Here is a 110,562-nt window from a genome sequence, read left to right as displayed (position 1 = left end):
CGCGCGGGTGGTCGAGTCGCGCGGCGATGAGTAAGCCCTCCTCGGGCGCGGAGTTCCGTCCCGACATCCAGGGTCTGCGGGCCCTGGCCGTCGGCATCGTGATGCTCGCGCACGCCGGCTTCGACCGGTTCGCCGGCGGATTCATCGGCGTCGACGTCTTCTTCGTCATCTCCGGCTTCCTGATCATCGGCCTGCTGGTGGCCGAGGCCGAGCGCACCAGCAGGGTCTCGATCCTCGGCTTCTACGCCCGCCGCGCCCGCCGGGTGCTGCCCGCCGCGACCGTGGTGCTGGTCGCCTGCGCCGCGGTCGCCGCCTGGGTGCTGCCGTACGTGCGCGGCATCGAGGTCGTCAAGGACACCGTCTGGTCGGCCTTCTTCCTCGCCAACGTCCGGTTCGCCAGCGTGGAGACGGACTACTTCGCGGCCGGCGAGCCGCCGTCGATCGTGCAGCACTACTGGTCACTGGCGGTGGAGGAGCAGTTCTACCTGGTCATCCCGCTGGTGATCATGGCGGTGGCGGCGCTGCACCGCCGGCGCAACCGTGCCGGCGCCCCCACGGACCCCGCTGGTGCTCCCGCCGCGGGCGGGCCGGCTACCGGAGCCGGCGGTCTGCGCCGGCAGCTGGCCGTCGTCCTGGTCGCCGTGGTGGCGCTCTCCCTGGCCTGGTCGGTGTACGCGACGGCGGACAACCCCTCGGCCGCCTACTTCTCCACCCTCGCCCGGGCCTGGGAGCTCGCGGCCGGCGGTCTGCTCGCCGTGCTGGTCTGGGGCCGCCGGGTCCCGGCCGGCCGCTGGGTCGCCGACGGGCTGGCCCTCGCCGGCCTGGCGCTGATCGTGTGGGGCACGCTCACCTTCTCCGGAGCGACCGCCTTCCCCGGCATCGCGGCCGCGGTCCCGGTGCTCGGGTCGCTGCTGCTGCTGGCCGCCGGAGCCACCACCGGCGGCTCCGACAGCCTGATCGGTCGCCTGCTCGCCTGCCCCCCGGCGCGGGTCGTGGGGGACTGGTCCTACTCGCTCTACCTGTGGCACTTCCCGGTCTTCCGGGCGGCCGTCGCCGAGTGGGGGCCCCTGGACCGGGTCCAGGTGCTGGCGGCCGTCGTGGTCACCTTCGCGCTGGCGGGCGCGACGTACCACCTGATCGAGCAGCCGTTCCGCAAGCGCGGCACCTGGCGCCGGGTCGGTCGCGCGATCGCGCTCTACCCGGCCAGCGTGGCGCTGGTCGTGGTCGCCGCGGTCGGCGCGAACGCCGCGATCCAGCACCAGATCGACGCCTCGGCCGACAACCCCTCCATCGAGCTGGGCGACTACCGCAAGGGGGAGCTCAGCAAGGACCCGGCGGTCGCGCTGGTCGAGGCCTCGGTGATCGCCGCCGAGGAGGACCGCGCCGTGCCGGGTCAGCTCGACCCGCCGCTCGGCGAGGTGCGCGACTCGATCGCCCCGCTGGGGGACTGCGACTACCGGACCGGCACCCAGGACCTCTGTGCGTTCGGGACCGCCGACGCCGACCGGTCCATCGTGGTGCTCGGCGACTCCCACGGCCGGGCCTGGGGGCCCACCTTCACCACCATCGGTGAGCGCTACGGCTACGCCGTCTACCAGCTCGTCCTCAGCGGCTGCCCGGCCAACCAGGGCACCCGCTCGGACCCGGAGAACGGCGGCGAGTGGGAGTTCTGCGCCGACTTCAACGACTGGACCGTCGAGCAGGTCGCGCAGCTGCAGCCCGACGTGGTGGTGATCGCCAACAACGCCTACAGCCAGGGCTCCTTCAAGGAGATCCAGATGCAGGGGCTGGCCGACCAGGTGACCGCGCTGCGGGAGGTGACCGACCGGGTGGTGCTGGTCGGCGACACCCCGCGACTGCCGGCGATGCCCGGCGTCTGCCTCTCCACCCGCGACGTCGACCTGGGCGACTGCCTGTTCGCCCCGGCCCCGGGCCAGATCAAGAAGCAGAAGGAGTTCGGCGCGATCACCCGCGACAACGGTGGGGAGTACCTCGACGCGCTGGACTGGTTCTGCTCCCGGCGCAAGTGCCCGTCGGTGATCGGCGACATCGTGCCGCTGCGGGACAAGGACCACATCTCCACGCCGTACGCCGAGAAGCTGGCCGGCCCCGTGGCGAAACGGTTGGGGCTGGACGAGTAGGCGGTGCCGGGATCCTCTAGGGTCGCGCGGGTGAGCAAGACGAACGCGGGCAACTTCTTCGAGGACTTCACCATCGGCCAGGTGATCGAGCACGCCACGCCGCGCACCGTCACCGAGGGCGACCGGGCTCTCTACGGAGCGCTCTACCCGACCCGGTTCGCGCTGCCCTCCTCGGCCGCGTTCGCGGCGTCCGTGGGCCTGGACCGGCACCCGGTCGAGGAGCTGGTCGGCTTCCACATCGCCTTCGGCAAGACCGTTCCGGACATCTCGCTGAACGCGGTCGCCAACCTCGGCTACGCCGAGCTCCGCTTCCGCCGGCCGGTGCTGCCCGGTGACACGCTGAGCACCCGCTCGGAGGTGATCGGGCTCAAGCAGAACTCCAACGGCCGCAGCGGTGTGGTCTACGTCCGCTCCACGGCCACCGACCAGCACGGCGAGGTCGTCATCGACTGGTGCCGCTGGGTGATGGTGCACAAGCGCGACCACGCCGCTCCGGCCCCGCAGACCGTGCTGCCCGCGCTGGCCGACGCGGTCGCCGCCGAGGACCTGGTGCTGCCCGAGGGCCTGGACTTCTCCGGCTACGACTTCACCGCCGCCGGTGAGCCGCACCGGTTCGCCGACTATCAGGTGGGCGAGCGGATCGACCATGTCGACGGCGTGACGCTCAGCGACGCCGAGCACATGATGGCGACCCGGCTGTGGCAGAACACTGCGAAGGTCCACTTCAACACCGAGGCACGGCCCGACGGCAACCGCCTGGTGTACGGCGGCCACGTCATCTCGTTGGCCCGCGCCCTCTCGTTCAACGGACTGGCCAACGCCCAGCTGATCGCGGCCATCAACGGTGGGTCGCACGTGGCCCCGGCGTTCGCCGGCGACACCGTCTACGCCTGGTCCGAGGTGCTGGACACGGCGCAGACCTCGGCGCCCGGCGTCGGCGCGCTGCGGCTCCGGCTGGTGGCGACGAAGGGTCGCGACGAGTCGATGACGCTGCGCGGCGAGGACGGCAAGTACGCGCCGGGCGTCCTGCTGGACCTCGACTACTGGGTCTTCGTGCCCCGCTGAGCCGCCTGCTCGGCCTGGGCGGCGCGCCGGTTGTAGTCGGCCCTGCGCCACGGCTGGACGGCGTCCTCCCGGAGCAGCGCGCCGAGCGCGGCCAGCGCCATCTCCAGGCGTGCGTCGGTGTCGACGTCGTCGGGGGAGGTGCCCGCACTGTCCACCGGCTCGAGCTCGGCGGGATCGCCGACCACCCGCACCCCGGTGCGCAGCAGGTTGTCCACGATCGTCCGGCTGCGCCGGCGCAGCCAGTCGGGCACCGTGAAGCCGATCGTCGGCTCGTCGACGTCGAGGGTGGGGAGCACCAGGTTGCCCAGCGGCTTGACGATCCGGTGGTGCTCGGGCCGCGGCAGGTCGGTGACCTGCGCGTTCAGCTCCCGCATCAGCGCGACCGAGGTGGCGCCGATCGAGGTGTTCTGGCGCACCGGCTCGTCCCACGCGGTGCCGCGCAGTCCGGCGGCGTCGCGGAAGCGGTCCCAGAGCAGGTCCGACGGGGCGCCCGGGGCGGGTTGACCACGACGGTGATGTTCTCGAAGCCGATGTAGTCGGCCCAGCGCCGCACGATCTTGTTGGCGTTGTGGCGGGTCCAGAAGGTCCGGTGGATCTTGCGCAGCGTCTCGTCCGCCGCGGAGTCGTCGGTCCGGTTGACCTCCTGAAGGCCGTCGACGTACTGCTGCAGGGTCCAGGTGGAACCGTTCTTGACGACCTCCTGCCACATCGACGGGACCTGGCGACCCAGGTCGCGGACGGTGACGACGGCCCGGATCTCGGTGTCGGGGAAGACCGTGGGCAGGCGCTCGATGTGGGCGCGCTCGATCGCGGCGAAATGCTCCACCGACATCAGCACGGTCTCGGGGTAGGCGTCGATCTCCTCGCGGATCCGCTCCCAGGCACCGGGTGCGCCGTGGTCGAAGTCGATGTAGTCCCGCAGCGCCTTCCACTGGTCCGACCACATCCGACCGGGGAAGAGCACGTCCTGCTCGAGCAGGCGGTCGCGGTTGGCGACCAGCTTTCCCTGCAGGTACGTCGTGCCCGACTTCATCAGGCCGATGTGGAGGATCAGACGGCGAGCCATGGGGTTCCTTCTCGTGCGGTGGCCACCCCCGCACCCTAGTGTCTGCTCAGTCGGCCAGGGTGACCCGGCCGATCCGGTAGGTGACCTCGTCGTCGACGGCGCGGGCGATCTGGTCCAGCTCGATGCTGGTCGGCCAGTCGCTGTCCGCGGGCCACTCGACCTCGGCCGAGGCGACGGACGGGTCGGCCGCCCGGTCCAGCAGATCGGCCACGGTCAGGTGCAGGTAGTCCGGGGCGTCCTCGCCCTTCTGCGGTCCGCGGACCAGGGTCGCCGAGGCGACCTCGCCGTCCTCGACCGTCACCTCGACCGGCCCGGTCACCGGGCAGAAGCAGATCGCCTCCAGCCGGTAGGTGTAGTCCTCCGCGGTGAACACCCTCTCCCCGGCCGCGTCGGTGGTCCACGGGTCGGCCGGAGCGGTCGACGGAGCCGTCGAGGCAGCGGGTGAGGGGTCCGTCGCGGTGCTCGCCCCGCCGGACTCCTCCCCGCCGCAGGCGGTGAGACCGAGGAGGGCAGCGACGAGACAGGCCAGGAGCAGGGGAGCGGGTCGTCGCACGTACCTCATGCCCCTTCCGACGCGCCACGGTGCCGGGAGGTTCCCGGCGCGGCGGGCAGGTCGGGTGGCGCCGGCGCGGGGCCCGGGACGGCGGCGAAGTAGCGCGCCAGCGGCCACAGCGAGAGGACCAGCACCATCGGCACGCAGAAGCCGAACCGGAGGTCGTCGGAGCCGACCAGACCGGTCAGCACCGCGCCGAGCAGGCCGCCCACGTAGTTGAACTGGTTGAACCGGGCGATCACCACGTCCACCCGGCGGCGGTCACCACCCTGGGAGGTGCCGGCGATCGCGGCCGCCGCGGAGAAGCTCAGCGGGGCGACCACCGAGATGCCGAAGCCGACCACGGCGAAGCCGAGCACGGCGACCGGCCACGAGGGAGCGAGCGTGACCACGACCAGTCCGGCGCAGGCGATCACGGCGCCGCAGCGCAGCACCGGCACGGCGCCGTACCGGGCGACCAGGCCGTCGCCGGCGAGCCGGGTGACCAGCGAGGCGACCAGGTAGGGGAGCGTGGCGAGAGCGACCCACCGCGACGGGGCGTCGAAGACCTCGTCCAGGTAGACCGCGCCCCAGGTCTGGCTGGCGGTGTCGACCATGTAGAAGATCACCATGCCCAGGCCGACCATCACGATCGGCCGCCACGGGACCGGGACGGCCAGGTCGGCGGCCGCCGGCTGCACCAGCAGGTCGTCGGGCTCCTCGTCGGGCGGCAGGAACGGCAGCAGCGCCACCACCAGCGGCACAGCGGCGATCGCCGCCGCGGCGCTGAGCGGCAGGTCGGCCGAGGCCAGGGTGAGACCGGCTCCGACCAGGCCACCGGCGGTCCAGGCGCCGTGGAAGGAGGGCAGGATCGGACGCCGGTAGCGGTGCTCGAGAGCCACCGCCTGCATGTTGGTGGTCGCGTCCACGATGCCCAGGCCGACGCCGTACGACGCCACCCCGGCGTAGTAGAGCGGGAGGTCGGTCGCCGCCACCATCAGCGGCATCCCGACGCCGATCACCACCAGGCCGACCCGCAGCAGGAGGGCGCTGTCCACCCGCGCCGCCAGCCGCTCGGTCAGCACCGACCCGGCGCCGGCGAGCAGCACGATGGCGAGCAGCACCAGGGAGACGTCGATCTCGGAGAACGCCCAGCGGTCCTTGATGTCGGGCAGTCGGGTGGTGAGGCTGATGAAGACGAGGCCCTGCGTGGCGAAGGCCAACGCGACGGCCGACCGGTGCCGGGTCAGGTTCACCCGGTGATCCTGCCACGTCGCGACGGTCACCGAGGGCGCTCGCCCGGGTTCCGCGGGATCAGTCGATCGCGTCGACGCGCCAGCCCCCGCCCGAGCGCACCACCCGCACCCGGTACTTCTGCGCCGAGCCGGCCGCGCGCCAGGCGGTGTCGCCCGCGCTGCGGTGCTGCACGTTGGCCACCAGCGTCACCGTGCGGGTCGCGGCGTCCACCTTCGAGGACTTCGCCGACCGGATCACGGTGCGCGTGGCGGTCTTGTCCGCGACCAGCTGCTGCCACCGACTGAGCTCGGCCGGGGTGGCGCCCCAGTACGTCTCCTTCAGGTAGGAGGCGTAGACCGGGGTGGCCAGCCGGATCAGGCGGTTGACCCAGGCGTAGAGGCTCGGGTCCTTCCAGGAGTAGGTGGTGAACGCGGTGAGGCCGGCCCGCGCGGCCGCGGACGGCCCGTCGCGCCGCGGAGCGGCGGCGGGTGCCGCCCGGCCCTCGGCGCCGTCGTGCGGGACGGCCGTCGTGCCGTCCTCGGCGGTCCGCTCGACCTGCGACGGCGCGGTGCCGCAGCCCAGCAGGAGTACGGCGCTCAGCAGCGCCACGATGACGGTGGAGGTCCGGCGACGCACCTGGTCACGCTCCCTTCGTGTAGCCGTAGACACGCCAGTTCCCGCCGCCCGCGGGCAGTTCGACCAGCAGCAGGTCCAGGCTCCAGGAGTCGGCTCCGTCGTCGACCGCGGCCCGGACCGCGACCGCGTTGTCACCGGCACTGACCAGCTCGACCGCGCCGGCCCGTCCGGCCGGCACCCGCCCGGAGTCGACCGAGCGGAGTCGGGTGAGGAGAGCCGGGGTGGTCAGCGGCTTGAGCTGCTTGAGCCATGGGCCCTGCTCGGTGCCGGCGAGGAAGCCGGCGGTGAACCTCTCGGCGACGGGCTCCCACTCCTCGGCGGCCTCGGCCGCGGCGCCGCTGGTGTCGCTGCCGACCCAGTACGGGTCCCACGCGCCGTCCTTCGGCGCGCCCTCGTCGACCGTCGACACCGGCGGACCGCTCATCTGCTCCGCGCCGGGCCCGGTGTCCTCGGAGCCGAGGGGCAGCATCCGGATCGCGATCGCCGCACCGACGAGCAGCACGAGGACCGCTGCGGCGACCCCCCAGGTGCGGCCGCTGACCCGGCCGAGCGCCGCCCGGATCCGTCCCGGGAAGGAGACGGCGGACGAGCCCCGCCGGGGCCGAGCCCGTCGCGACGGACGGCTCGACCGTCGCACCGGCGGCGCGGTCTCGTTGCGCTTGAGCTTGCGGGAGCCGCTCATCAGCAGGCCTCCTCGCCGAGCGCGACGTGGAGGTGGTCGGTGAAGGTCGGGTCGCCGGCCTCGTCGCCCTCGGGCCCGGCGGGGTAGGGCCGCCAGCCCTGGCCGTCCGGGGCCCAGTACTGCTCGTTCCACAGCAGGTAGCGCACGCCGAGCTGGGTGGCGTTGGTGCCGAGGTAGTCGGCCACCGCGTCGCCGAGTGCCGTACGGCGCGCCGGGCCGCTCGCCTCGGTCAGGCCGACGTCCAGCGCGTCGAGGCACTGGGTCTCGGTGTCGCCGTGCGCCCGGAACGACACCACGTCCTCGAACTCCTCGCTGATGCAGCGCATCGCGTCGGTCATCGCGGCGGGCAGCTGCTGCTCGACCTCCGCCCACGGCGTGGCCGGGCAGGTGCCGACGGCCGGCTCGCCGCAGGCGTCGTACCCCTCGAAGTAGGTGCCGCTGAGCTGCTGCACGATGAACCGCGCGCTGGGCTCCTGGGCCTGGTAGCTCTCCGGGAACGGGCCGCCCTGCACGCCGGCGGCCGCGTCGCCGACGCTCATCGCGGCCCAGTCGAGGTCGGTGAGGCCCGGGCGGTCGACGTCGGCCACGCCGAGGAAGGCGTCGGTGGCGTGCTTGGTGTCGGTCACCTGGGCCGCGGTGCCCCACCCGTCGTCGGCGCGCTGCGCGAAGAGTCCGGTGTCCGACCGGGGGTCGAGGCCGCTCTCGGTCAGTGCGGCCGCGACCGCCACCACCGCGGCCTCGCGCGGCAGTCCGGCCGCGGCGGTGCGGGCGATGATCGTGCGGGCCCGACCGATCTGGTCCTGGTCCAGCGCAGAGCCCTGGGGCAGCGCCAGTCTCTTGGGCACCGGGATCACGACCTCGGGGACCGGTTCCTCCTCCTCGGCCGCCTCGCCGGGACCGAGTCCGTTCATCCCGATGCTGGCAACGACCGCGGGGTGGTCCGAGGCGACGCTCATCACCCGGCTGCTGAGCAGTGAGCTGCCCGGCGGGTGGAAGAGGTACATCACGGCGCTGTCCTTGGCGAAGCCGTAGCCGACTCCGCGCATCCGGGCCTCCGCGGTCCACGACCCCTGGTTGCCGTGGGAGTTCATGTCGCCGCCGACGATCACCGGCCCGAAGGCCGAGAGCGTGTCGGCCAGGCCGATCACGATGTCCATCGCCTGGCCGAACTGGCCCACCCGCGACTGCGACGGGTTGCCGTGCTGGCGCGGGTACTTCGCCGCGTTCGTCATCATGTGGGTGGAGATCAGCGAGACGACGGCGCCGTCCTCGCGCTGCACCATGCCCCAGGTGGCGTAGCGGTCCCAGGTGACCGCCTGGCCCTGGTGGAAGGTCCGGTCGTCGTTGACGACCTTGACCCGGCCGCCGTCCAGGAAGCGCCAGGTGTCGCTGCGCCAGAGCACCACGTTGTTCATCGACTGGCTGACGCCGCCGACGGAACGGTCGACCACCGGGTCGCGGTAGGCGCCGTAACCCGGGGTGGAGCCGCGAATCGAGTCGATGCTGCGGGCGCCGACCTCGTTGAGCAGGATGAAGTCCGAGCCGGTCCCGGCGAGGCTGCGCATCGAGGAGGAGAACCCACTGGCGCTCGAGCGGTTGGGGATGTTCGCGACCGCGGCGCTGACCGACCCTTCGATCGGCGCGCCGAGCGGACCGTCGATGGTGCCGACCGAGCCGAGCGCCAGCCCGGTGCCCGAGCGACCCGTCCCCTCCGGGGCGATCTCGACCTCCGGCTCGGGCTGCTTGCCGACGATCCTGGTGGGCTTGGTGACGCCGAGCTCCACCTTCCGGGTGGCCAGGAACTTCTGCGGGTCGACGGGATCGGAGTCGACGGTGACCCCGATCCGCACCGTCCCGGTGCGCGGGGCCCGGCCGAGGACATCGGTGACATCGACGATGTCACCGTCGTCGTAGTGGGCCGAGGCGAGGCGGCGATAGCTGCTGACCACACCCGCGCCGTGGTCCACGCTGACCACCAGTCCGCCCTGCGACGCCTCGCTCACGGTCACCACGCCGGCGCCCATCGCGCGCACCGGGGCCCGTCCCTGGACCGCGACGTCGACGCCGGGCTGGAGCTTCTCATAGCCCAGCACCGGGTGGGTGCGGGTGCCGAAGGGGGAGACGATCCGACCCTGCAGCGGGTTGGACCAGGCGGTGGGGCGCAGCCCGGTCCGGGCGGGGCAGGCCGACGTCGTCGGTGCGGCCTCCGGCAGGCCGGCCGCGGCGGTGGTCGATGCGGGCGCCAGACCGGTGCTCCAGCCGGCGGCGATCAGGGACAACGAGAGCGCGAGGATGCCGGCAACCCTGGAACGCCCATGACTCACCGCGTCATCCTCTCAGACGCCCGAGGACCTCGGAGCCGCAGGGAGCGCTTGACGCGGGGACGGTCCGGCAGCACCGTTGACGGTCATGAGTGAGTCGCACCGGGTGGGCTGCCCGCGCTGCGTCGTGCCCATCGCGCGGACCGGGGCGGGTGGTTGGGCCTGCCCCGAGCACGGTGAGGTCGCCCCGCTCTGGAAGCCGACCGAGGTGACCTATGCGGCCTTCACCGAGCACCTGGCCCGTGCCGGCACCTTCCCCACCTACCTGCCGTGGCCGCTCGGGCCGGGGTGGAGCGTCACCGACTTCGCGGTCGTGGAGGACGGCGTGCCGCGGGCGACGATGACCTGCGTCTCCGGCGCGACCGCGCTGGACGGTCCGGTGGACGTGATGGTGGTGAGCGAGGAGACCGGCACCGGCCTGGGCGCAAGGGTCGCCGGACTCCCCGCAGGACCGGACGGCCTTCCCGGCCGCCCGCTGCACGGCGGAGTGGCGGACGGACCACCGGAGGTGAAGGTGAAGCTGGATGCGCACACGGTGGGACTCTGGCCGGTCTCCACCAGCCGCAGCGAGGTGGAGTGGGACCGCTCGGTGCTCGCCGGAGAGGCTCACGGCAGGTGGCTGTGGCTGGTGCTGCGTCCCGCCTCGGCGATCCTGCTGTTGCGCGACCTCTGGATCCTGCGGGACGTCTCGGTCACCGGCCCACAGCTGGTCACGCTGCCGTTCGGAGGTCCTGCGCCGTCCTGGTGAACCGGGTACGACGGCCGCCGGCGCCGGGCGCCTACGATCGGCGCGTGCAGATCGACCTCCACACGCACTCCGCCGTGAGCGACGGCACGGACACCCCGACGGACCTGGTGCGGGCCGCGGCCGCCGCCGGGCTCGACGTGGTCGGGCTGACCGACCACGACACCACCGCGGGGTGGGCGGAGGCGGCGACCGCGGCTGCGTCGTACGGGATCGTGGTGGCGCCGGGCATCGAGATCTCCACCCGGCACCAGGGGGCCGGCGTGCACCTGCTCGCCTACCTGCCGGACCCGACCGACGCCGCACTCCTCGCCGCACTGGACCGGATCGTGGCCGGCCGCGACGAGCGGACGCCCGCGATGCTGGCGCGGTTGCGCGAGCTCGGCATCCCGGCCACCGAGGAGGCGCTCGCCGAGGTGGCCGGCCGGACGGTGGTCACCGGGCGGCCGCACGTCGCCGACCTGCTGGTCCGGCTCGGTGTCGTCCCGGACCGGGATGCGGCCTTCGCGGGCTACCTCGCCGAGGGCGGGCCCGCGTTCGTCGACCGCTACGCCGCCGACCTGACCGCCACCGTCGGCCTGGTCGTCGCGGCGGGCGGGGTGCCGGTGATCGCCCACCCGTGGGGACGTGGGTCCCGGCGGGTCCTCGACCCGACCGGCCTGGCAGGACTGCGGGACGCCGGGCTGGCCGGCCTGGAGGTGGACCACCTCGACCACGGCCCGGCAGAGCGGGCGGAGCTGCGCGGGATCGCCGAGGACCTCGGCCTGCTGGTCACCGGCTCCAGCGACCACCACGGTGCCGGGAAGGTCGGGCACGACCTCGGCTGCGAGACCACCGCTCCGGAGGTCTGGGAGGCGATTCAGGACCGGGCACGTCGCAACGGCTCGCCCGTCACCGCCTTCGGCGGCTGAGCAGCGGGCCGCCGGGCGTCGGCGGGCGCCAGGGCGGCGGGCTACTTGCGGCCCAGGGCCTGCAGTCGCTGCAGCGCCGATCCGGGCACCAGCCGGCTCGCCGCGACGATCGCCTTGTAGCGCTTGGACGGCACCGACAGCGCGCGCCCGCGGTCGAAGTCGGCCAGCGCCTCGCGGACCAGGCGGTCCGCGTCCAACCAGAGCATCCGCGGCGCCGAGGAGTCCCGGTCGACCCCGAGCCGTTCGTGGAACTCGGTGCGCACGAAGCCCGGGCACAGCGCCATCACCACCACCCCGCGGTCGGCGTACTCGTTGTGCGCCCAGGCGCTGAAGCTGTTCACCCATGCCTTGTCGGCGCTGTAGGTGCCACGGGGGAGGAAGGCCGCGACGCTGGAGACGTTGATCACCCCACCGCGGCCGCGGTCCACCATCGGGCCGAGCGCCGCGTGGCTGAGCTGGAGCACGGCGCGGACCAGGATGTCGTGCTGGCCCTGCTCGACGGCGATCGGGTTGTCCAGGAAACGGCGCTTCAGGCCGAACCCGGCGTTGTTCACCAGCAGGTCGACGGGGCGCTCGGCGTCGGAGAGGCGTGCCGCGACCAGACTCAGCTGGTCGGGGTCGGTGAGGTCGGCCGGCAGCACCTCCACGGAGACGCCGTACCGGGCGGAGAGGTCGTCGGCCACCGCGGCCAGCCGCTCCCGGTCCCGGGCGACCAGCACCAGATCCTCGCCGCGCGCGGCGAGCTGGGTGGCGAACTCGTGACCGATGCCGGCGGTGGCGCCGGTGACCAGGGACGTCGACATGCCGGACAGTCAAGCAGGCGCAACCGCCGAACAGCGGTGCGGTCCGGCATGATGGCAGTGATGAACGCGAAGACGGGCGCTGCCTCCACGACCATCCTCGCCGTCGCCAACCAGAAGGGCGGCGTCGCGAAGACCACCAGCGTGGCGTCCCTCGGAGCCGCGTTGGCCGAGCTGGGGCAGAGCGTGCTGCTCGTCGACCTCGACCCGCAGGCCTGCCTGACCTTCTCCCTGGGCATCGACCCCGAGGACCTGGAGCTGTCGATCCACCAGGTGATCACCAAGGGGAGCGACCCCGTCGAGGTGCTCATCGCGACCGACGACGGGGTGGACCTGATGCCGGCGACGATCGAGCTCGCCCGGGCCGAGGCCGACCTGCTCACCCGCACCGGGCGCGAGCACGTGCTGCGCGGCGTCCTGGAGGACCTGGCGGCGGCCGGTCGCCACTACGACTGGGTGCTGCTCGACTGCCCGCCCTCGCTGGGCGTGCTGACCGTCGCCGCGCTCACCGCCGCCGACGGGGTGGTGGTGCCGCTGCAGTGCGAGACGCTGTCGCACCGCGGCGTCGGCCAGCTGCTGGACACGGTCCACGACGTACGTCGCTTCACCAACCGCGACCTCGAGGTGTGGGGCGTGCTCCCCACCCTGTACGACGGCCGCACCAACCACGCCCGCGCCGTGCTCGAGACGATCTCGGAGACCTACGACCTGGACGTCATCGAGCCGCCCATCCCGAAGACGATCAAGTTCGCCGAGGCGCCGGCGGCGGGCCGCTCGATCCTCGCCACCAGCCGCAGCAACAAGGGAGCCAAGGCCTACCGCGAGGTGGCCGCCAACCTGCTCGCCCGCCAGGGCAGCTGATCGGAGGGTCCGCACCAGCATGAAGCACGCCGCACCCCCAGCCGCACGTCGTCGGTCCGCCTCCGCGCGGCACCGGGCACCGGTGCGTCCGCGCTACGGACGGATCACGGTGTTCGGCTCCGCGGTCGCGGTGACCACGCTGGCCGCACTGGGCTCGATCGGAGTGATCCCCACCCACGCGGAGGAGCCGCCGAGCAGCGTCTCCGCCGTGGTGGGGGACGAGAGCGGATCGGCGTCCCAGAACGAGGCGGCGGGCGAGGCAGCAGGCGAGACGGCCGGCGAGGACGACGGATCGGTCGAGCTCGAGGGCACCTTCGCGGCAGCCGAGGTCGAGCCCACCGCGCCGGCACTCCCGGCGGACTCGGGGACCGGGCAGCGGGTCGTGTTCAGCGAGGGCCAGCAGCGCGTCTGGCTGGTCGACCCGCGTGCGAAGGGGGCCGACGAGGAGGGCGTGGTCCGCAGCTACCTCGCCTCCGGTAGCGTCGAGGACAACCTCGACCCGGGCACCTACCAGGTCTTCTCCCGGTCGCGCCACGCCATCGGCATCGACGACTCCGGCACCATGGAGTACTTCGTGCGGTTCACGCACGGCAACGAGGGCGCCGCGATCGGCTTCCACTCGATCCCGGTCGACGACGGCGAGCCGGTGCAGACCCGCGCCCAGCTGGGCACGCCGCTCTCCCACGGCTGCATCCGACAGGCCAGGGCCGACGCGATCGCGCTGTGGCGGTTCGCGCCGACCGGCAGCACGGTGGTGGTCACCGCCTGACCGTGCCGTCCGGACGGGGCCGCGAGGGCGGCCGCCGTCGGACGGTGGCCGTCAGCCCTCGGTGCTGGCGGGAGCGCTCTCGCCACCGCCGTTGCCGCCGCCACTGCGCCGACGACGCCGACGACGCCGGTTCGCCGATCCGGCCGAGGAACCGTCACCCTGCTCGCCGCTGCCGGACTCGGTCGCGGGGGAGCCGGTCTGCGACGCGTCCGCCGTGGCCTCGCCGGCCGGCTGACCACCGCGGGTCCGCTTCCGGCTCCGGTTCCGGTTGCGGCTGGGCGCCGGACGGTCGCTGTCACGCTTCTCCCGCGGCGCACGCTCCACCGGGGCGGGGTCGACGATCCGACCCTTCGTGCCGGGCGCGATGCCCTGGTCGTGGAAGAGGTGCTCGGAGGTCGAGTAGGTCTCCAGCGGCTCGTCGAACGGCAGGTCGAGCGCCTTGTTGATCATCTTCCAGCGGTGCACGTCGGTCCAGTCGACCAGCGTGATCGCGGTGCCGGTGGCGCCGGCGCGGCCGGTGCGGCCGATCCGGTGGACGTAGGTCTTGTCGTCCTCGGGGCAGGTGTAGTTGATGACGTGCGAGACGCCGGAGACGTCGATCCCGCGCGCCGCCACGTCCGTGGCCACCAGGACCTTCAGCTTGTCCTCGCGGAACTTGGTCAGCGCCCGCTCGCGCGCCGCCTGCTGCATGTCGCCGTGCAGCGGGCTCGACTTGAAGCCGCGCTCGCTGAGGTCGTCGGCGACCCGCTGCGCCTGACGCTTGGTGCGGGTGAAGACGATGATCTTGTCCGCCGACTCCGACTGCAGTACCCGGCCGATGATCTCGGGCTTGTCCAGGTCGTGGGCCAGGTAGATGAACTGGGCGGTGGCCGGCACCGTCGCGTTCTCGTACGACGACTCGGCGCGGATGTTCATCGGGTGGCGCATGTGCATGCGGGCCAGGGAGACGATCGCCGAGGGCATCGTCGCGGAGAACAGCATCGTCTGCCGGGTCTCCGGGGTCTGGCGGATCAGGCGCTCCACGTCCGGGAGGAAGCCCAGGTCGAGCATCTCGTCGGCCTCGTCGAGGACCAGGGCGTGCACGTGGGAGAGGTCGAGGGCGCGGCGGTTGGCCAGGTCGATCAGGCGGCCCGGCGTACCGACGACGATGTCGACGCCGGCGTCGAGCGCCTCGAGCTGCGGCTCGTAGCCCACGCCGCCGTAGACGGTGAGGACCCGGAGGCCGCGGTCCCGGCTGGCGAGGTCGAGGTCGCTGGAGACCTGGAGCGCGAGCTCGCGGGTCGGGGCGACGATCAGCGCCTGCGGCTTGCCCTCCGGCAGCTCGGCGTAGTCGGCATCGGTGCGGGCGACCGAGCGCTGGATCACCGGGATGCCGAAGGCGAGGGTCTTGCCGGTGCCGGTGCGGGCCTGACCGATCAGGTCGGTGCCCATCAGCGCGATGGAGAGGGTCATCTCCTGGATCGCGAACGGGTGGGTGATCCCGGAGCGCTCCAGCGAGTCGCAGATCGCCGGCATCACGCCGAGTTCGCGGAAGCTGGGGGTGGCCGGGGTGGTCGGGGTGTCGGTCTGCTCCGGCGCGTCGGCGCCGGCCTGGATGTCGTTGCTCAGTGTCCTGTCGCTTTCATGAGTTTCAGCCGTCCGGCGCAGGATCCGTTTCGATCGCAGCCGGTCCACCGATGGAGTCCGATGCGGCTGCGAGACGACCCTCGGGGGCCGGCCCTTCACACTCAGCCGCGCACATACACGGGCGGCGCCGCCGCTCGTGCACAGCGCTCTGCCCGCACTCATCGTATCGGTACGCTGCGCGCATGGCCGAAACCGCCGACGTCCCCACCGCCTCGGAGGTGCCCGAGGATCCCGCCTACCGACAGGCGGTGATCGATCTGCTCGCCGTGATCGCCTACGGGGAGATCTGCGCGTTCGAGCGTCTGGTCGAGGACGCCAAGCTGGCGCCCACCCTCGCGGACAAGGTCGAGCTGGCCACGATGGGATGCGTCGAGTTCCAGCGGGTGCACGGACTGCAGGCGCGGATCGGTGAGCTAGGCGGGGACCCGTTCGAGGCGATGGTGCCGTTCCGCGAGTCGATCGACGCCTTCCACGCGCACACGGCCCCGGCCGACTGGTACGAGGGCCTGATCAAGGCCTACGTCGGCGACGGGCTGGCCAGCGACTTCAACCGGGAGATCGCCGCCTACCTCGACCCGACCACCCGCGACCTGGTGGTCGCCACGATGGAGGGCACCAGCCACTCGGCGTTCGTGGTCGACCGGGTGCGGGCCGGGATCGCCGAGGACCACCGGCTCGGCGGCCGACTCGCGCTGTGGGGCGGCGGCTGATGGGGGAGGCCCTGATCCAGGCCCAGCGGATCGCCGCCGACCGGGACGCGCTCAGCGCCCTGCTCGCCGGTGGCGTGGACCGCCCCGGCCTCGACCTGGCGGCCCTGGGCCGGATGTTCACCCGGCTGACCGAGCGCCACGCCGCCCGGATGGCGGACCTGGGCCTGGAGGCCTGAGCCTGGACCCGGCCGGGGTCGCCCCGGCGGGGGTCTCAGGCGGGCCCGACGCCGTTGAGGTCGATGGTGGTCACCAGTCCCGGGTGGTCGGAGGCGACCCGTACCTCGCGGCTGGCCACGCGCCTCATCGCCGACGGGTAGAACTGGTACATCACCGCGCGGTCCTTGGCGTAGGAGAAGCCGGCGGCGCCCAGCTTGGACGCGGCGGTCCACGCCCCTGGTCCGGGTGGGAGTTCATGTCCCCACCGAGCAGCACCGGGCCGTGGGCGGCGAGGGTGCGCACCGCCGCGGTCAGACGATCCATCCCGGCGGCGTAGCGCTGCAGCCGGCTCTGCCCGGGGGAGCCGGGCTGTCGCGGGGCGCGGACCGGGTTGGTCATCATGTGCGTCGAGATCACCGAGACGATCGCGCCGTCCTGGTGCTGGAGCACACCCCAGGTGGCGTAGCGGTCCCACACGAAGGCCCGGCCGCGCAGGTAGCCGACGTCGTTGTCGACGATCTTGATCCGGCCGCCGTCGACCAGGTGCCAGCTGTCCTCGCGCCAGGCGATCACGTTGTTCATCGACTGCACCCCGCCGGGCGAGCGGTCCGGGACCGGGTCGCGGTAGACGCCGTACCCGGGGGCCAGGGCGGCGATCTGCCGGGTGGAGCGGCGGGAGACCTCGTTGAGCAGCAGGAAGTCCGGTGAAGCGCTGGTCAGGGTGGCCATCGAGGCGGCGAAGCCGCTGCTGCTGGTCCGGTTCGGGATGTTCGCGACCGCGGTGGTCACCTGCCCCTGCACCGGCAGGCCGATCGGGGCGTCGACGTCGGTCGGCGGGCCGAGGGCGAGTCCGCTGCCGCTGCGTCCCCGGCTGGACGGCGCCCGCGGCACCGGGTCGAGGTCACGCAGGTTCGGCGGGACCTTCACCCGGGACTGCCCGCCGTAGCGGTCACCGCGATCGGCCGGGCCGCCGGCGGACGCGCTCGGCCCGGCCGTCCCGGTCGGCGACGCGGCGGTCGCGGAGCTGGTCGGGCCCGACGCGCCGGGCGCCGAGCCGGCGCGGTCCTCGTCGCCGCCGGCGAGCCGGACCGCTCCGAGGACCAGCCCCGCGATGACCGCGAATCCGGCGAGCAGCAGCCACGGGCTCTGCTCCGGGGAGGTGCGGTCGCTGTCCACCGGACGGAGTGTAGGTGCCACCCCGCGTCACAGCTGCGAGAGCCCGCGGGTGCGCGGGCGATCCAGGGCGGGTTCCGGGGCGGGCTCCGGGCGGTTCGGGGTGCGCGCAGATTCACGTCCCGGCCGGTGGGTGCTCCACGGAACCGCCCGCGCCGACGTCTACGCTGAACCGCGGAACGTCCGACGACCCTCCCCAGGAGCAGCACGTGGCAGCGATCGAAGCCGTTGGCGCCCGCGAGATCCTCGACTCGCGCGGCAACCCCACCGTCGAGGTCGAGGTACTCCTCGACGACGGTGCGTTCGCCCGGGCCGCCGTGCCCAGCGGGGCGTCGACCGGGGCCTTCGAGGCGGTGGAGCTGCGCGACGGCGGCGACCGCTACCTCGGCAAGGGCGTGCGGCAGGCCGTCGACGCGGTGGTCCAGACCATCGGCCCGGCGCTGGAGGGCATCGACGCCGCCGACCAGCGGCTCGTCGACCAGACCATGCTGACCTCCGACGGCACCCCCAACAAGGCGCAGTACGGCGCCAACGCGATCCTCGGCGTGTCGCTGGCCGTCGCCCGTGCCGCCGCCGACTCCGCCGAGCTCCCGCTCTACCGCTACGTGGGCGGCCCGAACGCCCACGTGCTGCCGGTGCCGATGATGAACATCCTCAACGGCGGCGCGCACGCCGACACCAACGTCGACATCCAGGAGTTCATGATCGCGCCGATCGGTGCCGCGTCGTTCCGCGACGCGCTGCGCTCCGGCGCCGAGGTCTACCACGCGCTGAAGTCGGTGCTGAAGAGCCGCGGACTGGCCACCGGGGTGGGCGACGAGGGCGGCTTCGCCCCCGACCTCGAGTCCAACCGGGCCGCCCTGGACCTGATCGCCGAGGCCGTCGGCAAGGCCGGCTACGAGCTCGGCACCGACATCGTGCTCGCGCTCGACGTCGCCGCGACCGAGTTCTGCCAGGACGGCCGCTACACCTTCGAGGGTGCGCAGAAGACGGCCGAGGAGATGACGGCCTACTACGCCGAGCTGGTCTCGGCGTACCCGATCGTGTCGATCGAGGACCCGCTGGACGAGGAGGACTGGGACGGCTGGAAGGCGATCACCGACCAGCTCGGCACCGCCACCCAGCTCGTCGGCGACGACCTGTTCGTGACCAACGTCGAGCGGCTCCAGCGCGGCATCACCGGCGGCCAGGCCAACGCGCTGCTGGTGAAGGTGAACCAGATCGGATCGCTGACCGAGACCCTCGACTCGGTCGAGCTCGCGCACCGCAACGGCTACCGCTGCATGATGAGCCACCGCTCCGGCGAGACCGAGGACACCACCATCGCCGACCTGGCGGTGGCCACCAACTGCGGTCAGATCAAGACCGGCGCCCCGGCCCGCTCCGAGCGCGTCGCCAAGTACAACCAGCTGCTCCGGATCGAGGACGAGCTCGGCGACGCCGCCCGCTACGCGGGTGCCGGCGCCTTCCCCCGGTTCCGGGGCTGAGCACGAGCCACCCATGGCCGAGGACCGCAGGACCAGCCGGAAGCCGGGGCGCCCCGCACGGGGGCGCTCCGGTCCCGGCGGCTCGCGGTCCTCGGGCCAGGGCGTGCAGCGCCGGCAGGCCCAGCGGGAGCGGGCGGCCGTCGCCGAGGCGACCACCGCGGCGGAGAAGCGGCGCACCCGGCTGACCGGTCGCGCCGCGATCCTGGTCCTGGTGCTGGCGGTCCTGGCCGTCTCCTACGCCTCCTCGCTGCGCGCCTACCTCCAACAGCGCTCCCAGATCAACGACCTGCAGGCCCAGATCGCCGAGCGCAAGGACGCGATCGACGACCTCGAGCGCGAGAAGGAGCGCTGGCAGGACCCGGCGTTCGTGGCCCAGCAGGCGCGCGAGCGGTTCGGCTACGTGCCGCGCGGCGAGACCCCGTTCGTGGTGGTCGACGAGGACGGCGAGCTGCTCGACGGCTCCTCCGAGCTCTCCGACCCCGACGAGGTGGTGCAGACCGAGGAACGGGCCTGGTACGACGACGTGTGGGACTCGATGAAGATCGCCGGCGACCCGCCGACCCGGATCCCGGACCCCCCGAAGAAGAAGATCGACCCCTCCCAGGAGGACCTGGAATGAGAGCGGCCGAGGCCGAGACGTTCACCGACGAGGACGCCGCTGTCGTCCACGAGCAGCTCGGTCGCCCGGCGCGCGGGGTCCACGGGGTCGGATACCGCTGCTCCTGCGGTCGCCCCTTGGTGGTGGTCACCGAGCCGCGCCTGCCGAACGGCACTCCGTTCCCGACCACCTACTACCTGACCGCTCCGCGGATCAACTCCCGGATCGGGACGCTGGAGGCCTCCGGCGTGATGCGCGCGATGCAGGACCGGCTCGCCGAGGACGAGGCGCTGGCGGCCGCCTACCGGGCGGCACACGACTCCTACCTGGAGGACCGGGCCTTCGTGGGCCGGGCCCACGAGCTGGAGGTGCCCGAGATCGACGGGATCTCCGCCGGCGGGATGCCCGACCGGGTCAAGTGCCTGCACGTGCTGGCCGCCCACGCACTGGCCGCCGGGCCCGGGGCCAACCCGCTCGGGGACGAGACCCTCGACCGCCTCGGGTGGACCGAGGAACGCTGCCTCTGCACCGGCGCGTGGCCGGGCACCCCCGACACCAGCATCGGTGCCGATGCGTGAACCGGTCGCCGCGATCGACTGCGGCACCAACACGATCAAGCTGCTGATCGGCACCCTCCCCGAGGTGGCGGTCCGCGAGACGCGGATGGTCCGCCTCGGCCAGGGCGTCGACGCGACCGGGCTGCTCGCCCCCGAGGCGCTGCAGCGGGCCTTCGCCGCGATCGACGAGTACGCGGCGCTGATCGGTGACGCCGGCGCCCACCGGATCCGGTTCTGCGCGACCTCGGCGACCCGGGACGCCGGCAACGCCGCGGAGTTCGCCGCAGGCGTCCGCGCCCGGCTCGGTGTGGACCCGGAGGTGCTGTCGGGGGAGGAGGAGGCACGCCTCGCCTTCGCCGGCGCCACCCGGGACGCGGGGACGATCCCGGCGCCGGTGCTGGTGATCGACATCGGCGGCGGCTCCACGGAGCTGATCCTGGGCGACACCTCGCGCGGCCCGCGGACGGCGTACTCGATGGACATCGGGTCGGTACGGCTGCACGAGCGGCACCTCGGTGGCGACCCGCCGACCGCCCAGCAGATCGACGCCTGTGTCGCGGACATCGACGCCGCACTGGACGAGGCGGCCGCGCACGGGGCGGACCCCGCCGTCGCCGGCTCGGTGATCGGTGTCGCCGGGACGATCACCACCGTGGCCGCCGGCACCCTGGGCCTCGACGCCTACGACCGCGACGCGATCCACCGCTCGGTGCTGGCCGTCGACGACCTGGAGCGGCAGATCCAGGGGCTGGTCGCGATGACGGTGGCCGAGCGCCGCGCCCTCGGCTGGATCCATCCCGGTCGGGCCGACGTGATCGATGCCGGCGCGCTGATCCTCTCCCGCATCCTGGCCCGCGTGGAGGTCGCCGAGATCGGTGTCGCCGAGACCGACATCCTCGATGGGATCGCCTGGTCCCTCACCGAATGACCGCCCGCACCACCGTGCCTGCGAGAATGCCGCGGTGAGCACCGCACTGCACGCCGTCACCGTCCTCGGCCACGACCGCCCCGGCATCATCGCCGAGACCACCGCCGGCCTGGCGGGGTTGGGCCTCAACATCGAGGACTCGACGATGACCCTGCTGCGCGGGCACTTCGCGATGATGCTGCTGTGCCGCGGATCGGCCGACGAGGGCCAGATCGAGGCCGCGCTCGCGCCGCTCGCGGCCGGGGGCGACCTCGACATCGCGGTGCGGCCGGTGCTCGACGAGCCCGGCCACGCCGCGGGCGGCTCCGGGTGGGTGCTGACGGTGCACGGCGGCGACCGTCCCGGCATCGTCTCCGAGGTGGTCGGTCAGGTCGCCGAGCTCGGCGGCAACATCACCGACCTGACCACCCGGCTGGCCGGCGACCTCTACCTCCTCGTCGCCGAGCTGGACGTCCCCGCCGGGGTCGCCCCGGCAGCGCTGGAGGCCGGGATCCGGGCGGCGGCGGAGCGGGTCGGCGTCACCGCCACCATCCGTCCCGTGGAGGCCGACGAGCTGTGAGCGAGGACCTTGCGGCCGGCAGCGCACGGCTGGCCGGCTGGACCGAGGACGAGCTCGGGGTCGAGGGCACCGTGCTCCCCGTCGTCCGGGCCCCGGACCTGGTGCTGTCCACCCGCGGCGCCGACGTCGACCCGACCGACCCCGACATCGTCCAGCTGGCCGCGGACCTGGTCGCCACCATGCGGGTCAGCCCCGGTTGCGTCGGACTGGCCGCCAACCAGGTCGGTGTCGGCGTACGACTCTTCTGCGTGGACGTCACCGAGCATCCCAAGACCCGCACCCGGCACGGGACCTTCGTGCTGTGCAACGCCGAGGTGGTCAGCGCCAGCCGCAACGAGAAGGCACGCGAGGGCTGCATGTCGGTGCCCGACTTCACCGGCGACGTCAAACGCGGCTCCCGGGTGACGGTGACCGGCGCGATCCCCGGCACCGGTGAGCAGGTCACGATCGCCACCGACGCCTTCGAGGCGCGGGCGCTGCAGCACGAGATCGACCACACCGACGGCCTGCTCTTCCTGGACCGGGTGGCCGGCGCCCACGCGATCTATCCTCGCCAGACGTACCTGTAGGTCGCGGCCGCGACCCACGGCCCCCATGTCCCAACCGGCAGAGGAAGGCGTCTTAAAAACGCTTCAGTCTGGGTTCGAATCCCAGTGGGGGCACCGGCCCGGCGCCGGGCGCTCTCTCGATTCTGCTCACAGCAGAGTCGGGTACGACGCGCGGTGCGGCGCCCCGCGGCGACCTACGATGAGGCATGGCCGAGCACACCGCACCCGTTCCGCCGCTCCGACTCGCTCCCGCCGCGCCCGCCACGGGAGCAGCGCCGGCCGAGCCGCTCTGGCGCGACCTCCTCGGCGGCCGCCTGCGCCGGTTGCGGCGGGAGCGCGAGGAGACGCTGACCGAGACCGCCGGCCGGGCCGGGATCTCCCCGCAGTACCTCTCCGAGATCGAGCGGGGCCTCAAGGAGCCCTCCAGCGAGATGATCGCCGCCGTGGCCGGCGCGCTCGGCACCAGCCTGCTCGACCTCACCTCGGCCGTGGCCGGCGAGCTGGCGGCCGCGCCGCAGCGCCGCAGCGCCGCCGCGCGCCCGGTCGCCTCGGCCTACGCCCTGGCCGCCTGAGCCACCGGGAGCGTCCCGTCGGGACGGGGGCGCTCGGCGATCACGTGGTCGAGCAGGCCGTAGCCGCGGGCGCCCTCGGCGGTGAACACCCGATCGTGGTCGGTGTCGGCCCGCAGCGTCGCGACGTCCTGGCCGGTGTGGCGTGCCAGGATCCGCTCGATGTCGCCGCGCACCCGCACCACCTCGTCCGCAGCCAGGATCAGGTCGGGGATGGTGCCGCGCCCCTGCGCGGACGGCTGGTGCAGCACGACCCGGGCGTGAGGCAACGCCGCCCGCTTCCCGGGGGCGCCGGCCGCCAGCAGCACCGCCCCCACCGCGACCGCCTGGCCGACGCAGGTCGTTGCCACCGCCGGCCGGATGTACTGCAACGTGTCGTGGATGGCGAGCATCGCGCTGGGATCTCCACCCTCGCAGTTGATGTACAGCTGGATGTCGCGGTCCGGTTCGTCGGCCTCGAGGTAGAGGAGCTGCGCGACCAGCGCGTTGGCCACGCCCGCGTCGATCGACGTCCCCAGATAGACCACCCGTTCGGTGAGCAGGTGGGAGTAGACGTCCATCACCCGCTCGCCACGCGGGTGCTGGGCGATCACGTTCGGGATCGTGTAGCTGCTCATCGGTGCGCTCCCTGCATCGGGCCGGCCGCGAAGGTGCCCAGGCCGGCGCGGCGCCGCGGTGGTGCCAGGTGGTCGAAGGTCTCCACGATCTCGTCGATGAAGCCGTAGTCGAGGGCCTGCGCCGCGGTGTACCAGCGGTCGTGGAGCGAGTCCTCGAAGACCCGCTCCAGCGGTTGGCCGGTGTCCGCCGCGATCAGCGCCAGCACCGTGTCCCGGGTGTGCCGCAGATCCTCGGCCTGCAGCTCGACGTCGACCGCGGTGCCGCCGATCCCGGCCGATCCCTGGTGCATCAGGATCCGGGAGTGGGGGAGCGCGCGCCGCTTTCCGGGCGTGCCGGCCGAGAGCAGGAACTGCCCGGCGCTGCACGCGACCCCCAGCGCCAGGGTCGCCACGTCGCAGGGAAGCAGCCGCATCACGTCCCGGATCGCCAGCATCGCCGGCACCGAGCCGCCGGGGGAGTGCAGCCACAGGGCGATGTCCGCCCGGGGTCCTCGGCTGCCAGCGCCACCAGCTGGCTGGTCAGGAGCACGCCGTTGTCGTCATCCAGGGCGCCGTCGAGCACCACCACACGCTGCTGCAGCAGCTCGCGCCGCTGCCGGTCGTCGAAGAGTCTGATCTGTTCGCTCATGCGCCCACGGTGCGTGCTCCGGGAGCGCCCGCCCACCGCGCGCTGCCCCGGCAGCGTCCTGCTGCCGAGAGCGGAGGGACCGGTGATCGGCGCGGCCTTGACTTCAGGCCGACCTGAGCCGGGAGAGTGGCGCGCATGACCGATCAGCACGCCGACCAGCATCCGCACGGCGACAGTGACGAGCCCACCCTCGCCGATCTCCGCGAAGCGCTCAGCGCCGCGGCCTGGGACGAGCGCTACTCCGGTGACCGGGTGTGGAGCGGCCGCCCCAACCAGCGCCTCGTCGAGCAGGCCTCCGAGCTCGACCCCGGCACCGCCCTCGACGTCGCCTGCGGGGAGGGCGGCGACGCGCTCTGGCTCGCCGGCCGCGGGTGGCAGGTGACCGCCGTCGACATCTCGCAGGTGGCGTTGGACAAGGTCGCCGCGCACGCCATCGAGCGGGGAGTGGAGGATCAGGTCAAGGTCGGTCTCTACGACGCCCTCGCCGACCCCCGCCCGTGCCGGGCGAGCGGTTCGACCTGGTCACGGTGAGCTTCCTGCACGTCCCGCAGCCCGACTTCGCCGCCATCTACGCCGGTATCGCCGACGCGGTCGCCCCCGGCGGCCGGCTGCTGGTGACCGCGCACCACCCGAGGACGTCGCCTCCGGCGCACGGCACAGCCACGGCCCGGGCCTGCTCTTCGAGCCGGACCGGGTGCTCGACGCGCTCGGCACCGCTGCGGCCGACTCGCCGTGGGAGGTAGAGCTGGCCACCACCCAGGACCGCGTCCAGCAGATGCCGGACGGACCGCTGGAGGTGCGCGACACCGTCGTACGGCTGCGGCGTCGGTCGGAGCGTCCGGACTGACCCCTCAACCGCGCCCCGGCTGCGGGAACGGAACGCCGACGCCCTACGTTGCAGTGATATCAGACCCCTAGACTGAGGGGCCCGACACAAGTTTCCTGCGGAGGAGACCATGCGCAGCAACAACCCGGTGTTCAACCGGAACGAGGAGTTCAACCGGAGTGGCGCCGGCTACGGCCAGGCCACCTACGGCGACGCCGCCGGCTACCCGGGCTACGCCCAGGGCCAGCCCGGCTACGGAGACGGTCAGCCCGCTGGCTTCGGCGCACCGCCGATCCAGCGCACCGACCGGATGACCATCGACACCGTCGTCCAGTCCACCGCCATCACCCTCGGCATCACCATCCTGGCCGCGGCCGCCACCTGGTTCCTCACGCCCAGCCTGGAGAACAGCGCCGAGGCGCAGGACGCCGTGGGTCAGCTCACCATGCTGATGCTGGTCGGCTCCGGCGCCGCGTTCCTGCTGTCCCTGGTCAACTCGTTCAAGCGCGTGATCAGCCCCGGCCTGGTGATCGCGTTCGCGGTCGCCGAAGGTGTCGCGCTCGGCGCGATCAGCAAGTTCTACGACGCCATCTACGGCGTCGACGCCGAAATGGGCGGCATCGTGATGCAGGCCGTGATCGGCACCTTCGCGGCGTTCGCCGGCACCCTCGCGGCGTACAAGTTCTTCGAGATCAAGGTCGGCCAGAAGTTCCGCACCTTCGTCATCGCGGCGATGTTCGGCATGGTCGCGCTCAGCCTGATGGAGCTCGTCCTCAGCATGTTCGGCGGTGGGCTCGGCCTCTACGACAACAACGCCCTCGGCCTGGTCTTCGCGATCGCCGGCCTGGTGCTCGGTGTCTTCATGCTGATCCTCGACTTCGACTTCATCGAGCAGGGCATCGCCAACGGGCTGCCGGCGCGTGAGTCGTGGCGCGCCTCGTTCGGGCTGCTGGTCAGCCTGGTCTGGATCTACACCAACCTGCTCCGGATCCTGGCGATCTTCCAGCAGGACTGAGTTGGATGGCGCGAGCGATGTCGCTCGCTTCGCTCGCGCCACGCTGCCGCGCTCGCGGTTGACGTTTGCAGGCCGCCAGGTTTCCTGGCGGCCTGCGGCGTCTGCGCGGCGAGAAGGTCGCCTTCTCGCTCCGGTCGCTCCTTCGTCGCTTCCTGCGCTCGGCGGCTCTCGTTCTCGCCGGTGGCAGACGGGTGGGGGTTAGGGGCGCGAGCGATGTCGCTCGCTTCGCTCGCGCCACGCTGCCGCGCTCGCGGTTGACGTTTGCAGGCCGCCAGGTTTTCTGGCGGCCTGCGGCGTCTGCGCGCGAGGAAGCTTCTCGGCTCGCTCCGGTCGCTCCTTCGTCGCTTCCTGCGTTCGCCTCGGCGCGTTCCTCGCGGTGGCAGACGGTCGGGGGTTGGGGGCGCGAGCGATGTCGCTCGCTTCGCTCGCGCCACGCTGCCGCGCTCGCGGTTGACGTTTGCAGGCCGTCGGGTTTCCTGGCGGCCTGCGGCCTCTGCGCGGCGAGAAGGTCGCCTTCTTGCTCCGGTCGCTCCTTCGTCGCTTCCTGCGCTCGGCGGCTCTCGTTCTCGCCGTCGGCAGACGGGTGGGGGTTAGGGGCGCGAGCGATGTCGCTCGCTTCGCTCGCTGCCCTCAGCCGGCGGCCGCGTCGGTGTCGGGGGAGGGGTCGACGGGGTCGGCGGACTCGTGGTCCTGCGGGGCCTCGCCGCGCACCTGGGCGCGACGGCGGCGGTGGCGCAGCTCGACCCACAGTCCGCGGACGCCGGCCCGGCGGCCGCCGATCTCGGTGCCGTCGAGCTCGGTGCCGGGGAGCTGCACGGCCCGCACGGCCGCGCGGCTGACGGGGAGGACCGCCTCGCCCCGGTAGGACTCGAGGACGGACTCGTCGTCGGGGACCTCGCCGAGGGCGGCCAGGACCGAGGGGATCAGGACGTGCGCGAGGGCGCGGTAGCCCTCGGCGGAGGGGTGGAACTGGTCGGGGCCGAACAGCACGGCCGGGGCCGCGGCGAACTCCGGTCCGAGGACCGAGCCGAGCGAGACCGTCCGGCCGCCCTCCTCGAGCACCGCGATCGTCTGGGCGGCGGCCAGCCGGCGCGACCAGGCGCGGGCGATCTGCTTCAGCGGAGGAGCGATCGGCTGGATGGTGCCGAGGTCGGGGCAGGTGCCGACGACGACCTGGCAACCGGCGGCCTCCAGCCGTCGTACCCCCTCGGAGAGGTGCTGCACCGACTGCTTCGGGAGCACGGTGTTGGTGACGTCGTTGCCGCCGATCAGGATCACCGCGACATCGGGCTCGATGAGCAGCGCCCGGTCGACCTGGCTGGCCAGGTCGCTGGACTTCGCGCCGACCACGCAGAAGGCGCGGAAGTAGACCCGTCGGTCGGCGTGCTCGGCGACGCCGCTGGCGACCAGCGCGCCGGGCGTCTCCTCGACCCGGTCCACGCCGTAGCCGGCGGCACTGGAGTCGCCCAGCAGCGCGATCCGGATCGCCGGTCCTCCGCGCCCGCGGCCGTACCAGCCGGTGGCGTCCGGCGGCGGATCCTCGAGCACCGGGCCGATGATCTTGCGGGCCAGCTTCGCCTCGGTCACCAGCACCCCGTAGAGGCCCGCACCGACGGCAGAGACACCGCCGCCGCCGTACAGCGCGGCGGCGGCGAGCTTGCGGGCGGCAGCGGCTTTGCTCACGGACCCAACCTTACGGAGGACGTGTTACCGGATGGTCACGAACGCGGGCAGCGGGAGTGGCGGTCGTCGTGACCTTCGTCGCGGAGGGCCGGAGGTAATACGTTGAGCCCATGGAGTACGTCGACTCACTGCTCGACCTGATCGGCAACACCCCGCTGGTGCGGCTCACGCGCAGCCTCGACCTGGAGCCGGCGACCGCCGGCGAGGGTCCGCTGCTGCTGGCCAAGGTGGAGTACCTCAACCCCGGCGGGTCGGTGAAGGACCGCATCGCGACCCGGATGATCGAGGCCGCGGAGGCCTCCGGCGAGCTGCAGCCCGGCGGCACCATCGTCGAGCCGACCTCGGGCAACACCGGTGTCGGGCTGGCGATGGTGGCCCAGCAGAAGGGCTACCACTGCATCTTCGTCTGCCCCGACAAGGTCAGCGAGGACAAGCGCAACGTGCTGCGCGCCTACGGCGCCGAGGTCGTGGTCTGCCCGACCGCCGTCGCCCCCGAGCACCCGGACTCCTACTACAACGTCTCCGACCGCCTCGCCTCACAGCCCGGCGCCTGGAAGCCCGACCAGTACTCCAACCCGAACAACCCCCGGTCCCACTACGAGACCACCGGACCGGAGATCTGGCGGCAGACCGACGGTCGGATCACCCACTTCGTCACCGGGATGGGCACCGGCGGCACGATCTCCGGCGTCGGTCGCTACCTCAAGGAGCAGAACCCCGAGATCCAGGTGGTCGGCGCCGACCCCTCCGGCTCGGTCTACTCCGGCGGCACCGGCCGGCCCTACCTGGTCGAGGGGGTCGGTGAGGACTTCTGGCCCGAGACCTACGACCGAGGTGTGGCCGACCGGGTGATCGAGGTCTCCGACGCCGACTCCTTCGCCTTCACCCGGCGGCTGGCCCGTGAGGAGCAGATGCTGGTCGGCGGCTCGGCCGGGATGGCCGCCTTCGCCGCCAAGCAGCTGGCCGCGGAGCTGACCGCCGAGGGACGTGACGACGCGGTGATCGTGGTGCTGCTGCCGGACTCCGGCCGCGGCTACCTGAGCAAGGTGTTCAACGACGACTGGCTCGCCCAGTACGGCTTCGCGACCGGTGCCGAGCCCACCGCCCGGACGGTCGGCGAGGTGTTGCGCGGCAAGAGCGGCGTGCTGCCGGCCCTGGTGCACACCCACCCGAACGAGACCATCGCCGAGGCGGTCCAGATCCTCCAGGAGTACGGCGTCTCCCAGATGCCCGTGGTGCGCGCCGAGCCGCCGATCGTCGCCGCCGAGGTGGCCGGCTCCGTCTCCGACCGCGCCCTGCTCGACGCCCTCTTCGCCGGCGACGCCAAGCTCACCGACTCGGTCGAGCAGCACATGTCAGCACCGCTGCCCACGATCGGGTCCACCGAGGAGGCGACCGCGGCCGTCGGACTGCTCGAGACCGCCGACGCGGTGCTGGTGCACGAGGACGGCAAGCCGGTCGGGGTGCTCACCCGGCAGGACCTGATCGCCTTCCTGGCCCGTGGCTGAGCCGTCCGCCGCCGCCGCCGGCGTCACCCTGCCGGCGCGCCTGCGGAACGCCACCGCCGAGGACGTGCCCGAGCTGCTGCGGCTGGTCCACGGGCTGGCGGCGTACCAGGGGCAGGCCGACGCCGTCCGTGCCACCGAGGCGGACCTGGCCACCTGGCTGTTCGGGCCCGATGCGGTGGCCGCGGCACTGGTCGCCGAGGTCGACGCACGGGTGGTCGGCATCGCGATCTGGTACCGCACCTACTCCACCTGGACCGGGGTGCCGGGGATCTACCTGGAGGACCTGTTCCTGGAGGAGGGACACCGGGGCAGCGGCCTCGGGCGCGACTTCTTCACGGCGCTCGCCGCCATCGCCACGGCCAACAGCTACCAGCGCATGGACTGGGAGGTGGCGGACTGGAACGAGTCGTCGATCGCCTTCTATGAGTCGCTCGGCGCGACCCGGATCGAGGCCTCCTACGACTACCGGCTCACCGCCGACCGGTTGCGCGAGATCGCCGGCTGATCCCCGCGAACGGCTCCCGGCGACACGCCAACGAGCACGAGGGGTGCTTCACCTGGGGCCGCTGTTGTGGTGAGGTTGAAAAGGGTCGCAGTTCCACGGCCGCACGGCCAGGGGCGTCACCGGACGTCCGGCGCGGTCCCGCGGGAGGTGCTGACGACTCGTGTGGGACTTCATCTCGACCCGCCGCGAGGACATCGCGTTCTACACCTACCAGCACTTCAGCCTGGTGGTGCAGAGCGTGCTCCTCGCCACCGTGATCGCGGTGGTGCTGGCGGTCCTGATCACCCGGACGCCCCGGTTGGAGCCGGTCGCCAACGCACTCTCCGCGATCGGGCTCACCCTGCCGTCGTTCGCGCTGATCGGCATCCTGCTGCCACTGACCGGCCTCGGGGTCACCACGGCCGTCGTCTGCGTCACCTTCTACGCCACGCTCCCGATCCTGCGCAACGCGGTGGTGGGGCTGCAGGGCGTGGACGCCACCCTGATGGAGTCCGCGCGCGGCATGGGGATGACCGAGCTCAAGGTGCTGACCCGGGTCCGGCTACCGCTCGCCTGGCCGGTGATCCTCGCCGGCATGCGCGTCTCGCTGCAGATGTCGATGGGCGTCGCCGCGATCGCCGGCTACGTCAAGGGACCCGGGTTGGGTGAGTACATCTTCACCGGCCTGGCCCGGCAGGGCGGTGCCACCGCGCTCGACTACGTCGTCGTCGCCACCGTGGCGATCGTCATCATCGCCCTGATCGCCGACGCGCTCCTCCTGCTCCTCGGCCGCTTCACCATCTCGAAGGGAATCCGCGCATGAGCACCCCGCCCACCCCACCGGCACCGAGGCGTCCGACGGGAGCTCCGCCGGGATCAGCGGAGCCGAGCTCCGGCTGGAGAACATCGTCAAGCGCTACCCCGGGCAGAAGGCCGCCGCGGTGGACGACCTCTCGCTGACCATCCCGGCCGGCGAGATCGTGATGTTCATCGGGCCCTCCGGTTGCGGCAAGACCACCTCGCTGAAGATGATCAACCGGTTGATCGAGCCGACCTCCGGCACGATCACGATCGACGGCAAGGACGTGCGCCAGGAGAACGCGACGTCGCTGCGGCGCAAGATCGGCTACGTCATCCAGGGGGGCAGCCTCTTCCCGCACCACACCGTCGCCGCGAACATCGCCGCCGTCCCGAAGCTGCTCGGCTGGGACAAGCAGCGCATCGCGAACCGGGTGGACGAGCTGCTGGACCTGGTGGGCCTCGACCCCGCCAAGTACCGCGACCGCTACCCCCGCGAGCTCTCCGGCGGCCAGCAGCAGCGTGTCGGCGTCGCCCGTGGACTGGCCGCCGACCCGCCGGTGATCCTGATGGACGAGCCGTTCGGCGCGGTCGACCCGATCACCCGGCAGCGGTTGCAGGACGAGCTGCTCAGCATCCAGCGGGAGCTGCGCAAGACCATCGTCTGCGTCACCCATGACATCGACGAGGCGATCAAGCTCGGAGACCGCATCCTGCTGCTGCAGGAGGGCGCCCGGATCGCCCAGTACGACACCCCGGAGAACCTCCTCGCGGCCCCCGCGAACGACTTCGTGGCCGACTTCGTCGGAGCGGGCTCCACCCTCAAGCAGCTCTCGCTGGCCCGGGTCACCGACGTCGAGCTGCGTCGCCCGACCACGGCGACGATCGGCGACCCCACCGCCGACGTACGACGCCGGGCGGAGTCCAACGGGGAGCGCTCGGTGATCGTGCTGGACGAGCGCAACCGGCCGGTCGGCTGGCCCTGGCTGCGCCAGCTCAAGGGGGACGTGATCCACGCCGGCAACGAGGACCTCATCAACATCGACGAGCGGGCCACCCTCAACGACGCGCTGGACACGATGCTCACCAGCAGCCACGGCGCGGCAGTGGTGACCGGTGCACGCGACCAGTTCCTCGGGGTGGTCGACTTCGACGCCGTCACCGAGTACATGCGGATGGTCGAGGACCAGGCCGAGGCCGGCAACGACGGCAGTCCAGCGGCGCCGGCCCAGGTGGCGACGTCGGCCGAGGAGCTCCGGGGGAGCGAAGGCTGATGGCCGACACGACGACCACGGTCGGGTCGCCGGAGCCGGGGGTGGGCGAGACCGTCGAGGACGACAGCGGGACCGTCGGGTCCCGGTCGCGACGCATCTCCCGGGAGATGCTGCTGATGCTGGTGGTGCCGCCGGTGCTGATCGCACTGGTCTTCCTCGGCTTCGTGCTGTGGCGCCACTTCGCCGACCTGGACAGCGTGGAGACCAACCAGCTCCGCTGGAGCGAGATCACCTCGCTGATCGTCGAGCACCTGCGCCTCACCTTCGTCTCCGCGGTGTTCGTGGTGCTCACCGCCATCCCGGCCGGCATCCTGCTCACCCGGGGCAAGGCGAAGGCGGCCGCGCCGATCGTGGTCGGTGTGGCGAACGCCGGTCAGGCGGCGCCGGCGGTCGGCCTGATCGTGCTGCTGTTCCTCTGGCTGACCAGCTGGAACAGCTTCTGGGTGGCGGTGCTCGCGCTGACCCTCTACGGCTTCCTCCCGGTGCTGCGCAACACCATCACCGGGCTGCAGGGCGTCGACCCGACGCTGATCGAGGCGGGACGCGGCATCGGGATGACCCCGACCGGCACCCTGCTGCACATCGAGCTGCCGCTGGCGGTGCCGGTGATGATGGCGGGCCTGCGCACCGCGCTGGTGCTGATCGCGGGCACCGCGGCGCTGGCGTTCTTCATCGGCGCCGGTGGCCTCGGCGAGATGATCAACACCGGGATCACGCTGTTCCGGTTCTCGCTGATGGTGTCCGGTGCCGTCCTCGTCGCCCTGATCGCTCTCCTGGTGGAGTGGCTCGGTCGGGTGCTCGAGGTGCTGACCCGACCGAAGGGGATCTGAGATGCTCGTCCGCACCCGAAGCACGTCCCGCCCCCGTTGCGGTGTCCGCGGAGTCCGGGTGGCCGTGGGGCTGCTCGCCGCGACCCTGGTCAGCGCCGGCTGCGGACTGCAGACCGCGGGCGGTGTGGTCCCGAGGCCACCCTTGCCGCGTCGTCGTCGGAGGCAGGCTCCCTCGACGGGGCCGAGATCGCGGTCGGCTCCAAGAACTTCAGCGAGAACATCATCCTCGGCAAGATCGCGCTGATCATGCTCAAGGCGGCCGGCGCCGAGGTCACCGACCTCACCAACATCCCCGGCTCCACCGCGGCCCGGCAGGCCGAGGTGGAGGGGCAGATCGATGCGATGTGGGAATACACCGGCACCGGCTGGATCAACTACCTGGGCCACGACAAGCCCATCCCGGACGAGCAGGAGCAGTACCAGGAGGTCCGCGACGAGGACCTCGAGAAGAACGACCTGGTCTGGCTGCCGCCCGCGCCGATGAACAACACCTACGGCTTCGCGATCACCCGGGAGTCGGTCGACAAGTACGGCATCAAGACGCTCTCCGACATCAAGAAGCTGCCCAAGGCGGAGCAGACCTACTGCGTCGAGACCGAGTTCACCAACCGACCCGACGGACTGCCCGGGATGCTGAAGACCTACGGGCTGAGCGCCTCGGACGACCAGCTCAAGATCTTCCAGACCGGGGCGATCTACGACGCCACCGACCGCGGGGAGTGCGTGCTCGGCGAGGTGTTCACCACCGACGGACGGATCCTGGCACTCGACCTCACCGTGCTGGAGGACGACAAGGAGTACTTCCCGAAGTACAACGTGTCGCTGGTGCTGCGCGAGGAGCTCTACGAGGAGTACCCGCAGATCGAGGACCTGATGGCCCCGGTGACCGAGAAGCTCACCGACGAGGAGCTCATCGCGATGAACGCCCAGGTCGACGTCGACGGCAAGGAGCCGACCGACGTCGCCTACGACTGGCTGGAGGAGCAGGGCTTCATCGACTGAGCGTGGAGTCGGGGCCGGGCCCGGTCACGCCGGGGGCGTCAGGTAGCGCATGAGGTGGTGGCCGGCGAACCCCAGTCGGTCGTAGAGCGCCAACGCGGGGACGTTGTCCACCTCGACGTGGAGCCAGGCCGTGGTGGCGCCGCGCTCGGCCCCCCACTCCAGCAGCGCGTCCATCACCACCAGCGCCAGCCCGCGGCGACGGTGCGCCGGATCGACCCGCAGGCCGTGCACCCCCAGCCAGTCGCCATCCAGCGCGGCCGCTCCCTCCGCGATCGGGTCGCAGCCGTCGCCGACGGTGACCGTGACCCGGTGCTCATCGACGCTCACCTCGACCGTGCGGTCGGGGACGTCCAGGGTGCGTCGTACCCGTGCGATGGAGGCGAGCAGGAACTCGGCGTCGCCGGTCGGGTCCGGCTGCCAGCCCAGCGCGCGCAGCGCCCGCTCGTGGTCGCCGTCCAGCTCGACGTGCAGATAGGTCGGACGGCTCCGGGCGGCGTAGTGACGGGCCACCGCGTCTGCGGCATCGGCGACCGGCATCCCGGGGTCGCCGACCGCGAGGCAGGAGTTGAGCCGGCGGCGCAGTCGGCCGGTGGGGGAGCGCTCGCCGCGCACCGTCCAGTCCCCGATCGCGCTGGTCTCCAGGTCCGCGGAGAGGGCGACCGTGTGCGCCTCGGCGTCGGCGACCGAGACCCGGTGGCGCACCGACGGCCGGGGCGGGACCGGCTTGCCCGAGACGATGTCCTCGATCGCGATCTCGACCAGCTCGCCGCCCTCGGTGCGCAGCGTCGCGACGCCGCGGCCCCAGCCGATGCAGTCACCCAGCAGGTCCGTCATCGCCGGCCCGCCGGTGGGGCCGGTCTCGCCCCGGAGCAGGCGACGGATCACCACCCGCTGACCCACCACGTGCGGGCCGAGGAGATGACGTCCCGGATCGTGGGGTGTCGGTTCGTTCGCCACGCCGGGATACTAGAGTGGTCGCGTCCACGAAAGACATTCGTGTGCCCGTCATCCGCCGCGGTGCGAAGCCGCGGCCGCAAAGCCCCAGTGTTCCCGTCCAGGAGGATTCGATGACCTACGTCATCTCGCAGCCGTGCGTCGACGTCAAGGACCGTGCGTGCGTCGACGAGTGCCCGGTGGACTGCATCTACGAGGGCAAGCGGATGCTCTACATCCACCCCGACGAGTGCGTCGACTGCGGCGCCTGCGAGCCGGTCTGCCCGGTCGAGGCGATCTTCTACGAGGACGACGTGCCGGAGGAGTGGAAGGACTACTACGACGCCAACGTCAAGTTCTTCGACGAGATCGGGTCGCCCGGCGGCGCCGCCAAGATGGGCGAGATCGACCACGACCACGAGTTCATCGCGAACCTCGAGCCGCAGAACCAGGACCACTGAGCCAGCGAACGGCCCTGGGGATCTCCGGCCGGCTGCCGGACTTCCCCTGGGACAAGCTGGGTCCGTACGCCGAGAAGGCGCGGGCACATCCCGACGGTGTCGTCGACCTCTCCATCGGCACCCCGGTCGACCCGACTCCCGAGGTCGTGCAGGACGCGCTGCGCGCGGGCGCCGACTCGCCGGGCTACCCGGTCACCATCGGCCGGGTGGAGACCCGGCAGGCGGTCGTCGACTGGTTCGCCCGCTGCCACGGCGTGCCCGGACTCGGTCTGGACCAGGTGCTGCCCCTGGTCGGCTCCAAGGAGATGATCGCCTCGCTGGCGGTCCACCTCGGGATCGGCCCCGGCGACCTGGTCGTCTACCCCGAGCTGGCCTACCCCACCTACGAGGTGGGGGCCGCGCTGGCCGGCGCCGACGCGATCGCCACCGACGCGCTCACCGCCCTGGGGCCGCGCACCCCGCGGTTGCTGTGGCTCAACAGCCCGTCCAACCCGACCGGTCGGGTGCTGCCGCCGGCGCACCTGAAGAAGGTCGTCGACTGGTGTCGTGAGCGCGGCGTGCTGCTGGTCAGCGACGAGTGCTACCTGGACTGCGTCTGGGAGGGCGAGGCCTACTCGGTGCTCCACCCGGAGATCTGTGGCGCCAGCACCGACGGCCTCCTCGCCGTCCACTCGCTCTCCAAGCGGTCGAACCTGGCCGGCTACCGGTGCGCCTTCGTGGCCGGCGACGCCGCGGTGATCGGCGAGCTGCTCGCGGTCCGCAAGAACCTGGGCCTGATGATGCCGGGGCCGCAGCAGGCGGCGATGGTGGCGGCTCTCTCCGACGACGAGCACGTCGCCGCGCAGCACCAGCGCTACGCCGTACGACGTGAGCTGCTGCGCGCGGCCCTGCTCGCCGCGGGCTTCACCATCGATCACTCCGAGGCGTCGCTCTACCTGTGGGCCACCAAGGGGCCCGACGGCCCGGACTGCTGGGCCCTGGTGGACGACCTGGCCGAGCGCGGCATCCTGGTCGCCCCCGGCGCCTTCTACGGCCGTGCCGGCGAACGGCACGTGCGGGTGGCGTTCACCGCCACCGACGAGCGGATCGCCGCCGCGGTGTCGCGCCTGTCCTGACGCGTCCGCGACGGCGATGCCCGGCCGTCCGGGGGCCGCTCCTCCAGGCTCAGTCGCGGAGCCGGCGTCCCTGGGCGTCGGTGGTGAAGCCGTTGGAGCCCACCAGGATCAGGATCCCCTCGATGAAGCCCCACAGGGAGCCGATGCCGCAGGTGATCAGGGTGACGATGATCTGGATGACACCGCGCTGCGTGTTGCCCAGGTAGAACTGGTGGACCCCCAGGCCGCCGAGGAGGATGCCGAGGACGCCGGCGACCACCTTGGACTTGTCGGAGTACCCGGAGTAGTCCGGGGACGGCGGGACGGGCGGCATGCTCGACATGGTGCTCCTGCGTGTGAGGGGGTGTGACAGGACGACCGTCCCCCCGCACGCCGGCGCCAAACCCGGTCAGGCGAAGACGTCGACGTGCACGTGGTCGCGGTGCTCGAGGATCGCCATGTCGCCGGAGCGCGACGGCGGGTCGTAGTCGCTCCACCCGTCCTGGCCGGCCCGCCAGATCCGGTCGTCGAAGATCACCGTGCGGATGTCGAGGCGGGCGGCGTTCCCCACCAGGTAGTGCGCCAGGGCCCAGCCGCGCACCTGGTTCTCGGCGTTGACCGGGCGGAAGAAGATGTCGATCGCGCGCCCCTCGTAGTGTGCGGAGCCCTCCATGTGGCCGTCGGAGACGCCGCCCGGCTCGAACCCGCCCAGGCTGAGATCGCCGAACCGGTCGACCAGGTCGAGCCGCACCTGTTCGGCGCGCTCGGTCAGGCCCGAGGCGACCAGCTCGGTGTCGGCGCCGGGTGCGCCGCCGTCCAGGTCGCAGGTGAAGGCGGCCTCGGAGTAGCCGGTCAGTGCCGAGGCGAGTGCCCGGGCGTCGGCTTCGTGGTCGGCGTAGGCGTTGGGGAAGGCGGAGCGCTGCACCTCCTGCGCCGCGACGGTGATCTCCATGTCCTCGTAGCCGTCGACCTTCTCGAGCGCGTCGTAGAAGGCGTTCGTGGAGTAGACCGGGTCGAGGATCTGCTCCTCGGTGCCCCAGCCCTGGGACGGGCGCTGCTGGAACAGCCCGAGCGAGTCGCGGTCGCCGTGCTCGATGTTCTCCAGCTTCGACTCCTGGTACGCCGTGGCGAGCGCGATCGAGACGGCCCGGGCGGGCAGTCCGCGGTCGGCGCCGATCGCAGCGATCAGCGTGGCGTTCTCCGCCTGCTCCCCACTGATCTCGACCGTGTGGCCGTCCACCGTGGCCGTGCAGTCGCCGTCGGGTCCGAACCCGAGCTTGTCGGTGGCCGTGAGCACGCCGATGCCGATCCCGGCGACGGCGATGAGCACGATCGCCGCGAAGGCGATCGCGCCCACACCCTTCTTCATCGCTCCAGTGTGGAGGGTCGTTGGTTGCGCCGAGCGACGCGGCCGGACACCTGCGACAAGATCAGTTCGCGTGCAGTGCCGCGTTGAGGGCGATGCCCTCGCCCTGCCACGGGACGGCCTCGACGGCACCGGTCACCGAGTTGCGCCGGATCAGGACGTTGCTCGCGCCGGAGAGCTCGAGGGCCTTCACCACCCGCGGGTCGTGGCCCGGCTCCAGCACGGTCACCTTCGTGCCGGCGGTGACGTAGCAGCCGGCCTCGACGACGCAGTCGTCCCCCAGGGAGATCCCCAGGCCGGCGTTGGCGCCGAGCAGGCACCGCTCGCCGATCGAGATGACCTGCTTGCCGCCGCCGGACAGGGTCCCCATGATCGAGGCGCCGCCGCCCACGTCGCTGCCGTCACCCACCAGGACGCCGGCGGAGATCCGGCCCTCGACCATCGAAGCGCCCAGGGTGCCGGCGTTGAAGTTGACGAAGCCCTCGTGCATCACCGTGGTGCCCGCGGCGAGGTGGGCGCCGAGCCGCACCCTGTCGGCGTCGGCGATCCGGACACCCGACGGGATCACGTAGTCGACCATCCGGGGGAACTTGTCGACGCCGTGGACGGTGACGTGGGCGCCGCTGGCCTGCAGCCGGGCGCGGGTGAGCTCGAAGTCGTCGATCGCGCACGGACCGGCGCTGGTCCACACCACGTTGGTGAGCAGTCCGAAGACGCCGTCCATCGCGATCGTGTGCGGCCGGGCCAGGCGGGAGGAGAGCAGGTGCAGCCGCAGCCAGACGTCCTCGGTGTCGGTCGGGGCGAGGGCGAGGTCCTCGATCACCACGGTGCGGACCTCGCGTCGCACGCCGCGCGCCTCGTCCACACCGGCGAGGGCGGCGAGCTCGCCCGGGACGTCGGTGCCGTTGGGGGCGCCGAGCGTGGGGCGGGGAACCAGACGTCCAGGACGTTGCCCTGGGCGTCGAGGGTGGCGAGGCCGTGGCCCCAGGCAGCAGTCAGCGCGTCAGTCACGCTGGCCGATTCTACGGAACCGGACCGCGGCTCCGACCATGACGTTCGGCACGCGGAGAGCGGGCGGTGCGAGGGACTCCCACTGGGCGCGACTGGCGCCGACGCTGGCGAGCGGACCCGCCTAGCCTCACCACCGTGAGCAAGCCCCGGACCTTCCCGCACCTGACCGCACCGGGCCGGATCGGCCCGATGGAGCTGAGCAACCGGATCGTCCTGCCGGCGATGGACATGAACGTCTCCGAGGACGGCGTGATCGAGCAGCGGGAGATCGACCACTACGTCGCCCGTGCCGCCGGTGGAGCCGGCCTGGTGATCACCGGGGCCTGCGCCATCGACTTCCCGGTCGGTGCCACCTCGATGAAGGAGCCGGGGCTGTCCGGGGAGCAGTTCGTCCCCGGTCTGCGGGCCCTCGCCGACGCGGTGCACGCGGTCGGTGGGAAGGTCTGCATCCAGTCGACCCACCACGGCAAGATCGCCCGGATCGACACGATCAACGACCGGCCGCTGTTGACGCCGAGCATCCCCGACTACGAGTTCGACTACCGGGCGATGGTCGACTGCACCACCGAGGAGTTGGGGCGCCTGGCCGCGGTCACCGGGGGCAAGAAGGCGACGTACCACGAGATGACGCTCGAGGACATCGACGCGCTGATCCTCACCTGGGCCGAGGCGGCCGCCCGGGTCGCCGCCGCCGGCTGCGACGCGATCGAGATCCACGTGGCCCACGGCTACATCCTCGGCGCGTTCCTGAACCGCCGGGACAATTTGCGCACCGACGAGTACGGCGGCGCGCTGGAGAACCGGGCCCGCCTGGCCTGCCGCGTGATCCGGGCCGTCAAGGAGCGGGTCGGGGACGACCTGGCCGTGCTGGTCCGGGTCGCCGGAGAGGAGTTCGGCCAGGAGGGTGGTCTCACCCTGGCGGAGTCCACCGCGGCCGCGGCCCTCTTCGAGGAGGTCGGCGCCGACGCCATCCACGTCACCGGCTGGGGGCGCAACCCGTTCGCGGACTTCACCGAAGGCCCGCTGCCGGACAAGGTGGGCGCCTACCTGGACGCGGCCGCCGCGATCAAGCGGCGCGTCTCGATCCCGGTGATCGCCGTGGGCCGGATGCTTCCGGAGATCGCCGAGGACGCGATCGCGGCGGGCGACATCGACTTCGCGGCGATGGGACGTCAGCTGCTGGCCGACCCCGAGCTGCCGAACAAGCTGCGCGAGGGCCGCGCCGCGCAGGTGCGTCCCTGCATCAACTGCTATCTCTGCGTCAACGAGAACTTCTTCGACGACACCCCCTTCTGTGCGGTCAACCCGGCCCTGGGCACCGAGACGATCCTCCCCCTGCTGCCGACCCGTACCCGCGAGCACGTGGTGGTCGTGGGCGCCGGCCCGGGCGGGCTGGAGAGCGCACGGGTGCTGGCCGAGCGCGGCCACCGGGTGACGGTGCTGGACAAGTCGGACCGGATCGGCGGCACCCTGTGGTTCTCCACCCTCACCACCCCCGACAACGAGCGGCTGCTGACCTGGCTCGGCGACGAGGTCGCCCGGCTCGGCATCGACGTCCGGCTGCGCACCGAGGCGACCGTGGAGACCGTCCGGGCGCTGGCGCCCGACCATGTCGTGGTGGCCACCGGCGCGGTCCGCCCGCGGCCGGACGTGCCGGGTGGCGACCTGCCGATCGTGCAGACCGGCGACACCCTCCGCGCGCTGATGCTGGGCAGCGCGGAGAAGGCCGACGCGGGCGTGGTGCTGCGCGCGCTGGGGCGGATGGGCAAGCTCTCCGGCGTCACCCGGAGCCCGTCGGCGGTGCGTGAGCTCACCAAGCGGTTCCTGCCGGTGGGCAAGGACGTCGTGGTGGTCGGCGGCTCCCTGGTCGGGCTGGAGCTCGCCGAGTTCCTGGCGCATCGTGGCCGTCGGGTCACCCTGCTGCACGAGTCGCAGCAGCTGGGTCTGCCGATGGCGATGCCGCGGCGCTGGACCGCGGTGCGCAACGCCGGCGAGCACGGCGTGGCGATCCACCGCAACGTCACCGTCGACCGGATCACCGAGCACGGCGTCGAGTGGAGCGACCGGGCCGGCGAGCAGCACTCGGCCACCGCCGACATGGTGCTCTACGCCGAGGGGACCGCCGCCGCGGCGCCGCTCGCCGACGACCTGCGTGCGGCCGGGCTCAAGGTCGAGGTCGTCGGGGACGCCGGAGAGGTCGGCTACATCCACGGTGCGGTGCACTCGGCGTGGAAGGTCGCGGCCACCCTCTGACCGGCGGTCGCCGCCCGGGTCAACCCGGTCAACCGGGTCGGCCGGCTCAGCCGCCGCTGAGGATCGCCAGCTGCCGTCCCTGGGCGATCAGCCGGCCGTGCTCGTCCCACAGCTCGACGTCCTCGTCGTGGTAGCCGGCGATCACGTGCCGGCTGGTGACGTGGCCGAGCGCCCACCGCGTGTTCTCGGCGCGACGCCGGTAGTGCACGGTGAGCTGGATCGTCGCCGAGGCGACGTGCCCGATCTCAGCAGTCACCGGCCAGAAGGCGTCCACCATCGCGCCGGCGAGCAGGGCGTCCACCGGCCGGCCGTCCGCGGAGCGGATCCAGGCCAGTGACTCGGTCACCCCCGACGGGTTGCCCGACAGCCAGCCCGGCGCCTCGGGCATCGCGTAGCGGTACCGGTCCAGGATCGCCATCATCCCGGGCGGGATCAGCCCACTGGAGTCCGGGCACTCCTCCGGACCGGGGATCTCCGGCGCCGCGTGCGGGGTGTGCTCGATGGAGCCCGTGGCGTCCCAGTCGTGGGTGCTCAGCACGGCGTGCGCGATCTCCTTGTCGTGCTGCACCAGGATCGCGTCGTACGTCGAGACCCGTCGCCCGACCCGCACCTCGCGGACCCGGACCTCGGCCTCGCCGGCCACGGCCGGGCGGAAGTAGGTGATCGCGATGCTCAGCGGGTCCGGGTGCGCGGCCTCACGCATCGCCGCGTGCTGCAGGACGGCCAGGATGTAGCCGCCGTTCGGGGTGCCGTTGGCGGTGTGCCAGTCGGCCGTGAGCTGGACGCGGTGCACACCGTCGCCCAGCGGCTCGGTCGCGACGGCATCGTCGAGGAGGTAGGACACGGCTCGATGATCCCGGATCGCCCCGGCCCGGTGGCAACCGGGCCGGTACGGCGCCGGCCGGGGTGGATCGGGGTGCCGCCAGGTCCCCGGGGAACCCGGCCTGGCCGGAATCCGATTCGCGCGGGTGGCGAGCGGCGCCGTACTCTGGACGGACAGGCGCTCGAGCCGTCATCAGCGGCGAGCCCCGGGAAGAACAGGCTCACGCAGCACCGGGCCCCAGTAGAACCCGGCGGGTAGGCCCGTCACAGCCGGCAACGAGCGGTCGTCCACGCAGCACCGGGCGGCAAGCGAGGTGGTACCGCGGCTGACGTCGTCCTCGTGGGAGAGCACGAGTTCGACCATCGCCACGCAGGCCACGCACCGCAGGAGACCGCCAGCCATGACCTATCCGAAGGTCACCACCGATCCCTCCGCCGGACCGACCCCCGGTCACGGCTCCGTCCCTTCCTCCCCGAGGTTCCCCGAGATCGAGGAGCGGGTGCTGGCCTACTGGGCCGAGGACGACACCTTCCGGGCGTCGGTCGAGCAGCGCGAGCCGGGTGAGCGGGGCGAGAACGAGTTCGTCTTCTACGACGGTCCGCCCTTCGCCAACGGCCTGCCCCACTACGGCCACCTGCTCACCGGCTACGTCAAGGACATCGTCCCGCGCTACCAGACGATGCGCGGCAAGCGGGTCGAGCGGCGCTTCGGGTGGGACACCCACGGCCTGCCCGCAGAGCTCGAGGCGATGCGGCTGGCCGGCATCAAGACCACTGACGAGATCGTCGAGATGGGCATCGACAAGTTCAACGACGCCTGCCGCGCCTCGGTGCTCAAGTACACCGGCGAGTGGCGCGACTACGTCACCCGCCAGGCCCGATGGGTGGACTTCGACAACGACTACCGGACCATGAACCCGGAGTTCATGGAGTCGGTGATCTGGGCGTTCAAGAGTCTCTTCGACAAGGGGCTGATCTACGAGGGCTTCCGCGTCCTGCCGTACTGCTGGAACGACGAGACCCCGCTGTCCAACCACGAGCTGCGGATGGACGACGACGTCTACCAGATGCGCCAGGACCCGGCGGTGACCGTCGGCTTCACGCTGGCCGGGACCGGCGCCGACCCGGTCCTCGACGGCGCGCACGTGCTGGTCTGGACCACCACCCCGTGGACGCTGCCCTCCAACCTCGCGGTGATGGTCGGCTCCGACATCGACTACGTCGTCGTCGAGGCCGGCGTGCCCGGCACCGACGGGACCGCGCGCTACCTGCTGGCCGAGGCCCGGCTGGGCGCCTACGTCCGCGAGCTCGGCGAGGACCCCGAGGTGCTCGGCCGCTACCGCGGGGCGGACCTGGTCGGCCGTCGCTACACGCCGCCGTTCTCCTACTACGCCGACCACGAGAACGCGTTCCGCGTGGTCGCCGCCGACGAGGCCGTCACCACCACGGACGGAACCGGCCTGGTGCACAGTGCGGGCGCCTTCGGCGAGGTCGACAAGGAGGTCACCGACCGCGAGGGCATCGCGCCGGTGATGCCGGTCGGCAAGGACGGCCGGTTCACCGAGCCCGTCGCCGAGTACGCCGGGATGCTGGTCTTCGACGCGAACCTGCAGATCATCGACCACCTCAAGGCGGCGACCCGCGGGGAGGCGGCCGGGTCGGTCACCGCGGGCACGGTGCTGCTGCGCCGGGAGACCTACGACCACTCCTACCCGCACTGCTGGCGCTGCCGCGAGCCGCTGATCTACAAGGGCGTCAGCTCCTGGTTCGTCGAGGTCACCGCGTTCAAGGACCGGATGGGGGAGCTCAACCAGCAGATCCGCTGGGTGCCCGAGCACATCAAGGACGGGCAGTTCGGCAAGTGGCTCGCCGGTGCCCGCGACTGGTCGATCACCCGGAACCGGTTCTGGGGCTCGCCCGTGCCGGTCTGGAAGTCCGACGACCCGGCCTACCCGCGCATCGACGTCTACGGCTCCTTCGAGGAGATCGAGCGCGACTTCGGCCGGCTGCCCCGCAACGCCGCCGGCGAGCCGGACCTGCACCGGCCCTGGGTCGACGACCTGACCCGCCCCAACCCGGACGACCCGACCGGCAGGTCGACGATGCGCCGGGTGGCCGACGTCCTCGACGTCTGGTTCGACTCCGGCTCGATGAGCTTCGCGCAGGTCCACTACCCGTTCGAGAACAAGGACTGGTTCGCCGGGACCGACGACGGCTCGGCGGTCGGCCACTTCCCGGCCGACTTCATCGTCGAGTACATCGGCCAGACCCGTGGCTGGTTCTACACGCTGCACATCCTGGCCAGCGCGCTCTTCGACAAGCCCGCCTTCTCCTCGTGCATCAGCCACGGCATCGTGCTCGGCTCGGACGGCAACAAGATGTCGAAGTCGCTGCGCAACTACCCGGACGTCTCCGAGGTCTTCGACCGCGACGGTGCCGACGCGATGCGCTGGTTCCTGATGGCCTCGCCGATCCTGCGCGGCGGCAATCTGGTGGTCACCGAACAGGGCATCCGGGACGCGGTGCGCCAGGTGATGATCCCGCTCTGGAACACGTGGTACTTCTTCGCCCTCTACGCCAACGCGGAGTCCTACGACGCCGCGGGCCGCACCGACTCCACCGACCCGTTGGACCGCTACCTGCTCGCCAAGACCCGGCAGTTCGTCGAGGAGCTGACCGAGCAGCTCGACGCCTACGCGATCGCGGACGCGTGCGAGACCACGCGGGCCTTCCTCGACGTGCTGACCAACTGGTACGTGCGCCGCTCCCGGGAGCGGTTCTGGGAGGGCGGGGTCGAGGCGTTCGAGACGCTCGCCGCGGTGCTCGACGTGGTGTGCCGCGCGGTCGCGCCGCTGCTTCCGCTGACCACCGAGGAGATCTGGCGTGGCCTGACCGGCGAGCGTTCGGTCCACCTCGCCGACTGGCCGCGGGTCGAGGCGCTGCCGGCCGACGACGCACTGGTGACGGCGATGGACGAGGTGCGGGCGATCTGCTCCTCGACCTCGGCGCTGCGCAAGGCGGCCCGGCTGCGCAACCGGCTCCCGCTGGCCACGCTGACCGTGGTGGTCGATGACCCTGCCGCGCTGCAGCCGTTCACCGCGATCATCGCCGACGAGCTGAACGTGAAGTCCGTGCGCCTGGTCGCCGCCGACTCCGACGAGGCCGCCGGCTACGGCGTGGAGCAGAAGCTCAGCGTCAACGCCCGGGCCGCCGGACCGCGCCTGGGCAAGGACGTGCAGACGGCCATCAAGGGCTCCAAGTCCGGTGACTGGTCGGTCGGTGCCGACGGCGCGGTGACCGCGGGTGGGCTGGCCCTGCAGGAGGGTGAGTACACCCTGGAGACGGTGGTCGGCTCCGCGGCCGAGGGGGCGGCGACCGGCATGCTCCCCGACGGCGGCTTCGTCGTGCTCGACACCGTGGTGACCGCCGAGCTCGCCGCGGAGGGTCTGGCCCGCGACCTGGTCCGGGCGGTGCAGCAGCTGCGCCGTGACAGCGGGCTGGAGGTCACCGACCGGATCGCCCTGAGCGTCACCGGGCCGGACGCGGTGCTCGCGGCGGCGACCACGCACGAGTCGCTGATCGCGGGGGAGACCCTCGCGACGTCGTACGACGTCGGCGGCGCGGCGTCCGGGACGGCCACCGAGGTGACGGTCGGCGACGACGAGAAGGCGCGGATCGCGATCCGTCGCGTCTGAGCCGGGAGTCACCGGCTCGGGCCGGGCGGATCGCGGAGGGCACGGCACCTGATTGACTGGTGCCGTGCCCTCCGACGTTTCCGCACCGACCGTGATCGACCCCGCCGCCGACGTGGTGACCCTGACCCGGCAGCTCGTGGACATCGAGTCCGTGAGCTTCGACGAGAAGCCGATCGCGGACGCCGTCGAGGCGGCGCTGGCCGGGTGCGACCACCTGCGGCTGGAGCGCCACGGCAACACCATCGTGGCGCGCACCGAGCTGGGCCACCCGGAGCGGGTGATCCTGGCCGGGCACCTGGACACGGTCCCGGTCAACGACAACCTTCCCTCCCGCGACGACGGGGAGTACCTGCACGGCCTCGGCACCAGCGACATGAAGGGCGGTGACGCGGTCATCATCAAGCTGGCCACCGAGCTGACCCGGCCGAACCGCGACCTCACCTACGTCCTCTACGACGCCGAGGAGGTGGCCGCGGTGCACAACGGGCTCGGCAAGCTGGCCGCCGCGCGCCCCGACCTGCTGACCGCCGACTTCGCGATCCTGATGGAGTCCTCGCGGGCGGAGATCGAGGCCGGTTGCCAGGGTACGATCCGCGTCGAGATCCGCACCGCCGGCGAGCGTGCGCACACCGCGCGGGCATGGACCGGCAGCAACGCGATCCACGCGGCCGCCCCGATCCTGGCGACGCTGGAGGCCTACCGACCGCGCCGGCCGGTCATCGACGGGCTGGAGTACCGCGAGGGCCTGAACGCGGTCGCGATCTCCGGCGGGGTGGCCGGCAACGTGCTGCCCGACGCCTGCGTGGTGACCGTGAACTACCGGTTCGCCCCGGATCGCAGCGAGGAGCAGGCGCTGGAGCACCTGCGCGAGGTGTTCACCGGTCACGAGCTCACGGTGACCGACTCCTCGCCCGGCGCGCTGCCCGGGCTGGACCGTCCCGCCGCCAAGGAGTTCATCGCCGCGGTCGGGATGCCGGTCAGCCCGAAGTTCGGCTGGACCGACGTGGCCCGGTTCTCCGCCCTGGGGGTCCCGGCGGTCAACTACGGGCCCGGGGACGCCGAATACGCCCACAAGAAGGACGAGAAGGTGCTCAAGTCCCGCATCGTCGCCTGCGAGCAGGCACTGCGGGCCTGGCTCACCGACGGCTCCGGTCAGCCCGGCGCCGATGAGGAGGAGACCCGATGACCCGACGTACCGGACCAGGACCGCGGCCGAGCAAGGGGCGGCCCGAGGGGTCGACCACCGACCAGCGGCTGCTGGACTCCCGCGGCGACAGCGACTGGGTGCACACCGACCCGTGGCGGGTGCTGAAGATGCAGGCCGAGTTCGTCGAGGGGTTCAACGACCTCGCCGAGCTCGGGCCGGCGATCTCGGTCTTCGGCTCCGCCCGGATCCCCCGGAGCACGCCGGCTACCAGATCGGCGTCAAGGTGGGCGCAGCCCTGGTCGAGGCCGGCTTCACCGTGATCACCGGCGGCGGCCCGGGAGCGATGGAGGCCGCGAACAAGGGCGCCGCCGAGGCGGGCGGGGAGAGCATCGGGCTCGGCATCGAGCTGCCCTGGGAGGCCCGGCTCAACGAGTACGTCACCTTCGGCATGAACTTCCGCTACTTCTTCGTCCGCAAGATGATGTTCGTCAAGTACTCCCGCGGCTACGTCGTGCTGCCGGGCGGGCTCGGCACCCTGGACGAGCTCTTCGAGGCGATGACCCTGGCCCAGACCCTCAAGATCACCCAGTTCCCGATCGTGCTGATGGGGGTCGAGCACTGGCAGGGACTGCTGGACTGGATGCAGGGTTCGATGCTCGGCGACGGGCGCATCAAGCAGACCGACCTCGACATGCTCACCCTCACCGACGACGTCGACGAAGCGGTCGCGTTGATGGTCGAGGCACGCGAGCGGCACGGCTGAGGCAACGCCATGATGATGTGGGTCTTCGCGGTCCTGATCGTGCTCGCGATGGGCGGGATCGCCATGTTGGCCGCCGGTCACGGCGAGCCGATGCGCCCGACGTACGACGACCGCCCGGACACCCTGGTGCCCGCCGACCGGCCGCTGGCCGCCGCCGACCTGCACGCGGTCCGCTTCCCGCTGGCGTTCCGGGGCTACCGGATGGCGGAGGTGGACGCGCTGCTCGCCCGGCTGACCGCGGAGATGGAGGCGGCTGCCCCGGATCGGTCGTCGGCGGAGGGTCGTGCCGAGCCGGGAGCAGAGCCGGGAAGGGACGCCCGGGAGCCGGTCGCCGGCGCTCCGGATGCGGCCGCGGAGGGCGACGTCGGTGGCGCAGCCCACACCTGAGACCCATGGGTGGCTGCGCGGCCTCGGGTCGGTAGGGGATAATGGTCGTCGCTGACCTTCTGCAGCATGAGTGCCAGTTCTGATCGAAAAGGGGTGCCGCATGGCGGCGATGAAGCCGCGGACCGGTGACGGTCCGCTCGAGGTCACCAAGGAAGGCCGGGGGATCGTGATGCGGGTTCCGCTCGAAGGCGGCGGCCGCTTGGTGGTCGAGCTCAACGCCGAGGAGGCCGGAGCCCTCGGCGACGCCCTCCAGAACGTGCTCGGGTGACGCGAGCCGTTCTCCCGGCCCAGGTCGCCCCGCCGGAGTTCGCACTCAGTGCGCTCGTCCCGGGGGCGATCGTCGGAGTCGAGGTGATCGCGCTCCCGGTGCAGCCGGGAGCGGACACCGGTGACCTGGTGCTGGGTCCGGGCGCCGTCGAGCTGGAGGAGCAGGCCGGCCTGGACCTGCTCGCCGTGGCCGAGACGCACCGGATGACGGGTGCGGTCGGGGAGACCTCGCCGGTCGTCACGCCCGAGGGCACGGCCGACAACCCGGACCTGCGTCTGGTGCTGCTGGTCGGGGTCGGCGAGGGCCGACCCGTCGACGTACGACGGGCCGGAGCCGCGTTGGCGAAGGCCGTCAAGGGCCGCGCCGCCGTGGCCACGTCGGTGCCTGCGGTGGCCGACGACCCGGCGCACGCGATCGAGGCGTTCGTGGTCGGCATGACCCTCGGCTCGTTCGGCTTCCACTGGCGCTCGACCGGGCCGGCCGAGCTGCCCGTGGGCAAGGTGGTCCTGGCCCTCGGCGCGGACGTGCCCGAGGACGCCGGCACCCTCGCGCGGTCGGTCGCCCTGGGCGGGGCGGGTTGGCGCTCGCGGATGCTGGCCACCGTGCCGTCGAACCTGAAGAACCCCGCGTGGCTGGCCGACCAGGCCGAGGAGATCGCGACCGCCGCGGGTCTGGACTGCCGGATCTGGGACGAGACCGACCTGGCCCGCGACGGCTTCGGCGGCATCCTCGGTGTCGGTCAGGCGTCGGCGACCCCGCCGCGGCTGATCCGGCTCGACTACACCCCGGCGGGGGTCTCGGCGCGAGCCGCCAAGAAGCTCCCGACCGTCGTCCTGGTCGGCAAGGGCATCACCTTCGACTCCGGCGGGCTGAGCCTCAAGCCCGCCCAGAGCATGACCTCCATGAAGCGGGACATGACCGGGGGCGCTGTGGTGCTGGCGACGATGGCGGCGCTGGCCGACGTCGACTGCCCGGTGCGCGTCATCGGCCTCGTGCCCGCCGCCGAGAACGCGGTCTCCGGCAGCGCGCTGCGTCCCGGTGACGTGATCACCCACTGGGGTGGGCGGACCACCGAGGTCAACAACACCGACGCGGAGGGACGGCTGGTGCTCGCCGACGCGCTGGCCTATGCCGTCGCCGAGCTCGCCCCGACCGTGGTGGTGGACGTCGCCACGCTGACCGGCGGCGTGAAGGTCGCGCTCGGCCAGCAGGTCGGCGGCCTGTTCGCCACCGACGACACCCTGGCCGCCCGGCTGCGCGACGCCGGCGAGTACGCCGGTGAGCCGCTGTGGCGACTGCCGCTGCACGCCGGCTACGTGGAGAAGCTCGCCTCGAAGGTCGCCGACGCCGACAACGCCCCGGGTGGGCCGCCGGCGATCGTCGCCGCGCTCTTCCTGAAGGCCTTCACCGGCGAGGTGCCCTGGGCCCACCTGGACATCGCGTCGGTCGGCGACGTGGAGAAGGAGTGGCACGAGTGGACCCCGGGCCCCTCCGGGTTCGGGCCGCGGCTGCTGCTGACCTGGCTGGGGTCCGCGGACCCGGTCTCCGGCATCTCGGGTTGATCCCGGAGCCTCGTGGGCTCGGAGCCAGGTCGGGCCTGGCTCCGGGCTGAGGGGACCCGCGGGCCCGCATCAGCCCTCGGGGAACCAGACCTTCTTGGCCACCAGGAGGCCGTCGCCGACCGGCAGCAGCGCCGGCACCAGGCCCTCGGTCTCCGCGATCCGCACCACCAGCTCCCGGATCGCCGTCGTCTGCTCGTCGCGCTGCGCCGGGTCGGCCACGCGGTCGTGCCACAGCGCGTTGTCGAAGGCCACCACGCCGCCGGGCCGGAGCAGCCGCAGCGCCTCGTCCAGGTAGGCGCTGTACTCGATCTTGTCGCCGTCGGCGAAGACCAGGTCGTAGTGGCCGTCGGTGAGCCGAGGGAGGACGTCGAGCGCGGCGCCGGCGATGGTGCGCACCCGCTGCGGTGCGATCCCGTCGTCCTTGAACGACTCGCGCGCCAGACGCTGGTGCTCGGTCTCCACGTCCACGGTGGTGAGCACCCCGTCGGGCCGCATCCCGCGCAGCAGCCACAGACCGGAGACGCCGGTGCCGGTGCCGATCTCGACCACTGCCCGCGCCTCGAGCACGGCGGCGAGGAATCGCAGTGCGGCGCCGCCACCGCTGCCGATCGCGGCGACCCCGACCTCCTCGGCACGAGCTCGCGCGGCGGCGAGGACGGGGTCCTCGGCGACGTACTCCTCGGCATAGGTCCAGCTGGTGGGGTTGATCGGTGTCAGGGCCACGCGCCAACCCTAGGCCGTCGGGCGCTGCGACGGCATGCGCGACCGGTGTGTCGGCCGGGAACAACGGGTCCGTGCCGACCGTTGTGCTCTTTCACAGGGAAACCTCAGGAGACGCATCTAGCGTGAAGGAGTCGTCAGGGTTGGTACGGACCAAGCGGAAGAGGGATGCCGAGATGACGTCGCAGACGGAGCCGGGGCAGGAGTGGGTCGCCCCGGAGTGGCAGGAGATCGTCGAGGAGCACACCGACCGGGTGTATCGCCTCGCCCTGCGCCTGACCGGGAACCGTCACGACGCCGAGGACCTCACCCAGGAGGTCTTCGTCCGGGTGTTCCGCTCGCTGCACACCTACACGCCCGGAACCTTCGCGGGGTGGCTGCACCGGATCACCACCAACCTCTTCCTGGACCAGGCCCGTCGCAAGCAGCGGATCCGGTTCGACGCACTGACCGACGAGCGGGCCGCCAAGCTGGCCAGCGCCGCCGCGCCGCCCGAGGCGGCCTATGCGGACCGGATGTTCGACGACGACGTGGAGAGCGCTCTCGCCGCGCTGCCCCCCGACTTCCGCGCCGCCGTGGTGCTGTGCGACATCGAGGGCCTCAGCTATGAGGAGATCGCCGAGATCCTCGGTGCCAAGCTGGGCACCGTGCGCTCCCGGATCCACCGTGGCCGGGCGATGCTGCGCAGTGCCCTGGCCCACCGCGCGCCCGTGGACGGGCGCACCCGGTACGCCGGCCCGACCCGGCCCGGCCTGGTGCCCGGGGCGACCGCATGATCGGGCACCTCGGCACCAGGGTCAGCGCGCTGCTCGACGGACAGATGGCGCCGGCGGAGGCCGAGGAGGCGTGGGCGCACGTCTACGCCTGCCACCGGTGCCGTGACCTCGTGGAGCACGAAGGCTGGGTGAAGACCCGGCTCGCCGGCCTCGACGCCCGGTGCACGCCGGCGGACCTCAAGGGCTCGCTGATGAACCTCACCCCGGCGAGCGGCTGATGGCCGCTCCGGCGACCCCGCGTCGCTCCCTGCCGGGCGGGATGGCGGTCATCGGCGGAGGCGCTCTGGGCGCCGCGCTGCTCGGAGTGGTGGCACTCGGCGTGGCACCCGGCACCGGCACCGCCGAGCGTCGTCCGCCGGTCACCCAGATCAACCAGGCGACGCCGAGCCAGCCCCCCAGCCATACCCCGGGCCAGGGCGCGGGCAGCACCTCCCAGCGCACCCCCGCCGGCGGCTCCGCGGTCCGCAACGTCGCCAGCCGTCTTCCCGCACCGGTCGACCGGTTCTTCGGGTGAGAGCCACGCCCGCCCGTTGAGGGTGGGCGGCTCGCGTGTGGTCCCATCGGCCATGATGTGACGCGTGAACGACGATCAGAGCGACGTCCCGGGTCCTGACGCCGACGACGCCGCGGGCACCGGCCGTCCCGGCGAGGACGGACTCGAGGAGACCGCGCCGATCCAGGCGGTGCGCCCCGGACGGCCCGACGCCGAGCAGCCGGAGACGCCGGCGACTGCGGCTGAGGCCACACCTGAGGCCACACCCGAGGCGATGCCCGAGGCGATGCCCGGCGCCGTCCCCGGAGAGCCCGCTCCGACGTCGGACCCGGTCGGGTCGGGCCAGTGGGCGCCGCCGAGCGCCGACGACCGGCCCCTGACGCCGCCGGGCGCCGTACCGCCGCCCCCGCCGCCGTCCGCGCTCCCCGCGACCAGCACGGAGTCCGTGGCCCCCTCGACCGGCGCCGAGGGCCCGGCCGCCGCGACCACCGAGGGCACCGCCGCCGGGCCGCCGCCCAGCGCTCCGCCGATCACCACGCCGTTGCCGGTCGACCAGCTGACCGTGCACCGCCACCGTGCCAACAGCGGCGGCCCCCGGGTGCTGCGCGGGCTCGGCGTCGCCGCGCTGGTCCTGCTGCTCGGGCTCGGCGGCGGCGTGGCCGGAGCCGCGATCTACGACGAGTGGATCGAGGGCGGCGACGGACGGTACGCCGGTGGTCTGGACGACGTCGACCTCGAGCCGCTCCCGCCGCTCGAGGACGGAGGCTCGGTGGCCGCCGTCGCCGACGCCGTGCTGCCCAGCACGGTGCAGATCATCGCCGAGTTCGGCGGCGAGGCGAACGGCGCCACCGGCTCCGGCTTCGTCCTCGACAGGCAGGGACACGTGGTCACCAACAACCACGTGGTCGCCGACGCCGCGCAGGACGACGGGGCGATCGAGGTCGTCGACGCTGACGGCACGCGGCACGACGCCACCGTGGTCGGCCGCAGCCCGGTCTACGACCTCGCGGTGCTGCAGATCGAGGAGGACGCCGCCCTCAAGGCCGCCACGCTCGGCAGCTCGGAGGCACTGCGGGTCGGCGACCCGGTGGTGGCGATCGGCTCACCGCTGGGGCTCAGCGCCACGGTGACCTCCGGCATCGTCAGCGCCAAGAACCGCCCGGTCACCACCGGGGACTCCGCGGACGACTCGTCCTACATCAACGCCGTGCAGACCGACGCGGCCATCAACCCGGGCAACTCCGGTGGCCCGCTCGTCGACCTGCGTGGCCAGGTGGTCGGGGTCAACTCGGCGATCGCGACCAACGGCGGCGCCTCCGGCGATGCCGGCAACATCGGCGTCGGCTTCGCGATCCCGGTGGAGCAGGTCCGGATCACCGCCGACCAGATCCTGCGCACCGGTGAGGCCGAGTATCCGGTGATCGGCGCCCAGGTGCAGACCGGGGGAGTCACGGAGGGCGACGGTGCCGTCCTGGACGAGATCGTCGAGGGCAGCCCGGCCGAGGACGCCGGGCTGGAGAAGGGCGACCGGATCACGCAGGTCGACGGTCAGATGGTCACCGACGGGATCGCGCTGATCGTGGCCATCCGCACCCACCAGCCCGGGGAGACGATCGAGTTCACCGTGGTCCGGGGCGAGGAGGAGCAGAACGTCGAGGTCACCCTCGACGGCGAGGTGGGCTGACCCGGCCGCTGGGGCGGTCGGCTCACTCGGTGCTGTCGGACTCCACGAACGGGTGGTCCACCACGAACTGGCGGGCCTCGGAGTACATCTGCTCGATGTACTCCTCGAGCTTGCTGCTCTCCACCCGCCACTGACCCCGGCCACCGATCTTGATCGCCGGGAGGTCGCCCCGCCGCACCAGCGCGTACACCTGGGCGCTGGACGTGTTCAGCACCTCGGCCACGTCGGCCAGGGTCAGAAAGCGCGGGGAGGGGGCCATGCTGGTCATCGTCCCACCTCCATCGGCCCCGGCGAAGGTCGCCCCGCCCACCCTGTGGAGGACCAGGTGACGCCCGGACGAGTTGCCGCCAAGATGGGTGACCGTGTCCAGGAATCTCGGGAATTCTCCTGGTCCGGTCCCTCCGCTCGCCAGCCGCACGCGGCGCGCGGGCTGGAGGGATCCGCGACTGTGGATCGGTGTCCTCCTCCTCTGCGCGTCGGTGCTCGCCGGCGCCCGTCTGCTCGCCGCTGCTGACGAGACCGTCCCGGTGTGGGTGGTCTCCGTGGACCTCGGTGGCGGCACGGAGATCGGACCCGACGACGTGGCGGTCCGGCGCGTCCGGTTCGCCGACGGCGAGGACGAGTCGCTCTACTACAGCGCGGCGACCGACCTGCCGGGCGGGCTGGTGCTCAACCGCTCCGTCGGCGGTGGCGAGCTGCTGGCGCGCTCGGCGGTGGTACCGGCGACCGAGCGCTCGCTGCTCCAGGTCCCGCTGGAGGTGGAGCCCAACCGGGTCCCGCCCTCGGTGACGGTCGGCTCGGAGGTCGACGTCTACGTCGACGACCGCGGGGTACGTCGCAGCGACGGCGAGGGCCGGGCCCTGGAGCGGGTCGGCGTCGTCGAGGCGCCCGCCTACCAGGAGGCCTTCGCGGTCTCGGGCTTCCGGCAGATCGTGGTCGCGGTCCCGGAGGACCGGGTCGAGGGCTTCGAGGCGTTGCTGGCCGCGATGGACGATCCGGTGATCCGGATCGTGCAGCGCGGATGAGCCGGCCCTCGCCCGCTCCCGAGCGCCGGGGGAGTCTGCGGTGATCATCGCGCTGCTGGTCTCGACCGGTGCCGCCTGGGAGTCCTCGGCGTTCGGTGTCCTCAATGCCCATCCGGGGGTGGTGGTGCTCAAGCGCTGCGTCGACGTCGACGACCTGCTGGCCGCTGCCAGCACCGGTCAGGCGGACGTCGCGGTGGTGGGCGTCGAGGTGGGTGGTCTCGACACCACTGTCGTGGACCGCCTCGCCGAGCACGGGGTGCGGGTGGTGGCGGTGGCCGAGGACCCGATGACGGCGCGACCGGCCGCCCAGCGCATCGGCATCCGCCAGGTCGTCGGGCAGGACCCGTTGGACGACCTGGTCGCCGCCGTGCGCACCGCGCCCGGTGAGCCCGCTGCCGCCACGGTGCCGCGGGTGAGGACCACCCCGCCGCCCGAGGCGGCACCGGCCGGCCTGGCGCCGGGCCGTGTGGTCGCCGTCTGGGGTCCTGGCGGAGCACCCGGCCGGACGACGGTCGCGACCGCCCTGGCGGCCGAGCTCGCCCGCCGTGAGCTGACCACCGTGCTCGTCGACGCCGACCCCTACGGCGGCAGCGTCGCGCAGCAGCTCGGTGTGCTCGACGAGGTCTCGGGACTGCTCGCCGCGGCCCGGCTGGCGGCGTCCGGCACCCTCGCCGAGCGGGTCGCCACCGTCCAGCGGCGGCTCTCCGACCGGCTCTGGCTGGTCACCGGGCTGCCACGTGCCGACCGCTGGGTGGAGGTCCGTCCGGGCACGCTCGAGCAGCTGGTCGAGCGGGCCCGGCGGCAGACGCAGGTGGTGCTCGACACCGGCTTCTGCCTGGAGCAGGACCCGGCCGGCGAGATGGGCTCGCGACCCGAGCGCAACGGGCTCACCCTGGAGGCGCTCGCCCTCGCGGACGAGATCGTCGTCGTCGGCAGCGCCGACCCGGTGGGGCTGACCCGTCTGGCCCGGGGGCTGCACGACCTGGCCGAGGCGGTCCCCGGCGCGGAGCCGCAGGTGGTGGTCAACCGGATGCGACCGAGCCTCGGGTGGCGGGAGCGCGACGTGGCCGCGATGCTGGCCGGCTTCGGCGCCCGTCGGCTGACCTTCCTGCCCGAGGACCAGGCGGCGGTGGACCGTGCCCTGGTGGCCGGCCGCAGTCTGGTCGAGTCCGGGGACTCCGCCCTGGTCCGGGCCGTCGCGGGCCTGCTCGACTCGATCGCCGCGGCCGCGGGGCGGGTGCCGGCGGGCCGGTGACCCGGGCCCGGGTCAGGCGTTGAACAGGAGGAAGAGGCCGCCCGCGGTGAAGACCACCATCACCGCCAGCAGCGGCAGCTGCCCGGTGATCTGGTGACGCCGCGGCAGCACCTCCAGCGCGCGGTCGTGCGCCGCGACCGCGGCCACCACGTGTCCGACCACCACCGCGAGCACCTTCACCGTGGCCAGCACCGTCGGGTGGTAGGAGAACCAGTACGACGGCTCCAGCCCGGCCGTGCCCAGGATGTCCCAGCCCTCGCCGAAGGGGTCGCTCGCCCGGGCCAGCGTCTGCGTGCCGATGTCGACCAGCAGGGTCAGGTAGTGGGCGAAGATGTAGCCGGCGATGATCGGCACCATCGAGTGCGCGAACAGGTCCGGCAGGTCCCGGCGCCGGACCCGCCCCTCCAGCGGGGTGCCGATGCCGACCGCCGCGCAGGCGAGGGAGAAGAGTCCGGCGGCGGTCAGGCAGAAGACCAGCAGCGCGACGTTGTCGAGCACGGTCCCGGAGATGTCGGACCGGTAGGTGGTGGTGATCCACCAGGCCGACTCCTTGAACGAGTCGAACGCGGTGCTGCCGAACAGCACCCCGACCACCGCCACCAGACCCGGCCGCACGGTCACCGTGGCCAGGTTCGCCAGCGGGCTCCGGACGACCAGGCGGCCCTCGTGGCGCGCCCACACCGAGAGCTTGCCGACCAGTGTCGAGTACACCTCGAACGGATCCGCACGCTCGTAGAAGCGGTTGCCGAAGACCGCGCCGCCGATCAGCATCACGGCGACGTACAGCGCGCACCACAACCGCACCGAGCCCAGCTCGGTGGAGAACCGGTAGACCAGCTCGAGCCAGACGAAGGAGTAGAGGCCGATGGCGGCGGGCCAGTAGCCGAGCCAGGACGGATACTCGCGCACCCCGACCTCGGGGTCGCTGCCGGCCAGCCGCGCCAACCCGGCGTTGATGGTGCGCACCGGGCTGATCGCCCGCCACACCGGTCCGAACAGCAGCGACGCCGCGATCAGGCCGACCCACCACCACACGTAGACGATCCCGAAGAACGGGTTGGTGAGCGCGTTCTCGCCGAACACCGCGGTGGCCGCGGTGAACACGAAGAGCACCATGCCCAGCACCCGCAGGGCGACCCGGTACCACCGGGCGTCCACCAGGCGCTGGACCAGCGGGACCGCGCGACCGCCCGGGGTGGAGTACCGCGGGGTCCGCCAGGCCACCACCAGCACGGTGAAGGAGAGGACCAAGGCGGCGACCGCGCCCGAGATCGCCAGTTCCAGGGGATCGGCAGGTCGGCCTGACCGCCGATCCCGTGTGCCTCGATCACTGGGCGATCAGCGTCACGATGACCTGGTCGAGGTCGTGCGACTCGATGTCGACCCGGCCGGGGCGGGGGATCTCGATCTCGAAGGTCTCGGTGCCCGCGTCGAAGGCCAGCTCCTGCTCGGGGTCGGAGTGGACGTGCAGCTCGCCGGCCTCGTCCGCGGTGACCTCGAGGTCCACCGGCTCGCCGACCTGCACCTCGACCCGGTCACCCACCGGGGTGACCCCGCCGTCGGCGAAGGTGATCTCGACGACCACCGGCTCGTCGGAGCCGGCTGCCTCCTCGTCGCCACCGCAGCCGGCCATCGTGCCGATCAGCAGCAGCGCTCCGGCGGCACCTACCAGGCGACGTCCCATGCTCACCCGTCCTCTTTCCGTTCGTTCGGCGTCGGCCCTCGGGCGTCGTCGTGCCAGGGTCGTCCCCGGGGACTGCCGGGGCCACCCGGGACGCGGACCCCCGAGGTCCCGACCGGCGGTCTCTGCCAGAATCTCACGCACCCGGTGACGAGCCGGGTCGGGGCCGGACGCGAGCCAGCAAGGAGGCACCACGACGTGGTCGACCGAGTGACACTGCGGGACCTCTCCTACCTCGCGGAGGAGAGCGCCGAGGCGCCCGCCCACAACGCCACGATCGAGATCTTCGAGCCGGGTGAGGGCGCGCAGGCGCTGGACTACCAGCGGCTGATGGAGCTCATCCAGGACCGGCTCGCCTTCGTGCCCCGCTACCGGCAGCGACTGCAGAGCGTGCCGGGGCACCTGGCCAACCCGCTCTGGGTCGACGACGAGGCGTTCGACCTCGGCTTCCACGTGCGTCGCTCCGCGCTGCCGCGTCCCGGGACGTCGGCCCAGCTGCTCGAGCTCGTCGCCCGGATCGTGTCCCGGCCGCTGGACCGGTCCCGCCCGCTCTGGGAGACCTACTTCGTGGAGGGGCTCGAGGGCGGCCGGGTCGCGGTGCTCTCCAAGACCCACCAGGCGCTGGTCGACGGCGTGCACACCGTCGACCTCGGCCAGCTGCTGCTCGACACCGCGCCCTCGGCGAGCGAGCCCGACCCCGACACCTGGAGCCCGCGCCGCGCGCCCACACCCGCCCGCCTCCTGGCCGGCGCGGTCCAGGACACCCTGACCGAGCCGACGACGCTGGTCGACACGCTCCGCACCGGATCGCGCCACCTGGCGCGCGAGGTCGACGAGCGCAGCCGCCGGGTCCGTGACTTCGCCGGTGCGGTGACCGGGCGCCGGCCGAAGCGACGCGGCATGATCAACGGCCCCCTCTCCCAGCAGCGCCGGGTGGTCACCGTGGACACCCGGCTCGGCGACTACCGCCGGATCCGCGATGCCCACGGCGGCACCGTCAACGACGTCATCCTGGCCACGGTCGCCGGTGGGATGCGCTCGTGGATGATGACCCGGGCGGAGTCGATGGGCGGGGTCCGCCAGCTCCGGGCACTGGTGCCGGTCTCGGTGATCGACGAAGAGCTGGAGGCCACCTCGCTGGGCAGCCAGATCACCGGCCACTTCGTCGACCTGCCGATCGGCGAGCCCAGTCCGGTGGTGCGGCTGCACCAGGTCTCGTACTCGTTCCAGGCCCACAAGGAGACCGGGCGCAGCGTCGCCGCGAACCGGCTCGCCGGCGTCGCCGGGTTCGCACCGACCACCTTCCACGCGATCGGTGCCCGGGTCGCCGCCGAGGAGCTGCGCCGCGGCTACCAGGTCTCGGTCACCAACGTGCCCGGTCCGCAGTCGCCGCTCTACGCCGCCGGTGCCCGGATGGTGGCGAGCTATCCGGTGCCGCCGCTGGTCGCCGGCCATCCGCTGGTGATCGGCGTGACGTCGTACGACGGCGGGGTGTTCTACGGGATCACCGCCGACCGCGACCGGCTGCCGGACGTGGACCTGTTCGCCAGCTGCCTGCGCGAGTCGCTCGACGAGCTGCTCGACGTCTCCTCGCCGACCCGGCCGCGCGCCCCGCGCGGTCGCCGCGGCTCCCGGAGGTCCTGACGGTGGCGGTCCCCGAGGTCGCGGTGGGGCACCTGGGCGCGTTGCACCCGGTCGAGCAGGCGGTCACGGCAGCGCTCGCGTTCGGACCGTTCCTCCTGCTGGGTGCGGTGATCCTGGTGCGCCGCCGGGCGGAGTCCCGCGCCACCCCCGCGGCGCCGAGGCCGGGCGAACGTCGGAGCGGTGCGGATCCGCGGGGCGGTGCGGATCAGCGGGCCAGGTAGGCCTTCCCGGTCCGCTCCTCGGCGCGCATCGCGCTCCCCATCAGCTGTGCGAGGAGATCCTCGATCTTCCCGCCCACCAGCGGGATCCTGACCGTCACGTCGAGGGTCACCGTCTCGGTGGTGACCCCGCCGGACTCCTCGAGCACCACGGTCCCGGCCATCGCGCCCGGCTTGCCGGGGATCTCGATGTGCAGCTCGCCGCGGTCGAGGGCGGGCCAGGTCTCGGTCAGCACGATGGTGGTGCTCGAGCCGACCACCTTCTTCGCGAACGACGGCACCTTGTCGGTCGGCTGCGTCATCTCCACGCGCAGGCGCATCGGGTCGCCGTGGCTGCCCTCGACACGCACGTCGTACGACGTGGCGCGCTGGTTGCGGCACACTTCCTCCCGGAACGACGGGTCGGCGAGCATCGCCGCCACCGCGTCGACGGGGGCGTCGTAGGTCATCGTGTGCACCAGTCGCTTGGTCATGTGCTGATCCTCTCTCGACCCGCGCCGGTCCGGGCGCGGCGGGTGCACCGTGTCGCGGTTGTTCGGCCACCGACACCGGCCTAGTGTCACGGGTGTGTCAATGACGACGCGTGACTCCGTCCAGAGCTCCGAGCGGGAGCAGATGTTCGAGCGGGCCGCGGAGGCCGCGCGGCACCGCAAGGGCGCCGGCGGGCCTCCCCGAGACGAGCTCGCCGAACTGCTGCCGGCCTACTACCACCACGTCGCGCTGGACGACCTGGCCGGCCGCGCCGACCTGGACATCTACGGTGCCTTCGCCTCCCACCACCACCTCGCCGCCGAGCGTGCCCCGGGTCGGCCCCGGATCCGGGTGTTCACCCCGACCGTCGGTGAGCACGGCTGGTCTGCCGGCGGCCACTCGGTCGTGGAGGTGGTCGTCGACGACATGCCGTTCCTGGTGGACTCGCTGACGATGGAGCTCTCCGCGCAGCTGCGGGACATGCACCTGGTGGTCCATCCGACCTTCGACGTGGAGCGCGACGACGCCGGACGCCTGCAGCGCGTGGTGGCGGCGTCGGCCTCGGCGCCGGCCGAGGGCGTCGTGCGGGAGTCGTGGATGCACGTGGAGATCGCCCGGCTGGCCGGCGGGGACGACGACCTGGCGTTCCTGGTGGAGCGGATCGAGCGCGTCCTCGGCGACGTCCGGGTGGCCGTCGAGGACTGGCCGGCGATGCACGAGCAGGTCCGCGCCGTGGTGGCCGACCTCAACGAGACGCCGCCGCCGCTGCCGGAGGCGGAGATCGCGGAGGGCGCCCGCCTGCTGCGGTGGCTGGCCGACGAGCACTTCACGTTCCTGGGCTACCGCGAGTACCGCCTGGACCGAGCGCTGGTCGACGGCGTCGAGGACGACGTGCTGCGACCCGTGGAGGGCAGCGGTCTCGGCATCCTCCGGGAGGGCCGCCGCGAGGGGGCGACCCCGGAGGAGTCGGGGGCGTTCAGTCGCCTCCCGGACGCGGTCAAGGCGCGCGCCCGCGAGCGGACCCTGCTGGTGCTGGCCAAGGCGAACTCGCGGGCCACGGTGCACCGTCGCGCGTTCCTGGACTACGTCGGCGTCAAGACCTTCGGTGCGGACGGGGCGGTGACCGGGGAGCGGCGCTTCCTCGGCCTGCTCTCCAGCGCGGCGTACACCGAGTCCGTGCTGCGCGTCCCGCTGCTGCGGGAGAAGGTCGCCGAGGTCCTCCGCCGCAGCGGGCTGGACCCCCGGGGCCACGACGGCAGTGCCCTGCTGGACACGCTGGAGACCTATCCGCGCGACGACCTGTTCCACACCCCGGTCGACGAGCTCACCCCGATCGCCGAGGCCGCGATGCAGGCCCGCGAGCGGCGCGCGGTCCGGATGTTCCTGCGGCGCGACACCTACGGGCGCTACCTCTCGGTGCTGCTGTACCTGCCGCGGGACCGTTACAACACCGGGGTCCGCCACCGGTTCTCCAAGATCCTCACCGAGCAGCTCGGTGCGGACTCGGTCGAGTTCAACGTGAGCATCAACGAGTCGACCACCGCCCGGGTGCACTTCGTGGTCCGGCTGCCCGCGGGCCGGCTGATCCCGCACGACATCGACACCGCGGACCTGGAGCGTCGCCTGGTCGAGGCCTCCCGCTCCTGGCAGGAGGACTTCGCCCAGGCCGTGACCGCCGAGTACGGCGAGGAGGTGGGCGCCGTCCTGGCCCGCCGATACTCCGAGGCGTTCCCGGAGGCCTACAAGGAGGACTTCACCGCGCGCACCGCGGCCGTCGACCTCGGACGTCTGGAGGGCATCAGCGGCTCCGACGGTATCGACCAGTCGCTCTACGTCGACCTGGACGCGGCCGAGGGCGAGGTGCGGCTCAAGGTGTTCCGGATCGGCTCCCCGATCTCGCTGTCGGTGATCCTGCCGATGATCTCCTCGCTGGGCGTCGAGGTGGTCGACGAACGGCCCTACGAGCTGGACGGCGTGGAGCGCCGCTCGGCGATCTACGACTTCGGGCTGCGCTACGGCGGTGAGCCGGAGGAGAAGCGTGAGCTCTTCGCCGACGCGCTGGCCGCGATGTGGGACGGCCGCTGCGAGATCGACGGGTTCAACGAGCTGGTGCTCAGCGCCGGCCTGACCTGGCGTCAGGTCACCGTGCTGCGCGCCTACGCGAAGTACATGCGGCAGGGCAACAGCCCGTTCGCGGTCGACTCGATCGAGGGCGCGCTCGTCGACAACGTCGACCTGGCGCGGTTGCTGGTGGAGCTCTTCGAGGAGCGCTTCGACCCGGACAGCGAAGACGCGGCGCGGGTGCGGCGTACCGAGGAGCTGGACGCGGCGATCCGGTCGGCACTGGACGAGGTGGTCAGCCTCGACCACGACCGGATCCTGCGCGGCTACCTGACCCACGTCCAGGCCACCTTGCGGACCAACTACTTCCAGACCGTGGACGGCGAGCGGGACGGCGAGCTGAAGCCCTACCTCGCGCTCAAGCTCGAGCCGTCCGCGATCCCCGACCTGCCCGAGCCGCGGCCCCGGTTCGAGATCTTCGTCTACTCGGCGCGGGTGGAGGGGGTGCACCTGCGCTTCGGTGCGGTGGCCCGCGGTGGCCTGCGCTGGTCGGACCGGCGCGACGACTTCCGGACCGAGATCCTCGGCCTGGTGAAGGCGCAGATGGTGAAGAACACCGTGATCGTGCCGGTCGGCGCGAAGGGCGGGTTCTACGCCAAGCAGCTGCCTGCCCTGGACCCGACACAGCCCGGCGACCGCGAGGCCTGGATGGCCGAAGGGGTGGCCTGCTACAAGACCTTCATCTCCGGTCTGCTGGACGTCACCGACAACCTGGTGGCCGGCGAGACCGTGCCGCCTCCCCGGGTGGTGCGCCACGACGCCGACGACACCTACCTGGTGGTCGCGGCCGACAAGGGCACCGCGACCTTCTCCGACATCGCCAACGGCGTGGCCGGCGACTACGGGTTCTGGCTCGGCGACGCCTTCGCCAGCGGCGGTTCCGTGGGCTACGACCACAAGGCGATGGGGATCACCGCCCGTGGCGCCTGGGTCTCGGTGCGCCGGCACTTCCGCGAGATGGGCGTGGACTGCCAGAACGAGGACTTCACCTGTGTCGGCATCGGCGACATGTCCGGCGACGTGTTCGGCAACGGGATGCTCTGCTCCGAGCACACCCGACTGGTCGCGGCGTTCGACCACCGCGACATCTTCATCGACCCGGACCCCGACGCCGCGGCCTCGTTCGCCGAGCGGCAGCGACTCTTCGAGATGCCCCGGTCCAGCTGGAAGGACTACGACACCTCGCTGATCTCCGCCGGTGGCGGAGTCTTCCCGCGCAGCGCGAAGTCGGTCCCGTTGAACAAGCAGATCCGGGCGGCGCTCGGCATCGCCGGTCAGGTGGAGCGGATGACTCCCGCCGAGCTGATGCGCGCGATCCTGCTGGCTCCGGTCGACCTGCTCTGGAACGGCGGCATCGGCACCTACGTGAAGTCCGCGGCGGAGACCGACGCGGAAGCGGGGGACAAGGCGAACGACGCGATCCGGGTGGACGGTGGCGAGCTGCGGGTGCGGTGCGTCGGCGAGGGTGGGAACCTCGGTCTCACCCAGCGCGGACGGATCGAGTACGCCGCCACCGGCGGGCGGATCAACACCGACTTCATCGACAACTCGGCCGGTGTGGACACCTCCGACCACGAGGTGAACCTGAAGGTGCTGCTGGACCGGGTGGTCGCCGACGGGGACCTGACCGGCAAGCAGCGCAACGCGTTGCTGGCGTCGATGACCGACGAGGTCGCCACCCTCGTGCTGGCCGACAACTACGAGCAGAACCTGGCCCTGGCGAACGCCGCGAAGAACGCTCCGTCGTTGCTGCACGTGCACGAGCAGTGGATGCGGGACCTGACCGCGAAGGGCCTGCTGGACCGCCGGCTGGAGGCGCTCCCGCCGAGCAAGGAGGTCGCGCGGCGGATCGAGGCCGAGGGCGCGCTGAGTCAGCCCGAGCTGGCCGTGCTGATGGCCTACACCAAGATCGCGCTGGCCGACGAGCTGCTCGCCACCGACCTGCCCGAGGACCCCTACCTGGTGCAGGACCTGGTCGGCTACTTCCCGGAGCCCATCCGGGACGGCTTCACCGGCAAGATCGACCAGCACCCGCTGCGCCGCGAGATCATCGTGACCCAGGTGGTCAACGACCTGGTCAACGGCGCCGGGATGACCTACTGGCCGCGGCTGCAGGGGAGACCGGGGCCGACGCGGCCGAGCTCACCCGTGCCAACTTCGTGGCCCGGGAGATCTTCGGCTCGCTCGCCCTCCGCAAGGAGCTGGCCACCTTCGACAACGTCCTCGACGCCGGCGTGCAGACCCGGATGCGGGTCGAGATGCGCACGCTCGTGGAGCGTGCCTCCCGCTGGTTGGTCACCAACCGGCGGCCACCGCTGGACAGCCAGGCGACCGTCGACCTCTTCTCCGGACCGGTGCAGCGCACCCTGCTGGAGCTCCCCGACCTGCTCATCGGCCGCGAGCTGCAGGCGCACGCCGCGCGGCGCAGCTCGTGGGAGGAGCAGGGGGTGCCGGAGGACCTGGCGGCGCGGGTGGCCTCCTTCGACGTGGGCTACGCGCTGCTCAACGTGGTGGAGATCGCCACCCGCGACGGGCTCGAGCCGTTCGAGGTGGCCCGGGTGCACTTCGCGCTGGGGGAGCGGCTGGCGCTCGCGGTCCTCCAGCAGCGGATCGTCGCGCTGCCGCGCCTGGACCAGTGGCAGACGATGGCGCGCGCCGCGCTGCGCGACGACCTGCACGCGGTGCACGCCCAGCTGACCGGCCAGGTGCTCGCCGCGACCGACCCCGACCGCAGCGCCACCGAGCGGGTCGAGCAGTGGATCGAGGAGGCGGGTGGCATCGTCGACCAGGCGGAGTCGACCCTGCGCGCGGTCTGCGCCGAGGACCGGGTCGACCTGGCCCGCACCTCCGTCGGGCTGCGGGTGGTGCGCTCGCTGCTGGCGTGAGCCCGCGGATCAGCCGGCCGACCGTGGATCGGGCCGGGACCTCCGGCGAGCGGGGCGTTGCGTCGGGCGCTCCCGGGAATCCTCGATAGAGTTCGCTCGGCGTCGCGCCGACGCCGGGAGAGACGCCACAGGACGACGCGGAGTGGGGTAGGTCGTGGAGTTGCACGCAGCAGTCCGGGAGCTGGTCGAGGGCCACGGCGAGGACCTGCTCACGGACGCCTCCGGGTTCCGGGGTCTGCTCGACGACGTGCTCGACGAGGACACCGCGAGCGCGGGGACATCAACCTGCTGGTCGACGCGGTCCGCTTCGAGGCCCTCACCCCGCTGCGCAACATGATCGAGGGCGGTGCGGACCCGGGGCGTGCGGTGGACGAGTCCGGCGCCCGCCTGGCGCGCGATCGCGGCGGTGAGGACTACCGCTCGGCCAGCTGGGCGGTGGCCGTGCTCGGCTACGCGGTCGGCGCGGTCCCCGAGACCGAGGTGCTCCGCTTCCGCCCCGGCAGCGGTACGACGACCGCCGGTGATCACCCCACCAACCCGGCCCGTCGTCCGGACCGGGGCCCGGCCCCGCCCGTGCAGCAGCCCCCTGCGGCATCGCCCCCGTTCAGCCCGCCCGTCGCGAGCCCGCCGCCCAGCCGGTGGCCCGGCTCCCAGCCGGCGCCGGCCTACCTGCCACCGCCGACGCCGTCCGCGTCAGGTCAACGCCCGCCGTCCGGGCCGGCCTCCGGGCCGGCATCGTGGCCGGCGGCGACCGCCCCGCCCGCCGGTGCCTCCGGTTATCCGGCGCCGACCGCGTCCGTCCCCCGCGCAAGCGTGGCCCGGGCCTGTGGATCGCGCTGGCGGCCGTCCTGGTGCTGCTCGTGGGCGGCGGGGTGATCGCGGCCGTCGCGGTGACCGGCGGCGACGACGGTGACGGTGGCGACGAGGGCGGAGCCGAGGTCGACCTCAGCGCGGACGCGCTCGACCAGCGTTACGGCGCGCTGTCGACCATGATCGCCTACGACATCGAGGAGTGCACCAGCGACGACGCGGGCGAGGGGCGCAGCGAGGTCGTCGAGTGCACGGTGCCGGCGGGCACGCTGCGGCTGACCACCTACGACTCCGGCCAGGCGCTGCGTGCGGCGCGGCGGGAGCGGGTCGACCTGCGGGCGGGGACCCTGAGCGGCTCGGCCGGGGCGGCGAGCTACTACCACTTCGACCCGGCCAACTCGGGAGACCAGGACCCCGCCGTCATCTACTGGGACAGCGCCGCCGGCCCCCAGTCCGCCGAGCTCACCGGGGCCCAGGGCGCCACCCTGGACACGCTGACCTCCCACTTCGACGGCACCGATCCCCGGGTCGCCCCGCCGACCTCCCCCAACAACAACCAGCTGCGCGAGTTCGCGGACAAGTTCATGGACATCTCCGACTGCAGCCGGCAGTCGTCGTTCACCGCGGGGGAGACCGAGGAGAACCTGTGCCAGCCGAAGGCCGGGATCACCGCGATCGTCGGCCGGTTCCAGCGACGCCGCGACATGCTCGGTGTGCGGCGTACCCAGCTGCGCGCCTGGCGGGAGGCGAGCGACCGGACCGACGAGGACTACTGGTTCGCCACCGACCGCGAGGAGAAGGAGGGCTCCTTCTACTCCTACGTCGACGCGGACGGCACCCCGACGATCTACTGGGACTGGAACGAGCCGGGCTGCAACTGCTACGCGGTCGGCTACGCCTTCGACGGCACGCTGGAGGAGCTCAGGACCTGGTGGCAGGGCTGACGCCGCTGCACATCAGGGCCAGGGTGGTGTCGTCGCCGCCGACCTCGGCGGGCTCCGCCAGCCAGGTGGGCAGCTGATCGCGGACCCATCCCGTCCCGCGCTCGCGGACGAATCCGACCAGCTGGTCACCGGTCCGCCGCCACCAGTCGGGATCGACCCGGGGTCCGCCGAAGCCGTCGGTGCAGCAGAAGACCAGGTCGATCGGGGTGCGTCGCCGGTCCAGCACCGCGACCCGCAGTGCCGTGAGCGGGTCGGGCTGGCACAGCGAGGGGGTGCGCACGCCGTGCGGCTCGCCACGGTCGAGCGGGCGGGTGGCCCGACCGTCCGGGCCGACGGCGACCGCGTCGCCGTCGCCGACCTGCCACAGCCCCAGGAGGTGTCCGGACGCCACCGCCACCAACAGGGTGGTGCCGTAGGGCAGGAGCCGGCGCTCCGGTGGGGCAGGGCCCGGGTCCGGGTGCGGGTGCGCGGCGCGGTGCCGGTCGACCTCGACGACCCAGGCCGCGACGGTCCGTGCCGCGATCGTCCGCACGGCGTCCTCGGCGTCCCCCGGGGTGGGGCTGTCGGCCAGGAGGGCAAGGTGTCGCCGCGCGACGAGGCCGGCACAGTGCACGGCGAGCTGTGCGCCGGTGTCGCTGCGGAAGTGTGCCTGGTCGCCGTGGCCGTCGGCGACCGCGATCACCGCGGCCGCCCCGTCCGGGTCCGCCCAGGTGGACCAGGCGTCCTGCAGCGGCTGACCGCTGCGCACGTGGGCGGACCCGCGGGCGCTGTGGGCGGCGACCGACCACCGGACCGGGACGGTCCGGTCCGGGCTCATCCCTCCGGACTCCAGATCGGCTCGCCGGCGGGCGCCTCGGGCGGCCGGCCGAGACCGGCGCCGGGACCGACCGCCGGGCGCGAGGCGACCTTGCTGGCCGCCTTGGAGGCCCACACGATGTAGTCCACCAGCTGCGCCGGGTTGTCCGCGCGCAGCAGCGGGACGTCCGGATCGCCGATGAAGCCGCGCAGCGCCTGCATGTCGGCGTCCTGGCCGACGCCGAGCGCGAGCCGGACCGCGCCGGCGCCCCACCGGTTGTCCAACAGCGTCTGCAGACCGTCGGCGAACGAGACACCGGTCGCCTGGGTGGGGCGACCGTCGGAGACCAGGATGATGGCGGGCGGGTAGGCGCCGGCGCCCTCGTCGAGCTGCTCCAACGCCCGCGTGAGGGTGGTCAGGGCGCTCCCGAGCTCGGTGAAGCCCCGCGGCACGGCGTCGAGACGCTCCCAGCGGACCCGCTCCACCGGGGTGGGCTCCTCGATCACCCAGTGCGGCTCGGTGGCGAACGCGAGCACCCGCACCAACAGCTCGGCGTGCGGGTTCGCCCGTGCCTCGTCCCGCAGTTGGGGGAGCACCTCGGTGATCGCGTTGTTGAGCGCCTGGATCCGGCCGCCCCGGTTCATCGACCCCGACACGTCGAGCACGAAGATGAAGTGGAGGGGCCGGCGCGCCACCGCGCCGCCGAGCCGATCACTCATGGTTCTCCTCCCGGACGAGGTCAGCGGTGTCGCCACGCTACCGCCGCGACGGGCGTGCGGCCGGTTCGCACGCGCCCGCACGGGAAGGTCGCGGCGAAGCGCTACATTGGCACGCACTGGTCACGCGAGCACGGAGGTCGCCTCACCCATGGTGTTGGCAGAGGGCGTCGAGGTGGACCTCGGGCCGCTGGGCCGCGCCTGGGTCTCCTCCCTGCTCGGCCAGGGCGGCCAGGGCTACGTCTACGAGGTACGACGCAGCACCGGCGAGCCCCTCGCGCTGAAGTGGTACAAGCCGGACTCGGCGACCGCCGTGCAGTACGACGAGATGCAGCGGCTGGTCGAGATCGGCTCGCCGCACCTGCGCTTCCTCTGGCCGTTGAGCATGGCCCGGGTCGCCGCCATGCCGAGCTTCGGCTACGTGATGCAGCTGCGCGACCCGCGCTACCTCGAGCTCAGCTACCTGCTGCTGAACAGGGACCCGGACGGGCATCCGCTCGAGGTCTCCTTCGGCGCCGTCTTCGAGCTCTGCCGACAGCTGGCCTACAGCTTCCTCCGGCTGCACGCTCGCGGCCTCTGCTACCGGGACATCTCGTTCGGCAACGTGTTCTTCAACCCGACCACCGGCGACGTGCTGATCTGCGACAACGACAACGTGGGCGTCGACGACGGGACGGGACGGGTGCTGGGCACGCCGTACTTCATGGCGCCGGAGGTGGTCCGCGACCTGACCTACCGGACCCTGCCCAGCACCGACACCGACCGGCACTCGCTGGCGGTGCTGATGTTCTACGCGCTCTTCCTCGGTCACCCGCTGGAGGGGGCCCGCACCGATCACGGCCTACGGGATGCGGCCTGGCTGATGACCCACTTCGGGACGGATCCGGTCTTCTGCCTGCACCCCGACCGCGCCGACAACCGGCCCTCACCGATCGTGCGGCAGTACTGGGACCTCTATCCTCCGTTCCTGCGCGACCTGTTCGTCCAGGCCTTCGTGGACGGCCTCGCCGACCCCGGCGCACGGGTCACCGAGGGACAGTGGGTGAAGGCGATGGACCGGCTCCGGGACAGCATGCTGACCTGCCCGACCTGCCGGATGACGAACTTCTGGAGTGCCGACACCCCGACCGTGCGGTGCTGGCAGGACGGCACCGAGCTGCGGCCGGACTACCTACTCGCCGTCGGCCGTCGCACGCTCGCGGTCGGGCCGCAGACGGTGCTCCGCGCGGACCACCTGGTCACCGGCATCGACCAGCCCACCGTGCTGGGGGTGGTCGAGCAGCATCCGGAGCGGGCGGACCGTTGGGGACTGCGCAACGCCTCGGCATACTCCTGGGCGGTGACGTTCGCCGAGGGGCAGAGCTTCCTGCTCCAGCCGGGCCGCACGATGGAGCTCGTCGACGGTGCGAGGATCCAGGTTCGGGACGCGACGGTTCGGGTACGACGTGGGGGAGCCGCGCCGATGTGGGTCGGCGCCGAGGAGGAATAGATGTCGTTGCTGGTGGAGGTCGACGGGCGCACCCTGCGCCTGGACGAGAAGCGCACCTACCTGGTCGGACGCGCGATCGAGGCGGATGTCGTGCTCACCGCGGGGTCGGTGTCGCGGCAGCACGCCGAGATCCGTCCCGACGGCGACGGCTGGGTGCTGGTCGACCGAGGCAGCCAGTTCGGCACGTTCGTCGGGGGCAACCGGCTCTCCGAGATCCGGATCGACCGACGGGTCGTGGTCCGCTGCGGGCCCGAGGCGCCCGGCGCCGAGCTGGTCCTGACGCCGACCGAGCTCGCCGGCGACCCGCCGACCCCGGCGTTCGCCCCGGCTGCTCCGCCGGCGCCGTTCAGCCCACCGGCCGCGCCGGCGACGCCGCCTCCCTCGGCGACCCCGGCGCCGGCCTCCGCCCCGACCGCCGGGCCGAGCGCCGCCCCGGCTGGGGCACCGACCCCGTTCGCGCCCCCGGCCGCCGGCGGGGACCGCCCGGCCCCGGCCCCGGGGCCGCCCCACCGAGCGGGCCCGGAGCGATGGACCAGACCCAGGTGCTGGCACCACGCACCGGGATGCAGGCCCGAGGACCGGTCGGCGCGCCCCCGGCCGCCCCGCGCACGGGGCCGGACCTGCTGCTGATCGCCGAGGGACGGGAGTACCGCTTCCGGCACCCGGCGCAGGTGACCATCGGTCGACGTACCGACTCCACGGTGGTGCTGACCGACCCCGCCTGCTCCCGCCAGCACGGCCAGGTCAGCGCGGTGCCCGGCGGGTGGGTCTACACCAACGCGTCGGGGGAGGGCAGCTTCGACGACGGTCGCCGGGTCACCAGCATGCGCTTCGACGACCGGGTGGTGCTGCGGCTGGGCCACCCGGTGGCCGGCCCCGAGCTCACCCTGGTCCCGATCCTCTCGGCCGCGGAGGAGGAGAAGCGGATCGCCCGGCGACGGCTCAACCGCCGTCTCGCGATCGCGGGCGCCGCGGCGGCGGCCCTGGTCCTGGTGCTCGGCATCGTGGCCGCCGGGATCGCGATCTCCAACCGTGGTGACGACACCACCGCCGGTGGCGGCGACGGGTCGTCGGGCTCCACGGCGAGCGGCGAGCTGAGCCCGCAGGCGCTCGAGTCGGCGAAGGCCGCGACGGTGAAGATCAGCGCGGAGAGCTATCCCCTCGCCGATCCCAGCCAGGCGTTCGCCTACGGCGGCTCCGGGTCGATCCTGCGCGACGACGGCCTGATCCTCACCAACGCCCACGTCGCCGCACCCGAGTCACCCGGCCTGGCGGAGAAGTACGGACCGGACAGCCTGATCGCCAACCCCGACTACGTGCTGATCTCGCTCACCGACGGCGCCACCGACACCAGCGCGCCGGCGGAGTACCGGGCCCGCGTGGTCGCCGCCGACGGCTACCTCGACGTGGCCGTGGTGCAGATCTACGCCGACGTGGACGGCAACGAGCTCACCGGCGACCTCGACCTGCCCACGGTCCCGGTCGGCAGCTCCGACGACCTGCGTGCCGGCGACGACGTCACGGTGCTCGGCTTCCCGGGCGTGGCCGGATCCGGCGACTCGATCACCGTCACCACCGGCGTGATCTCGACCGTGCTGGACGACCCCGAGCTGGGACCGAAGGCCGAGCTCGACACGGATGCACGGATCGCGCCGGGCAACTCCGGAGGCATGGCGGTGGACAACTCCGGCGAGCTGATCGGCATCCCGACCTCGCTGTACTTCGACCAGTCCAGCCCGGTCACCAGCGGACGGATCCGGTCCATCGACGCGGTCGCCGACCTGATCGAGGAGGCGGAGCAGGCCACCAGCTGAGGCCGAGGACGTCAGCTCGCCTTCTTGGCGGCGGTCTTCTTGGCGGGGCCTTCTTCGTGGCGGTCTTCTTGGTGGCGGTCTTCTTGGCGGGGGCCTTCTTGGCGGCGGTCTTCTTGGTGGCGGTCTTCTTCGCGGTGCTCGCCTTCTTGGCGGGGGCCTTCTTCGCGGTGCTCTTCTTCGTGGCGCTCGGCGACGCCGGCTTCTCCTCCGCCTCCGCGTCGTCGTCCGCCGGCGCCTCCTCGCCGCGGGCCGTCTTGGCGGCGGCGACCGAGCGCTGCAGCGCGGCGAGCAGGTCGACGACCTCCCCGCCGGTCTTGGTCGAGGTGGCGGTGCGCTGCACCTCGCCGCCCTCGATCTTGGCCTTCACCACCGCCTGGACGGCCTCGGCGTAGTCGTCCTCGAACTCGTCGGCGTCGAAGTCGCCGGCCAGCGTGTCCACCAGCATCCGGGCCATCTTGACCTCGGAGTCCTTGACCTCGCCGCTCTCGACGGTGAAGTCCGGCGTGCGGATCTCGTCGGGCCACATCATCGTCTGCAGCACGATCACGTCGTCACGCACCCGGAGCACCGCGATGGTGGTGCGCTGCCGGATCGCGATGGTGACCACGGCCATCCGGTCCGCCTCGACCAGGGCCTGGCGCAGCAGCGCGTACGGCTTGGCGCCGCTCGACTCCGGCTCCAGGTAGTAGGACTTCTCGAACAGCATCGGGTCGATCTGGTCGCGCGGAACGAACTTCTCCACCGCGATCTCGCGGGAGGAGGTGACCGGCAGGTTCGCCATGTCGTCCTCGTCGAGGATGACCATCTCGCCGTCCTCGGTCTCGAACCCCTTGGCGATGTCGGAGTAGGGGACCTCCTCGCCGTCGATCGCGCAGATCCGCTGGTAGCGGATCCGGCCGCCGTCGGTCGCGTGGACCTGGCGAAAGGAGACGTCGTGGCTCTCGGTCGCCGAGTACAGCTTCACCGGCACGCTGACCAGGCCGAAGGAGACCGAACCCTTCCAGATCGCTCGCATGGGAGGAGACTACGCGCCGGGCACCGACAGCGGTCGTGCTGAGATGGGCGCATGCAGGCTCTGCGCCCGATGCTCGCCACCGTCGGCGACCATGTCCCGACCGGTCCGGAGTGGACTCACGAGGTGAAGTGGGACGGTGTGCGGGCGCTCGCCTTCGTCGACGCCGGTGCGGTCGAGCTGCGCAGCCGCAACGACAACCGGATCACCGCGGCCTGGCCCGAGCTGCTCTCCGCCCCGGGGCCGGGCCGGTGGGTGCTCGACGGCGAGATCATCGCGCTCAACGAGCGCGGCGTGCCGGACTTCCGGGTGCTCGCCGAGCGCATCCACCTGCGCAAGGCCGCCGCCGTCGCCCGGTACGCCGCCCGCACGCCGGCCACCTTCATGGTCTTCGACGTGCTCGCGATCGGCGAGGAGGACCTCACCGCGTCGCCACAGTCCGAGCGCCGCCGGCGGCTGGAGGATCTCGACCTCGCCCGCAGCGGCTGGCAGGTCCCACCCGCCTACGACGACGGCCCGATGCTGCACGCAGCGACCCGGGAGCAGGGCCTGGAGGGCATCGTCAGCAAGCGCGTCGGCGGCCGCTACCGGCCCGGCGAGCGCAGCCGCGGATGGCTGAAGTTCGCCCACCGCCACCGCGGCTCCTACGTGGTGGGCGGGTGGCGTCCCCAGGTCGGCACCCGGGACCGTCTCGCCGCGCTGCTGGTGGGCGAGCCGACCTCCGAGGGGCTGCGCTACCGGGGACGCGTGGGCAGCGGGATCGGCCCGCGGCAGTCGCGCCTGCTGGCCGAGCTGGTGGCGGGACTGGCCCGCGGGACCAGCCCGTTCGCCGACGAGGTGCCGCGGGTGGACGCCGACGGAGCGCGCTGGATCGACCCGGTCCTGGTCGTCGACGTCGACACCCACGGCGTGGGCTACGAGCGGCTGCGCCAGCCGTCGTTCCAGGTGGTGCGCCAGGATCTCGGTGTGGCGGACCTGCTGGCGGGCACGACCGAGGGGAGCGACGATGAGTGAGACCTGGGTCGAGGTCGAGGACCGCACCCTGAAGCTGACCAACCTGGAGAAGGTGCTCTACCCCAGCACCGGCACCACCAAGGCCGAGGTGCTCGACTACTACGCCCGGGTCTCGCCGGTGCTGCTCCCGCACCTCGCCGGACGGCCGGTGACCCGGATCCGGTGGCCCCACGGCGTGCAGGCGATGAGCTTCTTCGAGAAGAACGCGCCGGCCGGGACGCCCTCCTGGGTGCGTACCGTCGAGGTGCCCACCACCGGCTCGCGGGGCCCGAGCCGCAACGGCGACACCCTGGTCTTCCCCGTCGTCGAGGACCTCGCCACCCTGATGTGGCTGGTCAACCTGGCCGCACTGGAGCTGCACGTGCACCAGTGGACGGTGGACGCGGAGGGAGACCCGCGTGGCGCCGACCGAGTGGTGATCGACCTCGACCCCGGCGAGGGAGCGGGGCTGCGCCAGTGCTGCGAGGTCGGGCTGCTGGTCCGGGACGCGCTGGCCGAGCGGGGCCTGGACGCCCGTCCCGTCACGAGCGGCAGCAAGGGGCTGCACCTCTACGCCGAGCTGTCGGCGTACCTGCCCTCCGAGGAGGCCTCGGAGGTGGCACGGGCGGTGGCCGAGGAGCTGCAGGCCACCCACCCCAAGCTGGTCACCGCGACGATGACCAAGGCCCGGCGCCGCGGCAAGGTCTTCCTCGACTGGTCGCAGAACGCCGGATCGAAGACCACCGTGGCGCCCTACTCCCTGCGGGGCACCGAGCGGCCGCAGGTAGCGACGCCGCTGACCTGGGACGAGGTGGCCGTCGGGGCCGAGGACGACCTCGGGCTGGAGCAGTTCTCCCACACCGCGGTGCTGCAGCGGGTCGAGGAGCACGGAGACCTCTTCGAGCAGCGATGAGTCCGTCGGGTCCCGCCGGTCCACCTCTCCATGGAGATCCTCGAACTCGGACCTGTGGCCCGTGAGGTGGGTGGGCTCGTCGCCGGCGTACGCGACGACCAGCTCGCCCTCCCGACGCCGTGCCCTGCCTACACGGTGGCGGATCTGGCCGACCACCTGGGCGGACTCACGCTCGCCTTCACCGCGGCCGCCCACAAGTCGCCGCTCGGCGACGGTGCCGGACCCAGTGGCGACGGCGCCCGGTTGGAGCCGGGCTGGCGCGATCGGATCGCTCGCGACCTGGTGATCCTCGCGGAGGCGTGGCGCAACCCCGCCGCCTACCGGGGGACGGCGAGCGCCGGCGGTGTGACGATGGACGGCGCCGAGGCCGCGGCCGTCGCGCTGAACGAGGTCGTCGTGCACGGCTGGGACCTGGCGGCGGCGACCGGACGTCCCTACCGGGTCGACCCGGCCGCACTGGATGCGTGCCTGGCGTTCGCCGCATCGTTCTCCACCCCGGAGAGCGCCGACATGCGCGGTGATGCGTTCGGACCCGTGCTGCCGGTCGCCGCGGACGCGGACGACCTGACCAGGCTGCTCGCGCTGATGGGTCGCGACGCCGGTTGGGCACCGGCGGAGCGGACGCTCAACGACGCCGGCGCATCCCGAACACGTCGAACTCGGTGACCCCGCCGGTGGGTTCGATCGGCCCCGGGTGGGCGCCGCCCTCGGCCAGGCCGTCCACCTCGTCCAGGGTGGCGTCGATCAACAGCTGGAACTCCGGGGACGGCGTCGCCACGCGCCGCGGCGCGGTGTCGATCCGCCACCCGTGGCGTCCCAGGTCGTTCAGCACCGCGATCAGCGTCGTGTTCTTCTCGGCGACGAACCCCTCGAAGCCGTCGTCGGCCTCGATCAGGTAGACCGGCCGGGTGACGGCCACGGACACCGCGTCGTACTGCGGCACCCACAGCCGCGCGTACTCGTAGGTCCGGAGCGTGCTCATCCAGCCATCCTAGGCCGCCGCGGCCACCTGCGGGAGCAGGCGGCGCGGGAGGATCAGGAGCGGAAGCCGACCTGTCCGCTCACGCTGCGGCCGATCTCCACGTAGGCGATCTTCGCGGCCGGGACCAGGGTCACCTTGCCCTTGTGGTCGGTCAGGCTGAACACGCCGCCCTCGCCGGACAGCGCCTCGCTGAGCGCCTTGGACACGGCCTCGGCAGCCTCGTCGGTCTCGACGACGAGCTCGCGGGCGACGTTCTGGACGCCGATCTTGACCTCAACGGCCATGGTGACTCTCCTCGTGATCTCCGGGCACGGACCTCGGCCCGTCTCGGTGCCAGCCTAGGGGGCGACTGTTCGCCGGGTGGGCCGGGTGCGCGGTGCGCGGACTCAGTCGTCGGTCTTGGGGTAGCCGCGGATGCCGCGCCAGGCGAGTCCCGAGACCAGGGCGACGGCCTGGTCCCGCTCCAGGCCTCCGGCCTCGGTGAGCCAGAAACGGGCACTCACCTGGGCCATGCCCACCAGGGAGACGGCCAGCAGGCGCGAGTCCTCGGCGGGGAACCCGGTGTCCTCCTCGATCACCGCGCCGATCAGCTTGGCGCACTCCACGGTGACCCGGTCGATGTGCTCGCGCACGGCGGGCTCGTTGGTCAGGTCGGACTCGAAGACCAGACGGAAGGCGCCGGTGTCGTGGTCGACGTAGGCGAAGAAGGCGTCGATCGCGGCCGCGACCCGCTGCTTGTTGTCCTGGGTGGACTCCAGCGCCGCCCGGCAGTTGGCGATCATCCGGTCGCAGGAGGCGTCCAGGAGGGCCAGGTACAACTCGAACTTGCCGGGGAAGTGCTGGTAGAGGACCGGCTTGGAGACGCCGGCGCGCTCGGCGATGTCGTCCATCGCGGCGGCGTGGTAGCCGTTGGCCACGAACACCTCGAGGGCCGAGTTCAGCAGCTGGGCCCGGCGTTCCTGCCGCGGCAACCTCAGGCCGCGGGGCCGCCCGCCCTCCACGTCGTACGACTCGCGCACCACCTCGTTGCCTCCCTCGCGCTGCGTCCCCCGGTTCGCGGGAGAGATGTGACCCATCGGTAGCCAAACCCTACTCCGAGGTCCGGATGACGGGACGTAGCAGGGCGGGTTTGTCGCGGTTCGGGACGATAGGGACCGTTGAGAGAGCGTCGCGAGCGTCCGGAGCGGTTCCGGGCGGCGCGGGAACAGCGGGGCAGGTCCCGGTGTTCCACCGAGACCGCATTGCACCCCAGGAGCAGGAGTACCCCGTGAGCATTCCCGCGTTGGTCGAGCCGGCCGACGAGCTGACCGTCGACGAGGTCCGTCGCTACAGCCGCCACCTGATCATCCCCGACGTCGGGATGACGGGGCAGAAGCGACTGAAGAACGCCAAGGTGCTGGTGATCGGTGCCGGCGGCCTGGGCAGCCCCGCGCTGCTCTACCTGGCGGCGGCCGGCGTCGGCACCCTGGGCATCATCGAGTTCGACGAGGTCGACGAGTCGAACCTGCAGCGCCAGGTGATCCACGGCCAGTCGGACGTGGGCCGGCCCAAGGCGGAGTCGGCCAAGGACTCCATCGCCGAGGTCAACCCGCTGGTGAACGTCGTGGTCCACGCGGAGCGGCTGGACAACGACAACGTCTACGACGTGTTCCGGGGCTACGACCTGATCGTCGACGGCACCGACAACTTCGCCACTCGCTACCTGGTCAACGACGCGGCGTACTTCCTCGGCATCCCCTACGTGTGGGGGTCGATCTACCGGTTCGACGGTCAGGCGTCGGTCTTCGCACCGAAGCAGGCCGACGACGCCCCCTGCTACCGCTGCCTCTACCCCGAGCCGCCGCCGCCGGGCATGGTCCCCTCCTGCGCCGAGGGCGGCGTGCTGGGCGTGCTGTGCGCCTCGATCGGCTCGATCCAGGTCAACGAGGCGATCAAGCTGCTGACCGGCATCGGCGACCCGCTGGTCGGCAAGCTGATGATCTACGACGCGCTCGAGATGGAGTACCGCAAGCTGAAGGTCCGCAAGGACCCCAACTGCCGGCTCTGCGGCGAGAACGCGGACGTCACCGAGCTCATCGACTACGAGTTCTTCTGCGGCGCCGTCTCCGAGGAGGCGGCCGACGCCGCCGCCGACTCCACCATCTCGGTGGTTGCGCTCGAGGGCATGCTCAAGGAGCGCGAGGAGGGGACCCGCGACTTCGTGCTGGTCGACGTCCGTGAGCCCAACGAGTACGAGATCAACAAGATCCCGGGCTCGGTGCTGATCCCCAAGGGCGAGTTCCTCAACGGCAACGCGCTCGAGCAGCTGCCCTCGGTCGACTCCGGCACCCAGGTCGTGCTGCACTGCAAGTCCGGTGTCCGCTCCGCCGAGGCACTCGCGGTGCTCAAGGGCGCCGGCTACGACGACGCCGTGCACGTCGGCGGCGGCGTGGTCGCCTGGGTGAACCAGATCGACCCCAGCCAGCCCGCGTACTGAGCCGGCGGGCCGATCGGGCTGCGCCCCGCCGGTCACGGCGGGGCGTAACCGCGTCGGCCGGCACTCGTTGATCCGGCCGACGGTGGCTCGCCATCGCACTGCACCAATGGGCGATCCGTCGCACCCGAGGGAGCACACCTGAGAGCCTCGCCCGTCCGGGCGGGGCTCTCAGCCGTTTCCGGGCGGGTGCCGGCACGGCCCAGGTGCGGGCAGGATGGGGCCATGCCGAGCGCGCGCGACCCCGAGTACGTCGAACGCATCCTCGACCTCGTCGAGCAGGTCCCGCCGGGCCGGGTGACCACCTACGGCGCGCTCGCCGACGTCGCGGGCGGGGGCCCGCGCCAGGTCGGCACGGTGATGGCGCACCACGGCGGTGCGGTGCCGTGGTGGAGGGTGATCCGCGCCGACGGCACCCTGCCGCCCAGCCACCAGCGCCACGCCCGGCGCCACTACGACGCCGAGCGCACGCCGATCCTCCCCTCGGGGAAGGTCGACGTGCGCTCGGCGTTCTGGAGTCCGGGCTAAGCCGCCTCCGCTGCTCAGGACAGCGCGGCCACCGCGGCGTCGTAGTCGGGCTCGGTGGCGATCTCCGGCACGAGCTGGCTGTGGACCACGGTGCCGTCGGCGTCCACGACGACCACCGAGCGGGCGAAGAGGCCCTCGAACTTGCCGTCGACGAGGCGCACGCCGTAGTCGTCGCCGAACGAGGAGCGGAAAGCGGAGGCGGCGACGACGTTCTCGATGCCCTCGGCGCCGCAGAACCGCGCCTGCGCGAACGGGAGATCGGCGGAGACGTTGACCACGGTGGTGTTCTCCAGGCCGGCCGCCAGCTCGTTGAACTTCTTCACGCTGGCCGCGCAGACCCCGGTGTCCACGCTCGGGAAGATGTTGAGCACCGTCCGGGTGCCCGGGGTCAGGGTCACCGAGCTGAAGTCGGAGCCGACCAGGTCGAAGGCGGGGGCCGCGGAGCCGACCGCGGGCAGCTCGCCGATGGTGGTGACGGGGTTGCCGCCGAGTGAAGTGGTAGCCATGTCCCTTTCCTAGCAGGTCGTCCCGCATCCGACCGCGGGGGTCGGCCGGCTGTCCGATCCGCGGACCCGTCGGCGGGCTCAGCGCAGCCGCCGGATGGCGCCGACCGCCTTCCGCAGCTCGAGCAGCTGTCGCTCCCAGGTGATGCCCACGACGGTCAGGATCAGGCCGGCCAGGCCGATCCACACCCACTGCGGCACGCTCCCGGCGTAGGGCCCGAGCTCGCGCAGCACCACGGCGGCGCCGACCGCCGCGCCGACGACCAGCGGTGCGCTCCACCGCAGCACCGCGCCGGCCAGGGTCAGGACCAGGCAGGCGATGCCGAGCAGCAGGGCCCGCAGTGAGAGCGGGTCCTCGAAGACCCACAGCAGCGACGGCAGCGTGCCCAGCAGCAGTCCGGGCAGCAGCGCGCCCGCGGTGCCGGCGGTCGGCACGGCACGCAGCCGGTAGAGGCCGGCGCCGAGCAGCACCGTCGCGGCGGGGAGGGTGTAGGGCTCCGGCGCTTCGACACCGAGGTCGACCAGCCAGACCCAGGACGCCAGCAGCCACAGGGCCGGCATCGCAGCGCCGAGCGGGCGGCGCGCGGTGTGCAGCAGGGCCGAGGCTCCGCAGAGCGCACCGAGCAGCGCGAGCCAGAGTGCCAGCAGGGCGGCCGGCTGGTCGGCGAGCGCCAGCGAGACCGGCAGCGCCAGTGCCGAGGTGCCCAGGGCGGACAGCTCCAGCTCGAGACGGGGCAGCAGCACCGCGATGCCGCCGGCCGCCACCAGCACCGGCACCGCGACCCAGGCGCCGCCCAGGTCGGCCAACGACGTCGCGGCGGCCACCACCGGGAGGATCGCCGGCGCGACCGCGATCCCCGCCACGACCCGGGAGGCGGAGCCACGTCCGGCGAGTGCGCCGGTCAGTGCGGCGGCGAGCGTGACGCACCCGGTGGCCAGGATCATCGCGTCGTCGACCAGGGCGACGAGGTCGGCCGCGAAGCAGACCGCGAGCCCCACCACGACCAGCGCGGTGCTCTCCGGGGCACGACGGAGGGCGCCGCACAGGGCGCCGGCCGCTCCGATCGCGGCCAGGCTCAGCGCCACCGCCGCCACCGGGACGTCGTACGACGCCAGGGTGAGGGTCGACGCGAGGGCGACCGCGAGCGCGGTCGACGGTGCCCAGCTCAGCAGCCAGCCGCGGTGGCGGCGCGGCAGGAGCAGTGCGGCGACCACGACCACGACCAGCGCGGCGGGGGCCAGCACGAGCGGCCCCACGACCTGGTCGGGGTCCTGGAACCGGATGCCGAAGCTCCGGTCGGCGCCCGCGACGCCGTCGATCCTCTCCAGCACGTCGAACCACCGGGCCAGGACCACGCCTGCGCCGGTCAGGATCTGGCCGACCAGGAGCAGACAGCCGGTCACGGCCGGGGCCATCGCGACCACCCGCGCATCGGAGCGGACGGCGCCGAGCGCCACCGCCCAGGCGACAGTGACGGCGAGCGTCACCACCCCCACCACGGTGGCGCCCTCGCCGACCAGGGGAAGGGTGGCGGCGCCGGTCGCCACCATCGCGGCGCCCGACGCGCCGGCCAGCAGGGCGACGCGGTGGCGCAGGACGAGGCCGGGGGAGAGCAGCAGCGCTGCGGAGGCGAGCAGGGACCAGCCGGGGCCGTCCAGCCACAGGTGCTCCAGCGTCGGCTCCTCCAGGCTGATCCCCAGGCCGGCCAGCAGGGTGAGTCCGCCGACCAGGGCACCGGCGGCCGCGGCGCTCCACGCCAGCGGCGTGAGCCGTAGCGCTCGCGCCGCCAGCACGGCCAGCACGGCCAGCACGGTCACCACCTGGCCGGTCCACAGCGGCTGGTCGGTCGCGGAGACCGCGCCCAGGTAGCCGATGGTCGCGGCGATCCCGGCGATCACCTGCGGGGCGACCAGGTGCGGCCGACCGGGGAGGCGCAGCGCTCCCAGGCCCGCCGCGGCGAACGCGACCAGACCGCCGGCGATCGCGGCCATCGTGTCGCCGTCGACCTCCCCGAACCAGTCGGCGGCGCCGGCGCCGAGGACGTCCAGGGTGAGCATCCCGAGGGTGACCACGGAGAGGGACTCCGCGGCGATCCGCAGTCCATACCGGTGCAGTGCCAGGGAGCCACCGCCGAACCCGAGGGTCAGCGCAGCGAGCACCGCGGTGCGGCCGCCGACACCGAGCACGGACCAGGACACCGCCAGGAAGATGACGGCGGCGACGAGCAGGCAGAAGGCGCCGAGGCCGAGCAGGATCTTCGGCACCGAGGAGGTGGTCAGGCCCCGGAGGGCATCGACGGCATCGGTGGGATGACCGCCGGCCCGGGCGGGGTCGGGGGCGCCGGCGTCGTACGGGAGACCGGGCTGTGCGCCTGCTGCGAGGTCTGCGCCTGCTGGGAGGTCTGCGCCTGTTGGGAGGTTCGGGGCTTCTGAGGAGCCTGGGGAGCGGGAGCCGACGACCGGGTGGCGGTCGGTGCGCCCGCGAGCGCCGGCATCGCTGCGGCGGGCCCGGGAGGGGGCGGCGGCGTCTGCGGGGTCGTGCTGACCGCGCGGAGCTCGGCGAGCAGGTCGTCGGCGCGGCGCAGTGTCGTGAAGAGCTCGACCCCGATCCGGTGGCGGAGGCGGAGTCCGCAGGCGGGGCAGGAGTCGACGCGAGGGGGCAGCACGGCCCGGCAGTCGGGGCACAGATCGGGGTCGGCGTAGCGCATGCTCCTCATTTCGCCAGGGATCGGTCGGGGCTGCCTCAGAGCGGCGACTCACCCGGGGTGAGTAGGGCTACTCAACCGCGTCGCCCAGCCACTTCGTCCACAGGCATACCCACAGTCTGTGGATTGAGGCCCGTCTTCTGTGGAGTTCCGGCCAGAGCTGTGGAGGGCGCCGGCTCCGCGCGGGACCACCGGCGAACGTGGACACCGGATAGGTGGACCCACCGGTAGCGACTAGGTTCGGGCAGCGTGATGTACCGGACGTTGCACACCGTGGTCCCGCCGCTGGCCAAGGCGGTCTGGCGTCCCACGATCCGCGGGCTGGACAGGGTGCCGGCCTCCGGTCCGGTGATCCTCGCCAGCAACCACCTGAGCTTCGTCGACTCCGTGGTGATCCCGATCGTGGTGCCGCGGAAGGTGGTCTTCCTGGCCAAGTCCGACTACTTCACCGGCACCGGCTGGCGCGGTCGGCTGTCCCGCGCCTGGTTCGAGGGGCTCGGCATGCTGCCGGTCGACCGGGACGACTCGGCTGCCGCGATGCAGTCGCTGCAGACGGCGCTGGACGTGCTCGGTCGTGGCGAGGCGTTCGGGATCTACCCCGAGGGCACCCGTTCCCGGGACGGTCGGCTCTACCGGGGACGCACCGGTGTCGCCCACCTCGCCCTGACCTCCGGCGCCCCGGTGGTCCCCGTCGGGCTGGTCGGGACCGAGAACCTGCAGCCGATCGGCACCCGGTTCCCGCGGCGGGCACCGGTCACCGTCTCGTTCGGGGAGCCGATCCGGGTCGCCGGCGAGTACGACGGGATCGCGCCGGGTCGGGCGCGTCGCGAGCTGACCGACCGGGTGATGACCGCCATCGAGGAGCTCAGCGGCCAGTTGCCGGCCGGTGTGTACAACGACCGAGCCCCCGACGCCTGAGGCCGCCGCTCTGCCGGCCGCTCGGCGGGCTGCTCGGCGGGCTGCTCGGCGGGCTGCTCGACACGGAGTCGTGCCCGGAGCTGCACCGACCGGAGTGCCGGCGCCGTTTGCGCCGGGGGTCGGTGGTTGGCTGGCCCCGAGATGACGACGTACCGGATCGCTGCCCCTGGCCCCGCGGTGGACGCGCCGCGCCTCGACGAGCACCAGCAGCGCGTGGTGGACCACCCCGGTGGACCCCTGCTGGTCCTGGCCGGCCCCGGCACCGGCAAGACCACCACCCTGGTCGAGGCCATCGTGGACCGGATCGAGCAGCGCGGTGCGCGACCGGACCAGGTGCTCGCGCTGACCTTCTCCCGCAAGGCAGCCGACCAGCTGCGCGACCGGGTCACCGCTCGGCTCGGCCGGACCACGGGCAACCAGCTCAGCTCGACGTTCCACTCCTTCGCCTACGCACTGCTGCGTCGCTACGCACCCGCGGAGCTCTACGAGGGGCCCCTGCGCCTGCTCTCGGCGCCGGAGCAGGACGTCGTGCTCCGCGAGCTGTTGGCCGACCACCCCGAGTCGGTCCGCTGGCCCGACCGGTTCCGCAGTGCGCTGGGCACCCGCGGGTTCGCCCGGGAGGTGCACGCCGTGCTGGGTCGTGCGCGGGAGAAGGGGCTGGACGGAGAGGAGCTGCGCGCGCTCGGCGAGTCCGAGGGCATCGAGGAGTTCGTCGCCGCGGGGCTGTTCCTCTCGCAGTACCTGGACTCGCTCGACAGCCAGGGCGCCACCGACTACGCCGACCTCATCCGCCGGGCCGGGATCGAGGCGCAGGTCCAGCGCGACGAGCTGCGCGCGCAGTTCCAGCACGTCTTCGTCGACGAATACCAGGACACCGACCCGGGGCAGGTGGCGATGCTGCGGGCGATCGCCGGCGACGGCCGCAACCTGACCGTGGTGGGCGACCCGCACCAGTCGATCTACGGGTTCCGGGGCGCGGAGGTGCGCGGCATCCTGGAGTTCCCCACCGCGTTCCCGCACCGCGACGGTCGTCCTGCCGACGTGAGCGTGCTGCGGACCGTCCGCCGATTCGGCCCGGCGATCCTGGCCCCCGCCCAACGGGTGGCCGCTCGGATCGGCCTGCCCGGCACCATCGGCGCCGAGGCGCGCCGGAGGTTCCTCTCCCCGGTCGCCGAAGCGGGTGCGCACGGCGCCGGCCGAGTGCTGGTGCGGACCTTCGACACCGAGCGTGCCGAGGCCGAGCACCTCGCCGACCTGCTGCGCCGCGCCCACCTCGAGGACGGCATCGGATGGGACGAGATGGCCGTCCTGGTGCGCTCCGGTCGGGCGAGCATCGCTCCCCTGCGCCGGGCACTGGGGGCGGCCGGCGTTCCGGTCGAGGTGGCCGGGGACGAGGTGCCCCTGGTGCGCGACCCCGCGGTCGCGCCGCTGCTGGAGGCGCTGCAGGCGATCGTGCACATCGACAACGACGACCCCGGCGACGTCGACCACATCGACGCGGCCCGGGCGGAGGCGCTGCTCACCGGACCGCTGGGCGGTCTCGACGCCGGTGACGTCCGGCGGCTCTCCCGACTCCTGCGCAACCGGGAGAAGGACGAGTGCCAGGCCGAGCACCGCACCCCTCGCAGCTCACGCGAGCTGCTCCGCCTGGCGGTCCTCGGCACCGACCTGCTGCAGGACGTCAGCGGCCCGGAGGCCGAGCGTGCCCGCGCCCTCACCCGGCTGCTCAGCTCGGCGCGGGCCGCCCTGGACGAGGGACGCAGCGCCGAGGAGCTGCTGTGGCTGCTGTGGTCCGGGACCGGCTGGCCGTCCCGCCTCCAACGTGCGGTGGAGGCCGGCGGCGGAGCGGCCCGGCGGGCGCACCGCGACCTGGACTCGGTGTGCGCGCTGTTCGACGTGGCCGCCCGTGCGGGCGAGCGTCGCGAGCACCTGGGCGTCGCCGCGTTCCTGGAGACGCTGGTGCAGCAGCAGATCCCCGGCGACACCCTCGCCGACAAGGGCGCGCGCGGCGCCGCGGTGCGGCTGCTGACCGCCCATCGCAGCAAGGGGCTGGAGTGGCGCCTGGTCGTGGTCGCCCACGTCCAGGCGGAGGGATGGCCCGACCTGCGGCGGCGCACCGCACTGCTGCAGGCCGACCGGATCGGCGAGCACGGGTTGGCGGCTCCGGTCACCCTCCGCGAGATGCTGATGGAGGAGCGCCGCCTCTTCTACGTCGCGTGCACCCGCGCACGCGAGCGCCTGGTGGTCACCGCCGTCGCCTCCAGCGACGACGAGGGCGAGCAGCCGTCCCGGTTCCTCGACGAGCTCGGCGCCCCCGGCGCCAGTGTGGTCCAGCACCACGTGGGTCGCCCGCCCCGCCCGCTGTCCATGGGCGGTCTGGTCGCCGAGCTCCGCCGCGCGGTCGCCGACCCGGCGACCGACCCCGGCCTGCGCGCAGCCGCCGCGAAGCGGTTGGCCGGACTCGCCCGGGAGACCAGTGCGAGCGGTCGGCCGCTGGTGACCGCCGCCGACCCGGCCACCTGGTGGGGCACCCGGTCCTACAGCCGCTCGGAGGTGCCGATCCGCGAGGCGGAGCAGCCGGTGCCGCTCTCCGCGAGCATGCTGGACGCCCTCGACGTCTGTCCCACCCGGTGGTTCCTCAGCCGCGAGGCCGGCGGCGTGGGTCGTGCCCACCAGTCGGCGAACCTCGGCGAGCTGGTGCACGCGCTCGCCGAGCGGGTCGCGCGTGGCGACGCCCCGCCCGATCCCGACGCCCTGGTCGCCTACGTCGACGAGGTGTGGGACCGGCTCGACTTCCGCACGCCCTGGTCCAAGCAGCGCGAGCACGACCGGGTGCGCCTCGCCCTCGAGCGTTTCGTCGAGTGGCACGAGCAGAATCCGCGTCGAGTGCTGGACCTGGAGGCCGGGTTCTCCACGGTCGTCGACCTCGGCGAGGGCGGGGAGGTGCGGCTCACCGGCTACGCCGACCGGCTCGAGGTGGACGCCGAGGGCCGCGTTGTGGTGGTCGACCTCAAGACCGGCAAGTCCAAGCCGAGCGAGAAGTCGATGGCCACCCACGTCCAGCTCGCGCTCTACCAGTACGCGGTCGACCACGGCGCGCTGGAGCCCGACGACCCCACCCGTCCCTGGACGGCCGGCGGCGCGGAGCTGGTCCAGCTGGGACTGCCGGACGGCGCGGAGACCGCGACCGTGCAGCGGCAGCCCCGCCACGCCGACGACGGTCCCGAGCGGCGCGAGCTCGAGGAGCGGCTGAGCAGGGCGGCCCGGTTGGTGCGGGAGGAGACCTTCCCGGCGGTCGCCGGCCAGCACTGCCGTGACTGCACCTTCCTCGCCCTGTGCCCGACCAAGAGCAGCGGAGCGGTGGTGTCCCAGTGAGGCAAGTGCTGTCGATCGAGACGCCGGAGGACCTGCGGCGCGAGATGGGCGCGGACTTCGCGCCCAGCGAGGAGCAGTGGCGAGCGATCACCGCGCCGCTGAGCCCGGCCGTCGTGATCGCCGGCGCCGGGTCGGGGAAGACCACCCTGATGGCGGCGCGGGTGGTCTACCTGGTGCTGACCGGCCAGGCCGCGCCGGAGGAGATCCTCGGCCTCACCTTCACCTCCAAGGCCGCCGCCGAGCTGCGCAACCGGATCCGCTCGGCCCTGCAGAAGGCCGGCGCGTTCGACGATCCTGGCCCCACCGACGAGGACGGGGAGAGGCTCGAAGTGCTCGAGCCCACCGTCGCCACCTACAACGCGTACGCCGCCTCCCTGCTCGCCGATCACGGCCTGCGGATCGGGCACGAGCCGGACACCCGGGTGATCACCGATGCCGCCCGCTACCAGCTCGGCGCGCGGGTCGTCGACCGGTTCACCGGACGCATCGAGCACCTCACCGACCATCCCGAGACGGCGATCCAGAACCTGCTCGCGCTGGACTCGGCGCTGAGCGAGCACCTCGTGGACAGCCCACGCCTGCTGGAGCACGATGCGCAGGCGCGGCGGGGGTTCGAGCGCGCCCACCAGGAGGAGGCTGCCGGCAAGGCACGCAAGACCTACCTGCAGGCGATCGAGAAGGCGATGTCGGCGATCGACCGCCGCGCCGAGCTGGTCCAGCTGGTCGACGGCTACCGCAGACTCAAGGCCGATCTCGGGCTGATGGACTTCTCCGACCAGATCGAGCTCGGCGCCCGCCTCGCCCGCGAGCGCCCCGAGGTGGGCGCCGCCGAGCGCGCGCGGTTCAAGGTGGTGCTGCTCGACGAATACCAGGACACCTCCGTCGCGCAGGCGATCATGCTGTCCCGGCTGTTCTCCGGCCCGGACGCCGAGCGCGGCCGGGGCCACGCGGTCACCGCAGTCGGCGACCCCAACCAGGCGATCTACGGCTGGCGGGGCGCGTCGGTGGCCAACATCCTCGGCTTCGCCGACACGTTCCCCGCCGTGGACGGATCGGTGCCGTCGTACGCCCTGACGATCAACCGCCGCTCGCAGCGCCACATCCTCGACGTCGCCAACCACCTGGCGACCCCGCTCTACGAGGCGCTGGAGGCCAGGGAGGTCGGAGTGGCGCGGCTCCGGGCGCCGGACGGCGCCGGGAGCGGCCGGGTGGAGGCGCGCGTCTTCGGCACCCAGCGCGAGGAGATGGAGTGGCTGCCCGATGCGGTCCGCGGGGCGTGGGGTGGCCGCCCGGGCGACTGGGCGCGGATCGGAGTGCTCACCCGGGACAACGCCACGGCAGAGCAGGCCTACGACGCGCTGACCTCGGCCGACATCCCGGTGGAGATCGTCGGTCTCTCGGGCCTCCTGCGGCTGCCCGAGGTGGCCGAGGTGGTGGCGGTGCTGCGCCTGCTGCACAACGTGATGGACAACGCCGCGCTGCTCACGCTGCTCGCCGGTCCTCGGTGGGCGATCGGTCTGCGCGACCTGCGACTGCTCGGGTCGCGGGCCGGCGAGCTCGCCGGCGGCAGGCGCCGGGGTGCGGACCCGGGCACGGTGGACGAGCAGCTGGTGGCGATCGCGAACGGCATCGACCCCGCGGAGATCCCGTGCCTGGACGACGCGCTGGCCGACCCCGGGGAAGAGGAGTACTCACCCGAGGCCCGGGAGCGGTTCGCGCTGCTGCACGCCGAGCTGCGGACCCTGCGCTCGGCGGTGGGGGAGCCGTTGCTCGACCTGGTCCGGCGGATCATCGACACCACCGGGGTGGACGTCGAGCTCGCCGCGGCGGTGCACGCGGCCGCTGCCGCCCGGCGCGACAACCTCGACCTCTTCGTCAAGGCGGTCGCGGAGTTCCAGGCCGTGGACGGCGACGTGACCCTCCCGGCGCTGATCGCCTATCTGACCGCCGAGGACGACCAGGGAAACGGGCTCGACCTGGCCACCCCGAGCGAGGCCGACTCGGTCAAGCTGCTGACCGTGCACCGCTCCAAGGGGCTGGAGTGGGACACCGTGTTCTGCGTCGGGGTGTGCGAGAGCCGGTTCCCCTCGAGCCAGGGCCGCACGCTGTGGACCTCTTCGCCCTCGGTGCTCCCCGCGCCGCTGCGCGGGGACGCCGCCGACCTGCCCCAGTTGGCCGGCCACGACAAGGCCGCGCTCGACGCCTACCGCAAGGCCGCCAACGACCACGAGGCGGCCGAGGAGCTGCGTCTGGGATACGTCGCCTTCACCCGGGCCGCCGAGCGGCTGGTGGTGACCTCCTACCAGTGGGGCCCCCGGGTCACCCCGTACGGTCCGTCCCGCTACCAGGAGGCGGTCAAGGAGCTGTTGGAGAGCTGGGGCACGCCGCCGGAGCACTGGCTGCCCCGCCCGGCGAAGGGGGAGCCCAACCCCTACGCCGCCGAGGACCCGTCCCGGCCCTGGCCGCCCACCGGCCACGGTGAGGAGGCGGCCCTGCGGACCGCGGCGGCCGACCTGGTCCGTGCCGCCGACCCGGAGGCGCCCGACCCCGAGCTGGACATGGTCGAGGCGGCCCTGGTGGCCGACTGGGACGAGGAGATCGCCCGGCTGCTCGCCGAGGCGCGCCGGGAGAGGGCCGCCGAGGTCGTCGTACCGCTGCCGTCGTCGTTGGCCGCGACGACGCTGTCCCGGCTGCGCGACGATCCCGAGGGTTTCGCGCGGGACCTGGCTCGGCCGATGCCGCGTCCTCCGTCGCCCGCCGCCCGCTTCGGCACCCGCTTCCACGCCTGGGTGGAGGACCGGTTCGGCCAGCAGGGGCTCTTCGAACCGGACGAGCTGGCCGGCCGCGCCGATGCCGGACTGGACGAGATCGACGACCAGTCGGAGTTCAAGGAGCTGGTCGCGAAGTTCGAGGCCGGCGAGTTCGGCGCACGGGTGCCCCACGCCGTGGAGGCCCCGTTCGCACTCGTCCTGGACGGCCAGGTGGTGCGGGGACGGATCGATGCGGTCTACACCGACGGGGAGGGCTACCTGCTGGTCGACTGGAAGACCAACGCCCGCGCCAACGCCGACCCGCTGCAGCTGGCCATCTACCGAGCCGCCTGGGCCGAGCTCAACGAGATCGACCCGGCCCGGGTGCGGGCCGCCTTCTACTACGTCCGCACCGGTCGGCTGGTCGAGCCCGAGGACCTCCCCGACCGGGCGGCGCTCACCCGGATCCTGACCGCCCCTACCCTCGACGGGTGACCTTCCCGCACCTGGATCTCAGCCGCTCCCCGCACGAACGTCATGGTCTGCGCCGCACCGACGACACCTGGTTGGACGAGCAGTGGCAGCACCCGGCGAGCCGGGTGCTGGTGATCGCCGGGACGCGGGTGCGTCCGGGGGCGACCGGACCGGAGTGGATGCCGGCGGCGACGGCGCCCGACGGCACCCGCGTGCTGCTCGGGAGCGTGCCGGCGAGCCGTACTGGGCCGTGATCGTCCCCGGTGAGGTCGCCGCCGAGGAGCCCGGCGCCTGGGTGCCGCTGCGCGGCCTCCTGTCGTTCCTGGACGCCGCGGAGGAGGGGATCGCTCCGTTGCTCTTCCACGCGATGGGGATCGCCGAGTGGCAGTGGGCCACCCGCCACTGCCCGCGCTGCGGGGGCTCCTTGGAGTCGAGGGCGGCCGGTCACGAGCTGCGCTGCACCGAGTGTGGCAAGACCCAGTTCCCGCGCACCGACCCGGCCGTGATCATGCTGATCACCGACGGCCCGTCCGGCACCCCCGAGGAACGTTGCCTGCTCGGCCGGCACCCGATGTGGCCGGCTGGGCGCTTCTCCACGCTCGCCGGGTTCTGCGAGCCGGGGGAGACCCTCGAGGACACGGTGCGCCGAGAGGTGCAGGAGGAGACCGGCGTCGTGGTCGGACAGGTCGACTACTTCGGCAACCAGCCGTGGCCGCTGCCGGCCAGCCTGATGCTGGGGTTCACCGGGCGGGCGGTGCGTGCGGAGATCGTCCTCGAGGACGATGACGTGGAGGATGCCCGGTGGTTCAGCCGCGCCGAGATGGCGGAGCAGGCGCGATCGGGTGAGCTGGTGCTCCCCGGCGGCGTCTCGATCAGCCGCTCGTTGGTCGAGCACTGGTACGGCGAGGCCCTGCCCGGCAGCTGGTGACGCGCCGCCCCGGCGGACGGTGAGGCTCCGTCCCGCGCGCGAAAAGATCGGGAACCGACGCAACCTCGACCCTCCTGAGACGTCTGGACAGGTGAAGAGCCGCCCACGACGGGAGACGAGCATGACGGAGCGCAGCGGACCGGACGGTGTCGACGTCGCCGGCCTGTACGCCGCCCACCGGGTGTCGTTGACCCGGTTGGCGATCCTGCTGGTCGACGACGAGGCCAGCGCCGAGGACGTGGTCCAAGACGCGTTCGCCGCCCTGGTGCGCGGTCACCGGCGCCTTCGCGATCCCGCTGCCGCCGTCGGCTACCTGCGCACCAGCGTGGTCAACAACGCGCGCTCGGCGCTGCGCCGGCGACGTACCTCCCGCGGCTACCGCCCGCCGCGGGAGTACGGCCCGGCGGACCCCGTGGAGCGGGTGGTGCTCGCCGAGGAGCACCGGGAGGTGCTGCGCGCCCTCGACCAGCTGGGCCAACGCCAGCGTGAGGTGCTCGTGCTGCGGTACTGGGGGACCTCAGCGAGGCCGAGATCGCGGAGGCGACCGGGATCTCCCGCGGTGCGGTGAAGTCCACGGCCAGCCGCGCCATCGATGCACTGCAGAGGGTGCTGACGGCACAGGAGGCAGCACGATGAACCCGACCGAGGAGCGCCTGCGTCGCGCGCTGCAGGCCCGCGCCGACCTCTACGACGACCACGCGCTGACGCCCCCGCTGCCCGAGACGAGCCGGCACTCCCGTTGGCGTCGACCGGTCCTCGCAGCGGCCGCCGCCGCTGCGATCGTGGTCGCGGTCTCGTTGGTGGTCGCCGGGACCGGCGACGACGACGTGCAGCCCGCACCGGGGCCGACCAGCACCGTTCCGACCAGCACCGTTCCGACCAGCACCGATCCGGTCGGCGGCGCCCCCGGCACGGCGACCGGCGACGTCGACGGCGACGGCGTCGACGACGAGGTCCGTCTCTCCGGTCGCCGGCTCGTGGTCGAGCTGTCCACGGGCGGGTCCGCCACCCGGCGCGTCCCCGCCGGATCGCAGCTCATCGGCCTCGCCGACGTCGGCGCCGACGGCCTGCGGGTGGTGGTCGACCACGCGGTCTACCGGATCGTCGGGGACGGCTCCGTCGACGAGGTCCGCCTGGGTAGCGGCCTGCACGAGCTGCAGTGGATCGATGCCGGTGGCCGGCTGCTGACCGGCACCTCGCACACCGTGGCGGGGGAGGAGTACATCACCGCCTATCGCTGGACCGGTCGCGGCCCGACGCTCGCGCCGGCCGCCGACGCGATGTACTGCCCCTCGGCGTCCGGTGACCTTCCCGAGCGCTGCGGGTCGGACGCCACCTTCGTCGGGGAGGCCGGCGACCTCCCGGAGCTGCAGCCGGCGCCGTACGAGTCGATCGGACCCGGCGAGGGCGAGGTGATCTCCGGGGTGGCCGGGTGGCGTGGCGTCACCGCCCGCCTCGAGGGCAGCACCTCCGGCGAGGTCCTCGACGGCCAGGTCGAGCTGGTCGTCGGCAGCGCCCGCACCGCCATCCCCGCCGGTGCCGGACCGCGGGTGGTCAACGGTGTGTTCCCCACCGGGGACGGGATCGCGTTCGTCGTGGTCCAGGCCATCGGCGACTCGGTCGACCACACGTTCTACCGGTACGACGGCAGCGCGCTGACCCGGATCGAGGAGCCCGCCGTCGACGGGCTGACCATGGCGGGCGGCGGCCCTGCCGGTGGCGGTCCCTCCACCGAGACCTTCCTCGGCATCTCCGGCGGCTTCTTCGCGCTCCGGTCCGAGTCCGGTCAGGACCTCTACCAGCAGGCGGTGCGCTGGGACCTCGACGGTGACCGGCTGGTCGGCGAGGAGCTCGGCGTGGTCTGCCTGGACACGCTGGTGGAGGCGCTCGGCGTGCCCGGCGCCTACGGCCGCTGCTCGTTCGACTGAGACCTCACCCGGCTGAGGGCGGCGCCGGGTCGGCTCGTCAGCCGGCGAGGGCCGCGAGCTTCTCCTTGATCTGCGCCACCGAGGGGTTGGTCTGCGCGGTGCCGTCGGAGTAGACGAGCGTGGGCACGGTCTGGTTGCCGCCGTTGGCCTGCTCGACGACGGCGGCAGCCTCCGGGTGCGCCTCGATGTCGACGATCTCGAATCCGATGCCCTCCCGGTCCAGCTGCGACTTCAGCCGGTGGCAGTAGCCGCACCAGGGGGTCGTGTACATCGTGAAGCTCATCGTGCTCCGTTCCTCCTCGGGACGTCGTGCGGGGACGGTCCGGTCCGGTCCGTTCCGTGTCGGGGGCCTCGCCTACCGTTGACGTCAACGGTCAGGACTCCCTCCGACCCGTTCAACCGCACCCGCCGAGGAGATGTTCCCACCACCATGTCCGATGCTCTGCTCGGCTCGACCTCCTCCACTCCGACCTCGATCCTGGACGCCCTCGATCCCGAGCAGCGAGCGGTCGCGGAGGCCCTGCGCGGACCGGTCCGGGTGCTCGCCGGTGCCGGCACCGGCAAGACGCGGGCGATCACCCACCGGATCGCGCACGGGGTGGCCACGGGCGTCTACGCGCCGACCGAGGTCCTGGCGCTCACCTTCACCACCCGGGCCGCGGGCGAGCTGCGGCAACGGCTGCGGCAGTTGGGCGCCTCCGGGGTCCAAGCGCGGACCTTCCACAGCGCGGCGCTGCGCCAGCTGAGGTTCTTCTGGCCGCAGGTGCACGGCACCGAGCTCCCCACGCTGACCGAGTCCAAGCTCGGGTTGCTGGCGGCCGCCTGCCGCAGCCTGCGGATCCAGGCCGACCAGGCACTGCTGCGCGACGTCGCCTCCGAGATCGAGTGGGCGAAGGTGAGCAACGTCGGTCACGACGACTACCCGGCACGCGCCGGGAAGGCAGGCCGGTCCGTCGCCGACCAGACACCCGACACCGTCGCCAAGCTGTTCGCCGCCTACGAGGACGTCAAGCGGTCCCAGGGCAGGATGGACATGGAGGACGTCCTGCTCTTCACCGCCGGGCTGCTCGGCGAGGACGAGCGGGTGGCCGCGCAGGTGCGCCGCCAGTACAAGTGGTTCGTCGTCGACGAGTTCCAGGACGTCTCGCCGCTCCAGTTCGCCCTGCTGCGGCTCTGGCTCGGCGGCCGTGACGAGCTCTGTGTGGTCGGGGACCCGGCGCAGACCATCTACTCCTTCGCCGGCGCGGACGCCGGCTACCTGAAGGACTTCTCGCGGCACTACCCCGGCGCGACCTCGGTCGAGCTGGTCCGCAACTACCGCTCGACCCCCCAGGTCGTCGCCGCGGCCAACGGGCTCCTGGCCGGCACCTCCAGCGCCGGTGTCGAGCTGCGCGCCCAGCGACCGGCGGGGGCCAGCGTCCGCTACGCCGGCCACCCCGACGAGGTGGCCGAGGCGGCCGCCGTCGCGGACCAGATCACCCGGCTGCACCGGGCCGGCACCGGCTACGGCGAGATGGCGGTGCTGTTCCGGATCAACGCGCAGTCCGAGACCTTCGAGGACGCCCTGGCCGACCGGGGGATCCCTTACGTCGTACGCGGGGCGGCCCGCTTCTTCGACCGGCCCGAGGTGCGGGAGGCGGTCACCCGTCTCCGTGGAGCGGCGCGCTCGGGCACGCCGACAACGACGACGCCGACGGCGCCTGGGTCGACGCGGTCCGCGATGTGCTGGGCGGCATGGGCTGGAGTGTCGAGCCACCAGCGGCGCGCGGTCAGCAGCGGGACCGGTGGGAGTCGTTCCAGGCGCTGGTCGACCAGGCGGCGGCGTTCGCCGCCGAGCACAGCGGCGGCGCCTCGCTGAACGGTTTCGTGGACGACCTGGACCGGCGCGCCGCCGAGCAGCACGCGCCGTCGGCGGACGGCGTCACCCTGGCCACCTTCCACGCCGCCAAGGGCCTGGAGTGGGATGCCGTCTTCTGCTGCGGCGCCCAGGACGGCACGGTGCCGATCAGCTATGCCGAGCAGGCCGGCGAGGCCGGCAGGCCCGAGGCGATCGAGGAGGAGCGTCGCCTGCTCTACGTCGGCATGACCCGCGCCCGCGAGCACCTCAGCGTCTCCTGGGCCGCCGCACGCAACCCGGGACAGGCCGCGCGCCGCCGCCCGTCCCGCTTCCTGCTGCCGCTGCTGCCCGCCTCCCAGCAACCCCAGGCCGCGCGCTCCCGCGGACGGGTGGCCCGCTGCCGGGAGTGCCATCAGCCGCTGGGCACCCCGGGGGAGAAGAAGCGCGGTCGCTGCGCGCACCACCCGGTTCCCTACGACGAGGCACTGCTGGATCGCCTGAAGACGTGGCGGCGGGCCGAGTCGAGCGAGCAGGGGAAACCTGCGTACGTGGTCTTCACCGACGCCACGCTCGAGCTGATCGCCGAGTTCGAGCCTGCCGACCTGGATGCTCTGGGGCGGATCAGCGGAGTCGGTCCGGCCAAGCTGGAGCAGTACGGAGAGGCCGTTCTCGCGGTGGTGGCAGGAAATCTTCCAGAAATGTCCGATAAATGATTTGCACGCCGTGAAACAGGCGCACTACGGTTTCTGCATCAGTTGACCCGCGCAACCACGGTCCTGGCACGACCGGCGCACGATTCCGCACGAGGAGGTGGCACCCATGGAGAACATCACGATGAACGCGATCAACGCGAACCCGACCAACACCGGGTATGTGCTGATGCCGTCCTCCGGCTGCGCCACCGCTCCGACCACCCCGTGGACCCTCGATGTCCCGGGCGTCGCCGTGCGTGACGCCGTCCCGTTCGCGGGCAAGCCCGCCACCGCAGTGGTGGCCGGCGCGATGGAGTTCGTGCGTGAGCGCGCCATCGCACCGATCGGACACTTCTGTGTCCTCGCCGGCACCCGCCCGGGTCTCGCCGCCTGGAGTCCGCCCATCTGAGTCATCCCACTCAGTCGGCTCTCCTCCAGGCCGCGGACCCCGTAACCCGGGATCCGCGGCCTTTCTGTTTCTCGCAGGACCGCGAACCCTCGATCCCCACCGATGAAACGACCAACGCGATCAGGTCAACGAAGAGGAGGTGACAACAGATGACCATCAGTGTTCTCGAGCCGACACTGGACGAGCGCCTGCCCTGCCGTCTCAACGACGCGGAGCTGTGGTTCGCAGAATCGCCCTCCGACCTGGAGGCGGCGAAAGCACTCTGCGGCGACTGCCCGATGCAGGCCATGTGTCTCGCCGGAGCTCTCGAGCGGCGCGAGCCCTGGGGCGTCTGGGGCGGTGAGCTGTTCCTATCCGGAGCGGTGATCGCCCGCAAGCGGCCACGCGGCCGCCCGCGCAAGGACGCCAGCGCCGCGTGACCGGCACCGGCGCTCGTCCGACCACACCACCACACAGCAACTTTCACAGAAGCGGAGAATCACCATGAGCCTCATGAACGAGGAACTGGTCCGGGCGCAGATGGCCGTGCGCCTGGGAGAGGCGCAGCAGCGCGCGGCCCAGATGGGTCGCGGTCGTCGGGTCAGCCGCAAGGCTGAGCTGGCAGCGCAGCGTGCACGCCTCGCACTCGCTCGCGCACTCTGAGGAGCAACGACCTCAGTACCCGTCGGGACACCTCCCGGCTGCACCTGATCGCGGGTGAGAGAAGGGGCCGGAGGCGGCGACCGCCGCCTCCGGCCCCTTCGTCGTGTCCGACCGCGCCACCTGCGGCCCGGCGCGAACTACGCTGGCCGCATGGCCGAGGATGCTCCGTCGGAGGAGAGCCCTGTGAGCTGCGCGTTCTGCGGGCGTCGCGGCACGGCGGCCGACGCCGCGCTCACCTGGACCACGGCCAGGGAGAACGGTCGGCTGCGCCACTTCTGCGACCGTTGCTCCCGCGAGCACCTGCGCTCCATCGAAGCCAAGCTGGACAGCGAGTGGTGGTGACGCCCGCTCGCCGGCGCGGTCAGGGGAGCAGCATCATCTGGTCCCAGGCGCACCCGCAGTAGGGGTGCCGCAGCCACCGCCGCAGACCCGGCCCGGGAGCCAGTGGCTCCAGGTCGAGCGTCGCGGACCAGGTGGCGGGCTCGCCGCCGCGGACGAAGCAGGCCAGGTCGCGCACCGCCCAGGAGAGGGCGACCGCATCGGTCACCGGGTCCGACGGCTCCGGCCGCAGTCGCGCCGCCCGCGCTGCCTGCTCGATCAGCAGCGGCCGGCGCGGGTCCCCGGCCGCCTCGTGCGCGTCGACGCACCGCAGGCACGCCGTTCGCCCCGGTACGACGAAGGGCCCGACCCGTCGCGCCCCCTGCAGGCTGCTGACCAGCAGGTGCGGGGTCTGGGTCCGCACCAGGTCGTCCACGACCTCACGGCGCAGCGGCCCCTGGGACACCACCAGGCGCGCGGCCGGTCGGGTGTCGTCCACGCGCAGGCCCGCCTGCTCCACCAGGCGCTCCACGGCGGAGCGGACCGACGGGTCGCCGATGTCGAGGGCGACGGTGTCGGTCACCGCCCAGAAGCCGTCGCGCGTCGTGGTGGCCGGACGCGGCGGCGGGTGGACCTCCTCGAGGTGCCCGGCCGCCCGCAGCGCGTCGCGGGCGTGCTCGAGCACCGGGAGGGCGTCGTACCGGCCGGTGGGGGCGAGCGGCGCGTCCTCCGGCGGCAGCGGCGTGCCGAGCGGGTCGAGGTCGGCCAGGAGACGCCGTACGTCGGGGGTGTCGGGCAGCAGGACGCCAGCGGCGTCGAGTCCGATCTGCAGGGTCGTGGCGTCGCGCCGCAGGACCGGCCGCCCCGGCTTCAGCCGCTCCCGGCGGTCCGCCGAGGGGACGGGAGAGCACGTCATGGGCTCAGCGTCGCACCGTCCGGTGCGGTCGCGCGGTCGTCATCCACAGCCCGCGGCTAGCCCGGGGCGATCGGTGCGGGCACGCGGTCACCCCGGAAAAGCCCTTGCGGGCGGCCACCGTCACCGGTGGCCGCCCGCAAGCTCGGAATCGGAAGGCTCAGGCCTTGCCGAGGATCCGGTTCAGGTTGGTCCCGCACTCGGGGCAGACGGCCTTGGCCATCCGGGTGCCCTTGTCGTTGACCTTGACCTCGCCGGTCGCCTCACGCTTCGCCTTGCACTTGACGCAGTAGAACTCGCCGCTCCAGGTCTCCGCCATGACGGCCTCCTTGTTCTTGTTTCTTCTTTCGGTCGTCGCGACGGGGACATCGGGGAAGCCCGTCGGGGTTCGGGACGTGCCCGCAACCCCCCTGACCCTACGGCACGGGTGGTGGCAGTCGCAGTAGCGTGCCCCGCATGTCTGCAGACTCCTTGTCCGGCCCGATCTCCGACGACGGCCCCGGTGGCGGCTCCGACGAAGGCCCTGACGGCTCCGATGCCAGCGCGGTGGCGTCGCCGGCGCCCCCGGTCCTCGAGCACCTGCGGCTCGAACGACCCTCGCCGGGCGTGGCGATGCTGGTGCTCGACCTACCGGAGCTGCGCAACGCGATGAGCGAGGAGATGACCCGGTCGTGGGTGGCAGCCATCGACCATCTCGCGGCGGACCGGACGGTGCGGGCGGTCGTGGTCACCGGCGAGGGACGGGCGTTCTGCTCCGGCGGCAACACCGCCTGGCTGGCCTCCGAGCCCGACGCCGGGGTCGACCGGCTGCGCGACCGGATGCTGCCGTTCTATCGCGCATGGCTCTCGGTCCGACGCCTCGAGGTCCCACGATCGCGGCGCTCAACGGCGCCGCGGTGGGTGCGGGGCTCTGCCTGGCCCTCGCCTGCGACATCCGCCACGCGGCCCGTGGGGCGCGGATGGGCGTCCCGTTCACCCGTCTCGGGCTGCACCCCGGCATGGCCGGGACGCACCTGCTGCCCGAGGTGGTCGGGCCGGCCGCCGCGCGTGACCTCTTCCTGACCGGCCGGATGGTCGATGCCGACGAGGCCCTCGGCCTGGGCCTGGTCTCCCGGGTCACCGAGCCGGACGACCTGCTGCCGGGCGTGCTCGACACCGCTGCGGGCATCGCCGCCGCCGCCCCGATCGCCACCCGGCTGACCAAGGTGGCACTGCAGCGCGGCCACGCCGGCGTCGAGGCCTGCCTGGACTGGGAGGGCCTGGCGCAGCCGATCACGCTGGCCACCGAGGACCTCCAGGAGGGCCTGCGGGCGGCTGCCGAGAAGCGGCCACCGCGCTTCCTCGGCCGGTGACCGGCTGGTGCCCGGCGATCGACAAGAGGCCTCCGCGCCGCGTTGGGCGACGTTTGCCTTCCCCTTGCGAACGTCGTCCTGCGACCCGGAGGCCTCTTGTGCTGTCACGCTAGGAACATCGGGGGCGGCGGTCAATCCTTCGCGCCCGAACCCTGTGGACAGTGCTGTGGACAAACCTGTGGGAACGAGGGGAAAGGCCGTGGACGACCTGGGGATGAGTGGTGGAAACCGGGCCAGGAGCGTGCGGAGCCTGGCGGGGACGCCCCTCGTCTGGTCGGGCGTGGGCGCCGCTGACCTGCAGAGATGAGGCCGACGTGGGAGTCCCGGGCCTTTCGAAGGGAATCCACCGGCTGTGGATCAAAATCAAGGAGACGATGTGACCTCCAACACGTACGACGGCACGCCGGTCGCCGCGCTGCGGCGCATCGCGTTCCTCCTGGAGCGCGGCCGAGCGGACAGCTACAAGGTCAAGGCGTTCCGGCGTGCGGCCTCGGCGATCCTGCCGTTGCCGCACGAGCAGGTCGAGGCCGCCGCAACGGCCGGCACGCTCACCGACCTCGACGGCGTCGGCGCCAGCACCGGCCGGGTGATCGCGGAGGCGGTGCAGGGCCGGGTCCCGGAGCGACTCGCCGCCGCGGAGGAGGAGTTCGGTGGGCCGCTCACCGAGGACGGGGCGGGCACCGGCCTGCGCGGTGCGCTGCGCGGGGACCTGCACTCGCACTCGGACTGGTCCGACGGTGGCTCGCCGGTCGAGGAGATGGCGATGACCGCGATGGAGCTCGGCCACGACTACCTGGTGCTCACCGACCACTCACCCCGCCTGCGGGTCGCCCACGGGCTGAGCGCCGAGCGTCTGGCCCGCCAGCTCGACGTCGTCGACGCCGTCAACAGCCATCTCGGCGGCCATCCCGCCAGCCCCGACGGCAGCCCCGACGGCAACCCCGACGGCAACCCCGACGGCACCGGCTTCCGCCTGCTGAAGGGCATCGAGGTCGACATCCTGGACCGCGGCGACCTCGACCAGAGCGAGGAGATGCTGGCCCGGCTCGACGTGCGGGTGGCCAGCGTCCACTCCAAGCTGCAGATGGACGCCGACGCGATGACGCGGCGGATGCTGGCGGCGGTGCGCAACCCGTTCACGAACGTCCTCGGACACTGCACCGGACGGCTGGTGACGGGAGCCCGGGGCACCCGCGGTCAGTCCCGGTTCGACGCGCGCGCCGTGTTCGAGGCGTGCGCCGAGACCGGCGTGGCGGTGGAGATCAACTCCCGGCCCGAGCGTCGCGACCCGCCGACCCGACTCCTGGAGCTGGCCCGCGACGTCGGCTGCCTGTTCTCGATCGACAGCGACGCCCACGCCCCGGGTCAGCTGGACTTCCCGATCCTCGGCTGCGCTCGCGCCGAGGCGGCCGGCATCGATCCGGACCGGATCGTCAACACCTGGCCGGTCCAGCGGCTGCTCGCCTGGGCCGACCCGCGGAACTCCTCGCGCTCGTAGCCCTGATCCGGCCCCCGCGGTGATCTAGGGTCAGGACATGGCAGAGGCGCGTCGCACCGGGCGCCGTCGGCGCGCACAGGTCGGCGACGTCGTGCTGATGGCGCGAGCCCGCGACCTCAGCGACCGCTATCTGGGCGGGCTGCCCCAACCCGAGTCGGTCCGCTGGGTCTCCAACCAACGTGCCCGGTGGGGCTCCTGCACGCCCGGGGACCGCAGCATCCGCCTCTCCGAGCGGCTCCAGAAGATGCCCGACTGGGTGGTCGACTACGTGCTGGTGCACGAGCTCGCCCACCTGCTCGAGCCGCAGCACGACGAGAAGTTCTGGGCCTGGGTGGCGCTCTACCCGCTCACCGAGAAGGCCAAGGGCTACCTGCTGGGCTGGTCCGACGCGTCCAACCTGTCCCGGCCGCCGGACTGACCCGGCCGCCGGACTGACCCTGCCGCCGGACCGACCCTGCCCCCGGACCGACCGGACGCACGATCAGCAGAGCCGGGCGCGCACCTGATCGATCAGCCGGAGCATGCTCGGCTCCAGGTCCGGCAGGTCGCGGACCGACCACCAGCGCACGTCCAGCGACTCCTCGCTGACCACCTGCTCGACGCCCCGAGGCGCCCGGGCGCCGTAGCGCACGTCGAGATGGTTCACCGACCCCCGCGGGTCGCAGAACGCCACCGGGTGCACGTCGAGCTGCAGCGGCTCCGGGTGGAAGGCGAGCTCCTCGAGGCCCGACTCCTCGCGCGCCTCCCGGAGCGCCACCGAGGCGAGGGTGGGGTCGCCGGGCTCGGCGTGGCCGCCGAAGGCGAACCAGCGCCGGGCCTTGCGGTGCAGGTTGAGCAGCACCCGGTCCCCGGTCTCCTCCACCACGAGCGTGCCGGCGGTGAGGTGCTCGGGGAACGCCGAACGCAGCATCGCATCCGGCACCCGGTCGAGCAGCCGGACGAACCGCTCCCGCAGCGCGGCCTGGTCGGCGTCCGGCGGGGTCCACGAGCGCAGGCTCGCGCCGGCGTCCGCGTGCAGGTCGGCCACGTGCGCTCAGGCGCTGGGGGAGTCGGGCCCGTCGGGGGAGTCGGCTTCCCCGACGGGACCGGCGCCGTCCTCGCCGTCGAGCAGCTTGCGCAGCTCGGCGTCGAAGTCGTCCGAGGAGAGCTCCGCGGGAGCCGTGGCCTCGGCCCGGAACGACAGCGGGTCGTCCAGGTCCTCGGCGGTGGGCAGCAGGTCGGGGTGCATCCACACCCCGTCCCGGGCCTCGGGGCCCGAGCGCGAGCGCAGCCCGCCCCACAGCGTCGAGGCGTCGCGCAGCCGACGCGGCCGGAGCTCCAGCCCGACCAGCGCCGCGAAGGTCTGCTCGGCGGGTCCGCCGGCCGCGCGGCGGCGACGTACCGCCTCGCGGAGCTTGGTGGCCGACGGCATCCGCTCGGCGGTGGCCTGGCCGACCACCTCGTCCACCCAGCCCTCGACCAGGGCCAGGGCGATCTCCAGGCGGGAGAGGGCGGCCTCCTGGGCCGGCGAGGTCGGCGGGTCGAAGAGTCCGCCCTCGAGCAGCGACTGCATCGACTCCAAGTTGCTCGGGTCGATCCCGCGCAGCTGCTCCTGCATCCGCTCCTGGATCTGGCCGGCGTTGAGCTCCAGACCGCGGGCGTAGTCGGTGACCGCCCCGATCAGGTGGTCGCGCAGCCACGGGACGTGGGCGAACAGGCGCTGGTGGGCCGCCTCGCGCAGCGCCAGGTAGAGGATCACGTCGTCCTCGCTGACGTCGAGACCCTCGGCGAACTCGCGCACGTTGCTCATCACCAGCGCCGCCTTGCCCGGAGCGCCCAGCGGCAGCCCGATGTCGGAGGCGCCGAGCACCTCACCGGCCATCGCGCCCAGCCCCTGGCCGACCTGCGAGGCGACCATCGCCCCCATCGCCTGTCCCAGGATGCCGAGCAACGGCCCCGCCATCGCCTTCATCTCCTCGGGCACCGCTCCGCCCGCGCCGTTGACCGCCGTGGCCGCGACCGGCTCGACCAGCACCTTCCACACGGGCTGGGTCTGGTCCACCCACTCCGCGCGACTCCACGCCGCGGTGGTGGTCACCCCGGAGGGGAAGCCCGTCGTCGCGTCGAGCCAGTGGTCGGCGAGCTGCACGGCGTCGGCCACCCGGTCGCCGTCGCGACCGGTGGGGGAGGGATCGGGCTTCTGGGCGACCGCCTGGCGGGCCAGGTCCTGGGCCGCCTGCCAGTTGAGCGGCCCGTCGTGCGGCTGCATCAGCGACTGGATCTGCTGGAAGAACGCCTGTCCACCGCCGGGACCACCGAATGCGCCGCCGAGCGCGCCGAAGATCTGCTCGAACGGGGTGCCCTTGAACGGGTTCGGCTCGTCGGGGTCGCCGGTACTCATGAGGTCGAATTTACGCGCCATCGCCAACCGGGCGCGACCGGTGCCGGCCACGCCCTAGGCTGGACGCCATGACCCATCCCGCTGTGCGCCTCGCCGCGATCAGCGACGCGCCGCTGTCGGTGGCCGCGGTGCTCGACGCTCTCGACGACCCCGGCGCCGGAGGCCTGGTGCTCTTCGTCGGACGGGTCCGCGACCACGACGGGGGCAAGGGGGTGCAGGGGCTCGGCTACTCCGCCCATCCGAGCGCCGTGGAGCGGCTGCGCGACGTCTGCGACCGCATCGCCGAGCAGTACGACGTCACCGCCCTGGCCGCCGTGCACCGGGTCGGCGACCTGGCGGTCGGGGACCTGGCCGTCGTCGTCGCCACCACCGCCGCCCACCGCGGCTCCTCCTTCGACGCGAGCCGGGCGCTGATCGACACCCTCAAGGCCGAGGTCCCGATCTGGAAGCACCAGCTCTTCGACGACGGCTCCGAGGAGTGGGTCGGCGCGCCGTGACCGGATCGGGCGGTGCCGGATCTATCGTCGTGGAGTGGAGATCCTGCTCTGGCTGGCGCCCGCCGGCATCGTCACCGTGGTGACCATGCTGTGGGTGGCCTGGTGGGGTCGGGAGCGACGCGACGAGCGCCGCCCGGCCGACCGCGACGCGGCGGCGCGACGTCTCGGTGCGGCACTCGAGCGGGCCGACCGCCGCGGCCGCGGGTACGCCGTGCCGCGCCGCGGGCCGGAGGTGAGCCACGGCGTGGCGCTGCGCGCTCCGCGTCCCCGCCCGGTGGTGATCCCCGGTGAGGCGGAGCAGGACGCGGCACGGCCCGACGGCACCGGGGAGGAGCGCGGCGACCGCGGACGCCGAGCCTCCTGAACGTGCCGGGGCGGCGATGGTGCGTCGCGACCTGTGTACGGCTCTCCTTGGTGCGGATGAGAAAGTAGCCGCATGAACCAGCGCCTCATCGCCGCGTTGATCGCCGGGCCGCTGGTGATCATCCTCGGCGCGGTCGCGCTGGCGGCGCCGCTGCCCTACTCCAAGTACAGCCCCGGCCCCACCTTCGACGTGCTGGGCACCGATGCCGACGATGCCGAGATCATCCAGGTCGACGGCCACAAGGCCTACTACGACGACGGCCAGATCCGGTTCACCACCGTCCTCTCCTCCTCCCGGGACCGCAAGCTCTCGCTCGCCGAGGCGCTCTCCGCGTGGGTCGACCCCGACGAGGCGGTGGTGCCGTTCGACGTCGCGCACCCGCCGGACCAGACCGCCGAGCAGGAGAAGGAGGAGGGCGCCGCGCAGATGACCACCTCCCAGGACGTGGCCAAGGCGGTGGCGCTGGAGGAGATCGGCGAGAAGGTCGAGCCCCGGCTGCAGGTGGCCGCGGTGAGCGAGGGCGGCCCGGCGGACGGCAAGCTGCTGGTCCGTGACGTCTTCGTCGAGGTGGACGGCGAGAAGGTGACCGGCAGCGAGCAGGTCGTGAAGCAGATCCGCACCCACGACGACGGGTCGCCGGTCACCCTGCTGATGCGTCGCGACGGCGAGGAGTTCACCGTCGAGGTGACCCCGGACGTCGTCGACGGCACCCCGCGGATCGGCGTGACGCTCGGCGTGGGCTACGAGTTCCCCTTCGACATCGACATCGAGGTCGACCCCACGGTCGGTGGCCCCAGCGCGGGCCTGATGTTCTCGCTGGCGATCTACGACACGCTGACCCCGGGCTCGCTGACCGACGGCGCGACCATCGCCGGCACCGGCGAGCTCGCCGCGGACGGCTCGGTCCAACCGATCGGTGGCATCGCGCAGAAGATCGCGGGCGCCGAGGACGCGGGCGCCGAGCTGTTCATGGTGCCACCGGACAACTGTGCCGACGTCGCCGATCTCGACCCCGACCTTCGCCTGGTGAAGGCCGACACGATGCACGACGCGCGCCTGGCGATCGAGGCGTGGGCCGACGACCCCGACGCCGTGCTGCCGGCCTGCTGACCGACGACCCCACGCGCCCTGGAGGACACCCCATGGACTACGAGCTCGACGTCGACCCGGCACTGGCGACCGCGGTGCACGAGATCGAGACGCACCACGCCGGGATGGGCTGGGACCAGCCCGCCCGCCTCTATGCCCTGGTCGACACCGGCGCCCTGGTCGCGCAGGAGCCGGAGCTCGCCGCCCAGCTCGGGCTCGACGCGCCCAGCGAGCGGGGGTCGCTGACCCCCGTCGAGCAGGAGGAGCTGCCGCCGGCGCAGAGCCTGGAGGCGGTGCTGGAGGAGATCGGCTGGCCCGAGGGGGTGGCCGGGTGCGCCGCCGTCGTGGAGCGGCTGGTGCTGCCGCCGGCGGCCGACGGCCAGGTCCCCGACGACCCCACCGCCGCGGTCGAGTTCGCCCGCGAGCACCCGGACGCCCAGGAGGTGCGGATCGTGGCAGGGGTGACCCGGCACGGTGCGACGTACTGCGCGCTGCGCCTGCGGGCCCACGACGAGGACTCCTCGGTGATGGGTGGGGCCGACCTGGTGCCCAACCTGCTGGCCCTGCTGCGAGCCACGATGGCCGAGGACGAGACCGCCGCACCCGACGACGAGGGCGGCGCGCCCAGTGAAGGAGCACCCCGATGAGTGAGCTGTTCGACGAGGAGCCGGACCAGCCGACGCCGGCCCGCAGCGGCGGAGGCCGCGGCCGGGCGCTGGTGATCACCGTCGCCGTCCTGATCGTCGGGTTCTTCCTGCTGACCGCCTTCGCCTCGGTCTACACCGACCGGATGTGGTACCGCGACGTCGGCTACGGCCAGGTGTTCTCCACGCTGCTGTGGACCCGGGTCGGTCTCTTCCTGGTCTTCGGTGCGCTGATGGGCGCCGCGGTGGCGGTGGCGATGTACGTCGCCTACAGGTTCCGGCCGATGTTCCGGATCGCCGGCGGCGACGCGAGCGTCGAGCGCTACCGGGACGCGGTCACCCCGGTCCGCGGGTGGCTCCTGGCCGGCGTCTCGATCGTGGTCGGGCTCTTCGCCGGCACCTCCGCGCTCGGCCAGTGGCGCACCTACCTGATGTGGCGCAACGCCGAGCCGTTCGGCACGGACGACCCCTACTTCGGCCGGGACATCGGCTTCTACATCTTCCAGCTGCCCTGGTGGCACTTCGTCGTCGACTTCGTGATGGCGGTGGCGATCGTCGCGCTGATCGCCACCGTGCTGGTCCACTACCTCTACGGCGGCATCCGACTCCAGGTGCGCAACGACCGGCTCTCGGGGGCCGCCCAGGTCCAGATCTCGGTCATCCTCGGCACCTTCGTGCTGGCGAAGGCGGCCGACTACTACCTGGACCGCTACGACCTGGTCACCGACGACCACTCGCTGTTCACCGGGATGAACTACACCGCCGAGAACGCGGTGCTCCCGGCGCGCAACATCCTGCTCGGCGTCGCCCTGATCTGCGCGATCCTGTTCTTCCTCAACATCTGGCGGCGCAGCTGGCAACTGCCCTCGGTGGGGCTGGCCCTGCTGGCGCTCTCCTCGATCCTGCTCGGGATGATCTGGCCCGCGATCGTGCAGAGCTTCCAGGTCAAGCCGTCGGAGGCGGACAAGGAGGCCTCCTACATCCAGGCCAACATCGACGCCACCCGCGACGCCTACGACGTCAGTGACGTGGAGATCGAGTCCTACTCGGGCGCACCGCCGGACGGTGCCTCGGCCGAGGAGGTGCTGCCACAGCTGGACAAGACGCCGGTGGTGGACTCCAAGCAGGTCCGCGACACCTTCGAGCAGCTGCAGCAGCCGCGGGTCTACTACTCGGTGGGCAGCGTCCTCGACGTCGACCGCTACACCATCGACGGCGAGGACCAGCCGCTGGTGCTCGGCGCCCGCGAGATGGACCAGTCAGGGCTGAACCCCAGCGACCAGAACTGGTCGAACCTGCACACTGTCTACACCCACGGTGAGGGCGTCATCGCCGCCTACGCCAACCAGGTCTCGGCCGAGGAGGGCGACGGCCGGATGGTGTGGGCCGAGGGCATCTCCAGCGACACCACCGACGACGCGATCGTCAGCGAGAACGCGTTGGGCGAGTTCGAGGAGCGGATCTACTTCGGCGAGAGCTCGCCGTCGTACTCGATCGTCGGGAAGTCGAGCGAGGGCGCCGACGACGTCGAGCTCGGCCTGGCCGACACCGACACCGACGAGGGCGACACCCGGACCACGTACGACGGCGAGAGCGGCGTCGATGTCGGGTCGACCTTCAGTCAGCTGATGTACGCGATCAAGTTCGGCGAGCCGAACTTCCTGCTCTCGGGCCGCGTCAACGGCAACTCGCGACTGCTCTACGACCGCGATCCGGTCACCCGGGTGGAGAAGGTCGCGCCGTGGCTCACCGTGGACAGCGATCCCTACCCGGCGGTGGTCGACGGCAAGATCCAGTGGATCGTCGACGGCTACACCACCACCGACCGTTACCCGAACTCCCAGCGCGAGTCCTTCGAGTCGATGATCGAGGACTCGCTGCAGGAGGACACCGGTCTGCAGACCATCCCCACCGACGAGATCAACTACATGCGCTCGGCGGTCAAGGCCACCGTCGACGCCTACGACGGCACGGTGACGCTGTACGAGTGGGACGAGGAGGACCCGATCCTGCAGACCTGGATGAAGGTCTTCCCCGACACGGTGCAGCCGAAGTCGGAGATCAGCGAGGAGCTGCGCGACCACCTGCGCTACCCCGAGGACCTCTTCAAGGTGCAGCGCTACCAGTTGGCCAGCTACCACGTCACCGGCGCCGGGGAGTTCTACCAGGGCAGTGACCGGTGGGAGGTCCCCCAGGACCCGAACGCGACCACCAGCTTCCAGCCGCCGTACCGGATGTTCACCGATGTCGGCGACGGCGAGGAGTGGTCTCTGACCTCGGTCTTCGTGCCTCGAGGCAAGGGCAACCTGGCGTCGTTCGTGTCGGCGAACTCCGATGCGAACTCATCGGACTTCGGCCAGCTGAAGCTGCTGGAGATGACGACCACCGGCGTCAACGGCCCCGGACTGATCGCCAACGAGATGAGCAACAACGACGATGTGCGCGCGGCGTTGCGGCCCTACGAGCAGAGCTCCAACCCGCCCGTCTACGGCAACGTGCTGACCGTCCCGGTCGACGACGGGCTGATGTACCTGCAGCCGGTCTACGCGGTCCGGTCGGGCGGCACGACGTCCAGCTTCCGCATCCTGCAGTTCGTGATCGTCTCCTACGGCGAGCAGGTCGGCATCGGCCGCAACCTCTCGCTCGCGATGGACGCCGCTCTCGGTGACGGCGACGGGTCGAGCCCCGACCCCGACCCCGGCTCGGGTGACGGCGACCAGGGCGGCGGCCAGGGTGACGGCGACCAGGGCGACGGCGACCAGGGTGGTGGCCAGGGCGACGGCGGCCAGGGCGGCAACCAGACCGTCGAGGAGCAGATCGACCAGCTGCTGGCGGAGGCCAACGATGCCTTCGACGCGGCCGAGCAGGCCCAGGCCGACGGTGACACCGTCGAGTGGGCGCGCCAGGTCGAGATCGCGCAGGACAAGGTCCAGCAGGCGGCCGAGCTCGCCGGCAAGCAGGAGGAGTCGACGGAGCCGGCCGAGGGCGAGGAGTAGCCACGATGCTGCTGGCGCTGGATCTGGTCGGCATCTTCGTCTTCGCGGTCGCCGGCGGTCTGGTGGCGGTCCGCAACCACCTGGACATCATCGGGGTGCTGGTGCTGGCGATCGCCACCGGCGTGGGCGGCGGTGTGATCCGGGACGTGCTGATCGGGGACGTCCCGCCGCCGGCGCTGGTGGACTGGCGTTACCTGGCCGTGCCGACCGCTGCCGGCCTGGTGACCTTCTGGTTCCACCCGGCGGTCGGCCGGGTGGAGCGCGTGGTCAACGTGTTCGACGCGCTCGGCCTCGGGATGTTCTGCGTCGCCGGCGCCTTCAAGGCCCACGAGTACGGGCTCGGGCCGGCGCCGGCCGCCGCACTGGGCATGCTCACCGCGGTCGGCGGCGGCGTGATCCGCGACGTCCTCGCCGGGCGGGTGCCGGTGATCCTGCGGCACGGAGAGATGTATGCGATCCCGGCCCTCGCCGGTGCCGCGATCGCGGCGACCGGGGTGGAGGCCGGGCTCGAGCCGGTCGCGGTGCTCGCCCCGGCGGTCCTGGTGGCGTCGGGGTGGCGGCTGCTGGCGCTCGGCCGCGGATGGTCCGCACCGGTGCCGCGGCCCGGTCCTCCGGCCTGATCGACCGGAGGCCGATCAGGCCGGAGGACGAGGAGCCAGGGAGTCCCTACTCGGTGCGCAGGAGCGCCGCCAGTTGCTCGGCCATGCGGGCGTCGGCGGTGGCGGCGTCGAGCGGCTCGGGGCGCTGGTGGAAGGTCACCGTGTGGATCGTCCCGGTCCAGCGGTACGGCGGTGCGTAGTCCTCGCTCACCGGGAAGCCGGTGTCGTGGCCGATGCGCAGGCCGCCGCCGCCGATCTGGATGCCGCTGGCGCCCATGCCGTCGGGCAGCGGTGCGGTCCCGACGGGCTCGCCGTCGAGGAGCAGCACGCCCGTCGTCTGCTGCGGCAGGTAGCGGAACCCGATCCGGTGCCGGCCCGGGGGATGGGGACGTCGCTGCGCACCTGGAAGGGAGTGCTCGTGTTGTTGAGCAGCAGCGCGGCGCAACCGTCGAGGGCGACCAGCGCCCACCCGCTGCTCCAGTCGCCGATCACGGCGAGCACGCCCTCGGCCCCCTCGACGGGCACGTCGACGTCCGCCTCGACCAGTGCGCCGCCACCGAGCGAGGGGACCGCCTCGTCGACGACCGGGTTGCCGCCGGGATGGATGATCACCGTGGCCGGCTGCGGCCACAGCGGCATCTCCATCGCGGCCAGGCGTCCGTGCAGTGAGTCCTGCAGCGGGAGCACCTGGTTGCGCTCGGCCTCGGCCCACCAGACCGCTTCGAGCTCGCGGACCACGTCGGGGTGCTGGTCGGCCACGTCGTGGGCCTCGGCGAAGTCGTCGGACAGTCGGAACAGGCTCCACCGGTCGGCGTCGAGGTCGCGGCTGCCGGGCAGGGCGGCCTCGGCGATGACCCCGCCGGAGATGTGGTCCGTGGTGGCCTTCCAGCCGTCGTGGATGATCGAGCGGGAGCCGAGCATCTCGAAGTACTGGGTGTGGCGGACGTCGGGGGCGTCGGCGTCGGCGACGGCCGCGGCCATGCTCCTCCCGTCGACGCGCTGCTGCTCGACGCCGTCGACCGTGTCGGGCACGGTGACCCCGCAGGCGTCCAGGATGGTGGGGAAGACGTCGATGATGTGGCAGACCTGGTCGCGGACGGTGCCGGGGTCGGTCGGCAGCGTCCCGGTCACCGCGTTGCGCGCCGGCTTGAGGATGAACGGCGTGCGGGTGCCGCCCAACCAGGTGTAGCGCTTCCACAGCTGGAACGGGGTGTTGCCCGCCCAGGCCCAGCCCCACGGGTAGTGGTTGTAGGAGCGGTACCCGCCGATCTCGTCGATCCCGGCGAGGTTGTCCTCGAGGCTGTCCGGCACGCCGAAGCCGAACCGGTGCTCGTTGATCGAGCCGACCGGACCGCCCTCGGCGCTGGCGCCGTTGTCGGAGGTGAGGACGACCAGCGTGTCGTCCAGCACGCCGAGCTCCTCCAGCTCGTCGAGGAGCCGGCCGAGATGGTGGTCGAAGTGGGTGAGGAACCCGGCGAAGACCTCCTGGAACCGGGCGAAGAGGCGCTGCTCCTCGTCGGTGAGCGTGGACCAGTCCGGGATCCACGCGGGACGCTCGCTGAGGGTGGTGCCGGCGGGGACGACGCCGATCTCCTGCTGACGGGCGAACACCCGCTCGCGCCAGGCCTCCCAGCCGTCGTCGTACCGTCCCGCGTAGCGGTCGGCCCAGGCCGCGGGCACGTGGTGCGGGGCGTGCGCGGTCCCCGGCGCGAAGTACATCAGGAACGGCTTCTCCGGCGTCGCGTTGTGCTGGTCGCGCAGCATCGTGATCGCCTGGTCGGTCAGGTCCTCGGTGAGGTGGTAGCCCTGCTCGGGGGTCGCCGGCGGCTCGACGGGGGAGTTGTCCCGGTAGAGGGTGGGGGTCCACTGGTTGGCGTCGCCGTGGATGAAACCGTAGTAGCGCTCGAAGCCCATCCCCAGCGGCCAGGTGTCGAACGGACCGGCCGCCGAGCGGTCGTCGCGCGGGGTCAGGTGCCACTTCCCGACCGCCATGGTGTTCCAGCCCTCGTCGCGGAGGACGCGCGCGACGGAGGCCGCCGAACGCGGGATCCGGGCCGTGTAGCCGGGGAACCCGGTCGGCAGGTCGGTCAGCATCCCCATCCCGACCGCATGGTGGTTGCGGCCGGTCAGCATCGCGGCGCGACTGGGCGAGCAGATCGCGGTGACGTGGAACCGGTTGAACCGCACACCGGCGCCGGCCAGGCGGTCCATGTTGGGGGTGGCGATGTCGGAGCCGAAGCAGCCCAGTTGGGCGAACCCGACGTCGTCGAGCAGCACCATCAGCACGTTCGGTCGCCCGGCGGGCCGGGGACGTTCGGGATGCCAGGCCACGGAGTCGGCCAGGGTCCGGCCGATCACGGCGCCGTTGGTCGTGGGCCGGGCGTGGTTCATGCGGTGACTCCTTCGAAGGTCGCGATGGTCGCTGCTCGTACGATGTGGCGGTGACGGACGACCGCCAGGACTTCGGGGTGCTGCTGGCGTTGGCGCAGGTGACGTTCTCCGAGGAGCTGCGCGAGCACCTGCGCACCGAGGGTCACGAGTCGTTCACCACCCGTACCGGGTTCGTGCTGCGGCTGCTCACGGCCGAGCCGCTGAGCCTGCGGGACTGGCGGACCGCCTGCACATGACCCCGCAGGCGACCCTCAAGCTGGTCGACCTGATGACCGAGGCCGGGTACGTCGACCGCACCGACTCGCCCGAGGACCGTCGGGTGCGGCTGGTCGTGGTGAACGACCGCGGGCGCGAGGCGTTGGCGACCGCGCAGGCGTTCCACGACCGCTTCGAGTCCGACCTCGCCACCAGCATCGGTGGTGAGGCCGCGGCCGGCGTGCGGCGGGGCCTCGAGCTGCTCGCGGCGCGGACTCCCGTCGCGGTGCCGGGCGGGAACGGGCGTCCACCCCGCTGAGCGGGGGTCCCGCGGCGATCTCCTCACGCGGCGTTCCCGGTGGGTTGCTGGGTCTGGTCGCTGCGCATCGGGCGCCGTCGCCACCAGCCGGCGAGCAGGAGTCCGAACACCACGTCCCAAACCGCCCAGGTGGCGACCAGGAGGATCGCTCCGCCGAGGCCGTCGAAGTAGGCGAGGACCAGGACCAGCGCGAGGCCGGTGTTGCGCATGCCGATCTCGATCGTCATCGCCCGCAGCCCCGGCTCGGGGAGGCGGCTGATCCGGCCGGCGCCGTACCCGATGATGAAGGAGAGGGCGTTC

At 72.7% G+C, this 110,562-nt stretch carries 116 protein-coding genes, 1 tRNA gene and 4 pseudogenes (2 of these 121 cut by a window edge); 80 read left to right on the top strand and 41 right to left on the bottom strand.

The annotated features are described in order from the left end of the window. The 3 genes in view from FIV43_RS23790 to FIV43_RS10445 are tightly spaced (at most 30 nt apart) and all read left to right on the top strand, a layout consistent with a single transcriptional unit that may run on beyond the window. A protein-coding gene (locus tag FIV43_RS23790) for a DUF6752 domain-containing protein (protein ID WP_407938893.1) crosses the window boundary here: on the top strand, positions 1-34 show its 3' portion. It extends 284 nt beyond the left edge of the window; the window shows 34 of its 318 coding nt (coding positions 285-318); its start codon lies beyond the left edge, outside the window; it ends in the stop codon at positions 32-34. Further along, a complete protein-coding gene (locus FIV43_RS10450) occupies positions 27-2,141 on the top strand; it encodes an acyltransferase family protein (protein ID WP_141014081.1) in 2,115 nt (704 codons plus the stop codon). The genes FIV43_RS23790 and FIV43_RS10450 overlap by 8 nt, the downstream gene beginning before the upstream one ends. A 30-nt stretch (positions 2,142-2,171) precedes the next feature. Continuing rightward, positions 2,172-3,206: a MaoC family dehydratase gene (locus FIV43_RS10445; RefSeq protein ID WP_141014080.1), complete on the top strand. Its 1,035-nt coding sequence runs from the start codon at positions 2,172-2,174 to the stop codon at positions 3,204-3,206. Here the strand turns inward: FIV43_RS10445 and FIV43_RS10440 are convergent. The 7 genes from FIV43_RS10440 to FIV43_RS10410 are packed head-to-tail and all read right to left on the bottom strand — an operon-like array spanning position 3,182 to position 9,682. Beyond that, entirely contained in the window at positions 3,182-3,622 is a 441-nt protein-coding gene (locus FIV43_RS10440; protein WP_141014079.1) for a hypothetical protein, read from the bottom strand. The genes FIV43_RS10445 and FIV43_RS10440 overlap by 25 nt on opposite strands. Further along, the gene (locus FIV43_RS10435; protein ID WP_141014078.1) at positions 3,580-4,272 is read right to left on the bottom strand and encodes a hypothetical protein; all 693 of its coding nucleotides are present in this window, start codon (positions 4,270-4,272) and stop codon (positions 3,580-3,582) included. The genes FIV43_RS10440 and FIV43_RS10435 overlap by 43 nt, the downstream gene beginning before the upstream one ends. A 46-nt stretch (positions 4,273-4,318) precedes the next feature. Continuing rightward, positions 4,319-4,834, bottom strand: a complete 516-nt coding sequence (locus FIV43_RS10430; RefSeq protein WP_141014077.1) for a DUF6174 domain-containing protein — start codon at positions 4,832-4,834, stop codon at positions 4,319-4,321. Beyond that, the gene (locus tag FIV43_RS10425; protein ID WP_141014076.1) at positions 4,831-6,060 is read right to left on the bottom strand and encodes an MFS transporter; all 1,230 of its coding nucleotides are present in this window, start codon (positions 6,058-6,060) and stop codon (positions 4,831-4,833) included. The genes FIV43_RS10430 and FIV43_RS10425 overlap by 4 nt, the downstream gene beginning before the upstream one ends. 58 nt (positions 6,061-6,118) lie before the next feature. Continuing rightward, a complete protein-coding gene (locus tag FIV43_RS10420; protein WP_141014075.1) occupies positions 6,119-6,676 on the bottom strand; it encodes a hypothetical protein in 558 nt (185 codons plus the stop codon). A 4-nt stretch (positions 6,677-6,680) separates the two neighbouring features. Continuing rightward, the gene (locus FIV43_RS10415) at positions 6,681-7,358 is read right to left on the bottom strand and encodes a hypothetical protein (protein ID WP_141014074.1); all 678 of its coding nucleotides are present in this window, start codon (positions 7,356-7,358) and stop codon (positions 6,681-6,683) included. Continuing rightward, positions 7,358-9,682, bottom strand: a complete 2,325-nt coding sequence (locus FIV43_RS10410; protein WP_141014073.1) for a peptidoglycan DD-metalloendopeptidase family protein — start codon at positions 9,680-9,682, stop codon at positions 7,358-7,360. The genes FIV43_RS10415 and FIV43_RS10410 overlap by 1 nt, the downstream gene beginning before the upstream one ends. Before the next feature lie 85 nt (positions 9,683-9,767). On the opposite strand from FIV43_RS10410, the gene FIV43_RS10405 reads away from it, so the two are divergent. Continuing rightward, on the top strand, positions 9,768-10,427 hold the full coding sequence (locus FIV43_RS10405; protein WP_231122956.1) for a DUF6758 family protein: 660 nt from the start codon (positions 9,768-9,770) through the stop codon (positions 10,425-10,427). Between the two features lie 44 nt (positions 10,428-10,471). Then, entirely contained in the window at positions 10,472-11,335 is an 864-nt protein-coding gene (locus FIV43_RS10400) for a PHP domain-containing protein (RefSeq protein ID WP_141014072.1), read from the top strand. 41 nt (positions 11,336-11,376) lie between these two features. On the opposite strand, the gene FIV43_RS10395 is transcribed toward FIV43_RS10400, so the two are convergent. Continuing rightward, positions 11,377-12,138, bottom strand: a complete 762-nt coding sequence (locus FIV43_RS10395) for an SDR family NAD(P)-dependent oxidoreductase (protein ID WP_141014071.1) — start codon at positions 12,136-12,138, stop codon at positions 11,377-11,379. A gap of 60 nt (positions 12,139-12,198) precedes the next feature. Between FIV43_RS10395 and FIV43_RS10390 the strand changes: the two genes are divergently transcribed. Then, complete coding sequence (locus FIV43_RS10390) at positions 12,199-12,996, top strand: ParA family protein (RefSeq protein WP_141014070.1); 798 nt, start codon at positions 12,199-12,201, stop codon at positions 12,994-12,996. Between the two features lie 82 nt (positions 12,997-13,078). After that, positions 13,079-13,765: a L,D-transpeptidase gene (locus tag FIV43_RS10385; protein WP_141014069.1), complete on the top strand. Its 687-nt coding sequence runs from the start codon at positions 13,079-13,081 to the stop codon at positions 13,763-13,765. 51 nt (positions 13,766-13,816) lie between these two features. Here the strand turns inward: FIV43_RS10385 and FIV43_RS10380 are convergent, their stop codons facing one another. Further along, positions 13,817-15,280 (bottom strand): DEAD/DEAH box helicase, encoded by a 1,464-nt coding sequence (locus FIV43_RS10380; protein WP_231123952.1) that lies wholly within the window; start codon positions 15,278-15,280, stop codon positions 13,817-13,819. Between the two features lie 161 nt (positions 15,281-15,441). Here FIV43_RS10380 and FIV43_RS23785 point away from each other — a divergent pair. Further along, positions 15,442-16,277, top strand: a pseudogene (locus FIV43_RS23785) (ferritin-like fold-containing protein). A gap of 151 nt (positions 16,278-16,428) precedes the next feature. Here the strand turns inward: FIV43_RS23785 and FIV43_RS10370 are convergent. After that, the gene (locus FIV43_RS10370) at positions 16,429-17,433 is read right to left on the bottom strand and encodes an endonuclease/exonuclease/phosphatase family protein (protein ID WP_141014067.1); all 1,005 of its coding nucleotides are present in this window, start codon (positions 17,431-17,433) and stop codon (positions 16,429-16,431) included. Positions 17,434-17,639: 206 nt separating this feature from the next. Between FIV43_RS10370 and eno the strand changes: the two genes are divergently transcribed. The 8 genes from eno to FIV43_RS10330 all read left to right on the top strand — a co-directional run bounded on the left by eno (position 17,640) and on the right by FIV43_RS10330 (position 22,679). After that, positions 17,640-18,917 carry a phosphopyruvate hydratase gene (eno, locus tag FIV43_RS10365; protein ID WP_141014066.1) on the top strand — a complete coding sequence of 426 codons (1,278 nt, stop codon included), beginning with the start codon at positions 17,640-17,642 and terminating at the stop codon, positions 18,915-18,917. A gap of 13 nt (positions 18,918-18,930) precedes the next feature. Next, positions 18,931-19,536: an FtsB family cell division protein gene (locus FIV43_RS10360; protein ID WP_141014065.1), complete on the top strand. Its 606-nt coding sequence runs from the start codon at positions 18,931-18,933 to the stop codon at positions 19,534-19,536. Then, complete coding sequence (locus FIV43_RS10355) at positions 19,533-20,093, top strand: DUF501 domain-containing protein (protein ID WP_141014064.1); 561 nt, start codon at positions 19,533-19,535, stop codon at positions 20,091-20,093. Before FIV43_RS10360 ends, FIV43_RS10355 begins: the two co-directional genes overlap by 4 nt. Continuing rightward, a complete protein-coding gene (locus tag FIV43_RS10350) occupies positions 20,086-21,000 on the top strand; it encodes a Ppx/GppA phosphatase family protein (RefSeq protein ID WP_141014063.1) in 915 nt (304 codons plus the stop codon). The genes FIV43_RS10355 and FIV43_RS10350 overlap by 8 nt, the downstream gene beginning before the upstream one ends. A gap of 34 nt (positions 21,001-21,034) precedes the next feature. Continuing rightward, a complete protein-coding gene (locus FIV43_RS10345; protein WP_231123912.1) occupies positions 21,035-21,559 on the top strand; it encodes a glycine cleavage system protein R in 525 nt (174 codons plus the stop codon). Next, positions 21,556-22,128: a peptide deformylase gene (gene def, locus FIV43_RS10340; RefSeq protein WP_141014061.1), complete on the top strand. Its 573-nt coding sequence runs from the start codon at positions 21,556-21,558 to the stop codon at positions 22,126-22,128. Before FIV43_RS10345 ends, def begins: the two co-directional genes overlap by 4 nt. A gap of 19 nt (positions 22,129-22,147) precedes the next feature. Beyond that, positions 22,148-22,221, top strand: a tRNA-Leu gene (locus FIV43_RS10335). A gap of 92 nt (positions 22,222-22,313) precedes the next feature. After that, on the top strand, positions 22,314-22,679 hold the full coding sequence (locus FIV43_RS10330; RefSeq protein ID WP_141014060.1) for a helix-turn-helix domain-containing protein: 366 nt from the start codon (positions 22,314-22,316) through the stop codon (positions 22,677-22,679). Here FIV43_RS10330 and FIV43_RS10325 read toward each other — a convergent pair. The 3 genes from FIV43_RS10325 to FIV43_RS22315 are packed head-to-tail and all read right to left on the bottom strand — an operon-like array spanning position 22,661 to position 23,921. Further along, the gene (locus tag FIV43_RS10325) at positions 22,661-23,293 is read right to left on the bottom strand and encodes a ClpP family protease (RefSeq protein ID WP_141014059.1); all 633 of its coding nucleotides are present in this window, start codon (positions 23,291-23,293) and stop codon (positions 22,661-22,663) included. The genes FIV43_RS10330 and FIV43_RS10325 overlap by 19 nt on opposite strands. Further along, positions 23,290-23,727 (bottom strand): ClpP family protease, encoded by a 438-nt coding sequence (locus tag FIV43_RS10320; protein WP_231123911.1) that lies wholly within the window; start codon positions 23,725-23,727, stop codon positions 23,290-23,292. Before FIV43_RS10320 ends, FIV43_RS10325 begins: the two co-directional genes overlap by 4 nt. Continuing rightward, positions 23,706-23,921 carry an ATP-dependent Clp protease proteolytic subunit gene (locus FIV43_RS22315; RefSeq protein ID WP_231123910.1) on the bottom strand — a complete coding sequence of 72 codons (216 nt, stop codon included), beginning with the start codon at positions 23,919-23,921 and terminating at the stop codon, positions 23,706-23,708. The genes FIV43_RS10320 and FIV43_RS22315 overlap by 22 nt, the downstream gene beginning before the upstream one ends. 135 nt (positions 23,922-24,056) lie before the next feature. Between FIV43_RS22315 and FIV43_RS10315 the strand changes: the two genes are divergently transcribed. The 3 genes from FIV43_RS10315 (at position 24,057) to FIV43_RS10310 (ending at position 25,762) form a co-directional block, all read left to right on the top strand. Further along, positions 24,057-24,452, top strand: coding sequence for an SAM-dependent methyltransferase (locus FIV43_RS10315; protein WP_141014058.1), 396 nt, complete (start codon positions 24,057-24,059; stop codon positions 24,450-24,452). A 163-nt stretch (positions 24,453-24,615) separates the two neighbouring features. Beyond that, the gene (locus tag FIV43_RS20980; RefSeq protein ID WP_181407753.1) at positions 24,616-24,768 is read left to right on the top strand and encodes a hypothetical protein; all 153 of its coding nucleotides are present in this window, start codon (positions 24,616-24,618) and stop codon (positions 24,766-24,768) included. Between the two features lie 109 nt (positions 24,769-24,877). Further along, a complete protein-coding gene (locus FIV43_RS10310; RefSeq protein WP_141014057.1) occupies positions 24,878-25,762 on the top strand; it encodes a Bax inhibitor-1/YccA family protein in 885 nt (294 codons plus the stop codon). A 630-nt stretch (positions 25,763-26,392) separates the two neighbouring features. On the opposite strand, the gene FIV43_RS10305 is transcribed toward FIV43_RS10310, so the two are convergent. Next, positions 26,393-27,445: an SGNH/GDSL hydrolase family protein gene (locus FIV43_RS10305; RefSeq protein WP_141014056.1), complete on the bottom strand. Its 1,053-nt coding sequence runs from the start codon at positions 27,443-27,445 to the stop codon at positions 26,393-26,395. Between the two features lie 110 nt (positions 27,446-27,555). Here FIV43_RS10305 and FIV43_RS10300 point away from each other — a divergent pair, with 110 nt between their 5' ends. The 6 genes from FIV43_RS10300 to FIV43_RS10275 all read left to right on the top strand — a co-directional run bounded on the left by FIV43_RS10300 (position 27,556) and on the right by FIV43_RS10275 (position 33,341). Further along, the gene (locus FIV43_RS10300) at positions 27,556-28,953 is read left to right on the top strand and encodes a cystathionine beta-synthase (protein ID WP_141014055.1); all 1,398 of its coding nucleotides are present in this window, start codon (positions 27,556-27,558) and stop codon (positions 28,951-28,953) included. Next, positions 28,946-29,458, top strand: coding sequence for a GNAT family N-acetyltransferase (locus FIV43_RS10295; protein WP_196781037.1), 513 nt, complete (start codon positions 28,946-28,948; stop codon positions 29,456-29,458). The genes FIV43_RS10300 and FIV43_RS10295 overlap by 8 nt, the downstream gene beginning before the upstream one ends. Before the next feature lie 160 nt (positions 29,459-29,618). Then, positions 29,619-30,260, top strand: coding sequence for an ABC transporter permease (locus FIV43_RS10290; protein ID WP_141014054.1), 642 nt, complete (start codon positions 29,619-29,621; stop codon positions 30,258-30,260). A 118-nt stretch (positions 30,261-30,378) separates the two neighbouring features. Then, positions 30,379-31,509, top strand: coding sequence for an ABC transporter ATP-binding protein (locus FIV43_RS10285; RefSeq protein ID WP_231123909.1), 1,131 nt, complete (start codon positions 30,379-30,381; stop codon positions 31,507-31,509). Further along, positions 31,509-32,339 carry an ABC transporter permease gene (locus tag FIV43_RS10280; RefSeq protein ID WP_196781036.1) on the top strand — a complete coding sequence of 277 codons (831 nt, stop codon included), beginning with the start codon at positions 31,509-31,511 and terminating at the stop codon, positions 32,337-32,339. The genes FIV43_RS10285 and FIV43_RS10280 overlap by 1 nt, the downstream gene beginning before the upstream one ends. Positions 32,340-32,375: 36 nt before the next feature. Further along, positions 32,376-33,341 (top strand): glycine betaine ABC transporter substrate-binding protein, encoded by a 966-nt coding sequence (locus FIV43_RS10275; RefSeq protein WP_141014052.1) that lies wholly within the window; start codon positions 32,376-32,378, stop codon positions 33,339-33,341. Positions 33,342-33,365: 24 nt separating this feature from the next. Here FIV43_RS10275 and FIV43_RS10270 read toward each other — a convergent pair whose 3' ends face one another. Further along, positions 33,366-34,298: a GNAT family N-acetyltransferase gene (locus FIV43_RS10270; RefSeq protein WP_141014051.1), complete on the bottom strand. Its 933-nt coding sequence runs from the start codon at positions 34,296-34,298 to the stop codon at positions 33,366-33,368. A 110-nt stretch (positions 34,299-34,408) separates the two neighbouring features. Between FIV43_RS10270 and fdxA the strand changes: the two genes are divergently transcribed. Together fdxA and dapC are read left to right on the top strand one after the other, a co-directional pair. Continuing rightward, positions 34,409-34,735, top strand: coding sequence for a ferredoxin (gene fdxA, locus FIV43_RS10265; protein WP_141014050.1), 327 nt, complete (start codon positions 34,409-34,411; stop codon positions 34,733-34,735). Positions 34,736-34,755: 20 nt separating this feature from the next. Then, a complete protein-coding gene (dapC, locus tag FIV43_RS10260; protein ID WP_407938892.1) occupies positions 34,756-35,850 on the top strand; it encodes a succinyldiaminopimelate transaminase in 1,095 nt (364 codons plus the stop codon). A 49-nt stretch (positions 35,851-35,899) separates the two neighbouring features. Here dapC and FIV43_RS10255 read toward each other — a convergent pair whose 3' ends face one another. The 3 genes and pseudogenes from FIV43_RS10255 to dapD form a co-directional block, all read right to left on the bottom strand. Continuing rightward, positions 35,900-36,163 carry a TM2 domain-containing protein gene (locus tag FIV43_RS10255; RefSeq protein WP_231123908.1) on the bottom strand — a complete coding sequence of 88 codons (264 nt, stop codon included), beginning with the start codon at positions 36,161-36,163 and terminating at the stop codon, positions 35,900-35,902. A gap of 75 nt (positions 36,164-36,238) precedes the next feature. Beyond that, on the bottom strand, positions 36,239-37,198 hold the full coding sequence (locus tag FIV43_RS10250; protein WP_141014048.1) for a hypothetical protein: 960 nt from the start codon (positions 37,196-37,198) through the stop codon (positions 36,239-36,241). Between the two features lie 61 nt (positions 37,199-37,259). Continuing rightward, a pseudogene (gene dapD / locus FIV43_RS10245) lies at positions 37,260-38,206 on the bottom strand (2,3,4,5-tetrahydropyridine-2,6-dicarboxylate N-succinyltransferase). Positions 38,207-38,341: 135 nt separating this feature from the next. On the opposite strand from dapD, the gene FIV43_RS10240 reads away from it, so the two are divergent. After that, positions 38,342-40,459: an oxidoreductase gene (locus FIV43_RS10240; RefSeq protein ID WP_141014047.1), complete on the top strand. Its 2,118-nt coding sequence runs from the start codon at positions 38,342-38,344 to the stop codon at positions 40,457-40,459. Positions 40,460-40,505: 46 nt separating this feature from the next. Here the strand turns inward: FIV43_RS10240 and FIV43_RS10235 are convergent, their stop codons facing one another. Then, positions 40,506-41,303 (bottom strand): acyl-CoA thioesterase, encoded by a 798-nt coding sequence (locus FIV43_RS10235; protein ID WP_181407752.1) that lies wholly within the window; start codon positions 41,301-41,303, stop codon positions 40,506-40,508. A 379-nt stretch (positions 41,304-41,682) separates the two neighbouring features. Between FIV43_RS10235 and ileS the strand changes: the two genes are divergently transcribed. The 7 genes from ileS to FIV43_RS10205 all read left to right on the top strand — a co-directional run bounded on the left by ileS (position 41,683) and on the right by FIV43_RS10205 (position 49,103). Beyond that, positions 41,683-44,976 carry an isoleucine--tRNA ligase gene (gene ileS / locus FIV43_RS10230; protein WP_141014045.1) on the top strand — a complete coding sequence of 1,098 codons (3,294 nt, stop codon included), beginning with the start codon at positions 41,683-41,685 and terminating at the stop codon, positions 44,974-44,976. A 64-nt stretch (positions 44,977-45,040) separates the two neighbouring features. Beyond that, on the top strand, positions 45,041-46,162 hold the full coding sequence (gene dapE / locus FIV43_RS10225) for a succinyl-diaminopimelate desuccinylase (RefSeq protein WP_231123907.1): 1,122 nt from the start codon (positions 45,041-45,043) through the stop codon (positions 46,160-46,162). After that, positions 46,159-46,443: a hypothetical protein gene (locus FIV43_RS24055; protein ID WP_456237761.1), complete on the top strand. Its 285-nt coding sequence runs from the start codon at positions 46,159-46,161 to the stop codon at positions 46,441-46,443. The genes dapE and FIV43_RS24055 overlap by 4 nt, the downstream gene beginning before the upstream one ends. Further along, positions 46,407-46,886, top strand: coding sequence for an LOG family protein (locus FIV43_RS10220; RefSeq protein ID WP_456237760.1), 480 nt, complete (start codon positions 46,407-46,409; stop codon positions 46,884-46,886). Before FIV43_RS24055 ends, FIV43_RS10220 begins: the two co-directional genes overlap by 37 nt. Positions 46,887-46,895: 9 nt before the next feature. Then, positions 46,896-47,273, top strand: a complete 378-nt coding sequence (locus FIV43_RS10215; protein WP_231123906.1) for a DivIVA domain-containing protein — start codon at positions 46,896-46,898, stop codon at positions 47,271-47,273. Positions 47,274-47,373: 100 nt separating this feature from the next. Then, a complete protein-coding gene (locus FIV43_RS10210; protein WP_141014044.1) occupies positions 47,374-47,541 on the top strand; it encodes a DUF3117 domain-containing protein in 168 nt (55 codons plus the stop codon). Next, positions 47,538-49,103 carry a leucyl aminopeptidase family protein gene (locus FIV43_RS10205; protein WP_141014043.1) on the top strand — a complete coding sequence of 522 codons (1,566 nt, stop codon included), beginning with the start codon at positions 47,538-47,540 and terminating at the stop codon, positions 49,101-49,103. Before FIV43_RS10210 ends, FIV43_RS10205 begins: the two co-directional genes overlap by 4 nt. Positions 49,104-49,172: 69 nt before the next feature. Here the strand turns inward: FIV43_RS10205 and FIV43_RS10200 are convergent, their stop codons facing one another. Then, positions 49,173-49,826: an O-methyltransferase gene (locus FIV43_RS10200; RefSeq protein ID WP_231123905.1), complete on the bottom strand. Its 654-nt coding sequence runs from the start codon at positions 49,824-49,826 to the stop codon at positions 49,173-49,175. A 173-nt stretch (positions 49,827-49,999) separates the two neighbouring features. Between FIV43_RS10200 and sigE the strand changes: the two genes are divergently transcribed. The 4 genes from sigE to FIV43_RS10180 all read left to right on the top strand — a co-directional run bounded on the left by sigE (position 50,000) and on the right by FIV43_RS10180 (position 52,776). Next, on the top strand, positions 50,000-50,599 hold the full coding sequence (sigE, locus tag FIV43_RS10195; protein WP_196781035.1) for an RNA polymerase sigma factor SigE: 600 nt from the start codon (positions 50,000-50,002) through the stop codon (positions 50,597-50,599). After that, positions 50,596-50,817, top strand: a complete 222-nt coding sequence (locus FIV43_RS10190) for a hypothetical protein (protein ID WP_141014041.1) — start codon at positions 50,596-50,598, stop codon at positions 50,815-50,817. Before sigE ends, FIV43_RS10190 begins: the two co-directional genes overlap by 4 nt. Continuing rightward, positions 50,817-51,113, top strand: a complete 297-nt coding sequence (locus FIV43_RS10185) for a hypothetical protein (RefSeq protein ID WP_141014040.1) — start codon at positions 50,817-50,819, stop codon at positions 51,111-51,113. Before FIV43_RS10190 ends, FIV43_RS10185 begins: the two co-directional genes overlap by 1 nt. Positions 51,114-51,177: 64 nt before the next feature. Further along, positions 51,178-52,776: a S1C family serine protease gene (locus FIV43_RS10180; protein ID WP_181407751.1), complete on the top strand. Its 1,599-nt coding sequence runs from the start codon at positions 51,178-51,180 to the stop codon at positions 52,774-52,776. Positions 52,777-52,798: 22 nt separating this feature from the next. On the opposite strand, the gene FIV43_RS10175 is transcribed toward FIV43_RS10180, so the two are convergent. Then, positions 52,799-53,035, bottom strand: a complete 237-nt coding sequence (locus tag FIV43_RS10175; RefSeq protein WP_141015865.1) for a helix-turn-helix domain-containing protein — start codon at positions 53,033-53,035, stop codon at positions 52,799-52,801. Positions 53,036-53,255: 220 nt separating this feature from the next. Between FIV43_RS10175 and FIV43_RS10170 the strand changes: the two genes are divergently transcribed. After that, positions 53,256-53,801 (top strand): hypothetical protein, encoded by a 546-nt coding sequence (locus FIV43_RS10170; protein ID WP_141014038.1) that lies wholly within the window; start codon positions 53,256-53,258, stop codon positions 53,799-53,801. Positions 53,802-53,841: 40 nt separating this feature from the next. Then, positions 53,842-55,056: an AAA family ATPase gene (locus FIV43_RS10165; RefSeq protein WP_141014037.1), complete on the top strand. Its 1,215-nt coding sequence runs from the start codon at positions 53,842-53,844 to the stop codon at positions 55,054-55,056. Between the two features lie 12 nt (positions 55,057-55,068). On the opposite strand, the gene FIV43_RS10160 is transcribed toward FIV43_RS10165, so the two are convergent. Together FIV43_RS10160 and FIV43_RS10155 are read right to left on the bottom strand one after the other, a co-directional pair. Then, on the bottom strand, positions 55,069-56,307 hold the full coding sequence (locus tag FIV43_RS10160) for a hypothetical protein (protein WP_141014036.1): 1,239 nt from the start codon (positions 56,305-56,307) through the stop codon (positions 55,069-55,071). Positions 56,308-56,383: 76 nt separating this feature from the next. After that, positions 56,384-56,740 carry a cupredoxin domain-containing protein gene (locus FIV43_RS10155; RefSeq protein WP_141014035.1) on the bottom strand — a complete coding sequence of 119 codons (357 nt, stop codon included), beginning with the start codon at positions 56,738-56,740 and terminating at the stop codon, positions 56,384-56,386. A gap of 195 nt (positions 56,741-56,935) precedes the next feature. Between FIV43_RS10155 and FIV43_RS10150 the strand changes: the two genes are divergently transcribed. Together FIV43_RS10150 and FIV43_RS10145 are read left to right on the top strand one after the other, a co-directional pair. Beyond that, positions 56,936-58,381 (top strand): WS/DGAT/MGAT family O-acyltransferase, encoded by a 1,446-nt coding sequence (locus FIV43_RS10150; RefSeq protein ID WP_141014034.1) that lies wholly within the window; start codon positions 56,936-56,938, stop codon positions 58,379-58,381. A gap of 2 nt (positions 58,382-58,383) precedes the next feature. After that, positions 58,384-58,602, top strand: coding sequence for a hypothetical protein (locus FIV43_RS10145; RefSeq protein ID WP_141014033.1), 219 nt, complete (start codon positions 58,384-58,386; stop codon positions 58,600-58,602). On the opposite strand, the gene FIV43_RS10140 is transcribed toward FIV43_RS10145, so the two are convergent. Then, positions 58,587-59,072 carry a DUF2505 domain-containing protein gene (locus FIV43_RS10140; RefSeq protein WP_141014032.1) on the bottom strand — a complete coding sequence of 162 codons (486 nt, stop codon included), beginning with the start codon at positions 59,070-59,072 and terminating at the stop codon, positions 58,587-58,589. The genes FIV43_RS10145 and FIV43_RS10140 overlap by 16 nt on opposite strands. A 100-nt stretch (positions 59,073-59,172) precedes the next feature. On the opposite strand from FIV43_RS10140, the pseudogene FIV43_RS10135 reads away from it, so the two are divergent. The 3 genes and pseudogenes from FIV43_RS10135 (at position 59,173) to FIV43_RS10130 (ending at position 65,830) form a co-directional block, all read left to right on the top strand. Then, a pseudogene (locus FIV43_RS10135) lies at positions 59,173-64,076 on the top strand (NAD-glutamate dehydrogenase). Between the two features lie 160 nt (positions 64,077-64,236). Continuing rightward, complete coding sequence (locus FIV43_RS20975; protein ID WP_181407750.1) at positions 64,237-64,413, top strand: hypothetical protein; 177 nt, start codon at positions 64,237-64,239, stop codon at positions 64,411-64,413. A 301-nt stretch (positions 64,414-64,714) separates the two neighbouring features. Next, entirely contained in the window at positions 64,715-65,830 is a 1,116-nt protein-coding gene (locus FIV43_RS10130) for a hypothetical protein (RefSeq protein ID WP_141014031.1), read from the top strand. Here the strand turns inward: FIV43_RS10130 and FIV43_RS10125 are convergent. Together FIV43_RS10125 and FIV43_RS10120 are read right to left on the bottom strand one after the other, a co-directional pair. Next, complete coding sequence (locus tag FIV43_RS10125; protein ID WP_141014030.1) at positions 65,808-66,647, bottom strand: PP2C family serine/threonine-protein phosphatase; 840 nt, start codon at positions 66,645-66,647, stop codon at positions 65,808-65,810. The two genes, FIV43_RS10130 and FIV43_RS10125, sit on opposite strands and share 23 nt — an antisense overlap. Beyond that, the gene (locus tag FIV43_RS10120; protein ID WP_141014029.1) at positions 66,644-67,345 is read right to left on the bottom strand and encodes a vWA domain-containing protein; all 702 of its coding nucleotides are present in this window, start codon (positions 67,343-67,345) and stop codon (positions 66,644-66,646) included. The genes FIV43_RS10125 and FIV43_RS10120 overlap by 4 nt, the downstream gene beginning before the upstream one ends. Before the next feature lie 148 nt (positions 67,346-67,493). Between FIV43_RS10120 and FIV43_RS10115 the strand changes: the two genes are divergently transcribed. The 3 genes from FIV43_RS10115 to FIV43_RS10105 are packed head-to-tail and all read left to right on the top strand — an operon-like array spanning position 67,494 to position 70,645. Next, entirely contained in the window at positions 67,494-68,831 is a 1,338-nt protein-coding gene (locus FIV43_RS10115; protein ID WP_181407749.1) for a protein kinase domain-containing protein, read from the top strand. Further along, on the top strand, positions 68,832-69,461 hold the full coding sequence (locus tag FIV43_RS10110) for an FHA domain-containing protein (RefSeq protein WP_141014027.1): 630 nt from the start codon (positions 68,832-68,834) through the stop codon (positions 69,459-69,461). Further along, positions 69,359-70,645, top strand: coding sequence for a trypsin-like peptidase domain-containing protein (locus FIV43_RS10105; protein ID WP_141014026.1), 1,287 nt, complete (start codon positions 69,359-69,361; stop codon positions 70,643-70,645). The genes FIV43_RS10110 and FIV43_RS10105 overlap by 103 nt, the downstream gene beginning before the upstream one ends. On the opposite strand, the gene ku is transcribed toward FIV43_RS10105, so the two are convergent. Next, a complete protein-coding gene (ku, locus tag FIV43_RS10100; RefSeq protein ID WP_141014025.1) occupies positions 70,572-71,660 on the bottom strand; it encodes a non-homologous end joining protein Ku in 1,089 nt (362 codons plus the stop codon). The two genes, FIV43_RS10105 and ku, sit on opposite strands and share 74 nt — an antisense overlap. Before the next feature lie 51 nt (positions 71,661-71,711). Between ku and FIV43_RS10095 the strand changes: the two genes are divergently transcribed. The 3 genes from FIV43_RS10095 to FIV43_RS10085 are packed head-to-tail and all read left to right on the top strand — an operon-like array spanning position 71,712 to position 74,229. Then, positions 71,712-72,671 carry an ATP-dependent DNA ligase gene (locus tag FIV43_RS10095; protein ID WP_141014024.1) on the top strand — a complete coding sequence of 320 codons (960 nt, stop codon included), beginning with the start codon at positions 71,712-71,714 and terminating at the stop codon, positions 72,669-72,671. After that, complete coding sequence (ligD, locus tag FIV43_RS10090; protein ID WP_141014023.1) at positions 72,664-73,563, top strand: non-homologous end-joining DNA ligase; 900 nt, start codon at positions 72,664-72,666, stop codon at positions 73,561-73,563. The genes FIV43_RS10095 and ligD overlap by 8 nt, the downstream gene beginning before the upstream one ends. 30 nt (positions 73,564-73,593) lie before the next feature. After that, entirely contained in the window at positions 73,594-74,229 is a 636-nt protein-coding gene (locus FIV43_RS10085; protein WP_141014022.1) for a TIGR03086 family metal-binding protein, read from the top strand. On the opposite strand, the gene FIV43_RS10080 is transcribed toward FIV43_RS10085, so the two are convergent. The 3 genes from FIV43_RS10080 to FIV43_RS10070 form a co-directional block, all read right to left on the bottom strand. Continuing rightward, positions 74,189-74,545 (bottom strand): hypothetical protein, encoded by a 357-nt coding sequence (locus tag FIV43_RS10080; RefSeq protein WP_141014021.1) that lies wholly within the window; start codon positions 74,543-74,545, stop codon positions 74,189-74,191. The two genes, FIV43_RS10085 and FIV43_RS10080, sit on opposite strands and share 41 nt — an antisense overlap. 53 nt (positions 74,546-74,598) lie before the next feature. Next, a complete protein-coding gene (locus FIV43_RS10075) occupies positions 74,599-74,829 on the bottom strand; it encodes a DUF3107 domain-containing protein (protein WP_141014020.1) in 231 nt (76 codons plus the stop codon). 102 nt (positions 74,830-74,931) lie between these two features. Continuing rightward, positions 74,932-75,621 carry a TetR/AcrR family transcriptional regulator gene (locus FIV43_RS10070; RefSeq protein WP_141014019.1) on the bottom strand — a complete coding sequence of 230 codons (690 nt, stop codon included), beginning with the start codon at positions 75,619-75,621 and terminating at the stop codon, positions 74,932-74,934. Positions 75,622-75,812: 191 nt separating this feature from the next. On the opposite strand from FIV43_RS10070, the gene moeZ reads away from it, so the two are divergent. Together moeZ and FIV43_RS10060 are read left to right on the top strand one after the other, a co-directional pair. Then, entirely contained in the window at positions 75,813-77,021 is a 1,209-nt protein-coding gene (gene moeZ, locus FIV43_RS10065; RefSeq protein ID WP_141014018.1) for an adenylyltransferase/sulfurtransferase MoeZ, read from the top strand. Positions 77,022-77,243: 222 nt separating this feature from the next. Continuing rightward, entirely contained in the window at positions 77,244-77,546 is a 303-nt protein-coding gene (locus FIV43_RS10060; protein WP_141014017.1) for an MGMT family protein, read from the top strand. Between the two features lie 14 nt (positions 77,547-77,560). Here FIV43_RS10060 and tpx read toward each other — a convergent pair whose 3' ends face one another. The 3 genes from tpx to FIV43_RS10045 form a co-directional block, all read right to left on the bottom strand. Next, positions 77,561-78,052: a thiol peroxidase gene (gene tpx / locus FIV43_RS10055; protein WP_141014016.1), complete on the bottom strand. Its 492-nt coding sequence runs from the start codon at positions 78,050-78,052 to the stop codon at positions 77,561-77,563. Positions 78,053-78,130: 78 nt separating this feature from the next. Continuing rightward, complete coding sequence (locus tag FIV43_RS10050) at positions 78,131-80,314, bottom strand: SCO7613 C-terminal domain-containing membrane protein (protein WP_141014015.1); 2,184 nt, start codon at positions 80,312-80,314, stop codon at positions 78,131-78,133. A gap of 11 nt (positions 80,315-80,325) precedes the next feature. Continuing rightward, positions 80,326-80,766, bottom strand: a complete 441-nt coding sequence (locus FIV43_RS10045) for a hypothetical protein (protein WP_141014014.1) — start codon at positions 80,764-80,766, stop codon at positions 80,326-80,328. 240 nt (positions 80,767-81,006) lie between these two features. On the opposite strand from FIV43_RS10045, the gene FIV43_RS10040 reads away from it, so the two are divergent. The 8 genes from FIV43_RS10040 to FIV43_RS10015 all read left to right on the top strand — a co-directional run bounded on the left by FIV43_RS10040 (position 81,007) and on the right by FIV43_RS10015 (position 91,127). Then, entirely contained in the window at positions 81,007-81,672 is a 666-nt protein-coding gene (locus tag FIV43_RS10040) for a lysophospholipid acyltransferase family protein (protein WP_141015864.1), read from the top strand. 126 nt (positions 81,673-81,798) lie between these two features. Beyond that, positions 81,799-85,047: an ATP-dependent helicase gene (locus FIV43_RS10035; RefSeq protein WP_231123903.1), complete on the top strand. Its 3,249-nt coding sequence runs from the start codon at positions 81,799-81,801 to the stop codon at positions 85,045-85,047. 5 nt (positions 85,048-85,052) lie between these two features. Next, on the top strand, positions 85,053-88,292 hold the full coding sequence (locus tag FIV43_RS10030; RefSeq protein ID WP_231123902.1) for an ATP-dependent DNA helicase: 3,240 nt from the start codon (positions 85,053-85,055) through the stop codon (positions 88,290-88,292). Then, complete coding sequence (locus FIV43_RS22305) at positions 88,289-88,525, top strand: hypothetical protein (protein ID WP_231123901.1); 237 nt, start codon at positions 88,289-88,291, stop codon at positions 88,523-88,525. Before FIV43_RS10030 ends, FIV43_RS22305 begins: the two co-directional genes overlap by 4 nt. Beyond that, the gene (gene nudC / locus FIV43_RS10025; RefSeq protein WP_231123900.1) at positions 88,522-89,199 is read left to right on the top strand and encodes an NAD(+) diphosphatase; all 678 of its coding nucleotides are present in this window, start codon (positions 88,522-88,524) and stop codon (positions 89,197-89,199) included. Before FIV43_RS22305 ends, nudC begins: the two co-directional genes overlap by 4 nt. Before the next feature lie 121 nt (positions 89,200-89,320). After that, positions 89,321-89,767, top strand: a complete 447-nt coding sequence (locus tag FIV43_RS10020; RefSeq protein ID WP_231123899.1) for an RNA polymerase sigma factor — start codon at positions 89,321-89,323, stop codon at positions 89,765-89,767. Then, a complete protein-coding gene (locus FIV43_RS23780; protein ID WP_407938891.1) occupies positions 89,707-89,835 on the top strand; it encodes a sigma factor-like helix-turn-helix DNA-binding protein in 129 nt (42 codons plus the stop codon). The genes FIV43_RS10020 and FIV43_RS23780 overlap by 61 nt, the downstream gene beginning before the upstream one ends. Beyond that, positions 89,832-91,127 carry a hypothetical protein gene (locus FIV43_RS10015; RefSeq protein WP_141014013.1) on the top strand — a complete coding sequence of 432 codons (1,296 nt, stop codon included), beginning with the start codon at positions 89,832-89,834 and terminating at the stop codon, positions 91,125-91,127. The genes FIV43_RS23780 and FIV43_RS10015 overlap by 4 nt, the downstream gene beginning before the upstream one ends. Before the next feature lie 37 nt (positions 91,128-91,164). Here the strand turns inward: FIV43_RS10015 and FIV43_RS10010 are convergent, their stop codons facing one another. Then, entirely contained in the window at positions 91,165-91,410 is a 246-nt protein-coding gene (locus FIV43_RS10010; RefSeq protein WP_196781034.1) for a mycoredoxin, read from the bottom strand. 147 nt (positions 91,411-91,557) lie between these two features. On the opposite strand from FIV43_RS10010, the gene FIV43_RS10005 reads away from it, so the two are divergent. From FIV43_RS10005 to FIV43_RS09990, 6 genes are all read left to right on the top strand, one after another. Continuing rightward, positions 91,558-92,985, top strand: coding sequence for an ATP-dependent helicase (locus FIV43_RS10005; protein WP_331251061.1), 1,428 nt, complete (start codon positions 91,558-91,560; stop codon positions 92,983-92,985). Next, a complete protein-coding gene (locus tag FIV43_RS23520; protein WP_331251073.1) occupies positions 92,931-93,677 on the top strand; it encodes an HRDC domain-containing protein in 747 nt (248 codons plus the stop codon). The genes FIV43_RS10005 and FIV43_RS23520 overlap by 55 nt, the downstream gene beginning before the upstream one ends. A gap of 106 nt (positions 93,678-93,783) precedes the next feature. After that, a complete protein-coding gene (locus FIV43_RS10000) occupies positions 93,784-94,065 on the top strand; it encodes a hypothetical protein (protein ID WP_141014012.1) in 282 nt (93 codons plus the stop codon). A 149-nt stretch (positions 94,066-94,214) separates the two neighbouring features. Continuing rightward, complete coding sequence (locus tag FIV43_RS09995; RefSeq protein ID WP_141014011.1) at positions 94,215-94,484, top strand: WhiB family transcriptional regulator; 270 nt, start codon at positions 94,215-94,217, stop codon at positions 94,482-94,484. 64 nt (positions 94,485-94,548) lie between these two features. Continuing rightward, positions 94,549-94,707 (top strand): hypothetical protein, encoded by a 159-nt coding sequence (locus FIV43_RS20970; RefSeq protein WP_181407748.1) that lies wholly within the window; start codon positions 94,549-94,551, stop codon positions 94,705-94,707. A 150-nt stretch (positions 94,708-94,857) separates the two neighbouring features. Further along, positions 94,858-95,049, top strand: a complete 192-nt coding sequence (locus FIV43_RS09990; RefSeq protein ID WP_141014010.1) for a hypothetical protein — start codon at positions 94,858-94,860, stop codon at positions 95,047-95,049. A gap of 19 nt (positions 95,050-95,068) precedes the next feature. Here FIV43_RS09990 and FIV43_RS09985 read toward each other — a convergent pair whose 3' ends face one another. After that, positions 95,069-95,941, bottom strand: a complete 873-nt coding sequence (locus tag FIV43_RS09985; protein ID WP_141014009.1) for a hypothetical protein — start codon at positions 95,939-95,941, stop codon at positions 95,069-95,071. A 157-nt stretch (positions 95,942-96,098) separates the two neighbouring features. Continuing rightward, a complete protein-coding gene (locus FIV43_RS20965; RefSeq protein WP_181407747.1) occupies positions 96,099-96,257 on the bottom strand; it encodes a DUF5679 domain-containing protein in 159 nt (52 codons plus the stop codon). A gap of 137 nt (positions 96,258-96,394) precedes the next feature. Here FIV43_RS20965 and FIV43_RS23775 point away from each other — a divergent pair. From FIV43_RS23775 to FIV43_RS09970, 4 genes and pseudogenes are all read left to right on the top strand, one after another. Further along, positions 96,395-96,676: pseudogene (locus FIV43_RS23775) on the top strand (hypothetical protein); the annotation flags it as partial. Between the two features lie 101 nt (positions 96,677-96,777). Beyond that, positions 96,778-97,290 carry an enoyl-CoA hydratase/isomerase family protein gene (locus tag FIV43_RS21425; RefSeq protein ID WP_269204077.1) on the top strand — a complete coding sequence of 171 codons (513 nt, stop codon included), beginning with the start codon at positions 96,778-96,780 and terminating at the stop codon, positions 97,288-97,290. Between the two features lie 376 nt (positions 97,291-97,666). Further along, positions 97,667-98,788: a PHP domain-containing protein gene (locus tag FIV43_RS09975; RefSeq protein ID WP_141014008.1), complete on the top strand. Its 1,122-nt coding sequence runs from the start codon at positions 97,667-97,669 to the stop codon at positions 98,786-98,788. Positions 98,789-98,825: 37 nt separating this feature from the next. Beyond that, the gene (locus FIV43_RS09970; RefSeq protein WP_141014007.1) at positions 98,826-99,206 is read left to right on the top strand and encodes a M48 metallopeptidase family protein; all 381 of its coding nucleotides are present in this window, start codon (positions 98,826-98,828) and stop codon (positions 99,204-99,206) included. Between the two features lie 63 nt (positions 99,207-99,269). On the opposite strand, the gene FIV43_RS09965 is transcribed toward FIV43_RS09970, so the two are convergent. Together FIV43_RS09965 and FIV43_RS09960 are read right to left on the bottom strand one after the other, a co-directional pair. After that, a complete protein-coding gene (locus tag FIV43_RS09965; protein ID WP_141014006.1) occupies positions 99,270-99,815 on the bottom strand; it encodes an NUDIX hydrolase in 546 nt (181 codons plus the stop codon). Between the two features lie 6 nt (positions 99,816-99,821). Next, positions 99,822-101,168 carry a zinc-dependent metalloprotease gene (locus FIV43_RS09960; RefSeq protein ID WP_181407746.1) on the bottom strand — a complete coding sequence of 449 codons (1,347 nt, stop codon included), beginning with the start codon at positions 101,166-101,168 and terminating at the stop codon, positions 99,822-99,824. 68 nt (positions 101,169-101,236) lie between these two features. On the opposite strand from FIV43_RS09960, the gene FIV43_RS09955 reads away from it, so the two are divergent. The 6 genes from FIV43_RS09955 (at position 101,237) to FIV43_RS09930 (ending at position 107,378) form a co-directional block, all read left to right on the top strand. Further along, positions 101,237-101,665, top strand: a complete 429-nt coding sequence (locus FIV43_RS09955) for a molybdenum cofactor biosynthesis protein MoaE (protein ID WP_141014004.1) — start codon at positions 101,237-101,239, stop codon at positions 101,663-101,665. 34 nt (positions 101,666-101,699) lie between these two features. Then, positions 101,700-102,029, top strand: a complete 330-nt coding sequence (locus FIV43_RS09950; RefSeq protein WP_141014003.1) for a hypothetical protein — start codon at positions 101,700-101,702, stop codon at positions 102,027-102,029. Positions 102,030-102,101: 72 nt separating this feature from the next. Further along, on the top strand, positions 102,102-103,139 hold the full coding sequence (locus FIV43_RS09945) for a YlbL family protein (protein WP_141014002.1): 1,038 nt from the start codon (positions 102,102-102,104) through the stop codon (positions 103,137-103,139). Between the two features lie 32 nt (positions 103,140-103,171). Then, complete coding sequence (locus tag FIV43_RS09940) at positions 103,172-103,765, top strand: PPA1309 family protein (protein WP_141014001.1); 594 nt, start codon at positions 103,172-103,174, stop codon at positions 103,763-103,765. Beyond that, positions 103,762-106,758: a UPF0182 family membrane protein gene (locus FIV43_RS09935; RefSeq protein ID WP_141014000.1), complete on the top strand. Its 2,997-nt coding sequence runs from the start codon at positions 103,762-103,764 to the stop codon at positions 106,756-106,758. Before FIV43_RS09940 ends, FIV43_RS09935 begins: the two co-directional genes overlap by 4 nt. Before the next feature lie 5 nt (positions 106,759-106,763). Then, positions 106,764-107,378 (top strand): trimeric intracellular cation channel family protein, encoded by a 615-nt coding sequence (locus FIV43_RS09930; RefSeq protein WP_141013999.1) that lies wholly within the window; start codon positions 106,764-106,766, stop codon positions 107,376-107,378. Between the two features lie 46 nt (positions 107,379-107,424). Here the strand turns inward: FIV43_RS09930 and FIV43_RS20960 are convergent, their stop codons facing one another. Both FIV43_RS20960 and FIV43_RS09925 read right to left on the bottom strand, forming a co-directional pair. Continuing rightward, complete coding sequence (locus tag FIV43_RS20960; protein WP_181407745.1) at positions 107,425-107,568, bottom strand: hypothetical protein; 144 nt, start codon at positions 107,566-107,568, stop codon at positions 107,425-107,427. Further along, complete coding sequence (locus FIV43_RS09925; RefSeq protein WP_141013998.1) at positions 107,565-109,748, bottom strand: arylsulfatase; 2,184 nt, start codon at positions 109,746-109,748, stop codon at positions 107,565-107,567. Before FIV43_RS09925 ends, FIV43_RS20960 begins: the two co-directional genes overlap by 4 nt. Before the next feature lie 50 nt (positions 109,749-109,798). Here FIV43_RS09925 and FIV43_RS09920 point away from each other — a divergent pair, with 50 nt between their 5' ends. Then, positions 109,799-109,984 (top strand): hypothetical protein, encoded by a 186-nt coding sequence (locus FIV43_RS09920; protein ID WP_141013997.1) that lies wholly within the window; start codon positions 109,799-109,801, stop codon positions 109,982-109,984. Then, positions 109,981-110,262 carry a MarR family winged helix-turn-helix transcriptional regulator gene (locus FIV43_RS09915; RefSeq protein ID WP_141013996.1) on the top strand — a complete coding sequence of 94 codons (282 nt, stop codon included), beginning with the start codon at positions 109,981-109,983 and terminating at the stop codon, positions 110,260-110,262. Before FIV43_RS09920 ends, FIV43_RS09915 begins: the two co-directional genes overlap by 4 nt. A gap of 23 nt (positions 110,263-110,285) precedes the next feature. Here FIV43_RS09915 and FIV43_RS09910 read toward each other — a convergent pair whose 3' ends face one another. Continuing rightward, a protein-coding gene (locus FIV43_RS09910; protein ID WP_141013995.1) for a bile acid:sodium symporter family protein crosses the window boundary here: on the bottom strand, positions 110,286-110,562 show its 3' portion. The gene runs 683 nt beyond the window's last position; the window shows 277 of its 960 coding nt (coding positions 684-960); its start codon lies beyond the right edge, outside the window — the gene reads right to left on this strand; it ends in the stop codon at positions 110,286-110,288.

The organism is Nocardioides sambongensis, from assembly GCF_006494815.1.
GTDB classification, from domain to species: domain Bacteria; phylum Actinomycetota; class Actinomycetes; order Propionibacteriales; family Nocardioidaceae; genus Nocardioides; species Nocardioides sambongensis.
This window is presented reverse-complemented; position numbering and strand designations above follow the sequence as displayed.

Excerpts from the sequence above, each read along its gene's own strand:
- FIV43_RS10450 (WP_141014081.1), top strand. The coding sequence starts at position 27 with ATGAGTAAGCCCTCCTCGGGCGCGGAGTTCCGTCCCGACATCCAGGGT.
- FIV43_RS10435 (WP_141014078.1), bottom strand. The coding sequence starts at position 4,272 with ATGGCTCGCCGTCTGATCCTCCACATCGGCCTGATGAAGTCGGGCACG.
- FIV43_RS10430 (WP_141014077.1), bottom strand. The coding sequence starts at position 4,834 with ATGAGGTACGTGCGACGACCCGCTCCCCTGCTCCTGGCCTGTCTCGTC.
- FIV43_RS10415 (WP_141014074.1), bottom strand. The coding sequence starts at position 7,358 with ATGAGCGGCTCCCGCAAGCTCAAGCGCAACGAGACCGCGCCGCCGGTG.
- FIV43_RS10405 (WP_231122956.1), top strand. The coding sequence starts at position 9,768 with ATGAGTGAGTCGCACCGGGTGGGCTGCCCGCGCTGCGTCGTGCCCATC.
- FIV43_RS10395 (WP_141014071.1), bottom strand. The coding sequence starts at position 12,138 with ATGTCGACGTCCCTGGTCACCGGCGCCACCGCCGGCATCGGTCACGAG.
- FIV43_RS10390 (WP_141014070.1), top strand. The coding sequence starts at position 12,199 with ATGAACGCGAAGACGGGCGCTGCCTCCACGACCATCCTCGCCGTCGCC.
- FIV43_RS10380 (WP_231123952.1), bottom strand. The coding sequence starts at position 15,280 with ATGCCGGCGATCTGCGACTCGCTGGAGCGCTCCGGGATCACCCACCCG.
- FIV43_RS10360 (WP_141014065.1), top strand. The coding sequence starts at position 18,931 with ATGGCCGAGGACCGCAGGACCAGCCGGAAGCCGGGGCGCCCCGCACGG.
- FIV43_RS10355 (WP_141014064.1), top strand. The coding sequence starts at position 19,533 with ATGAGAGCGGCCGAGGCCGAGACGTTCACCGACGAGGACGCCGCTGTC.
- FIV43_RS10350 (WP_141014063.1), top strand. The coding sequence starts at position 20,086 with ATGCGTGAACCGGTCGCCGCGATCGACTGCGGCACCAACACGATCAAG.
- FIV43_RS10330 (WP_141014060.1), top strand. The coding sequence starts at position 22,314 with ATGGCCGAGCACACCGCACCCGTTCCGCCGCTCCGACTCGCTCCCGCC.
- FIV43_RS10325 (WP_141014059.1), bottom strand. The coding sequence starts at position 23,293 with ATGAGCAGCTACACGATCCCGAACGTGATCGCCCAGCACCCGCGTGGC.
- FIV43_RS10320 (WP_231123911.1), bottom strand. The coding sequence starts at position 23,727 with ATGCTGGCGATCCGGGACGTGATGCGGCTGCTTCCCTGCGACGTGGCG.
- FIV43_RS22315 (WP_231123910.1), bottom strand. The coding sequence starts at position 23,921 with ATGAGCGAACAGATCAGACTCTTCGACGACCGGCAGCGGCGCGAGCTG.
- FIV43_RS10315 (WP_141014058.1), top strand. The coding sequence starts at position 24,057 with ATGACCGATCAGCACGCCGACCAGCATCCGCACGGCGACAGTGACGAG.
- FIV43_RS10310 (WP_141014057.1), top strand. The coding sequence starts at position 24,878 with ATGCGCAGCAACAACCCGGTGTTCAACCGGAACGAGGAGTTCAACCGG.
- FIV43_RS10300 (WP_141014055.1), top strand. The coding sequence starts at position 27,556 with ATGGAGTACGTCGACTCACTGCTCGACCTGATCGGCAACACCCCGCTG.
- FIV43_RS10280 (WP_196781036.1), top strand. The coding sequence starts at position 31,509 with ATGGCCGACACGACGACCACGGTCGGGTCGCCGGAGCCGGGGGTGGGC.
- fdxA (WP_141014050.1), top strand. The coding sequence starts at position 34,409 with ATGACCTACGTCATCTCGCAGCCGTGCGTCGACGTCAAGGACCGTGCG.
- FIV43_RS10255 (WP_231123908.1), bottom strand. The coding sequence starts at position 36,163 with ATGCCGCCCGTCCCGCCGTCCCCGGACTACTCCGGGTACTCCGACAAG.
- FIV43_RS10250 (WP_141014048.1), bottom strand. The coding sequence starts at position 37,198 with ATGAAGAAGGGTGTGGGCGCGATCGCCTTCGCGGCGATCGTGCTCATC.
- ileS (WP_141014045.1), top strand. The coding sequence starts at position 41,683 with ATGACCTATCCGAAGGTCACCACCGATCCCTCCGCCGGACCGACCCCC.
- FIV43_RS24055 (WP_456237761.1), top strand. The coding sequence starts at position 46,159 with ATGACCCGACGTACCGGACCAGGACCGCGGCCGAGCAAGGGGCGGCCC.
- FIV43_RS10215 (WP_231123906.1), top strand. The coding sequence starts at position 46,896 with ATGATGATGTGGGTCTTCGCGGTCCTGATCGTGCTCGCGATGGGCGGG.
- FIV43_RS10210 (WP_141014044.1), top strand. The coding sequence starts at position 47,374 with ATGGCGGCGATGAAGCCGCGGACCGGTGACGGTCCGCTCGAGGTCACC.
- sigE (WP_196781035.1), top strand. The coding sequence starts at position 50,000 with ATGACGTCGCAGACGGAGCCGGGGCAGGAGTGGGTCGCCCCGGAGTGG.
- FIV43_RS10190 (WP_141014041.1), top strand. The coding sequence starts at position 50,596 with ATGATCGGGCACCTCGGCACCAGGGTCAGCGCGCTGCTCGACGGACAG.
- FIV43_RS10185 (WP_141014040.1), top strand. The coding sequence starts at position 50,817 with ATGGCCGCTCCGGCGACCCCGCGTCGCTCCCTGCCGGGCGGGATGGCG.
- FIV43_RS10175 (WP_141015865.1), bottom strand. The coding sequence starts at position 53,035 with ATGGCCCCCTCCCCGCGCTTTCTGACCCTGGCCGACGTGGCCGAGGTG.
- FIV43_RS10155 (WP_141014035.1), bottom strand. The coding sequence starts at position 56,740 with ATGGGACGTCGCCTGGTAGGTGCCGCCGGAGCGCTGCTGCTGATCGGC.
- FIV43_RS10140 (WP_141014032.1), bottom strand. The coding sequence starts at position 59,072 with ATGACCAAGCGACTGGTGCACACGATGACCTACGACGCCCCCGTCGAC.
- FIV43_RS10125 (WP_141014030.1), bottom strand. The coding sequence starts at position 66,647 with ATGAGCCCGGACCGGACCGTCCCGGTCCGGTGGTCGGTCGCCGCCCAC.
- FIV43_RS10120 (WP_141014029.1), bottom strand. The coding sequence starts at position 67,345 with ATGAGTGATCGGCTCGGCGGCGCGGTGGCGCGCCGGCCCCTCCACTTC.
- FIV43_RS10115 (WP_181407749.1), top strand. The coding sequence starts at position 67,494 with ATGGTGTTGGCAGAGGGCGTCGAGGTGGACCTCGGGCCGCTGGGCCGC.
- FIV43_RS10110 (WP_141014027.1), top strand. The coding sequence starts at position 68,832 with ATGTCGTTGCTGGTGGAGGTCGACGGGCGCACCCTGCGCCTGGACGAG.
- FIV43_RS10105 (WP_141014026.1), top strand. The coding sequence starts at position 69,359 with ATGGACCAGACCCAGGTGCTGGCACCACGCACCGGGATGCAGGCCCGA.
- ku (WP_141014025.1), bottom strand. The coding sequence starts at position 71,660 with ATGCGAGCGATCTGGAAGGGTTCGGTCTCCTTCGGCCTGGTCAGCGTG.
- FIV43_RS10095 (WP_141014024.1), top strand. The coding sequence starts at position 71,712 with ATGCAGGCTCTGCGCCCGATGCTCGCCACCGTCGGCGACCATGTCCCG.
- ligD (WP_141014023.1), top strand. The coding sequence starts at position 72,664 with ATGAGTGAGACCTGGGTCGAGGTCGAGGACCGCACCCTGAAGCTGACC.
- FIV43_RS10085 (WP_141014022.1), top strand. The coding sequence starts at position 73,594 with ATGGAGATCCTCGAACTCGGACCTGTGGCCCGTGAGGTGGGTGGGCTC.
- FIV43_RS10080 (WP_141014021.1), bottom strand. The coding sequence starts at position 74,545 with ATGAGCACGCTCCGGACCTACGAGTACGCGCGGCTGTGGGTGCCGCAG.
- FIV43_RS10075 (WP_141014020.1), bottom strand. The coding sequence starts at position 74,829 with ATGGCCGTTGAGGTCAAGATCGGCGTCCAGAACGTCGCCCGCGAGCTC.
- FIV43_RS10070 (WP_141014019.1), bottom strand. The coding sequence starts at position 75,621 with ATGGGTCACATCTCTCCCGCGAACCGGGGGACGCAGCGCGAGGGAGGC.
- FIV43_RS10060 (WP_141014017.1), top strand. The coding sequence starts at position 77,244 with ATGCCGAGCGCGCGCGACCCCGAGTACGTCGAACGCATCCTCGACCTC.
- tpx (WP_141014016.1), bottom strand. The coding sequence starts at position 78,052 with ATGGCTACCACTTCACTCGGCGGCAACCCCGTCACCACCATCGGCGAG.
- FIV43_RS10045 (WP_141014014.1), bottom strand. The coding sequence starts at position 80,766 with ATGAGGAGCATGCGCTACGCCGACCCCGATCTGTGCCCCGACTGCCGG.
- FIV43_RS10040 (WP_141015864.1), top strand. The coding sequence starts at position 81,007 with ATGTACCGGACGTTGCACACCGTGGTCCCGCCGCTGGCCAAGGCGGTC.
- FIV43_RS10020 (WP_231123899.1), top strand. The coding sequence starts at position 89,321 with ATGACGGAGCGCAGCGGACCGGACGGTGTCGACGTCGCCGGCCTGTAC.
- FIV43_RS10015 (WP_141014013.1), top strand. The coding sequence starts at position 89,832 with ATGAACCCGACCGAGGAGCGCCTGCGTCGCGCGCTGCAGGCCCGCGCC.
- FIV43_RS10010 (WP_196781034.1), bottom strand. The coding sequence starts at position 91,410 with ATGAGCTTCACGATGTACACGACCCCCTGGTGCGGCTACTGCCACCGG.
- FIV43_RS10005 (WP_331251061.1), top strand. The coding sequence starts at position 91,558 with ATGTCCGATGCTCTGCTCGGCTCGACCTCCTCCACTCCGACCTCGATC.
- FIV43_RS10000 (WP_141014012.1), top strand. The coding sequence starts at position 93,784 with ATGGAGAACATCACGATGAACGCGATCAACGCGAACCCGACCAACACC.
- FIV43_RS09995 (WP_141014011.1), top strand. The coding sequence starts at position 94,215 with ATGACCATCAGTGTTCTCGAGCCGACACTGGACGAGCGCCTGCCCTGC.
- FIV43_RS20970 (WP_181407748.1), top strand. The coding sequence starts at position 94,549 with ATGAGCCTCATGAACGAGGAACTGGTCCGGGCGCAGATGGCCGTGCGC.
- FIV43_RS09990 (WP_141014010.1), top strand. The coding sequence starts at position 94,858 with ATGGCCGAGGATGCTCCGTCGGAGGAGAGCCCTGTGAGCTGCGCGTTC.
- FIV43_RS09985 (WP_141014009.1), bottom strand. The coding sequence starts at position 95,941 with ATGACGTGCTCTCCCGTCCCCTCGGCGGACCGCCGGGAGCGGCTGAAG.
- FIV43_RS20965 (WP_181407747.1), bottom strand. The coding sequence starts at position 96,257 with ATGGCGGAGACCTGGAGCGGCGAGTTCTACTGCGTCAAGTGCAAGGCG.
- FIV43_RS21425 (WP_269204077.1), top strand. The coding sequence starts at position 96,778 with ATGGCTCTCGGTCCGACGCCTCGAGGTCCCACGATCGCGGCGCTCAAC.
- FIV43_RS09970 (WP_141014007.1), top strand. The coding sequence starts at position 98,826 with ATGGCAGAGGCGCGTCGCACCGGGCGCCGTCGGCGCGCACAGGTCGGC.
- FIV43_RS09960 (WP_181407746.1), bottom strand. The coding sequence starts at position 101,168 with ATGAGTACCGGCGACCCCGACGAGCCGAACCCGTTCAAGGGCACCCCG.
- FIV43_RS09955 (WP_141014004.1), top strand. The coding sequence starts at position 101,237 with ATGACCCATCCCGCTGTGCGCCTCGCCGCGATCAGCGACGCGCCGCTG.
- FIV43_RS09945 (WP_141014002.1), top strand. The coding sequence starts at position 102,102 with ATGAACCAGCGCCTCATCGCCGCGTTGATCGCCGGGCCGCTGGTGATC.
- FIV43_RS09940 (WP_141014001.1), top strand. The coding sequence starts at position 103,172 with ATGGACTACGAGCTCGACGTCGACCCGGCACTGGCGACCGCGGTGCAC.
- FIV43_RS09935 (WP_141014000.1), top strand. The coding sequence starts at position 103,762 with ATGAGTGAGCTGTTCGACGAGGAGCCGGACCAGCCGACGCCGGCCCGC.
- FIV43_RS09930 (WP_141013999.1), top strand. The coding sequence starts at position 106,764 with ATGCTGCTGGCGCTGGATCTGGTCGGCATCTTCGTCTTCGCGGTCGCC.
- FIV43_RS09925 (WP_141013998.1), bottom strand. The coding sequence starts at position 109,748 with ATGAACCACGCCCGGCCCACGACCAACGGCGCCGTGATCGGCCGGACC.
- FIV43_RS09915 (WP_141013996.1), top strand. The coding sequence starts at position 109,981 with ATGACCCCGCAGGCGACCCTCAAGCTGGTCGACCTGATGACCGAGGCC.